Annotated in this window: 106 protein-coding genes and 3 tRNA genes (2 of these 109 cut by a window edge); 42 read left to right on the forward strand and 67 right to left on the reverse strand. The window is 65.4% G+C overall.

The window, feature by feature from the left end; all coding sequences use genetic code 11:
• Positions 1-174, reverse strand: partial view of a VOC family protein gene (locus tag L8F97_RS02985; RefSeq protein WP_242146499.1) — the start only. 177 nt of this gene lie to the left of the window's left edge; only the first 174 of its 351 coding nucleotides appear in the window; it begins with the start codon at positions 172-174; its stop codon lies off the left edge, out of view.
• Positions 175-225: 51 nt separating this feature from the next.
• On the opposite strand from L8F97_RS02985, the gene L8F97_RS02990 reads away from it, so the two are divergent.
• Complete coding sequence (locus L8F97_RS02990; RefSeq protein ID WP_242146500.1) at positions 226-1296, forward strand: PA0069 family radical SAM protein; 1071 nt, start codon at positions 226-228, stop codon at positions 1294-1296.
• Positions 1297-1322: 26 nt separating this feature from the next.
• Here L8F97_RS02990 and dnaE read toward each other — a convergent pair whose 3' ends face one another.
• The 6 genes from dnaE to L8F97_RS03020 form a co-directional block, all read right to left on the reverse strand.
• Positions 1323-4805 carry a DNA polymerase III subunit alpha gene (gene dnaE, locus L8F97_RS02995; protein WP_242146501.1) on the reverse strand — a complete coding sequence of 1161 codons (3483 nt, stop codon included), beginning with the start codon at positions 4803-4805 and terminating at the stop codon, positions 1323-1325.
• Between the two features lie 101 nt (positions 4806-4906).
• A complete protein-coding gene (locus L8F97_RS03000; protein WP_277924689.1) occupies positions 4907-5386 on the reverse strand; it encodes a glutathione peroxidase in 480 nt (159 codons plus the stop codon).
• Positions 5383-5988, reverse strand: coding sequence for a GNAT family N-acetyltransferase (locus L8F97_RS03005; RefSeq protein ID WP_242146502.1), 606 nt, complete (start codon positions 5986-5988; stop codon positions 5383-5385). Before L8F97_RS03005 ends, L8F97_RS03000 begins: the two co-directional genes overlap by 4 nt.
• On the reverse strand, positions 5985-6656 hold the full coding sequence (locus tag L8F97_RS03010) for an ABC transporter ATP-binding protein (protein WP_242146503.1): 672 nt from the start codon (positions 6654-6656) through the stop codon (positions 5985-5987). Before L8F97_RS03010 ends, L8F97_RS03005 begins: the two co-directional genes overlap by 4 nt.
• Positions 6649-7899, reverse strand: a complete 1251-nt coding sequence (locus L8F97_RS03015) for a lipoprotein-releasing ABC transporter permease subunit (RefSeq protein WP_242146504.1) — start codon at positions 7897-7899, stop codon at positions 6649-6651. The genes L8F97_RS03010 and L8F97_RS03015 overlap by 8 nt, the downstream gene beginning before the upstream one ends.
• Before the next feature lie 435 nt (positions 7900-8334).
• A complete protein-coding gene (locus L8F97_RS03020; protein WP_242147129.1) occupies positions 8335-10776 on the reverse strand; it encodes a TonB-dependent receptor in 2442 nt (813 codons plus the stop codon).
• Between the two features lie 260 nt (positions 10777-11036).
• Here L8F97_RS03020 and L8F97_RS03025 point away from each other — a divergent pair, with 260 nt between their 5' ends.
• Both L8F97_RS03025 and L8F97_RS03030 read left to right on the forward strand, forming a co-directional pair.
• Positions 11037-11516, forward strand: a complete 480-nt coding sequence (locus L8F97_RS03025; RefSeq protein ID WP_242146505.1) for an Hsp20 family protein — start codon at positions 11037-11039, stop codon at positions 11514-11516.
• A 120-nt stretch (positions 11517-11636) separates the two neighbouring features.
• Complete coding sequence (locus tag L8F97_RS03030; RefSeq protein ID WP_242146506.1) at positions 11637-13022, forward strand: RNB domain-containing ribonuclease; 1386 nt, start codon at positions 11637-11639, stop codon at positions 13020-13022.
• A gap of 61 nt (positions 13023-13083) precedes the next feature.
• On the opposite strand, the gene L8F97_RS03035 is transcribed toward L8F97_RS03030, so the two are convergent.
• Together L8F97_RS03035 and secG are read right to left on the reverse strand one after the other, a co-directional pair.
• Complete coding sequence (locus L8F97_RS03035) at positions 13084-14718, reverse strand: CTP synthase (protein ID WP_242146507.1); 1635 nt, start codon at positions 14716-14718, stop codon at positions 13084-13086.
• A 111-nt stretch (positions 14719-14829) separates the two neighbouring features.
• Positions 14830-15240, reverse strand: a complete 411-nt coding sequence (gene secG, locus L8F97_RS03040; RefSeq protein WP_242147131.1) for a preprotein translocase subunit SecG — start codon at positions 15238-15240, stop codon at positions 14830-14832.
• A gap of 228 nt (positions 15241-15468) precedes the next feature.
• Here secG and L8F97_RS03045 point away from each other — a divergent pair, with 228 nt between their 5' ends.
• The 9 genes from L8F97_RS03045 (at position 15469) to L8F97_RS03085 (ending at position 23274) form a co-directional block, all read left to right on the forward strand.
• On the forward strand, positions 15469-15825 hold the full coding sequence (locus tag L8F97_RS03045) for a MarR family transcriptional regulator (RefSeq protein ID WP_242146508.1): 357 nt from the start codon (positions 15469-15471) through the stop codon (positions 15823-15825).
• A gap of 16 nt (positions 15826-15841) precedes the next feature.
• Positions 15842-16102 (forward strand): SH3 domain-containing protein, encoded by a 261-nt coding sequence (locus tag L8F97_RS03050; RefSeq protein WP_242146509.1) that lies wholly within the window; start codon positions 15842-15844, stop codon positions 16100-16102.
• Positions 16099-17028, forward strand: coding sequence for an N-acetyl-gamma-glutamyl-phosphate reductase (argC, locus tag L8F97_RS03055; protein ID WP_242146510.1), 930 nt, complete (start codon positions 16099-16101; stop codon positions 17026-17028). The genes L8F97_RS03050 and argC overlap by 4 nt, the downstream gene beginning before the upstream one ends.
• A 44-nt stretch (positions 17029-17072) precedes the next feature.
• On the forward strand, positions 17073-18542 hold the full coding sequence (gene zwf, locus L8F97_RS03060; RefSeq protein WP_242146511.1) for a glucose-6-phosphate dehydrogenase: 1470 nt from the start codon (positions 17073-17075) through the stop codon (positions 18540-18542).
• Between the two features lie 56 nt (positions 18543-18598).
• Complete coding sequence (pgl, locus tag L8F97_RS03065) at positions 18599-19306, forward strand: 6-phosphogluconolactonase (RefSeq protein WP_242146512.1); 708 nt, start codon at positions 18599-18601, stop codon at positions 19304-19306.
• A 109-nt stretch (positions 19307-19415) separates the two neighbouring features.
• Positions 19416-21230 (forward strand): phosphogluconate dehydratase, encoded by a 1815-nt coding sequence (gene edd, locus L8F97_RS03070; RefSeq protein ID WP_242146513.1) that lies wholly within the window; start codon positions 19416-19418, stop codon positions 21228-21230.
• Positions 21230-22198 (forward strand): glucokinase, encoded by a 969-nt coding sequence (gene glk / locus L8F97_RS03075; RefSeq protein ID WP_242146514.1) that lies wholly within the window; start codon positions 21230-21232, stop codon positions 22196-22198. The genes edd and glk overlap by 1 nt, the downstream gene beginning before the upstream one ends.
• Positions 22195-22803, forward strand: a complete 609-nt coding sequence (gene eda / locus L8F97_RS03080) for a bifunctional 4-hydroxy-2-oxoglutarate aldolase/2-dehydro-3-deoxy-phosphogluconate aldolase (RefSeq protein WP_242146515.1) — start codon at positions 22195-22197, stop codon at positions 22801-22803. The genes glk and eda overlap by 4 nt, the downstream gene beginning before the upstream one ends.
• A 30-nt stretch (positions 22804-22833) precedes the next feature.
• Positions 22834-23274 carry a DUF2501 domain-containing protein gene (locus tag L8F97_RS03085; RefSeq protein ID WP_242146516.1) on the forward strand — a complete coding sequence of 147 codons (441 nt, stop codon included), beginning with the start codon at positions 22834-22836 and terminating at the stop codon, positions 23272-23274.
• A 21-nt stretch (positions 23275-23295) separates the two neighbouring features.
• Here the strand turns inward: L8F97_RS03085 and mltG are convergent, their stop codons facing one another.
• The 5 genes from mltG to fabD form a co-directional block, all read right to left on the reverse strand.
• Positions 23296-24261 carry an endolytic transglycosylase MltG gene (gene mltG, locus L8F97_RS03090; protein ID WP_242146517.1) on the reverse strand — a complete coding sequence of 322 codons (966 nt, stop codon included), beginning with the start codon at positions 24259-24261 and terminating at the stop codon, positions 23296-23298.
• Positions 24262-24267: 6 nt separating this feature from the next.
• Positions 24268-25527: a beta-ketoacyl-ACP synthase II gene (fabF, locus tag L8F97_RS03095; protein ID WP_242146518.1), complete on the reverse strand. Its 1260-nt coding sequence runs from the start codon at positions 25525-25527 to the stop codon at positions 24268-24270.
• Between the two features lie 149 nt (positions 25528-25676).
• Positions 25677-25913, reverse strand: coding sequence for an acyl carrier protein (locus L8F97_RS03100; protein WP_069207325.1), 237 nt, complete (start codon positions 25911-25913; stop codon positions 25677-25679).
• 86 nt (positions 25914-25999) lie between these two features.
• The gene (gene fabG, locus L8F97_RS03105) at positions 26000-26737 is read right to left on the reverse strand and encodes a 3-oxoacyl-[acyl-carrier-protein] reductase (RefSeq protein WP_242146519.1); all 738 of its coding nucleotides are present in this window, start codon (positions 26735-26737) and stop codon (positions 26000-26002) included.
• A gap of 38 nt (positions 26738-26775) precedes the next feature.
• Positions 26776-27711, reverse strand: coding sequence for an ACP S-malonyltransferase (gene fabD, locus L8F97_RS03110; RefSeq protein WP_242146520.1), 936 nt, complete (start codon positions 27709-27711; stop codon positions 26776-26778).
• A gap of 171 nt (positions 27712-27882) precedes the next feature.
• Here fabD and L8F97_RS03115 point away from each other — a divergent pair, with 171 nt between their 5' ends.
• The 4 genes from L8F97_RS03115 (at position 27883) to rplI (ending at position 29709) form a co-directional block, all read left to right on the forward strand.
• Entirely contained in the window at positions 27883-28254 is a 372-nt protein-coding gene (locus L8F97_RS03115; protein WP_242146521.1) for an RcnB family protein, read from the forward strand.
• Positions 28255-28418: 164 nt separating this feature from the next.
• The gene (gene rpsF, locus L8F97_RS03120; protein ID WP_242147133.1) at positions 28419-28862 is read left to right on the forward strand and encodes a 30S ribosomal protein S6; all 444 of its coding nucleotides are present in this window, start codon (positions 28419-28421) and stop codon (positions 28860-28862) included.
• Between the two features lie 13 nt (positions 28863-28875).
• Positions 28876-29100, forward strand: a complete 225-nt coding sequence (rpsR, locus tag L8F97_RS03125; protein ID WP_010543816.1) for a 30S ribosomal protein S18 — start codon at positions 28876-28878, stop codon at positions 29098-29100.
• A gap of 12 nt (positions 29101-29112) precedes the next feature.
• The gene (gene rplI, locus L8F97_RS03130) at positions 29113-29709 is read left to right on the forward strand and encodes a 50S ribosomal protein L9 (RefSeq protein WP_242146522.1); all 597 of its coding nucleotides are present in this window, start codon (positions 29113-29115) and stop codon (positions 29707-29709) included.
• Between the two features lie 312 nt (positions 29710-30021).
• On the opposite strand, the gene L8F97_RS03135 is transcribed toward rplI, so the two are convergent.
• The 4 genes from L8F97_RS03135 to L8F97_RS03150 form a co-directional block, all read right to left on the reverse strand.
• Positions 30022-30906, reverse strand: coding sequence for a bestrophin family protein (locus L8F97_RS03135; protein ID WP_242146523.1), 885 nt, complete (start codon positions 30904-30906; stop codon positions 30022-30024).
• A 34-nt stretch (positions 30907-30940) separates the two neighbouring features.
• Positions 30941-31258, reverse strand: a complete 318-nt coding sequence (locus L8F97_RS03140; protein ID WP_242146524.1) for a hypothetical protein — start codon at positions 31256-31258, stop codon at positions 30941-30943.
• A gap of 96 nt (positions 31259-31354) precedes the next feature.
• Positions 31355-34012 (reverse strand): alanine--tRNA ligase, encoded by a 2658-nt coding sequence (gene alaS, locus L8F97_RS03145; RefSeq protein ID WP_242146525.1) that lies wholly within the window; start codon positions 34010-34012, stop codon positions 31355-31357.
• A 97-nt stretch (positions 34013-34109) separates the two neighbouring features.
• On the reverse strand, positions 34110-35378 hold the full coding sequence (locus tag L8F97_RS03150; RefSeq protein WP_242146526.1) for a M24 family metallopeptidase: 1269 nt from the start codon (positions 35376-35378) through the stop codon (positions 34110-34112).
• Positions 35379-35473: 95 nt separating this feature from the next.
• Between L8F97_RS03150 and L8F97_RS03155 the strand changes: the two genes are divergently transcribed.
• On the forward strand, positions 35474-36790 hold the full coding sequence (locus L8F97_RS03155; RefSeq protein WP_242147135.1) for a dicarboxylate/amino acid:cation symporter: 1317 nt from the start codon (positions 35474-35476) through the stop codon (positions 36788-36790).
• 27 nt (positions 36791-36817) lie between these two features.
• On the opposite strand, the gene L8F97_RS03160 is transcribed toward L8F97_RS03155, so the two are convergent.
• The 7 genes from L8F97_RS03160 to smpB form a co-directional block, all read right to left on the reverse strand.
• Entirely contained in the window at positions 36818-37444 is a 627-nt protein-coding gene (locus tag L8F97_RS03160; RefSeq protein WP_242146527.1) for a glutathione S-transferase family protein, read from the reverse strand.
• 213 nt (positions 37445-37657) lie between these two features.
• On the reverse strand, positions 37658-38746 hold the full coding sequence (recA, locus tag L8F97_RS03165) for a recombinase RecA (protein WP_276592857.1): 1089 nt from the start codon (positions 38744-38746) through the stop codon (positions 37658-37660).
• Positions 38747-38988: 242 nt separating this feature from the next.
• Positions 38989-39345 (reverse strand): response regulator, encoded by a 357-nt coding sequence (locus tag L8F97_RS03170; protein ID WP_242146528.1) that lies wholly within the window; start codon positions 39343-39345, stop codon positions 38989-38991.
• A gap of 16 nt (positions 39346-39361) precedes the next feature.
• On the reverse strand, positions 39362-41776 hold the full coding sequence (locus tag L8F97_RS03175) for a response regulator (protein WP_242146529.1): 2415 nt from the start codon (positions 41774-41776) through the stop codon (positions 39362-39364).
• A 38-nt stretch (positions 41777-41814) separates the two neighbouring features.
• Positions 41815-43869: a M13 family metallopeptidase gene (locus tag L8F97_RS03180; protein ID WP_242146530.1), complete on the reverse strand. Its 2055-nt coding sequence runs from the start codon at positions 43867-43869 to the stop codon at positions 41815-41817.
• A gap of 76 nt (positions 43870-43945) precedes the next feature.
• Entirely contained in the window at positions 43946-44476 is a 531-nt protein-coding gene (locus tag L8F97_RS03185) for a DUF2062 domain-containing protein (protein WP_242146531.1), read from the reverse strand.
• Positions 44476-44958, reverse strand: coding sequence for an SsrA-binding protein SmpB (gene smpB / locus L8F97_RS03190; protein ID WP_242146532.1), 483 nt, complete (start codon positions 44956-44958; stop codon positions 44476-44478). The genes L8F97_RS03185 and smpB overlap by 1 nt, the downstream gene beginning before the upstream one ends.
• Before the next feature lie 168 nt (positions 44959-45126).
• On the opposite strand from smpB, the gene L8F97_RS03195 reads away from it, so the two are divergent.
• Entirely contained in the window at positions 45127-45477 is a 351-nt protein-coding gene (locus L8F97_RS03195; RefSeq protein ID WP_242146533.1) for a hypothetical protein, read from the forward strand.
• Positions 45478-45480: 3 nt separating this feature from the next.
• Here the strand turns inward: L8F97_RS03195 and dapA are convergent, their stop codons facing one another.
• From dapA to recG, 3 genes are all read right to left on the reverse strand, one after another.
• Positions 45481-46365 (reverse strand): 4-hydroxy-tetrahydrodipicolinate synthase, encoded by an 885-nt coding sequence (gene dapA, locus L8F97_RS03200; RefSeq protein WP_242146534.1) that lies wholly within the window; start codon positions 46363-46365, stop codon positions 45481-45483.
• A 43-nt stretch (positions 46366-46408) separates the two neighbouring features.
• On the reverse strand, positions 46409-46687 hold the full coding sequence (locus L8F97_RS03205; protein WP_242146535.1) for an acylphosphatase: 279 nt from the start codon (positions 46685-46687) through the stop codon (positions 46409-46411).
• A 129-nt stretch (positions 46688-46816) separates the two neighbouring features.
• Positions 46817-48874, reverse strand: a complete 2058-nt coding sequence (gene recG / locus L8F97_RS03210; protein WP_242146536.1) for an ATP-dependent DNA helicase RecG — start codon at positions 48872-48874, stop codon at positions 46817-46819.
• A gap of 75 nt (positions 48875-48949) precedes the next feature.
• On the opposite strand from recG, the gene L8F97_RS03215 reads away from it, so the two are divergent.
• The 3 genes from L8F97_RS03215 to L8F97_RS03225 are packed head-to-tail and all read left to right on the forward strand — an operon-like array spanning position 48950 to position 53281.
• Positions 48950-49216, forward strand: coding sequence for a succinate dehydrogenase assembly factor 2 (locus L8F97_RS03215; RefSeq protein ID WP_242146537.1), 267 nt, complete (start codon positions 48950-48952; stop codon positions 49214-49216).
• Positions 49217-49259: 43 nt separating this feature from the next.
• Positions 49260-52712, forward strand: a complete 3453-nt coding sequence (mfd, locus tag L8F97_RS03220; protein ID WP_242146538.1) for a transcription-repair coupling factor — start codon at positions 49260-49262, stop codon at positions 52710-52712.
• A 38-nt stretch (positions 52713-52750) separates the two neighbouring features.
• Positions 52751-53281 (forward strand): hypothetical protein, encoded by a 531-nt coding sequence (locus L8F97_RS03225; RefSeq protein WP_242146539.1) that lies wholly within the window; start codon positions 52751-52753, stop codon positions 53279-53281.
• Between the two features lie 3 nt (positions 53282-53284).
• Here L8F97_RS03225 and rmuC read toward each other — a convergent pair whose 3' ends face one another.
• The 3 genes from rmuC to recR all read right to left on the reverse strand — a co-directional run bounded on the left by rmuC (position 53285) and on the right by recR (position 56121).
• Entirely contained in the window at positions 53285-54826 is a 1542-nt protein-coding gene (gene rmuC, locus L8F97_RS03230) for a DNA recombination protein RmuC (protein WP_242147138.1), read from the reverse strand.
• A gap of 114 nt (positions 54827-54940) precedes the next feature.
• Complete coding sequence (gene def, locus L8F97_RS03235) at positions 54941-55480, reverse strand: peptide deformylase (protein WP_242146540.1); 540 nt, start codon at positions 55478-55480, stop codon at positions 54941-54943.
• A gap of 44 nt (positions 55481-55524) precedes the next feature.
• Positions 55525-56121: a recombination mediator RecR gene (gene recR / locus L8F97_RS03240; RefSeq protein ID WP_242146541.1), complete on the reverse strand. Its 597-nt coding sequence runs from the start codon at positions 56119-56121 to the stop codon at positions 55525-55527.
• A 55-nt stretch (positions 56122-56176) separates the two neighbouring features.
• Here recR and fmt point away from each other — a divergent pair, with 55 nt between their 5' ends.
• Both fmt and truA read left to right on the forward strand, forming a co-directional pair.
• The gene (gene fmt, locus L8F97_RS03245) at positions 56177-57079 is read left to right on the forward strand and encodes a methionyl-tRNA formyltransferase (RefSeq protein WP_242146542.1); all 903 of its coding nucleotides are present in this window, start codon (positions 56177-56179) and stop codon (positions 57077-57079) included.
• On the forward strand, positions 57076-57816 hold the full coding sequence (gene truA, locus L8F97_RS03250; protein WP_242146543.1) for a tRNA pseudouridine(38-40) synthase TruA: 741 nt from the start codon (positions 57076-57078) through the stop codon (positions 57814-57816). Before fmt ends, truA begins: the two co-directional genes overlap by 4 nt.
• Positions 57817-57825: 9 nt before the next feature.
• Here the strand turns inward: truA and L8F97_RS03255 are convergent, their stop codons facing one another.
• From L8F97_RS03255 to L8F97_RS03280, 6 genes are all read right to left on the reverse strand, one after another.
• Positions 57826-59010, reverse strand: a complete 1185-nt coding sequence (locus L8F97_RS03255) for a class I SAM-dependent RNA methyltransferase (protein WP_242146544.1) — start codon at positions 59008-59010, stop codon at positions 57826-57828.
• On the reverse strand, positions 59007-60428 hold the full coding sequence (locus L8F97_RS03260; protein WP_242146545.1) for an NAD(P)H-hydrate dehydratase: 1422 nt from the start codon (positions 60426-60428) through the stop codon (positions 59007-59009). The genes L8F97_RS03255 and L8F97_RS03260 overlap by 4 nt, the downstream gene beginning before the upstream one ends.
• Complete coding sequence (locus L8F97_RS03265; RefSeq protein WP_242146546.1) at positions 60425-60823, reverse strand: hypothetical protein; 399 nt, start codon at positions 60821-60823, stop codon at positions 60425-60427. The genes L8F97_RS03260 and L8F97_RS03265 overlap by 4 nt, the downstream gene beginning before the upstream one ends.
• Positions 60810-62531: a dihydroxy-acid dehydratase gene (gene ilvD / locus L8F97_RS03270; RefSeq protein ID WP_242146547.1), complete on the reverse strand. Its 1722-nt coding sequence runs from the start codon at positions 62529-62531 to the stop codon at positions 60810-60812. Before ilvD ends, L8F97_RS03265 begins: the two co-directional genes overlap by 14 nt.
• 266 nt (positions 62532-62797) lie before the next feature.
• Positions 62798-63631 carry a 4-(cytidine 5'-diphospho)-2-C-methyl-D-erythritol kinase gene (locus tag L8F97_RS03275; protein ID WP_242146548.1) on the reverse strand — a complete coding sequence of 278 codons (834 nt, stop codon included), beginning with the start codon at positions 63629-63631 and terminating at the stop codon, positions 62798-62800.
• Positions 63632-63697: 66 nt separating this feature from the next.
• Positions 63698-65359, reverse strand: a complete 1662-nt coding sequence (locus L8F97_RS03280) for an electron transfer flavoprotein-ubiquinone oxidoreductase (RefSeq protein WP_242146549.1) — start codon at positions 65357-65359, stop codon at positions 63698-63700.
• A gap of 259 nt (positions 65360-65618) precedes the next feature.
• Between L8F97_RS03280 and L8F97_RS03285 the strand changes: the two genes are divergently transcribed.
• From L8F97_RS03285 to moaB, 3 genes are read left to right on the forward strand one after another with little or no spacing between them, the layout of a single operon-like run.
• The gene (locus tag L8F97_RS03285; RefSeq protein ID WP_313931889.1) at positions 65619-66221 is read left to right on the forward strand and encodes a uracil-DNA glycosylase; all 603 of its coding nucleotides are present in this window, start codon (positions 65619-65621) and stop codon (positions 66219-66221) included.
• A complete protein-coding gene (locus L8F97_RS03290; protein WP_242146551.1) occupies positions 66218-68002 on the forward strand; it encodes a lytic transglycosylase domain-containing protein in 1785 nt (594 codons plus the stop codon). The genes L8F97_RS03285 and L8F97_RS03290 overlap by 4 nt, the downstream gene beginning before the upstream one ends.
• The gene (gene moaB / locus L8F97_RS03295) at positions 67992-68519 is read left to right on the forward strand and encodes a molybdenum cofactor biosynthesis protein B (RefSeq protein ID WP_242146552.1); all 528 of its coding nucleotides are present in this window, start codon (positions 67992-67994) and stop codon (positions 68517-68519) included. The genes L8F97_RS03290 and moaB overlap by 11 nt, the downstream gene beginning before the upstream one ends.
• Before the next feature lie 60 nt (positions 68520-68579).
• Here moaB and L8F97_RS03300 read toward each other — a convergent pair.
• From L8F97_RS03300 to L8F97_RS03360, 13 genes are all read right to left on the reverse strand, one after another.
• Positions 68580-68656: transfer RNA gene (locus L8F97_RS03300), tRNA-His, on the reverse strand.
• Between the two features lie 48 nt (positions 68657-68704).
• Positions 68705-69427: a type II secretion system protein N gene (gene gspN, locus L8F97_RS03305; RefSeq protein ID WP_242146553.1), complete on the reverse strand. Its 723-nt coding sequence runs from the start codon at positions 69425-69427 to the stop codon at positions 68705-68707.
• Positions 69424-69900 (reverse strand): type II secretion system protein GspM, encoded by a 477-nt coding sequence (gene gspM, locus L8F97_RS03310; RefSeq protein WP_242146554.1) that lies wholly within the window; start codon positions 69898-69900, stop codon positions 69424-69426. The genes gspN and gspM overlap by 4 nt, the downstream gene beginning before the upstream one ends.
• Complete coding sequence (gene gspL, locus L8F97_RS03315; protein WP_242146555.1) at positions 69897-70994, reverse strand: type II secretion system protein GspL; 1098 nt, start codon at positions 70992-70994, stop codon at positions 69897-69899. The genes gspM and gspL overlap by 4 nt, the downstream gene beginning before the upstream one ends.
• Positions 70991-71977, reverse strand: a complete 987-nt coding sequence (gene gspK, locus L8F97_RS03320) for a type II secretion system minor pseudopilin GspK (RefSeq protein WP_242146556.1) — start codon at positions 71975-71977, stop codon at positions 70991-70993. The genes gspL and gspK overlap by 4 nt, the downstream gene beginning before the upstream one ends.
• On the reverse strand, positions 71970-72698 hold the full coding sequence (gspJ, locus tag L8F97_RS03325) for a type II secretion system minor pseudopilin GspJ (protein ID WP_242146557.1): 729 nt from the start codon (positions 72696-72698) through the stop codon (positions 71970-71972). Before gspJ ends, gspK begins: the two co-directional genes overlap by 8 nt.
• A complete protein-coding gene (gene gspI, locus L8F97_RS03330) occupies positions 72695-73108 on the reverse strand; it encodes a type II secretion system minor pseudopilin GspI (protein ID WP_242146558.1) in 414 nt (137 codons plus the stop codon). Before gspI ends, gspJ begins: the two co-directional genes overlap by 4 nt.
• Positions 73101-73604: a GspH/FimT family pseudopilin gene (locus L8F97_RS03335; RefSeq protein ID WP_242147140.1), complete on the reverse strand. Its 504-nt coding sequence runs from the start codon at positions 73602-73604 to the stop codon at positions 73101-73103. The genes gspI and L8F97_RS03335 overlap by 8 nt, the downstream gene beginning before the upstream one ends.
• Positions 73579-74025: a type II secretion system major pseudopilin GspG gene (gene gspG, locus L8F97_RS03340; protein WP_242146559.1), complete on the reverse strand. Its 447-nt coding sequence runs from the start codon at positions 74023-74025 to the stop codon at positions 73579-73581. Before gspG ends, L8F97_RS03335 begins: the two co-directional genes overlap by 26 nt.
• A 20-nt stretch (positions 74026-74045) precedes the next feature.
• Positions 74046-75272 carry a type II secretion system inner membrane protein GspF gene (gene gspF / locus L8F97_RS03345; RefSeq protein ID WP_242146560.1) on the reverse strand — a complete coding sequence of 409 codons (1227 nt, stop codon included), beginning with the start codon at positions 75270-75272 and terminating at the stop codon, positions 74046-74048.
• A 77-nt stretch (positions 75273-75349) separates the two neighbouring features.
• Positions 75350-76849 (reverse strand): GspE/PulE family protein, encoded by a 1500-nt coding sequence (locus L8F97_RS03350; RefSeq protein ID WP_409929002.1) that lies wholly within the window; start codon positions 76847-76849, stop codon positions 75350-75352.
• Between the two features lie 80 nt (positions 76850-76929).
• On the reverse strand, positions 76930-79155 hold the full coding sequence (gspD, locus tag L8F97_RS03355) for a type II secretion system secretin GspD (RefSeq protein WP_242146562.1): 2226 nt from the start codon (positions 79153-79155) through the stop codon (positions 76930-76932).
• On the reverse strand, positions 79152-79994 hold the full coding sequence (locus tag L8F97_RS03360; protein WP_242146563.1) for a type II secretion system protein N: 843 nt from the start codon (positions 79992-79994) through the stop codon (positions 79152-79154). The genes gspD and L8F97_RS03360 overlap by 4 nt, the downstream gene beginning before the upstream one ends.
• 142 nt (positions 79995-80136) lie before the next feature.
• On the opposite strand from L8F97_RS03360, the gene L8F97_RS03365 reads away from it, so the two are divergent.
• Both L8F97_RS03365 and L8F97_RS03370 read left to right on the forward strand, forming a co-directional pair.
• Entirely contained in the window at positions 80137-80805 is a 669-nt protein-coding gene (locus L8F97_RS03365) for a prolyl hydroxylase family protein (protein ID WP_242146564.1), read from the forward strand.
• Between the two features lie 193 nt (positions 80806-80998).
• A complete protein-coding gene (locus tag L8F97_RS03370; RefSeq protein WP_242146565.1) occupies positions 80999-83761 on the forward strand; it encodes a glycosyl hydrolase 115 family protein in 2763 nt (920 codons plus the stop codon).
• Positions 83762-83792: 31 nt separating this feature from the next.
• Here L8F97_RS03370 and L8F97_RS03375 read toward each other — a convergent pair.
• From L8F97_RS03375 to lon, 3 genes are all read right to left on the reverse strand, one after another.
• Positions 83793-83867, reverse strand: a tRNA-Val gene (locus tag L8F97_RS03375).
• Between the two features lie 138 nt (positions 83868-84005).
• The gene (locus tag L8F97_RS03380; protein WP_242146566.1) at positions 84006-84278 is read right to left on the reverse strand and encodes an HU family DNA-binding protein; all 273 of its coding nucleotides are present in this window, start codon (positions 84276-84278) and stop codon (positions 84006-84008) included.
• Positions 84279-84429: 151 nt separating this feature from the next.
• Positions 84430-86856, reverse strand: a complete 2427-nt coding sequence (lon, locus tag L8F97_RS03385; RefSeq protein WP_242146567.1) for an endopeptidase La — start codon at positions 86854-86856, stop codon at positions 84430-84432.
• A gap of 100 nt (positions 86857-86956) precedes the next feature.
• Between lon and L8F97_RS03390 the strand changes: the two genes are divergently transcribed.
• From L8F97_RS03390 to L8F97_RS03400, 3 genes are all read left to right on the forward strand, one after another.
• Entirely contained in the window at positions 86957-88660 is a 1704-nt protein-coding gene (locus L8F97_RS03390) for a M1 family metallopeptidase (protein ID WP_242146568.1), read from the forward strand.
• Positions 88661-88702: 42 nt separating this feature from the next.
• On the forward strand, positions 88703-88966 hold the full coding sequence (locus L8F97_RS03395) for a hypothetical protein (protein WP_242146569.1): 264 nt from the start codon (positions 88703-88705) through the stop codon (positions 88964-88966).
• A 116-nt stretch (positions 88967-89082) separates the two neighbouring features.
• Positions 89083-89196 carry a hypothetical protein gene (locus tag L8F97_RS03400; protein WP_242146570.1) on the forward strand — a complete coding sequence of 38 codons (114 nt, stop codon included), beginning with the start codon at positions 89083-89085 and terminating at the stop codon, positions 89194-89196.
• A 195-nt stretch (positions 89197-89391) separates the two neighbouring features.
• On the opposite strand, the gene clpX is transcribed toward L8F97_RS03400, so the two are convergent.
• From clpX to L8F97_RS03425, 5 genes are all read right to left on the reverse strand, one after another.
• Positions 89392-90660 (reverse strand): ATP-dependent Clp protease ATP-binding subunit ClpX, encoded by a 1269-nt coding sequence (gene clpX, locus L8F97_RS03405; RefSeq protein WP_242146571.1) that lies wholly within the window; start codon positions 90658-90660, stop codon positions 89392-89394.
• Between the two features lie 225 nt (positions 90661-90885).
• Positions 90886-91605, reverse strand: a complete 720-nt coding sequence (clpP, locus tag L8F97_RS03410; protein WP_242146572.1) for an ATP-dependent Clp endopeptidase proteolytic subunit ClpP — start codon at positions 91603-91605, stop codon at positions 90886-90888.
• A gap of 86 nt (positions 91606-91691) precedes the next feature.
• The gene (locus L8F97_RS03415; RefSeq protein WP_242147142.1) at positions 91692-92609 is read right to left on the reverse strand and encodes a glycosyltransferase family 2 protein; all 918 of its coding nucleotides are present in this window, start codon (positions 92607-92609) and stop codon (positions 91692-91694) included.
• An 85-nt stretch (positions 92610-92694) separates the two neighbouring features.
• Positions 92695-94335 carry a trigger factor gene (tig, locus tag L8F97_RS03420; protein WP_242146573.1) on the reverse strand — a complete coding sequence of 547 codons (1641 nt, stop codon included), beginning with the start codon at positions 94333-94335 and terminating at the stop codon, positions 92695-92697.
• Between the two features lie 60 nt (positions 94336-94395).
• Positions 94396-94480 (reverse strand) — tRNA-Leu (locus L8F97_RS03425).
• Positions 94481-94614: 134 nt separating this feature from the next.
• On the opposite strand from L8F97_RS03425, the gene L8F97_RS03430 reads away from it, so the two are divergent.
• Positions 94615-94791 carry a hypothetical protein gene (locus tag L8F97_RS03430; protein WP_242146574.1) on the forward strand — a complete coding sequence of 59 codons (177 nt, stop codon included), beginning with the start codon at positions 94615-94617 and terminating at the stop codon, positions 94789-94791.
• Positions 94788-94991: a hypothetical protein gene (locus tag L8F97_RS03435; protein ID WP_242146575.1), complete on the forward strand. Its 204-nt coding sequence runs from the start codon at positions 94788-94790 to the stop codon at positions 94989-94991. The genes L8F97_RS03430 and L8F97_RS03435 overlap by 4 nt, the downstream gene beginning before the upstream one ends.
• Before the next feature lie 45 nt (positions 94992-95036).
• Here L8F97_RS03435 and L8F97_RS03440 read toward each other — a convergent pair whose 3' ends face one another.
• The 5 genes from L8F97_RS03440 to gatC all read right to left on the reverse strand — a co-directional run bounded on the left by L8F97_RS03440 (position 95037) and on the right by gatC (position 99704).
• Positions 95037-95636: a hypothetical protein gene (locus L8F97_RS03440; protein ID WP_242146576.1), complete on the reverse strand. Its 600-nt coding sequence runs from the start codon at positions 95634-95636 to the stop codon at positions 95037-95039.
• Positions 95633-96262: a peptidylprolyl isomerase gene (locus L8F97_RS03445; RefSeq protein WP_242147144.1), complete on the reverse strand. Its 630-nt coding sequence runs from the start codon at positions 96260-96262 to the stop codon at positions 95633-95635. Before L8F97_RS03445 ends, L8F97_RS03440 begins: the two co-directional genes overlap by 4 nt.
• Complete coding sequence (gene gatB, locus L8F97_RS03450) at positions 96262-97737, reverse strand: Asp-tRNA(Asn)/Glu-tRNA(Gln) amidotransferase subunit GatB (protein ID WP_242146577.1); 1476 nt, start codon at positions 97735-97737, stop codon at positions 96262-96264. The genes L8F97_RS03445 and gatB overlap by 1 nt, the downstream gene beginning before the upstream one ends.
• 198 nt (positions 97738-97935) lie before the next feature.
• The gene (gatA, locus tag L8F97_RS03455; protein WP_242146578.1) at positions 97936-99420 is read right to left on the reverse strand and encodes an Asp-tRNA(Asn)/Glu-tRNA(Gln) amidotransferase subunit GatA; all 1485 of its coding nucleotides are present in this window, start codon (positions 99418-99420) and stop codon (positions 97936-97938) included.
• Positions 99417-99704 carry an Asp-tRNA(Asn)/Glu-tRNA(Gln) amidotransferase subunit GatC gene (gene gatC, locus L8F97_RS03460; RefSeq protein ID WP_242147146.1) on the reverse strand — a complete coding sequence of 96 codons (288 nt, stop codon included), beginning with the start codon at positions 99702-99704 and terminating at the stop codon, positions 99417-99419. The genes gatA and gatC overlap by 4 nt, the downstream gene beginning before the upstream one ends.
• A gap of 102 nt (positions 99705-99806) precedes the next feature.
• Between gatC and L8F97_RS03465 the strand changes: the two genes are divergently transcribed.
• The 6 genes from L8F97_RS03465 (at position 99807) to L8F97_RS03490 (ending at position 106286) form a co-directional block, all read left to right on the forward strand.
• Positions 99807-100907 carry a DUF3089 domain-containing protein gene (locus L8F97_RS03465; protein WP_242146579.1) on the forward strand — a complete coding sequence of 367 codons (1101 nt, stop codon included), beginning with the start codon at positions 99807-99809 and terminating at the stop codon, positions 100905-100907.
• Between the two features lie 51 nt (positions 100908-100958).
• Entirely contained in the window at positions 100959-101420 is a 462-nt protein-coding gene (gene ruvX / locus L8F97_RS03470) for a Holliday junction resolvase RuvX (protein WP_242146580.1), read from the forward strand.
• Between the two features lie 120 nt (positions 101421-101540).
• Positions 101541-101834: a hypothetical protein gene (locus L8F97_RS03475; protein ID WP_242146581.1), complete on the forward strand. Its 294-nt coding sequence runs from the start codon at positions 101541-101543 to the stop codon at positions 101832-101834.
• A complete protein-coding gene (locus L8F97_RS03480) occupies positions 101831-103375 on the forward strand; it encodes a methyl-accepting chemotaxis protein (RefSeq protein WP_242146582.1) in 1545 nt (514 codons plus the stop codon). Before L8F97_RS03475 ends, L8F97_RS03480 begins: the two co-directional genes overlap by 4 nt.
• Before the next feature lie 704 nt (positions 103376-104079).
• Positions 104080-105063, forward strand: a complete 984-nt coding sequence (locus tag L8F97_RS03485; RefSeq protein ID WP_242147148.1) for an aspartate carbamoyltransferase catalytic subunit — start codon at positions 104080-104082, stop codon at positions 105061-105063.
• Entirely contained in the window at positions 105060-106286 is a 1227-nt protein-coding gene (locus L8F97_RS03490) for a dihydroorotase (protein WP_242146583.1), read from the forward strand. Before L8F97_RS03485 ends, L8F97_RS03490 begins: the two co-directional genes overlap by 4 nt.
• 110 nt (positions 106287-106396) lie before the next feature.
• On the opposite strand, the gene L8F97_RS03495 is transcribed toward L8F97_RS03490, so the two are convergent.
• Genes L8F97_RS03495 through L8F97_RS03505 form a run of 3 tightly spaced genes read right to left on the reverse strand, consistent with a single transcriptional unit; the run spans position 106397 to position 108841 of the window.
• On the reverse strand, positions 106397-107689 hold the full coding sequence (locus L8F97_RS03495; RefSeq protein WP_242146584.1) for an SPOR domain-containing protein: 1293 nt from the start codon (positions 107687-107689) through the stop codon (positions 106397-106399).
• Entirely contained in the window at positions 107686-108126 is a 441-nt protein-coding gene (locus tag L8F97_RS03500; RefSeq protein ID WP_242146585.1) for a hypothetical protein, read from the reverse strand. Before L8F97_RS03500 ends, L8F97_RS03495 begins: the two co-directional genes overlap by 4 nt.
• A gap of 1 nt (position 108127) precedes the next feature.
• Entirely contained in the window at positions 108128-108841 is a 714-nt protein-coding gene (locus L8F97_RS03505; protein ID WP_242146586.1) for a ParA family protein, read from the reverse strand.
• Between the two features lie 173 nt (positions 108842-109014).
• Here L8F97_RS03505 and L8F97_RS03510 point away from each other — a divergent pair, with 173 nt between their 5' ends.
• The gene (locus L8F97_RS03510) at positions 109015-110184 is read left to right on the forward strand and encodes an SPOR domain-containing protein (RefSeq protein WP_242146587.1); all 1170 of its coding nucleotides are present in this window, start codon (positions 109015-109017) and stop codon (positions 110182-110184) included.
• A gap of 100 nt (positions 110185-110284) precedes the next feature.
• Here L8F97_RS03510 and serB read toward each other — a convergent pair whose 3' ends face one another.
• Positions 110285-111166, reverse strand: coding sequence for a phosphoserine phosphatase SerB (gene serB, locus L8F97_RS03515; RefSeq protein ID WP_242146588.1), 882 nt, complete (start codon positions 111164-111166; stop codon positions 110285-110287).
• Between serB and miaA the strand changes: the two genes are divergently transcribed.
• Both miaA and L8F97_RS03525 read left to right on the forward strand, forming a co-directional pair.
• Positions 111159-112106 carry a tRNA (adenosine(37)-N6)-dimethylallyltransferase MiaA gene (miaA, locus tag L8F97_RS03520; protein ID WP_242146589.1) on the forward strand — a complete coding sequence of 316 codons (948 nt, stop codon included), beginning with the start codon at positions 111159-111161 and terminating at the stop codon, positions 112104-112106. The two genes, serB and miaA, sit on opposite strands and share 8 nt — an antisense overlap.
• A gap of 77 nt (positions 112107-112183) precedes the next feature.
• Positions 112184-113381, forward strand: partial view of an acetolactate synthase 3 large subunit gene (locus L8F97_RS03525; RefSeq protein ID WP_242146590.1) — the 5' portion only. 560 nt of this gene lie beyond the right edge of the window; the window shows 1198 of its 1758 coding nt (coding positions 1-1198); its start codon is at positions 112184-112186; the stop codon falls past the right edge of the window.

Genomic DNA, 113381 nt, shown 5'->3' on the forward strand with positions numbered 1-113381 from the left:
TGCCTTGGTCCTCTCCGCCGGATCGGCCTGGAAGCCGATATCAGTATCACCGCTGACGGTGGCGGCGTAGCTTGGCCCGAAATCCGCGAAATCCCATGCGAAGGCCGATCCGTAGAAACGTTTTGCCCGTTCAGTGTCTGCGACCGGCAGCTCCACATAATTGATCCGCGCCAAATTACCCTCCATGTTCTTGATATGTTCTAAGCTGCCAGCTACTGCCATGCAATGGCAAAGACTCGTCCTTCACGCGGCGCCACCATCAACCAAGAAAGCCGCCGCTTCAATCTGCCCGCGCGGGAGGCGGATGGCGACTGGCTCGACGATCGGGAGCGGGTCGATGATGCGCCACCCGCGCTGCGGACCACCATCACGGTCGAACGGCCGCGCACGATCATCAGCCGCAACACCTCGCCCGACGTTGCGTTCGATCGTTCGGTGAACCCGTATCGCGGCTGCGAGCATGGTTGCATCTACTGTTTCGCGCGGCCCACGCATGCCTTTCACGACCTGTCGCCCGGCCTCGATTTCGAGAGCAAGCTGTTCACCAAGCCGGATGCGCCCGTCCTGCTACGCGCCGAGATCGGCAGGCGCGGCTATGTCGTGCAGCCGATCGCGTTCGGCACCAACACCGATCCGTATCAGCCGATCGAGAGTGACTGGCGGATCACCCGCGCGTGCCTGGAGGTGCTGGCCGAGACTGGCCACCCGCTGACCATCACCACCAAGTCAGATCGGGTGGTGCGTGATCTCGATCTGCTCGCGCCCATGGCGAAGCGCGGGCTCGCGGCGGTGATGATCTCGGTCACCTCACTTGACCGGCGTATCGCCATGACGGTCGAGCCACGCGCGCCTACGCCCGAACGACGGCTGGCGGCGGTGAAGACGCTCGCCGATGCGGGCGTGCCGACCTATGTGTCGATCTCGCCCGTTATCCCGGCGATCACCGATCATGAAATCGAGCATCTCGTCGCCCGCGCGGCGCAGGCGGGCGCGCGTAGCGTCAGCTTTATCCCGGTGCGCCTCCCGCATGAGGTCGCACCGCTGTTCCGCGCCTGGCTGGGCGAGCATTTCCCCGACCGCGCTGCCAAGGTAATGGCGACAATCCAGTCGCTGCGCGGAGGGCGCGACAACGATCCCAACTTCGGCACAAGGATGCAGGGGCAAGGGCCGTGGGCGGAGTTGCTCAAAACTCGCATACAGATCGCGCGCCGCAAGCACGGCATGGTGCATGAGCGCATGACGCTGCGCACCGATCTGTTCCGCCCACCCGCAGGCCCGCAGGGCGAGTTGTTCTAACCGTTAGCGGTGATGCCGAGCTTCCGTCATCCGACCAGCGCCAGTCGCGTTTCCGATGATTTCAGCGCGACCCCACTGATCCCCGCCAGCCCCTCGATCCGCGTTGCCAGTTCCTGGTCGAGCAGGAAGTCGCGACCGAGCAACACACGGACATGGCCACCCTCTGGCAGCACCGCTTTCGCCCACACCTCGCCCCGCGCGCCTCGATAATCCGACAAAACCGACGCCAGCATCGCCATCGTCGCCGGTGTCTCCACCGTCAGTTCCAGCACGAAGCGCGCCGCCGTTGCCAGCGAATCGAAGCGTTGCAGGCGTTTGACCGATACGCGCGGCGTCTCCTCGCCCGGCCGGCGGTCCAGTTCCACCGTCAACAGCCCGCACGCGCCGTCACGCGCCGCCTCTTCCAGATCGGCCGCAACCATGTCGTCGAAGCAGGTCGCGAAAAACTGCCCCGAAGGATCGGACAGCGTCGCCATCAGATAGCGCCGCCCGCGTGCGGAGGTGCGCCAGCGCGCCTCCTCCACCAGCACCGCCATCGTCGCGCCGGCACGCGATTTGCCGTCGTCGGGAATGTCGAGTTCGCCCAACGTCGCGAACGATCTCGCACCATGCACCTGCGCGAGATGGCCGTGACGATCCACCGGATGCGCGGAGAAGTAGAAGCCGAACGCCTCCTTCTCCGCCTCCATCCGGTCGGCCAGCGCCCAGTGCGCGTTCGGCAGGCGGATCGGCGGCTCGGCGGCATCTTCGCCGCCGAACAGCCCCCCCTGCCCGCTGACCTTCATCGCCTGTACGCGCGATGCGGTGGCGAGGATCACCTCCGCCGCACCGTGAACACCGGCGCGGTTGGGGTTGAACGCATCGAACGCACCCGCACCGGCCAACGTCTCGAGCTGGCGCTTGTTGAGCAGGCGCGGATCGACGCGGTGGGCGAGATCGTCGAGCGTGGCGAACTTGCCGTTCGCCTCGCGTTCGACGACCAGCTTCTCCATCGCCGCCTCGCCCACGCTTTTCAGCGCGCCGAGCGCGTAGCGCACCGCCAGTCCGTCTCCGGCATCCTCAACCGAAAACTCCGCCTCGCTGCGATTGATGTCGGGCGGCAGGATGTCGACGTTCAGCCGCCGCATATCGTCCACGAACACGCCGAGCTTGTCGGTCAGCGCCATGTCGTAGCACATTGAGGCGGCGAAGAACTCGTGCGGGTGGTGCGCCTTCAGCCACGCGGTTTGATACGCCAGCAACGCGTAGGCGGCGGCGTGCGATTTGTTGAAACCGTAGCCGGCGAACTTGTCGATCAAATCGAACAGTTCGTTGGCCTTTGCCTTGGGGATGTCGTTATGCTTGGCGCAGCCCTCGACGAAGATCGCGCGCTGCGCGTCCATCTCCGCCTTGATCTTCTTGCCCATCGCGCGGCGTAGCAGATCGGCGCCGCCCAGCGAATAGCCCGCCAGGATCTGCGTCGCCTGCATCACCTGTTCCTGGTAGACGAAGATGCCGTAGGTTTCCGCCAGGATCGGCTCCAGCAGCGCATGCGGGTAGACGATCTCCTCCTGCCCGTTCTTGCGCTTGCCGAAGCTGGGGATGTTGTCCATCGGCCCCGGCCGGTACAGCGAGACGAGCGCGATGATGTCGCCGAAGTTGGAGGGCTTCACCGCCGCGAGCGTGCGCCGCATCCCCTCCGATTCGAGCTGGAACACGCCGACCGTGTCGCCCTTCTGGAGCAGCTTGTAGACGCCCTCGTCGTCCCATTCGAGCGCGGAGAGATCGACCGACACGCCGCGATCGGCGAGCATCTGCACCGCCTTCTGCAATACCGACAGCGTCTTCAGGCCGAGGAAGTCGAACTTCACCAGCCCCGCGCCCTCGACATATTTCATGTCGAACTGCGTGACGGGCATGTCGGAGCGCGGATCGCGGTACAGCGGCACCAGTTGCGCGAGCGGCCGGTCGCCGATTACCACGCCGGCAGCGTGCGTGGAGGAATGGCGCGGCAAGCCCTCCAGCTTCATCGCAAGATCGAGCAGGTATTTGACGCCGCTGTCGCCCTTATATTCCGCGTCGAGTTCGCCCACGCCGTTGAGCGCGCGCGGCAGCGTCCATGGGTCAGCCGGCAGGTTCGGCACCAGCTTGGCAAGGCGATCGACCTGACCGTAGCTCATCTGGAGCACGCGACCGGTATCCTTGAGCACCGCACGCGCCTTCATCGTCCCGAAGGTGATGATCTGCGCGACCTGATCGCGGCCGTATTTCTGCTGGACGTAGCGGATCACTTCGCCACGCCGGGTTTCGCAAAAATCGATATCGAAGTCGGGCATCGACACGCGTTCCGGGTTGAGGAAGCGTTCGAACAGCAGCCCGAGCTTGATCGGATCGAGATCGGTGATGGTCAGCGCCCACGCCACCACCGAGCCGGCGCCGGAGCCGCGCCCCGGCCCAACCGGAATGTCGTTGTCCTTCGCCCATTTGATGAAGTCGCCGACGATCAGGAAATAGCCGGGGAACCCCATCGAGATGATCACGTCCAACTCGAACTCGAGCCGCTTGGCATAGCTCTCGCGCGTTTCGGGGTCGGTGATCTTCGCCTTGGCGAGCCGCACCTCCAGCCCGGCGCGCGACGTCACGCGCAAAGCCTCGGCCTCGCCCTCGCGGTCGCCGGCAAGGCTCGGCAGGATCGGCTTGCGGTACGGCGCCGACACCGCGCAGCGCTGCGCGACCACGAGCGTATTGGCGATCGCCTCGGGCAGATCGGCGAACAGGCGGCGCATCTCATCCGCCGGTTTCATCCATGCATCGGGCGAACTGCGCGGGCGATCCTCGCTGACGATGTACGAAGAACTGGCGATGCACAGCATCGCATCATGCGCCTCGACGAAATCCGCCTCGGCGTAGCAGCACGGATTGGTCGCGACGATCGGCAGGTCGTTGGCATAGGCAAGATCGAGCAGCGCGGCTTCCGCCTTCGTCTCGACCGGATCGTTGCGGCGGGTCAGCTCGACATACAGCCGATCGGGGAAGAGGTTCTGGAGGCGATCGGCATAGGCGAGCGCACGCGCTGGCTGATCCTCGGCATACAAACGCGCCAGACCACCTTCGCGACCGGCGGTGAGCGCGAGCAGGCCATCGGTGTGTTTCGCCAACGTCTCGAACGAAACATGCGCCGTGTGTTCAAGCGGCCGGTCGAGATGCGCTTGCGACACCAGTTCGCACAGGTTGCGATAGCCCGCCTCGTCCTGCGCATAGAGCGCCAGCCAGTCGAACACCGGTTCAACCGTGTCCGGCATGTCGGGCCGGGCGACGCCCAGCATCGTGCCGATGATCGGCTGCACCCCCGATTTCTTGGCGGCGTCGGAAAACGACATGGCCGCATAGAGGCCGTTGCGATCGGTCAGCGCGGCGGCGGGAAACCCGAGCTTTTGCGCATGTTTGCCGATTGTCTTTGGCTCGATCGCGCCGTCGAGCATGGTGTAACACGAGAAGATACGCAGAGGAACGAACGCGGAATGGGACATCGGCAGACTATGCGCGGAATCACTGATTCGCGAAACCGTCTTAATGGCGTTCCGGGTTCAAACGCCCCCCTCCGCGTTCCGCAGACCGGCGCGACGGAGCCTTAAAGCAACCGCTCGATATCGGCCGCCAAAGCCTCTGGCAGCGTGCGCGGGCCGTAGCGTTTGACCGCCTTGCCGCTGCGGTCGACCAGAAACTTGGTAAAGTTCCATTTGATCCCCTTGCTGCCGAGCAGCCCAGGCGCCGCCGTCTTCAGCGCCGTAAACAGCGGTGCGGCATTGTTCCCGTTGACGTCGATCTTTGCGAACACCGGGAACGTCACGTCATAGGTCAGCGAACAGAAGTTGGCGATCTCGGCCGCGTCGCCCGGCTCCTGCGCACCGAACTGGTTGCATGGGAACGCCAGCACCGTGAAGCCGCGCGCGGCGTAGCGCCGGTACAAATCCTCCAGCCCTTCATATTGCGGCGTAAACCCGCATTTCGAGGCGGTGTTGACGATCAGAAGGACTTCGCCCGCGTAGACCGACAGGTCCGCCGGCGCACCGTTCGACGCCGCCACCACAAAGTCCGTCATCCCGCTCATCGCGCACCCTCATGCTTGGCCAACAGATAGTGCAGGTTCTGGCGCACCCCCGGCCATTCCCGGTCCAGGATCGAGTACACCACAGTATCGCGCAACCGCCCGCCCGCCATCACCTGATGACCGCGCAGCACGCCATCCCGCGTTGCGCCGAGCCGCTCGATCGCGGCCTGGCTCCGTTTGTTGAGCGCATCCGTCCGGATCTGCACGCACTGGCAACCGAGCATATCGAACGCGTGGCCGAGCAGCAGCAGCTTGGTTTCGGTGTTGACGCCGGTGCGTTGTACTGCGGTCGCATAGAAGGTGCCGCCGATCTCGAGCCGCCGGTGTTTCTCGGCCATCCGAAGATAGCGCGTAGTGCCGACCACATCGCCGTCTGCGCCGAGCACCGAAAACGGCAGCGCGCGACCATAGTCCTGCTCGGCAAAGGTCTCATCCATGAAGGCGTCGACGTCTTTCAGCCGCGCGACGTTCGCGTAGAACAGATCCCACAATCCGTCTGCCCGGGCGACCTCCACCAGCGCCGGTCCGTCCGCGCGCGTCAACGGCCGTAGCGTGACGTGACGGCCCGTTAGCGTCGGCACCGAACGCCACAGCGTCGTCACAGCATACCGTCTTGAAGCCGCACCACCCGGTCCATCTTGAGTGCAAGCCGCTCATTGTGCGTGGCCACCAATGCCGCCGAACCCTCCCCACGCACTAGCCGCAAGAACTCGGCCAGCACTACGTCGGCGGTCGCTTCGTCAAGGTTGCCGGTCGGCTCGTCCGCCAGCACCAGCGCCGGGCGGTTGGCGAGCGCCCGCGCCACAGCAACGCGCTGCTGCTCGCCGCCGGAAAGCTGGCTCGGCCGGTGCGTCAGACGGTGGCCGAGACCAAGCGCAGTCAGCAGCGCCTCCGCGCGTGCATCGGCGATGTTGCGCTGCTCGCCCTTGATCATCTGCGGCAGGACGACATTCTCCGCCGCACTGAAATCGGGCAGCAGATGGTGGAACTGGTAGACGAACCCCAACGATTCCCGGCGTACCCGTGTCCGCCCGTCCGCGTCGAGATTGGCCGCCTCCGCACCTTCGATGCGGATCGAACCCTGAAAGCCCCCTTCGAGCAGCCCGACCGCCTGCAGCAGCGTCGACTTGCCCGAACCGGACGGCCCCAGCAATGCGACGATCTCACCCCGCCCGACGATGAGATCGACCCCGCGCAGCACCTCGATCTTGACGCCGCCCTGCTCAAAACTGCGCGACAGGCCACTGACGGCGAGAACGGGATCACTCATAGCGAAGCACCTGTACCGGGTCGGTACTCGCCGCCTTGAACGCGGGGTACAAAGTTGCGAGAAAGCTGAAGATCATCGCCATCAGCACGATCACCGTCACCTCGACCGGGTCGGTCTTGGAGGGCAGTTGCGTCAGAAAGCGTACCGATGGGTCCCAAAGGTTCTGTCCCGTCACCAATTGCACGAAGTCAACGATGTTCTGACGGAAGAACAGGAACACGAACCCCAGCACCAGCCCCGCCACCACGCCAAGCGCGCCGATCGTCGTGCCGACCACCATGAAGATCTTCATCATCCCGCCGCGCGTCGCCCCCATCGTTCGGAGGATCGCAATGTCGCGCGTCTTGGCACGCACCAGCATGATGAGGGACGACAGGATATTGAACACCGCAACCAGGATGATGATCGACAGCACGGTGAACATCGCCACCCGCTCGACCGCCAGCGCCTGGAACAACTGCGCATTCATCTGCTGCCAGTTGGTGATAACGGCGCGGCCGGCGATCTGATCGGCGACCGGTTTCAGGATCGCGTCGACGCGGTCGGCATCGGTCGTGTTCACCTCGATCATCCCCACGGAATCGCCTGCCAGCGTCAGCGTCTGGGCATCCTCGATCGGCATGATGATGTATTTGACGTCATAGTCGTACACCCCCACCTCGAAGATCGCGCCGACCGTGTAGTTGATGATCCGTGGCACGGTTCCGAACGGGGTCGCTTGCCCGAGCGGGTTCAACAGCGCGATCTGACTGCCCACTTGCGCGCCGAGCGCTTCGGCCAGACGGCTGCCGATCGCAACGCGGCCGCTGCCGGGGTTTATCGTGGCGAGCGAGCCCATCACGATTTTGCCGCCGATCGTCGAATTCGAGCGGATGTCGGAAACCCGCATGCCGCGTACCAGCACGCCCTCCGCGCGACCGCCATAGGTGACGACCAGCGGCTGCTCGATCAACGGGATCGCACTCGTCACGCCCGGCGACTGCTTCGCGATGCGCGCGATATTGCGCCAGTCGGGCAAGTCACCGCCTACCCCTTGGATCACGGCGTGGCCGTTCAGTCCGACGATCTTGTCGAACAGTTCCGCGCGAAAGCCGTTCATCACGCTCATGACGATGATGAGCGCGGCGACGCCGAGCATGACCGCGACCAGACTGATGCCGGCAACGAGGAAGATGAATGCCTCGCCCCGCCCCGGCAAGAGGTACCGCTTGGCGATCATGCGTTCGTAACGGGAAAGGATCATAACACAGTGTCTGCCCGGCCCCCGGGGATGAAGTCGCCCGCTCTAGGTTGCAGGCGGCGTGCTGGCAACTGCATTGCCCTGTTGCGTATACGCCACAGCGCTGCCGCAATCGCCGCGCGGAAGTCACAATGCATGTGACAAAACACTCATGCGGACTTAGCAACATAATCACTGAGACACAGGCAACGGCCGTGGTTCGGGGAGCGTTTCCAGTCCCGTCAAAAGGCGTGCGGACGGAAACATTTTGGGGGCTGACGAGCGATCGTCACGCAGGCGCCCGGGTCGGAAACGGCCCGGGCGTTTGCCGTTGTGGCGAAGGCTCGCGACGGCTTTGTCGCCGGTACGACCGCCTCCTTTTGGTCACACGAAAACGATGCTTGCCTTTCAAATGTGCGAAGAAACGGAGCAGCGCTTCGGCTGCCCCGCCAGGATGGGTCAGAACGCCTTGGAAATGGTCGCTCCGATCGTGCGTGGGTCGCCCGGCTGGCCGACGATCAACCCGGTCGAACCGGACTGCGCCGAAAGTAGTTCGTAATAGTTCTGATTGAACGCGTTTCGCACCCAACCGAACACGTTGAAGCTGTCCTGCCGGTAACCCAGCCGGAAGTTCGAGAGCGAATAGCCGTCGATATACATATACGCCGAGGCCGACGGGTTGGACGAGAACCGCGTCCGATAGCTGCCGTCATAGCCGGCATAGACCTGCCCCTTTCCGACCGGCACGTTGACCTCGCCGCCGAACGCGAAGGCCCATTTCGAGATGCCGGGCAGCACCTGCCCCGAAATGTCGCAGGTCAGCGGGCTCAGCGCACCGGCAACTCCGGCCGCACCCGGCATCGCACCGTTCAGCGCCGCGTTACCGCCCGCCAGTTCGGGCGGGCACGGCGCGTTTGTGAAGCGCAAGTACCTGGCGTCGGTATATGCGCCGTTGACGTACAGGTTGACGCGCTGACTCGGCCGATAGCTCGAATCGAACTCGGCGCCACGCACCCGCACCAGCCCGGCATTGGCCAGGTAGCCGCGGATCACCGTCGTCTGGCCGTTGTTCACCGTCGCCTGATAGTCATGCACGTCGGTCCAGAACCCGGCGAGGTTGAGCGTCAGCTTGCGTTCGAGGAATTGGGTCTTCAGCCCGACCTCGAAATGGTCCTCGCTCTCGGGCTTCACTGTCTGCTTGGTCAGGTCGACGACGGTGTTGGTCGAATCAAGCGGCAGACCGGACAGGTTGATGCCGCCCGATTTGAAGCTCCGCGCGTACGTCGCGTAAGCGTGCACGTCGGCCGTGACATCATACGAGGCGGTGAAATCGCCCGAGACGTTCCACTGGCTGAACCGCGGGCTGTAGCGCTGCGGGGCGAGCGTGTTGATCTGGTTTGCAAAGGTCGTCCGTGCCGCGCCCGTCTTCGATGCGAGCAGCGAGGCGACGTTGTCCGCCGTTGCGACGAAATCGTACTGGCTGTTGTGAATGCTCACGATCGCATCGTAGAAACCGGACTTCTTGTCGTAATTGACGCGAAGGCCGGGGGCGAAGTGCAGCCCCGTTACCGGCTGCCAGTTCAGCTTCCCGAACACTGCGAAGCTGTCGTTGCTGAAGTGAATGTCGTTGGTGCTGGTAAGTCCGTTCAGCACGTTCGGATTGGAGGCATCCGCCCCGGACAGCAACCAGCGGCTCGCCGCGGCGCCCTGAACCTGCGATCCTTGTGTATCGATCTTCTGATGGAAGTAGAACACACCCGCCGTGTAATCGAGCGTGTTCTTGCCGTTGGAGGCGATGCGCAGTTCCTGCGACCATTGCTTCTGCTGCGACGGGTTCTGCGAGATGGTGGTGATCGGCAGGCCTACGTAGTCGCGATCGTTCGCCGGCTGCCAGTCCCAATAGCGCCACGCCGAAACCGAGGTGATCGTTGCCGGGCCGACATCCCAGTTGCCGACCAGCGACGCGCCGCCCATCTCCTGCCGCGAGTTGATGTCGGCATCAAGATCGGTCACCCGGTCGAACGCGTTGGTGCTGGGCGGAGTGTAGCCGAGCGCCGTCGCCAGCGCGGTATACTGCCGGTTGGCGGCGCGCTGCGTCGGGGCGAGCCGGGCGTAATATTGCACGCAGCACAAAGGATTCTGGACGTTGAAATCGCCGGTCAGGCGGAAGTCGAGATCGGCGCGCGGCTTCCACAGCAACTGACCGCGCACGCTGAAATTATCGAGCTTCTGTACGTACGTATCGGACACCGTGTCCTTGATCGTGCCGCCGCGCCGCGTGAATGACGCGGAGATGCGTGCCGCCAGCGTATCGCTCACGATTGGCCCGGACATCGAGCCTTTCAGCTGGACATAAGCATAGTCGCCGCCACTTGCCTCGAACTTGGCCTCGGGCGAGAAGCTCGGCGCGCGCGTGGTGATGTTGACCGCACCCGCCGTGGTGTTCTTGCCGTACAGCGTGCCCTGTGGCCCGCGCAGCACCTCGACCCGGTCTACGTCCACGAAATCGAACGTCGATGCACCGACTCGCCCGACATAAACACCGTCGAGATAGAAGCCGACGCCCTGCTCGATCCCGTCGTTGGTGAGGCCAAAGGGCGTACCTAGCCCGCGGATGTTGATCGACGAATTGCGCGGGTTGCTCGAATAGAATTGCAACGCCGGCTGCTGCTGCTGAAGTCGATTGACGTTGAACGCGCCGGTCTTGTCGATCGTATCCGCGCCGATCACGGATATTGCGATCGGCACGTCCTGCGCGCGTTCCTCACGGCGGCGTGCGGTCACCACCACGTCGCCGGATGCGGCAGTCGGTTCCGCCTGCGGCGCGGCCGGAGCGAGGTCGGGTTGCGCTTGCGGCACGGCGGCAGCTGATGCGAGCAGAAGCGAGAGGTGAGCGAGCATCATGTCCCCTTTGTCGACAAGATTGGCGAGTCGATACTGAATATCCAGTATGTTGGTAGGACTTCATCCGTATCCTTCTTCGTGCGCCTAAAGCTGAGCTTGTCGGCAACGTTGAAAAACGGCCTACAAACCTCTTGAAGCGAGGTGAACCATCACCAAATCTGCGTCACGCGGCGCCGTCAGGGCCGCGAAAAAGCCGGGTGTCGCGCCGTTGTGCGGACACCGTTTGACACGTTTAACGCTCACATGAGGACAAACACATGCGTCAGTTCGATCTTACTCCCTTCCGCCGCTCCGCAATCGGTTTCGACCGCCTGTTCGACATGCTCGAAGCCAGCGCGCGCCAGCAGGCGGCGGATAACTACCCGCCCTTCAACCTCGAGCGGGTTGCCGAGGATCGCTACCGGATCACCCTCGCCATCGCCGGGTTCAGCCGCGACGAAATCGAGATCGTCGCGCAGCAGAACCTGCTGCAGGTGAAGGGCAAGAAGGACGACAAGGAAGGCCAGAACACCTTCCTGCACCTCGGCATTGCCAATCGCAGCTTTGAACGCCGCTTTGAGCTGGCCGACTTCGTGCGCGTCGACGATGCGCGGCTGAACGACGGCCTGCTCGTGATCGACCTCGTGCGTGAGGTGCCGGAGGCGATGAAGCCGAAGACGATCGCGATCAAGACCGGCGCACCGCTCGCCGCGATCGATGGCGGTATCGGCAGCAGCGACGAGGCTCAGGCCGCGTAAGCGCGCTTCGAAGTCGCGGCGCTCTCTTTCGCTCTGAAAGGAAGGCGCCGTAAGCGGGCGCCCGGAGCAATCCGGGCGCCTTTTTTTGCGTGATTAGCGCGGCGGGTGTAACGCCACACCATGAAGACGCTCGTTGATCCGACACATGCCCTAGCGCGCGGCCTCGGCGCCATCCGTGCGCAATATCAGGTGCCGCAGGACTTCACGCCCGAGGTGCTCGCCGCCGCCGAGGTTGCCGCGAAACGCGTGCCGAGGGACCATGTCGATCATACCGACCGTGCATTCGTCACGCTCGATCCCGCCAGTTCGACCGATCTCGACCAGGCGTTCGCGATCGAGGCTGCCGGCGGCGATCTACTGCTGCACTACGCCATCGCCGACGTCGCGTGGTTCGTCGCCGATGGTGATTTGCTCGATGCCGAGGCATGGCGACGCGGTGAGACGCTATATCTGCCCGATGGGAAGGCACCGCTCTACCCGCCGGTGCTGAGCCAGGGTGCGGCGAGCCTGCTCCCCGATGTCACACGCCCCGCCGTGGTGTTCACCATCCGCGTCGCGGCCGACGGCGCGGTAAAACTCGACGGCGTTGAACGCGCGGTTATCCGCAGCCGCGCCAAACTTGCCTACGAAACCGCGACCGACGCCGATCTCCCCGCCGGCTTCGCCGAACTCGCGCGCCGGATCGCTGCCGCCGAGCAGGCGCGCGGCGCGGCGCGCGTCGACCCGCCCGAGCAGGAGGTAAGCGCCATTGCGCCCGGCGACTACCAACTCGTGTTCCGACCGCGCCTCGCCGCGGAGGAGCAAAACGCCGCGCTGTCGCTGGCGACCAACATGGCGGTCGCCGATGCACTGGTCGCGCACCATACCGGTTTATTCCGGGTGATGGCCGCGCCAGACGCCGGAGCGATCGCTCGGCTTCGCAACACGGCACAGGCGTATCGGCTCGCATGGCCGGCCGAGGTGACGCTGGATGATTATGCCCGAACGCTGAACGCTGCCGACCCGCATCAAGCTGCCTTCATGCTTGCGATCCGACGTGCCGGGCAAGGTGCCAGCTATGCGCCGTACCGGGAGGGCGTGACGCCGTGGCATGCGGCGATGGCCGCTACCTACGCGCATGCTACAGCCCCCTTGCGCCGTCTGGCCGACCGCTATGTCGTGCAGGCCGCGCTCGCAATTGCCAATGGCCGGGCCATCCCGGATGCGGTGACCGCTGCGTTCGAGACGCTGCCGAAGGTGATGGCGAAGGCCGATGCCCTCGCCGGCCAGATCGACCGCGCGGTGATCGACCTCGCCGAGGCGGTGATGCTGAGCAACGAAGTCGGCCGCCCCTTCGCTGCGGTCGTCACCGACGCCGATGAGCGTGGCGGACGCATCCAGTTGAGCGATGCTCCAGTGATGGCCCGCGTCCTCGCACCCAAGCTGGCTCCGGGCGACGCCGTGCAGGTGCGACTGACCGGCGTGGATGTGGAGAAACGCAGCATCACGTTTGAGCGGATCGACTGAAGCCGACCCGCCGCAACGCGGTGGTGCGTTGCGTCGGATACGCCAGCCGAGCCGATGCGGCTTATACCAGTCGGCTCTGTTTGACCGCCGCTTCGATGAAGCTTTTGAACAGCGGGTGCGGATCGAACGGCTTGGACTTCAGCTCCGGGTGGAACTGCACGCCGACGAACCACGGATGATCCGGCCGCTCGACGATCTCGGGCAGCATCCCGTCGGGTGACATGCCGCTGAACACCAGCCCGCCCTTCTCCAGCGCCTCGCGATAGGAGGTATTGACCTCGTAGCGGTGGCGGTGGCGTTCGGAGATCGTCTCGCCGCCATAGATAGAGGCGACGACGCTGTTACCGTCGAGCTTCGCCTCGTACGCGCCGAGCCGCATGGTGCCGCCGAGATCGCCGCCCTCCTCGCGCTTTTCCAGCCCGGCTTCGCTCATCCATTCGGTGATCATGCCGACCACCGGCTCGGGCGTCGGGCCGAACTCTGTCGAACTGGCCTGTGCGATGCCGGCGAGATCGCGCGCACCCTCGACGCACGCCATCTGCATGCCGAAGCATATGCCGAGATACGGCACCCGCCGTTCGCGTGCGAAGCGCACGCTGGCGATCTTGCCCTCCGCGCCGCGCGACCCGAACGCGCCAGGTACCAGGATGGCATCCATCGGCTCGAGACGTGCGGCGATATCGCTATCCTCCGCCTCGAACAGTTCGGCGTCGATCCACTGGACGTTAACCTTCACCCGGTTGGCGATGCCACCATGCACCAACGCCTCGTTCAGCGACTTGTAGGCATCCTGAAGGCCGACGTATTTGCCGACCACGCCGATAGTGACTTCACCTTCCGGGTTGGTGACCCGGTCCATGATGTCGGTCCAGCGCGACAGGTTCGGCGCGCTGCCCGGTGCAATGCCGAACGCATTGAGCACCGCGCTGTCCAGCCCCTCAGCATGATATTGCACCGGCACCGCGTAGATGCTCTTCGCATCAAGCGCGGGGATCACCGCTTCCTTCGGCACGTTGCAGAACAGCGCGATCTTGGCGCGTTCGCTCTCCGGCAGCGGTTGTTCGCAGCGGCACACCAGTACATCGGGCTGCACGCCCAAAGCTGCCAGTTCGCGGACGGAATGCTGCGTCGGCTTGGTCTTCAACTCACCCGCCGCCGCAATGTAGGGCACCAGCGTCACGTGAACGCTGATCGATTGCCCGCGCCCAAGATCATTCTTGAGCTGGCGCAGCGCCTCGATGAACGGCAGCGATTCGATATCGCCGACCGTGCCGCCGATTTCGCACAGCACGAAATCGAGGTCGTCGGTCTCGGCTTGCGCGAATTCCTTGATCGCGTCCGTCACGTGCGGGATCACCTGCACCGTCGCGCCGAGATAATCGCCACGCCGCTCGCGTGTGATGATCTGCTGGTAGATCCGGCCCGAAGTGATGTTATCCGACTGCCGCGATGCAACGCCGGTGAAGCGTTCGTAATGGCCGAGGTCGAGATCGGTTTCAGCGCCATCGTCGGTCACGTAGACCTCGCCGTGCTGGTAGGGCGACATCGTGCCGGGATCGACGTTCAGATACGGGTCGAACTTGCGGATCCGCACCCGGTAGCCCCGCGCCTGAAGCAGAGCCGCGAGGCTCGCCGCCATGAGACCTTTGCCCAGCGAGGAGACCACGCCGCCGGTGATGAAAATAAACCGCGCCATGGGAGAAAACGCCTAACGTCAAACGCCGTGGCGCGACAAGCGCGCGACTCCGGCCGATTACAAAAAGCGGGGGCCTGAGCCCCCGCACGACTACGTCCCGGATGCTTCCGCTTACTGGGCGAGCGGAACGCTGTTATTGCCGACCGGTGCCGGTGCCACCGGTGCGGCCTGGTTGCCGATCGCCTGCCGGGCGGCCGACGAGAACGGCGCACCCGCATCAGCCGGCGCCTGCGGCACGGGCAATTGCGCCGCCGGCGCGGGCGCACCGCGCGCCAGCGAGGTGTCGATCTTCGCGGTGTGACCGCGCGCCGCGAGGACGGCGAGTACGACGCTGAAGGCGATGAACAGGGTTGCCAGCACGGTCGTCGCGCGCGTCAGGAAATCGGCGGCGCCACGCGCAGACATCAGGCCGGACGGACTACCACCCATACCGAGCCCGCCGCCCTCAGACTTCTGCACGAGGATCACCCCCACCAGCATGGCGGCAATGATAGCCTGGACGACGAGGATGAACTGAAACAGCATGAAATCGGGCTACCCTGCGGGGACATTTAAGCCGCGCACATAGAGCCGGCAGCGCGGTCGATCAACCGCCGCATGTTCAGACCCGAGACATTTCGGCCTCGCACTGAAACCAGAGCGATTTCGGTTCGTTACAACGATACTGCACCCCGAACTTCGGGATGTGAGCGTTGCCAAACAGAAAGTCTCGCCGTGGCCTCTGTATTCAATCGTACACTCGATAGCTGGATGCAAGCGCTGGTCGATTACGTCCGGTCTGGTGAACCAGACCTGACCAATCGGCAAATGGCGCTGCTCCTGTTCGTTTATCTGACTCCTGGGCCGCATACCGTGCGCGGTCTGGCGCGCGTTTTGAACGTTTCCAAGCCGGTGGTCACGCGCGCCTTGAACAGATTGGGATCCCTCGGCTATCTGCGCCGTCAACGTGACGATACCGACAAGCGCAATATCTTCATTGCGCAAACGTCCGAGGGGGCAGATTTTCTTGAAGAGTTCGGCCAGTTTATCGGCGAGTCAGAGCAGCCAAAGCCTCGCAGGGCCGCCCCGCAGGAGCTTCGCGCTGTCGGGGCACTCGGTCGAGATTGACCCCCGTTACAATGCGGTGCGCCGCGATCTCGCAGACGTGCGTCTGGCGGATCGCGTCTTCGCGCCGCATTATGCGGCACCTGTCGAAATGGTGATCGCGCGCGCGACGGACCTGCGTGTCGCTCGCGAAAGCGACTCGGAGGTTTTGACTGCGCTCGGCCCGAATGTAGTGTTTGAGGTGTTCGAACTTGCCGGGGGTAAAGCCTGGGGCAAGGCGCCCGATTGTGGCTTGGTCGGCTATCTCGACGAATCGGCTTTGACGAGGATCGTCGCATGAGCGCACGCGTTTTCATCGATGGTGCGGTCGGAACGACTGGTCTCGAGATCCGCGAGCGACTGGCCGGTCGCGGCGACATCAACCAGATCATCCTTGACGAGGATCGCCGCAAGGACGCTCGCGCGCGCGCGGAGGCGATCAACGATGCCGACTTCGTCATCCTGTGCCTGCCGGACGTTGCCTCACGCGAAGCGGTCTCGCTGATCGCCAACGATCGCACCCGCGTGATCGATGCGTCCACCGCGTTCCGCACCGCTGATGGCTGGACCTACGGCTTCCCCGAACTGGAGCCGGGGGCGGCCGAAGCCGTGGCGTCGGCGCCGCGGGTCAGCAATCCCGGCTGCTACCCGACCGGCTTCCTCGCGTTGGTGCGCCCGCTGGTCCGCGCGGGGCTGATCCCGGCCGACTGGCCGCTCACCGTTAACGCTGCTTCAGGCTATTCAGGTGGCGGCAAGACGATGATCGCCGAATATGAGGACGGCACCCCTGCCCCCGCCGCGCGGGCCTATGGCCTCGCGCTCGCGCACAAGCATGTCGGCGAAATGCAGAAGCACGCCCGCGTCGAACATGCGCCGATCTTCATGCCGAGCGTCGTGAACACCTATCGTGGGATGCTGGTCGAGGTGCCGCTGCCGCTGCACGCCTTCCCGCGCCGTCCGACGCTCGCCGCATGCGAGGCGGCGCTGCGTGAAGCATATCGCGGATCGCAGGTGGTCCGCGTCGTCGATGGCGATATCGCGACCGTCGCGATTGAGGACGATGCCGGCACCGACCGGCTGACCTTGCGCGTCTGCGGCAATGCCAAGAACGGTCAGGCGCGGCTGATCGCCACGCTCGACAATCTTGGCAAGGGTGCGGCCGGGGCGGCCGTGCAGAATCTGAACTTGATGGCGGGGCTGGACCCCGTTGCAGGCCTTACGCTTTAAGCGGCCCATTTCGTTTCGCGTTCGCGAACAAAGGAGATCGTCTGATGCCAGGAATTCGCCAGCCTGCCGGAAAATTGCTGCTGTTCGGCGCGACGGGCGATCTCGCTCAGCGCATGTTGCTGCCCTCGCTCTACGGCCTCCATGCCGATGGCCTGCTGCCCGAAACGCTCACCATCACCGGCACTGCCCGCGCCGAGCATGACGACGCGGACTACCAGAAGTTCGCGGAAAAGGCGCTCAACCAGTTCCTGCCCGACGACCGCAAGGACAAGGACAAGATCAAGAGCTTCCTCGATCGGCTCGGCTACCAGCCGCATGACGCGGCGGACGTAGAGGGGTACAAGGCGCTCGCCGCCAAGGTTGGCGACGTTTCTGGCGGTCTCGCGATCTTCCTGTCGACTGCGCCTTCGCTGTTCGAACCGGTCATCAAGGGGCTCGCCTCCGCTGGCCTTGCTGGCGAGACGGTGCGGATCGGGCTGGAAAAGCCGCTCGGCTATGATCTCACGTCGAGCCAGGAGATCAACGATACCGTCGCGACCGCGTTCAGCGAGGATCGCACGTTCCGCATCGACCATTATCTGGGCAAGGAGACTGTCCAGAACATCATGGCGCTGCGTTTCGGCAACTCGTTCTTCGAGCCGATCTGGAACGCGCAAGGCATCGACAACATCCAGATCACTATCGCGGAGACGGTCGGGCTGGAGGATCGCGCGTCTTATTACGACGGAGCCGGCGCGCTTCGCGACATGGTCGCCAACCACATGCTCCAGTTGCTCGCGCTGGTGGCGATGGAGGCTCCCGCTCAGTTCGACGGCGCTGCGATCCGTGACGAAAAGGCCAAGGTGTTTCGCTCGCTCCGCCCGATCGCGCCGGAGGACGTGCCGACACAGACCGTCACCGGCCAGTACGGCTCGGGCGCGGTCGACGGCAAGATCGTCAAAGGGTATATCGACGAACTCGTCAAACCTTCCACCACCGAGACGTTCGTTGCGATCAAGGCGCATGTCGACAACTGGCGCTGGCAGGGCGTGCCGTTCTACCTTCGCACCGGCAAGCGCATGACGACGCGCCGCAGCGAGATCGCGATCCAGTTCAAGCCGGTGCCGCATTCGATGTTCCGCAATCGCGGTGGGATGCTCCAGCCCAACGTGCTGGTGATCCGTTTGCAGCCCGAGGAGTATATCCAGATCCTCGTGATGGCGAAGGAGCCGGGCCTCGACCGCGACGGCATCCGCCTGCGAGAATTGCCGCTCAACCTCAGCCTCGACGCCGCCTTTGCCGGCAAGCCGCGCCGCATCGCTTACGAACGCTTGCTGCTCGACCTTATCGAGGGCGACCAGACGCTGTTCGTCCGCCGTGACGAGGTGGAGGCGCAGTGGACCTGGATCGACGCGATCCGCGCCGGCTGGACCGCGAACGACACCAAGCCCAAGAGCTATCCCTCCGGAAGCTGGGGCCCGAGTGCAGCCATCGCGCTGACCGAGCGTGACGGCGTGACCTGGCAGGACGACTAACACCGGGAGTGGGCGTTTAGCCCGTCCCGTTCCGTATCAAGACCAAGGAAATACGTATGAGTGAAGAAGTCGAATGGTGGGACTATGAGGACGCCGAGGAGATGGCAGCCGCGGTCGCCGGCGACATCGCCTTCATCATCGAAAGTGCGATCGACGCGCGCGGCGCCGCCGTCATCGCGCTCGCGGGCGGCAAGACGCCGATGCCGATCTACGAAAAGCTCGCCGCCAGCAAGATCGACTGGAAGCGCGTGACGATCGTGCCCGGCGACGACCGCATCGTGCCGCTGGGCGATCCGCTGTCGAACGTCACCGCGATCGGCAAGATCTTCATTCCCAAGGGCGCGCGCGTCATCCCGCTCATCAGCGAGGCCGCGAAGGACTATAAGGCGGCCGGCAAGGCGGCGGATGCGCGGCTTGGCGATCTGCACTGGCCGCTCGACCTGTGCCTGCTCGGCGTTGGCGGCGACGGGCATACCGCCTCGATCTTCCCCGGCCCTGACTATGAGGAAGCGGTGAGCGGCCCCAAGGAACGCCGCGCGCTCGGCGTGATGCCCGATCCGTTGCCGCCCGAAGCACCGGTACCGCGCGTAACGCTCAGCCTCGCCGCGATCACCACCGCACGCGCGCTGATGCTGGCGGTAACCGGCGACGCCAAGCGCAAGGTGATCGAGACCGCGATCAAGCAAGGCCCGGCCTCGAAATACCCGATCGGCCGTGTGCTGGCGGATGCCGAATTGCCGGCCGACATTCATTGGGCGCCGTGACAGTCCTGTAAATCGTTGCACATACGACTACCCCCTTGTTTCGCGCTGCAACAACGCGCGCTATGAGGGGGTGCGCCTCGCCGCGCCCGACCCCCGAGGGAACCAGATCATGACGCTTCACTCCGAGATCGCGGCCGTCACCGACCGGATCTTCAGCCGCTCGAAGCCGACTCGCGGCGCGTATCTCGCGCTGATCGAGCGGGAGCGCGACCAGCATGTCGCCCGCCCAGCGCTGAGCTGCGCCAACCTCGCGCACGGCTATGCCGGCACCGAGGAAGACCGCGACACGATGCGGGCGGCGAAGGCGATGAACATCGGCATCGTCACCTCGTACAACGACATGCTGTCCGCGCATGCGACCTACTATCGCTACCCCGAACAGATGAAGGTCTGGGCGCGTGAGGCGGGTGCGACCGCACAGGTTGCAGGCGGCGTTCCCGCGATGTGCGATGGCGTGACGCAGGGCTATGCGGGCATGGAGCTGTCACTGTTCAGCCGCGACACCATCGCGCTGTCGACCGCGATCGCGCTCAGCCACGGGCTCTTCGAGGGTGCCGCTTTGCTCGGTATCTGCGACAAGATCGTGCCGGGGCTGCTGATCGGCGCCTTGCGGTTCGGCCATCTCCCGATGATCCTGATCCCGGGCGGCCCGATGGCGACCGGCATCCCCAACAAGCAGAAGGCGGCGGTGCGCGAGGCGTTCGCGGAAGGGAAAGTCGGCCGCGAGGACCTGCTAGACGCCGAAATCGCGGCGTATCATTCCAAGGGCACCTGCACCTTCTATGGCACCGCCAATTCCAACCAGATGATGATGGAGATGATGGGCCTCCACATTCCCGGCGCGGCGTTCGCCAATCCGGGCACCAAGCTGCGCCAGGAACTGACCCGCGCCGCCGTGCACCGGTTGACCGAGATCGGCTGGGACGGCAACGATTACCGCCCGATCGGGCATTGCGTGGATGAGAAGGCAATCGTCAACGCCGCGATCGGCCTGCTCGCCACCGGCGGATCGACCAATCACATGATCCACTTGCCGGCGATGGCGGCATCGGCGGGTATCGTCATCGACTGGGAGGATTTCGATCGTCTGTCGCGTGTCGTACCACTGGTGGCCCGCGTCTATCCCAACGGGTCGGCGGACGTGAACGGGTTCGAGGATGCCGGCGGCATGCCGTTCGTGATCCGCGAGCTTGCCGACGCGGGGTTGCTTCACCGCGACCTGCTGACGATCGGCACCGGTGATATGACCGAATACGGCAAACGCCCGGTGGTGGACGGCGACGGCCTCGTCTGGGAAGATCCCGGCTCGAGCGGCGACGATACGATCCTGCGCCCTGCCGCGACGCCCTTCTCCGACGAAGGCGGCTTCCGCATCCTGACCGGCAATCTCGGCCGCGCCTGCATCAAGGTTTCGGCGGTCGATCGCGACCGCTGGACGATCGAAGCACCGTGTCGCATCTTCCAGACACAGGCCGAGGTGCTCGCCGCGTTTCAGGCCGGCGAACTCGACCGCGACGTCGTGGTGGTGGTGCGCTTCCAGGGGCCACGCGCCAACGGCATGCCCGAACTGCACAAGCTCACCCCCGCGCTCGGGGTACTACAGAATCGCGGCTTCCGCGTCGCGCTGGTCACGGATGGGCGCATGTCGGGCGCGAGCGGCAAGGTGCCCGCCGCGATCCACTGCTCGCCCGAGGCACTCGGCCACGGCCCGCTTGCGAGGCTGCGCGACGGCGACGTGGTGCGGCTGTCGGCGGAGAGCAACGATCTGGTCGCGCTGGTCGATGCGGCGGAATGGGACGCGCGCGAACCCGTCGCGGGGCCACCACCCGCACAAGGGATGGGCCGCGAGTTGTTCGGCATGTTCCGTAATCTTGCAAACGAGGCGGAAAAGGGCGCATCCGCAATGCTGGCGGAGATGGCATAATGGAAGTCGTCGCAGTCGACCTCGGCGGCACGCACGCCCGCTTCGCCATCGCAGAGGTGGAGGGCGGCCGCGTCACCTCACTCGGTGAGCCGGTTACGCTCAAGACCGCCGAACATGCCTCGCTGCAGACTGCGTGGCAGGCGTTCGGCAAGACGCTCGATCACCCGATGCCACGCGCGGCGGCGATCGCAGTCGCCTCCCCGGTCGATGGCGACATCATCAAGCTTACAAACAATCCGTGGATCATCCGTCGCGCGTTGGTGAAGGAACGACTCGAAGTCGATCAGTTCGTGCTGGTCAACGATTTCGGTGCGATCGGCCACACCGTCGCGCAGGTGCCACCCGAGATGTTCGAGCATATCACCGGCCCCGACGTGCCGCTGCCCGATCACGGCATCATCTCGATCGTCGGCCCCGGCACCGGCCTTGGCGTAGCGCAATTGCTGCGGGAAAAGCGCGGCTATCACGTGCTGGAGACCGAGGGCGGGCATAGCGATTTCCCGCCGCTCGACAGCTTCGAGGATGCGCTGCTCCAGCGGCTGCGTAAGGCGCACAATCGCGTCTCGTCGGAGCGCGTCGTGTCTGGCCCGGGCATCGTCGCGATCTACGAAATGCTCGCCGAGATCGACGGGCGAGCGGTACCGCGACTTGACGACAAGGCGATCTGGCAATTGGCGCTGGAGAGCAACGACAGCCTAGCGCTCGCCGCCCTCGACCGGTTTTGCCTTGCACTCGGCGCGACGGCGGGCGACCGCGCGATCTGTCAGGGTGCCAAGGGCGTGGTCATCGCCGGTGGCCTTGGCTTGCGGATCAAGGATCACATCGTCCGCTCCGGGTTTGCCGAGCGGTTCGCCGCCAAGGGGCGGTTCCGCACAATGATGCAGGCGATCCCGGTCAAACTCATCACCCATCCCCAGCCCGGCCTGTTCGGCGCCGCGGCCGCTTTTGCGCAGGAGCATCATCAATGAGCTATACCGTCCGCGACCTGATGCTGATCGCGCCCGTCATTCCGGTGATCGTGATCGACGACGCCTCCACCGCGCAGGCCACTGCGCAGGCGCTGGTCGCAGGAGGTATCCGCGTGCTGGAGGTGACGATGCGCACCCCTGCCGCACTCGACGCGATGCGTGAGATGAAGAAGGTGCCCGGCGCGATCGTCGGCGCCGGCACCGTCATCAACCCCGACCAGTTCGCGCAAGCGGTGGACGCGGGCGCGGAGTTTATCGTCTCGCCCGGCCTGACCGAGCGGCTGGCGCGACCGATCATCGACAGCGGCTTGCCGTTCCTGCCTGGAACGGCCAATGCGGCGGACATCATGCTCGGTCTCGACATGGGCCTGACGCACTTCAAATTCTTCCCGGCGATGGCAGCGGGTGGCCTGCCCGCGTTGAAGGCGTTGGCAGCGCCGTTTAATCAGTGCAGCTTCTGCCCGACCGGCGGCATCACCGAAGCGACCGCACCCGAGTGGCTCGCGTTCGATCCGGTGCTGTGCGTTGGCGGCAGCTGGGTGCTCGGCGGCACGCCGGCCGAAATCGAGGCGAAGGCACGCGCGGCGATGGCGCTTCGCGGCTGAAGGTCCCATGTTGGTAAAGGTATGAAACGCATGATGCGAGCCCTGATCCTGTCGACTCTGCCGTTCATCCTGAGCGGAACAGCCGTCGCGCAGACGCAGAGCCAGCCCGATGTGCCGAGCGGCAAGGGCCTGCTTGGCGGGCTGGGCGGCTTGGGAAATCTCGGCAGCGGATTGAGCGGCCTGACCAGCGGCCTCAACCTCAACGCGGTCGGCAAAAGCAATGCCGTCGGCTTGCTGAGTTACTGCGTTAAGAACAAGCTGCTCCGCCAGCAGCAGAACGTCGCGGGCGGTCTGATAGGCAAGCTGACAGGACAGGAACCCGCGGTCGAGTCCACACGCGGTTTTCTTGATGATCAAAAAGGGCTGTTGCAGCAGAGGGGCGGCAACAGATTATCGCTTGATGCGCTGCCCTCCGGCATCAAGTCGAAGGCATGCGACCTGGTGCTGAGCAAGGCGCAGTCCTTCCTGTAAGGTGCAGGATAGCGCGCGGTCCTAGATCCCGTGTGCCTTCCGAAACGCGCGCCACTTCACGACATTGGCGTTATGCCGTTCAAGCGTATCGGCGAAGACATGCCCACCTGAGCCGTCCGCCACGAAGTAGAGCGCTTTGGATCGCGCTGGATGAAGCACCGCGTCGATGCTCGCCCGGCCAGGATTAGCGATCGGTCCGCTCGGCAGACCGAACATCGCATAGGTGTTGTAGGCGTTGACCTCGTGGATCCACGGCGGCGGAATACGCCGCCCGAGCGGACGCCCGAATGTGTGCGGGTAGATGATCGTCGGGTCGGCCTGAAGCATCATGCCGCGCTTGAGCCGGTTGGAATAGACCGCCGCCACCATCGCGCGCTCGCTTGGTTTTCCGGTCTCTTTCTCGACGATCGAGGCGAGGGTCAATGCTTCGCGCGGGGTCTTCACCACCAGCCCCGGCGCACGCTTCGCCCATGCACTGGCGAGGTAGCGGTCCATCGCCTTCTGCATACGCGCGACGATGCCCATGCGGGTATCGCCGCGGTCGTAACTGTAGCTGTCGGGCAGCACGGTGCCTTCAACCGGCACGACGACGTTGCCCTTCAGCTCTGTCGCCTTCATCAGCACGTCGCGCACCATCACCGACGGCAAGCCTTCCGGCACGGTGATGAAGCGTTGCAGCGTCTTGCCGCCCTGCAACACCTTCAGGATGTCGGCCTGGCTCAGGTGCGCAGGGAAGCGATATTCGCCCGCCTTGATCGGCGCGCCCGACCCGAGCACCTTGGCAAGCACGCGGAATCGGCTCGCCGAAGTGATGACGCCCGCCTTCTGCAACTGCTCGGACGCCGCCGCCAACGTGCTGCCCTGCGCCACGGAGACGGTGACGTTGTGGGTGAGCGGCCCGCGACCGCTCCACACATGCAGCACGTCGAAGAACCCGACGATGCACGTCAGGACGATCAGCAGCGTTAGACACCCGAGCTTGCGCACTTGGCGTTACATCGCCCGCATGATGAGCGAGGCGTTGGTGCCGCCGAAGCCGAAAGAATTGTTCAGCACCGCCTTCACCTTACGCTCCTTGGCCTTGTGCGGCACCAGGTCGACGCCGACGCAATTCTCGCTCGGATTGTCGAGGTTGAGCGTCGGCGGCACGATCTGGTCGCGCATCGCGAGGATGCAGAAAATGCTTTCCACCGCGCCCGCGCCGCCGAGCAGATGCCCGATCGCCGACTTGGTCGACGACATCGAGGTCGTATCCATCGCGCTGCCGAACAGCCGCCGCACCGCGCCCAGTTCCAACTCGTCGCCGAGCGGCGTCGACGTGCCGTGCGCGTTGATGTAATCGATATCCTCAAGCGCGAGGCCGGATTTGCGCACCGCCATCTGCATCGAGCGGAACGCGCCCGAGCCTTCCGGGTGTGGTGCGGTGACGTGGTAGGCATCGCCCGACAGGCCATAGCCGATCACCTCGGCATAGATTTTCGCGCCGCGCGCCTTGGCGTGCTCATACTCTTCCAGCACGACGACGCCTGCGCCCTCGCCCATCACGAAGCCGTCGCGGTCGCGATCGTAAGGGCGGCTGCCTTTGGTGGGATCGTCGCGGAAGCCGGTCGAGAGCGCGCGTGCCTGCGCGAAGCCGGCAATGCCGATCGGGCAGATCGCACCTTCGGCACCACCGGCCAGCATCACGTCGGCGTCGTCCATCGCGATCATACGCGCGGCATCGCCGATCGAATGCGCGCCGGTCGAGCAGGCGGTGACGACCGCGTGATTCGGCCCCATCAGCCCGTATTTGATCGAGACCTGACCCGAGATCAGGTTGATGAGCCGCCCGTGCACGAAGTGCGGCGAAACCCGCTTCGGTCCCTTGGCGGCGAGCACCAGCGATTCGCTCTCTATACCCGGCAGGCCGCCGATGCCCGCGCCGATCGAGCAGCCGGCGCGATAGCGCTGCTCCTCGGTCATATCGAGCAGCCCGGCATCCTCGATCGCCTGACCGGCGGCGTCGATGCCGTAGATGATGAACGGATCGACCTGGCGCTGTACCTTGTGATCGACGCGCTTGTTGGGATCGAACCCGTATTCGTGGTCCGGCGCCTTCACCTCGCACGCATAGTTCATCTGGAAGTCGGTCGCGTCGAAGCGCGTGATCGTCGCCGCGCCGGATTTGGCGGCGATGAGGTTGCGCCAGGCGGTTTCGACGTCGGCGCCAAGCGGCGTGACAAGCCCCAATCCGGTTACGACGACACGGCGCATGGCCTTCTCCGTTCTTCTTGCTCTTGATCTGTACTTCAAAACGAAACGGCCCCCCGCCCCGGTTGAGAACCCTGGGACGGGGAGCCGAATCTATCTCTAGCGGGGCCCTGTGCGGGCCGGGCATCGCACGACCGGCGACGCCCGCTCGATCAGCCCTTGTGCTCGTCGATGAAGGTGATCGCATCCTTCACGGTCGCGATCTTCTCGGCGGCGTCGTCCGGAATCTCGACTTCAAACTCTTCTTCGAAGGCCATCACCAGCTCGACGATGTCGAGGCTGTCGGCGCCCAGATCATCGATGAAGCTCGCATCCTCGGTCACCTTGTCGGCTTCGACGCCGAGATGCTCGACGACGATCTTCTTCACGCGATCGGCGGTCTCGCTCATGTTCATGTCCCTCTTCATGAGTGGTCTAAATTACCGTTTTGCACGTAGAGCGCGGTTTCGGCCCGCGCAAGGGGTTGTGATCGCGTTCAGATCATCGCCATCCCGCCGTTGACGTGCAGCGTCTGACCGGTGACGTACCCGGCCTCCTTGCTGGCCAGATACACGACGGCCGCGCCGATGTCGCTACCCTCGCCCATCCGGCCGGCCGGGATCTTGCCGTTAAGCGCTTCCTTTTGCGTGTCCGGCAGCACATCCGTCATCGCGGTGCGGATGAACCCCGGTGCGACGCAGTTCACCGTCACGTTGCGCGCCGCCAATTCCTGCCCCAGCGCCTTGGACATGCCGACCAACCCCGCCTTCGACGCCGCATAATTCGCTTGGCCTGCATTCCCAGTGGTGCCGACCACCGACGTGATCGAGACGATGCGGCCGTACCGCGCCTTCATCATCGGTTTGGCAGCGGCCCGCATCAGCCGGAACGCCGCCTCCAGGTTCACGCGGATCACCTGATCCCACTCGTCATCCTTCATGCGTAGGATGAGGTTGTCGCGCGTCACGCCGGCATTGTTGACGAGGATGTCGAGCTTGCCAAGCGCCGCCACCGCCTGCGGCACCAGCGCGTCGACCTGCGCCGCATCCGACAGATCGCACGGCAGCGTGAGATGATCTGCCCCGAGCGTATCGCGAAACGCGTTCAGCTTGTCGGCGTTTGATCCCGAGACCGCCAGCCTTGCCCCGCGCTCGGCGAGCGCCTGCGCGATCGCCGAGCCGATCCCGCCACTCGCGCCCGTCACCAGCGCCGTCATGCCTGTAAGGTCGAACATTGATTGCTCCTTGAAATGTGTTGGCGCGGACGAGACGATCACAGCGCCTTCAGCAGCGCCTCGATGTCGTCCATCGACACGATGCTCACCGTCGCGGCATCGGGCGCGATGCGCTTGACCATGCCGGTCAGCACCTTCGCACCAAACTCGACGAATTGCCCGACGCCCGCATCCTGCATCGCCAGCACCGACTCGCGCCAGCGCACCATGCCGGTCACCTGCTCGACGAGCAGACGGCGGATCGTGTCGGGATCGCCCACCGCCGCTGCCGTCACGTTCGCGAACACCGGCACCAGCGGCGCTTCGATCCTGGCGTCGGCCAGCGCCTTCTCCATCGCATCGGCGGCGGGCTGCATCAGCGGGCAGTGGAATGGCGCGGATACGGGCAGCAGCACCGCCTTTTTCGCGCCATGCTCCTTGGCGATGGCGATCACGCGGTCGATCGCGCCTTTCGCGCCCGAAAGAACCACCTGCGATGGATCGTTGTCGTTGGCGACGGTGCACACCTCGCCCTCGCTCGCCGCTTCGGCGATAGCGCGCGCCTTGTCGAGGTCCGCGCCGAGCAGGGCAGCCATCGCGCCCTCGCCGACCGGCACCGCCGCCTGCATGGCAAGGCCGCGCAGCTTCAGCAGCCGCGCCGTGGTAGCCACATCAAGCGCTCCCGCCGCACACAACGCCGTATATTCACCGAGCGAATGGCCGGCGACATATTCCACCTTGTCAGCGAGCCGCACGTTGCCCTCCCGCTCCAGCACGCGGAGCGTCGCGATCGCGTTCGCCATGATCGCGGCCTGCGAATTCTCGGTCAGCAGCAGTTCCTCGGCCGGTCCCTCGGTCATCAGCCGATAGAGATGCTGGCCGAGCGCGTCATCGACCTCCTGGAACACTTCACGTGCGACTAGGCTGGCATCGGCCAGCGCCTTGCCCATGCCGACCGCCTGGCTGCCTTGCCCCGGGAAAATGAATGCGCGCATCGTTCGTCCTTCCGATCAGGCGCGTCGGACTAGAAAGATGAACGGACGAACGCAAGCTGCGACACTTTGTGACGGTTTTGTTAGATTGCTGGGACGGGTCTGCGACAAACGCTCCCTAGATTGTTCTGGACGCCGGGAGACAAGGCGCCGTTGAAAAACAGGAGCTGACACATGAAAAAGTTCATTCTCGCCGCGCTGGCAACCTCGATCCTCGCCAGCCCGCTCGCGATCGCGCCCGCCGAGGCGCAGATGCATGAGCGGCGGACCACCACCGTCCGCGAAGGGCCGCATGGCCGCACGGTCGTGACCAACCGCACCGTGGTCAACAACCGCAATCAGTATCGCCGCTGGAACAAGGGCCAGCGCTTCGACCGTCGCTATGCGCAGAACTACCGCGAGATTGGCGACTGGCGCGCCTATCGCGGCCGCCGCCTCTATGCGCCGCCGCGCGGTTACCACTGGGTGCGCTCGGGGAATGACGCGGTGCTGGTCGCGCTGTCGGGCGGGCTGATCGCATCGGTGCTGTCGGGCGCGTTCAACTAAACATTGCCTTTGCGATGCAATTCGCTAAGGGACGAACCACCGGGGTGGGAGGCGCACGCTTTCCGCCCCGGCTGCTATTGAAGACGGTAGCTGTTGAAGACGACAGCCGGAGGGGCGTTCGCATGGTGCGGGCGTCAGCGATCGGCCAAGACGAAGGACGAGACATGGCTCTTTACGAGCACGTGTTCCTTGCGCGCCAGGATCTGGCACAGGCGCAGGTGGATGCACTGGCGGAAACCGCCACCAAGATCATCGAAGACAACAACGGCCGGGTCGTGAAGACCGAGAGCTGGGGCCTGCGCAGCCTCGCGTACAAGATCGCGAAGAACCGCAAGGCGCATTACGTGATGCTCGAGATCGACGCCCCGGGCTCGGTCGTGGTCGAGCTGGAGCGCCAGACCCAGATCAACGAAGACGTCATCCGCTATATGACCGTCAAGGTCGACGAGCTCGAGCAGGGCCCGACCGTGATGATGCGCAAGAGCGAGCGCGACCGTGAGCGTCGTGGCGACCGTGAGGGTGGCCGTGGCGACCGTCCCGATCGTGGTGACCGCGGTGATCGTCCCGAGCGCGCAGAGCGCCCGCGTCGCGATTTCGACGGCGAATAAGGAGTTATAGACAATGGCACGCCCATTTTTCCGCCGCCGCAAGAGCTGCCCGTTCTCCGCAAAAGACGCTCCCCGGATTGATTACAAAGACGTCCGGCTGCTCCAGGGCTTCGTGTCCGAGCGTGGCAAGATCGTCCCCTCGCGCATCACTTCGGTGAGCGCGAAGAAGCAGCGCGAACTCGCCCAGGCGATCAAGCGCGCCCGTCATCTGGGCCTGCTGCCCTACATCGTTAAGTAAGGAGCGACCCACATGGATGTGATCCTGCTGGAACGAGTCGAGAAGCTCGGCAACATCGGCGACGTGGTGAAGGTTAAGGACGGTTTCGCCCGTAACTTCCTGCTGCCGAACAAGAAGGCGCTTCGTTCGAACGAAGCCAACCGCAAGGTGTTCGAGAAGAACCGTGAGCGCATCGTCGCTGACAACGCCGCACGTCGCGGCGAGGCGGAGACCGAGGCGAAGACGATCGACGGCATCACCGTCACGCTGATCCGTCAGGCGTCGAACACCGGCCAGCTCTACGGTTCGGTTGCGGTTCGCGATCTGATCGACGCGCTGGAGGCCGAGGGCCACAAGGTCTCGAAGTCGGCGATCGTGCTAAACAAGCCGATCAAGGCGATCGGCCTGTACGAGGTCAAGGTCTCGCTGCACCCGGAAGTCTCGGTGACGATCAAGGTCAACGTCGCACGCTCGCCCGAAGAGGCCGAGATGCAGGCGCAGGGCGTCGACGTCATGGCGGCGATGTTCGAGAAGGACGAAGCCGGCTTCGTCGAGGCATACGACCCCAACGCCGAGCCAGGCGCGACCGCTGAGGTCTCGTCTGACGAGCCGGAGCGGGCTGAGGGCTGATCGCCTTCGCCCTGCTGGGTTCCACGAAAAAGGGCCGTCCGGAGTGATCCGGGCGGCCCTTTTCTTTTCTGATCCGGTTAGGCGCCGGGTTGAGCCGTGCGCAGGTCAGGCTTGGCTCAGTGTGTCACCACACAAGCGCTTACGGTGAACGCGAGCGGGATGAGCGCGAGCAGTACGGGGCCGATCTTGTTCATGACGACAACTTTCAAAACGATGAACGTGTTGACGTCACAATGCCCACGCTACCGGAAAGGTTGCGCCTAGATGAACGCGACACTGTTCCCAAGTTGAAATGTTGCGTTGCTTAGCGGCTTACCACAACACGCCGTCCTTGTCGGGCGTGAGCGGCTTGGGCGCGTCATCCCCGATTGCCTGCAGAAGATCGATTTCGATCGTGCGGCACATCGCTGAAAGCGGCACATCGTGCAGCGTGTTGGCAAAAGGATCGACCAGATCGTCACCGATAGCGAGAATGGCGAGAAACATCAGCCCCGCTATCGTAGATCCAAGCGGCGTCGCAAAGCCGAGCGTGTCGACCAGCCCAATCGGTAACAGAATGCACAGCATGTGCGTGAAAACCATCGGGAAGAAGCGATACTGGTTCGGCAACGGTGTGTTCTTCAGCCGCTCCATCCCACCTTGCGCGTTGGCGATGTCGACGAGAATCTGCTCCATCGCGGTCTGCTGGATCGTGTCGAGCAGCCCGTCACGACGCGCCTGGTCGATCCGACGCCCGGTGCCGTCGACGATCCCATTGGCGACGTTGGTACGGTGAAGTGCCGGGGTTGCTTCGCCTTCCGAAAGGAAGCGCAGCACGTCGCCGTCAGGAGTTTGCCTGCGCAACTGGCACCGTAGCGCATTCACATAAGCGATTTGCCGAAGCACGATCGTCCGTTTGAGATCGGTGGCCTCATCCGGCAGGAAGTTACGCGCCTGCCGTGCCAGACTGCGACTGGCATTGATCATCGCACCCCAAAGGCCGCGCCCTTCCCACCAGCGCTGATAGGCCGAATTGCTGCGAAACCCCAGCACGAGCGCCAGCGCCGAACCGAACAAGGTCAACGGCAGCGACGGCGCAGTGAAGGGCAGCCAGTAGTAGGTGACGGTAACGGTCACGTCCCACACGAACAGCACCGCGAGCGGCTTCCAGATTTCGCGGATCACCTGCTTGGCACCCGGAACGGCAGTGACGATCATAGAACCTCAGATATGGTGCAGGCGAGCGGCCTTATCATGGCTTGGCGGAAACGGCCCCGACGTTCTTCGCCGATGTGTCTTGCGCAGCACTCGCCATCGCGACCGCGGTGCCGGAGGCAGGTCGCAACACAAACCAGTGCGGATGTTCGATCGCCACGAGATACGCGAGGATCGTCAAACCGAAAGCAAGGAACATCCAGGATCCGCGCCAGGTTTCGAGAACGGCATGGCGGTCACGTTGATCGGATGGGGGCATGTTGCGTCTCCGGCACGAGGTGGAGAAAGCAAAATAGACATCTGCAAACCGGCGCGCGTAAACCGCCGGTGACGAAATATTGCTGCGTCGCAGCACAGCGCTCTACCGAGACAAGACACAGATAAGGCGCGCAAGCACGGAGCCTGCGCGCCTTGCCAAACTTCAGCGGTCACGTCGCCCGCGCCTGCAGGATCAGGCTGGCGCGTGTTCCGCCGCCAGTGCCGCACGCACCGCCGCAACCGCGTCCGCCGCCTTGCTACCGTCGGGACCGCCACCCTGCGCCATGTCCGGGCGGCCGCCGCCGCCCTGCCCGCCCAAGACATTGACCGCAACACGCAACAAATCAACCGCGCTCCGCTTCGTTGCGACGTCTGCGGTCAACCCGACGGCCACCGAGGCGCGACCCTCGTTCACCGCGACGATCATCGCTACACCGGATCCGATCCGCCCCTTCACGTCGTCAACCGCGCCGCGCAAGCTTTTCGCGTCGAGCCCGTCGATCACCTGCCCGACGAAGTTGACGCCGCCGATCTGTTCCGGCCCGGCCGGCGCAGCGCCCGCGCTGCCGCCCAGCGCCAGCGCCTTCTTGGCCTCCGCCAGTTCACGCTCCAGCTTGCGCCGCTCCTCGACCAACGCGGCCACACGCGCCGGCACATCGTCCGGGGTCGCTTTCAACGCCGCCGCCGCCTCGCGCAGCTTTTCGTCACGCGCGCTGAGATATGCCCGCGCCGCCTCTCCCGTCAGCGCCTCGATCCGTCGCACGCCACTGGAGACCGCGCTTTCCGAAACGATTTCGAACAAGGCAATGTCCCCCAGTGCATTGACGTGGGTTCCGCCGCACAGTTCGACCGAAAAGCTCGCATCTTCGTGGCGGCCCATCGACAACACCCGGACCTCTTCACCGTACTTTTCACCGAACAGCGCCATAGCGCCGGCCGCGATCGCATCGTCGGGGGTCATCAGTCGGGTCGTAACCGCATCGTTGCCACGAATGTGACGATTCACATCGGCTTCGACATCGGCGATCTCGGTCGCGCTCATCGCGCTGTTATGCGAGAAGTCGAACCGCAGCCGGTCCTCGGCAACGAGGCTGCCCTTCTGCGTCACATGCCCCCCGAGCCGCCGCCGCAGCGCCGCGTGCAACAGGTGCGTGGCGCTGTGGTTGGCGCGGATGCGCGCGCGGCGATCCACGTCGATCGCCAGCCGCACCGTATCCCCGACCGCAACCGCACCGCTGTCGATCCGTGAGCGGTGTGCGAACAGGCGGCCAAGCGGCTTGGCAGTGTCCTCTACGGTGATGGCGACCGCGTCACCAATGATGGTACCGGCATCGCCCATCTGGCCGCCGCTCTCGCCGTAAAACGGCGTCTGGTTGACGAGGATGTCGACGGTGTCGCCCGCCTCGGCGCGCTGGACACGAACACCGTCGTTGACGATGGCGATCACCTGCGCCTCACCCGCATCAGTCGCGTAGCCGATGAATTCGGTGCTGCCATGCTCCTCGGCGATATCGAACCACAGATCGTCCGACGCGCGCTGGCCCGAACCCTTCCACGCCGCACGCGCCTGACGCTTCTGTTCGGCCATTGCCGCATCGAAGCCGGTGCGATCGACCGTGAACCCCTTGGTGCGCAACGCATCCTCGGTGAGATCATAGGGAAAGCCGAATGTGTCGTACAGCTTGAACGCGGTCGCACCGGGCAGGATCGCGCCTTCGGTGAAATCCGCGGTTGCCTCGTCAAGCAGGCGCAGGCCGTTGGTCAGCGTGCGGCGGAACTGGGTTTCCTCCTGAAGCAGCGTCGCCTCGATCAGCGGTTGCGCGCGAACGAGTTCGGGGAAGGCGGCGCCCATCTCGGCCACCAAAGACGGCACCAGCCGGTGCATCAGCGGATCTTTCGCACCGAGCAGATGCGCATGCCGCATCGCGCGGCGCATGATCCGGCGCAGCACGTAGCCGCGCCCTTCGTTGGCGGGAAGCACGCCGTCCGCCACCAGAAAGCCCGACGAGCGCAGGTGATCGGCGATGACGCGGTGGCTTGCCTTGGCGTCGCCCTCCGCCTGCGTGCCGGTAAGCGCGGTCGAGGCGGCGATCAGCGCCTTGAATGTATCGGTATCGTAATTGTCGGTGACGCCCTGCAACACGGCGGCGACGCGCTCCAACCCCATGCCGGTGTCGATCGACGGGCGCGGCAACGGATTGCGCGTCTCCTTATCGACCTGTTCATACTGCATGAACACGAGATTCCAGATCTCGACGAACCGGTCGCCGTCCTCCTCCGGGCTTCCGGGAGGGCCGCCGTAGATATGGTCGCCATGATCGTAGAAGATTTCGCTGCACGGCCCGCACGGCCCGGTATCGCCCATCGACCAGAAATTGTCGTTGGTGGCGATGCGGATGATCCGCTCTTCCGGCAGCCCGGCGATCTTGCGCCAGAGGTCGAAAGCCTCGTCATCCGTGTGGTACACGGTGACGGTGAGCTTCTCCGCCGGGATCCCCCATTCCTTCGTCAGCAGGTTCCACGCGAGCGTGATCGCGCGTTCCTTGAAATAGTCGCCGAACGAGAAATTGCCGAGCATTTCGAAGAAGGTATGATGGCGTGCGGTATAACCGACGTTGTCGAGATCGTTGTGCTTGCCGCCGGCGCGAACGCACTTCTGCGAGGACGTGGCGGTCGAATAGGCTCGCGATTCAAGACCGGTGAAGACGTTCTTGAACGGCACCATCCCGGCGTTCACGAACATCAGCGTCGGGTCGTTCTGCGGCACCAGCGGCGCGGACTGGATGCGGGCATGCCCCTCGGCAGCGAAATAGTCGAGGAAGCTGCGGCGAATGTCGTTGGTCGAGATCATCGCCACGACTTAGGCGAGCGCGCAGATCTTCTCAAGCGTGGCAGATATGCGACGGGTGGCGGGTCGATGCCGCGCGCCATGCGCCATCTCCGCTGTATCAGCCGAGCGGCGCGTCGATCGACAGCGGCGGAACCGAGAACCATTTCGGGCCGCTCGGTGTCATATGGAAGCAGTCCTCCAGCCGAACACCGAACTTGCCGGGCAGGTACAGGCCCGGTTCGTCCGAGAAACACATCCCCACCGCCAGCCGCGTCGCTTCGCCATGGACGAGGTTGACGGGTTCGTGCCCGTCCAGCCCGATGCCATGGCCGGTGCGGTGCGATAGGCCGGGCAGCCGGTAGCGGGGACCGTAGCCGAGGCTCGCGTAATATCCGCGCACCGCATCGTCCACCGCGCCCGCCGGCGTGCCGATGCGCGCTGCGGCGAAAGCTTTCGCCTGGCCGGTGCGGACCTGCTCCCAAACCGTGCGCTGCTCCTTGCTGGCGGTGCCGTGCACAAAAGTGCGCGACACATCGGATTGGTAGCCCTGCACCGTGCAGCCGCAGTCCATCAGCACCACCTGCCCCTCTGCCACAATCTGGGGTGCGCGACTGCCATGCGGGTAGGCGGCAGCCTCACCGATCAGCACCAGCGAGAATTCAGGCATACCGCCAAGCTTTCGCGTGGCGGCGTTCATCAACCCCGCGATCTGATCCCGCGTCATGCCCTTCTCGACGCGCGGGTACACCCACCGATAAGCGGCGATCGTCACGTCGGTCGCCAGTTGCATCAGCGCGATCTCGGGCGCTGTCTTGATCATGCGGCACCCCCGTACGATCGGGTTGGCCGATACGATCCGCGCGCCTGGCAAGGCATGTTGCAGCCCGTCCACCGCGAAGTACCGTACTGTCTCCTCGATGCCGACCGGCTGCGCCGCGACGCCGCGCTCCCGCAGGAACGCGGCGACGAGCTTCAGCGGGTCCTCATCCTCCTGCCACACCCGCACGTCGCACGGGATCGCAAGCGTCTCGCGAACCGACGGCTCCTCGAAGAACGGCGTGACGATGCAGGGTCTTCCCTCCGCCGGCAGCACCGCTGCGGTCAGGCGTTCGCTGCGATGCCACTCGACGCCCGTGAAATAAACCAGCGAAGAACCCCATTCTATCAACACCGCGCCGATGCCGTTGACCTTCATCAACCCCTGCGCACGAGCGATTCGCGCCTCGCGCTCGGCAGGCGATATCGGACTCGCGCCGGTGGTCATATCGGTAAGCGCGGCAAGGTCGGGTTCGGCAGCGCGCAGCATGGCTGACGTGGCAAGGAGCGGCAGCGTCGCGGCGGTGCGCAACACCGCACGCCTGCCGACAGAAAGGATGGGTTCGTCCATGAGATGACGTTACGGCGCTTGACGGCGCGGGGGCAATGCCCTTCGCTGCTCGCGGGGGCCTTTGCTGCGACGCAACGGCGGACGGGAGAATGACTTTGGCGAAACGGTTGACGTGGTACATCCTGGGCGGTCTGGTGCTCGGCATCGTCCTGGGCTGGGCGATCCACGCGGGAGTGGACGACGGGACGCCCGCAGCAGCCGCAAGGCTGAAGGCGATCGCAGGCTGGTTCTCGATCCTGACCACGATATTCCTGCGCCTCATCAAGATGATCATCGCGCCGCTGGTGTTCTCGACCCTCGTCGTCGGCATCGCGCACATGGGTGACACCGGCGCGCTTGGGCGTGTGGGTCTGAAATCCTTGGGTTGGTTCGTCGGCGCCAGCCTCGTTTCGCTGACGCTCGGACTGCTGCTGTTCCACGTCACCTCCGACATCGGCGACGCGTTGGGTCTGAGCCCGCATCTCACGCCGCCCCCAGTCGATGCTGCTGTCGGGCTGGATGCGAGCGGCTTCGACGTTGCCAAGATCATCACCCACATCGTGCCTAGTTCCATCGTCGACGCCATGGCGACCAACGAAATCCTCCAGATCGTAATCTTTTCTGTGTTCTTCGGCGTCGCCATTACGGCGGTCGGGCCACGCGCCGCACCGCTGGTGACGGCAGCGGAGGGGCTGGCAGCGGTGATGCTCCAGATCACCGATTATGTGATGCGACTTGCGCCGATTGCGGTGTTTTCGGCGATTACAGCGGCACTGACGGAACACGGCCCGGCGCTGATCTTCAAGCTCGCCTACTTCATGGGTAGCGTTTATTTCGGCCTTGCAACCTTGTGGGTGGCACTCGGACTCGCAGCGTTCGTGGTGATCGGGCGGCGCGTGGGCACCCTGTTCCGCTACATCCGCGAGCCGGCGCTGCTCGCCTTCTCCACCGCCTCGTCGGAAGCCGCCTTCCCGCGCACGCTGGAGGCGCTCGACCGGTTCGGCGTACCCGCCAAGATCGCCAGCTTCGTGCTGCCGCTGGGCTATTCGTTCAACCTTGACGGGTCGATGATGTACATGACGTTCGCGGCGCTGTTCATCGCCAAGGCGTACGGCATCCACCTCGCGCTCGGCACGCAAATCGTCATGCTGCTGACGCTCATGGTGACATCCAAAGGCATCGCCGGCGTACCACGTGCCAGCCTGGTGGTGATCGCCGCCACGCTGTCACAGTTTGGCATCCCGGAGGCTGGCTTGCTGCTTATCATCGGCGTCGATCAGTTCCTCGACATGGGGCGATCCGCCACCAACGTGGTCGGCAACGCGATCGCCGCCAGCGTGGTGGCGAAGTGGGAGGGTGGTTTCGAGGAACCGCTTGCCCCCGAGATCGAACCGCCGCACGCGCCAAGCCACGGTCTGGCCCGGCACGGCTAGCGGGTCGGGGCGGGTCTGCGGGCACCTTCAGGCATAGGCGTACGGCCCGCCCTGAGTGAGTGCGGCCTGATAGGCGGAGCGTGCGTGGATCTTGTCCAGCCAGGCGATGGTGGCGGGACGCGAACCGTCGAGGCCGGCGCGGCTGCGGGCGGCTTCAAGCGGGAAGCTCATCATCACGTCGGCGGCGGTGATCGTGTCGCCTGCGAACCACGGCCGCTCCGAAAGCACCGTCTCCACATAGTCGAGATGCACGTCGACCATCGGACGGAAGCGTCTGATCGCCGTCTTGCCGAACACCGGCACACGGCTCAGCACGAGCAGCACGAACAACGGCGGCATCAGCGATCCTTCGGCATAATGCATGAACTGCCGGTAGCGTAGCGCGCCGTCACGGTGCGCGGGTGCCGCGAAGCGGCCATCGCCCTTCTCGACCAGATACTCGATGATCGCGCCGGTTTCGACGAGGATGCGCCCGTCATCCTCGATGATCGGCGATTTACCGAGCGGGTGGATGCGCTTGAGCGCCTCCGGCGCGAGCATCGTCTTCGCGTCGCGCGCATAGCGCCTCACGTTATAGGGCAGGCCGAGTTCCTCGAGCAGCCACAGCACGCGCTGCGACCGCGAGTTTTCGAGATGGTGGAGTGTGATCGTCATGCCGGCTCCTTATGCGGAGCGCTTAGCGCATGCCCCCGGCCGAGGTTCCCGGCGCGGCCCCGACGCTGCGACCGACCCATGCACAGGCGGGACACATGGAAACTTCGGCGTCACATACTGAAAGGCCCGCAACATGCGCGGGCCTTTCCGGTTTTGCGACACAGCGCCAGCCGTGTCGTTCGCATGGTGGCGGCGCAACGACGCGCCACCCGCTTACATTTCGGCGTCGTCATCCTCGGGGCCGGCCATCATCTCTTCGGCCACCTTGTCGGTACGCGAGCGGATCGCCTTTTCGAGACGATCGCACATCTCGCTGTTTTCCTTGAGGAAGGTCTTGGCGTTCTCACGCCCCTGACCGATGCGAACGCTATCGTAGCTGAACCACGCTCCCGATTTCTCGACCAGCCCGGCCTTAACGCCCAGATCGAGGATCTCGCCGATCTTGGAGACACCCTGACCGTACATGATGTCGAACTCGACCTGCTTGAATGGTGGCGCGACCTTGTTCTTCACGACTTTGACGCGCGTGGCGTTACCAACAATCTCCTCACGGTCCTTGATCTGGCCGGTGCGGCGGATGTCGAGACGAACCGACGCGTAGAACTTCAGCGCGTTGCCGCCCGTCGTTGTCTCCGGGTTGCCGTACATCACGCCGATTTTCATGCGCAGCTGGTTGATGAAAATCACCATGCAGCGCGACCGGCTGATCGACCCGGTCAGCTTGCGCAAAGATTGCGACATCAGGCGCGCCTGAAGGCCGACGTGGCTATCGCCCATCTCGCCTTCGATTTCCGCACGCGGCACGAGTGCGGCAACTGAATCGACCACCAGCACGTCAATCGCGTTCGAACGCACGAGTGTATCGACGATTTCAAGCGCCTGCTCGCCCGTATCAGGCTGCGAGACGATCAGTTCGTCGATGTTGACACCGAGCTTCTTCGCATAAACCGGATCGAGCGCATGCTCGGCATCGACGAACGCGGCGGTGCCGCCGGTCTTCTGCGCCTCGGCGATGACATGCAGCGCGAGCGTGGTCTTACCCGAGCTTTCCGGCCCATAGATCTCGATCACACGTCCGCGCGGCAGCCCGCCGACACCGAGCGCGATATCAAGCCCGAGCGAACCGGTGGAGATCACCTCGACCTGCATCGCCTCCTTCGAGCCGAGCTTCATCGCCGAACCCTTGCCGAACGCGCGATCAATCTGCGCGAGCGCTGCTTCAAGAGCCTTTTGCCGCTCGTCGGCGGCCTTGGTATTGGAAGCTGCCATTTTGCTGTCGATGACCTTCAAAGATGCCGCCATTGGAGCCTCCACCGCTAGACTGATGTGATCGCACGTTCAATCGTGTTGGACACCATGTATTCTGTTTGTTCTACAAGAACAAGAGCGGAACGTATCTTTTATCGTAAAGACAGCAGGCTTTCGCATCACGGCGCAAATCGACTTTGCACGGGATGACCGATGTTTCTCGCGAACCGCGACGCGGTCGGCATCCATGGCGGAAAACCGATCGCACGGTTTGTCCGGCAACTTCCCGTGCGAATTTAGTCGCCTAGACTTTCCAAAGCCTTCGCGACGCTATCCATGGTGAAAGGCTTGGCGAGAGACGGGCGATCGCGGAAGCGTTCCGTGACGCTGTCATGCGAGCCACCTGTCGCGAACACGAACGGGATGTTCGCAGCCGCCAGGGCATCCGCCACCGGCAGGCTTGTTTCTCCGCCACGCAAATTGAGATCGAGGATCGCCGCATCGATGCCGCCGGCCTGTACCAGATCGAGCGCAGCCGACACGCAATCGGCTGTGCCTACCGGAACCTTGTCTAGGATCTCGAGGAAATCCTCGAGCATCATCGCAATGAGGGGTTCGTCCTCGACGATCAGGATGTTGGTGGGCGCGGTCATATCGGGTCCATAACCATCAACGCGGCCCCGCGCCAAGCTCTTTCGCGGCCATCACCGAACGGACCCCTTCGGCGAGTTGCTGGACGGAGAAGGGTTTGGCGAGAAACGCGACATTGTCTAGGTCGATCGACTTGCGCAGCGTCTCCTCGGCGTAGCCCGACATGAACAGGATCGGCAGATCGGGATAGCGTTTGCGGGCGTGCCGTACCATCGTTGGCCCATCCATCAACGGCATCATCACGTCGGAGACGAGCAGATCGGGGCGCGGCTGGCTGGCGAGCAGTTCCAGTGCCGCCTCGCCATGTTCGGCGGTCAACACGGTATAACCCTGCCGCGTGAGCGCCCGTTCGGCGACGGCGCGCACCATGTCCTCATCCTCGACCAGCAGGATGGTGCCGCTGCCCCACAGGTCGATCGGTTTCTTGGGCGGAACGATCACCGTATCGGCGACCGGCGCGGACGCGGTGTGGACCGGCAGGTAGATGGTGAACACCGCACCCTGCCCCGCCTTGGATTCCGCGAAGATGTAGCCGCCCGACTGCTTGACGATGCCGTACACGGTCGAGAGGCCCAGTCCGGTTCCCTTGCCGACTTCCTTGGTGGTGAAGAATGGCTCGAAAATCTTCGGCAGTATCTCGGGCGGGATGCCGGCGCCGTTGTCGACAACCTCCAGCGCGACGTAATCCGCGATTGGCAGGATGTCCGACCCCATGCGTCTGACATCGGCGTTCGTAACGGCGAAGGTGCGGATCGACAGCACCGCTCCACCTTGAGGAAGCTTGGCCAGCATTGCATCACGCGCATTGACCGCGAGGTTGACGACCACCTGTTCGAGTTGACCCGGATCGGCGCGCACCGGCGCGAGACTGCGGCCATGCTTGACGTTCAGGGTGATCGTCTCGCCAAGCAGCCGCTTGAGCAATTGCGACACCTCCGAGACGATATCGGGGAGTTGCAGCACCTGCGGACGCAGCGTCTGCTGGCGCGAAAAGGCAAGCAACTGCCGCGTCAACGATGCGGCGCGATTGGAATTTGCACGGATTTGCTGGATATCGTCGTAATCGCTGTCACCCGGCGAATGGCGCATCAGCATCAGGTCGCAATGCCCGATGATAGCGGTGAGGATGTTGTTGAAATCGTGCGCGACGCCACCGGCGAGCTGGCCCACCGCCTGCATCTTGGTCGCCTGCGCGACCTCGCGCTTGAGCCGGGTTTCCTCGCCATTGTCCTTGAGGCTGAGCAGCACCGCCGCATCACCCAGCCCACGCGCGCCGGCGATCGACAGCGCGACCGGCTCGTCGGGATGATCCTTCAGGCGGATGGCGAGATCGGTCGAGTGCGTCGCGCCGCTGGCGAAACGCCGCACTGCGTCGGACACTACGCCCTTGTCCTCGCGCACGACGAGATCGCCCGGATAGACCGGCGGTGCGGCCGGATCGACTGCGGCCGCACGCGCGAACGAATCGTTCATCTGCAGGAAGCGCCCATCGGCCCCCACCAGCGCAACGCCGAAGGGCATCAGCGCCACCAGAGTTTGGACATGCGCCGACGCGCTCGCGCCGATCGCGGGAGCGGCGCTCTGTTCCTCGTCGATCAGCGCGATCAGCATCGGCGCGGCATCGCCGTCGAGAAATGGGATCTGGAGGACGCGCAATGGGTTCTTGAGCATCCCCTCCCGCTCGAAGCGGACCATGCCGCGCTCGTCCGTCATCAGGAAGCGAGCAAAGTCGCGGCCGACGATCGCCGCGTCGTCATGCCCCATAGCGCGTGCGCGCAACACGCTGTTCGCCGCAATGACGCGGCCGTCATGCCCGATCAGCGCAACCATGATGCCGGAACGGCCGAACTGATCGCCGGTACGGCCCGCGACGAGATCCTCCACCGTCGCAGCTAGATTGAGGCCGGTCGGCTCGCGGAAGCGCCAGACCAGCAGGTCGCCGTCCGTGCCCGCGCAGGCGACTTCGCCGGTGATGGCGGTGCCACGCGCGAACAGCCGATCGATCGTCGCGGTCCCATCGCGCCATGCCTTGCGTCCGGCCACGCCGAGCCGCTCCGCATCGTTGCTGTCGAGCGGCAGATCAGGTGGCGTCGGAAAACCGCCGAACAACGTCTCATAGCGATCGTTCGCACAGACCAGCCGACCGGCACGGTCGGTCACCGCCACCGCGTCCGGGCTGGCACCGGCGAGCACGCGGGCGAGCGCCCAGTCGGGCTCTGCGCCCTCACCACCGCTGGCGGGGAAGATGCGTCGGTAGGCAAGCGCGCCGCCGCCGATCAGGATAGCAGTGGCAAGGAACGCCGCCGCGATCACGATGTTGCCGAGCAGCAGCAGGATCACCAAAGCGGCGGCAACTCCGCTCGCAAGGGCGATCAGCGCGGCACTGCGGGCCGCGCTGGCAGGGTTACCGGTCAGGGCAGGAAGGCTGGCCATTCTCACCCCTTAGTGGCTCGATTCGGGCCAGCGTCAAGCTACCAGATGCGGACGCGCTGCTCGGGCGTGAGATACAGCTTCTCGCCCGGCTTCGGCTTGAACGCGGCATACCACGGATCGAGGTTGCGGACGATGTCGGCGCGTTGTTCGGAGGGGCTGTGCGGATCGGTCAGCAGCCGCTGTCGGAGGTTCGCCTCCCGGTAGTTGCGCCGCCACACCTGCGCCCAACCGAGGTAGAAGCGCTGATCCGCGGTGAAGCCGTCGATCACCGGCGGTTGCTTGCCGCCAAGCGCGGTATGATACGCGTCATAGGCGATCGTCAGCCCGCCCAGATCAGCCGTGTTTTCCCCCAGCGTGAGATGGCCGTTCAGGTGCACGCCCGGCAGCGGCTCGTACGCATCATATTCCTTGGCGAGCGCCTCGGTGCGCGCGTTGAACGCCTTGACATCCGCCGGCGACCACCAGCTGGCGAGCTGGCCATGCTCGTTGTATTTCGCGCCCTGATCGTCGAAATGATGAGTCAGCTCGTGGCCGATCACCGCACCGATGCCACCATAGTTGACTGCCGGGTCCGCAGCGGGATCGAAGAACGGCGGCTGGAGGATCGCAGCGGGGAAGACGATTTCCACCATCGGGGGGTTGGCGTAGGCGTTGACCTCCATCGGCGTCATGCCCCATTCCCAGCGCTGGAGCGGCTTGCCGAGGTGGCTGACGTTGTATGCATGGCTCCACTGGTTCGCGCGCCATGCGTTGCCGAACGCGTCCTTGGACGTGATCGTCAGCGAGGCGTAATCCTTCCACTGGGTAGGATAGCCGATCTTGGGGGTGAACGCGGCCAGCTTGGCGTGCGCGCGCGTCTTGGTGGCGGGCGTCATCCAATCAAGCTTGTCGATGCGCGCGTCCATCGCCGCGATGATGTTGTGGACGAGTTTATCGGCCGCCGCCTTGGTTTCAGGCGGGAAATACTTTGCCACGTAAAGCTTGCTCACCTCGTCGTCGATTGCGCCGGTGGTGAACTGCACAGCGCGCTTCCACCGTGCTTCCTGCTCGGGCGTGCCGGACAGCACGTGACCGTAAAAGGCGAAATGCTCGTCATCGAACGGCTTTGGCAGCACGTCAGCATAGGTATCGAGCGAGCGCACCAACAACTGATCGCGCAGCACCGTCAACGACGCGGCCGCGATCGCGCGCGCGATACCAGCGACGGCCGTCGGCTGCGCGACGATCACGCTATCGACCGGCGTGCCGATGCCGGCGAAGTATGTGGCGAAGTCGAAGCCGGGTGCGGCTTTGGCAAGCGCCGCTACGGTCATCTTGTTGTAGGTCTTGTCCGCGTCGCGACTCTCGGTGCGGGTCCAGCTGATCGCCGCGATCTTTGTCTCGTAATCGACCAATGCTTTCGCACGCACCGCAGCGTTGGGCTCGCCCGCCAGCGTCAGCACCTTCGAGATGTGCGCTTGGTAAGCCGCCTTGGCCTCGGCGAGTTTGGGATCGGTACTGAGATAGTAATCGCGATCGGGCATGCCGAGCCCGGCTTGTGACAGGCTCAGCGCATACACTTCGGGGTTCTTGTCGTCTTGCCCCACGCCGGAGCCGAACGGACCATCGATACCGGCCTTGGCCGCCTCGGCGACCAGCGCGGCATAGGCCCCTTTCGCCTTCAGCCCCTTCACTTTGTCGAGCCAGGGCTGGATCGGCGCGAGGCCTTTGGCGTCAATCGCCGGACGATCTAGGAACGTCGCATAGGCGATGCCGATCTTGGACGTCGGGTCCTTGGCGGCGGCCTCGAGGATGCCGCGGGTGCGTTTCTCGGACAGATCCGACAGCAAGTTGAAAGCACCATAGTTCGACTTGTCGGCCGGGATGGGCGTCGTCTTCGCCCATGTGCCGTTGCCATAACGGTAGAAGTCGTCGCCCGGCGCGACCGAACGATCCATGCCCGCCTCGTCGAAGCCGAACGTGCCGAACTCCGGCTTACCGGCCGGTACAGGCGCTCCGGCGGGTGCGGGCGGCGCGTCGGCCGCAGGCGCGGACGTAACGCCAGCCAGAACCGTGGCGGACAGCAAGGCCGCGAAAAGCGAGGAGCGGATCATCAAAAACCTCTAAAAACGCTTGGATACATTGTTGTAAGCGTAAGTGACACGCCCGGTCCAGTGCGCGGCGCGCGGATCACCGTGCGCGAGCAAGCGCCCTCGCCCGCCACTTACGAACCACCCACCAGCGCCAGCCTAGCGCACTCGCGGCAAAGCCCGTGACCGCGAACACGATCGTAATCGTCACTAGTCCGAGCACCAATGCCGGCCCCGCTTCCGACAAGATCCAGTGCAGCCAGCTTTCGCTCGCACGTACCATCGTCCCGGCCGCATTCCGGTAGTGCAACAGCCGGCTACCAATCCAATACGCGGCAACCCACAAGGGCGGCGTCGTCAGTGGATTGGTGATAAGCGTGGTCAGCGCCGCAACCGGGATGTTCGCCCGCACCGGCAGCGCGAGCAGCGCCGACAACGGCACCTGCGCGATCGGGAACAGGATACCCGTCACCATCCCAAGCGCCACGCCACGCGGCACGGATCGGCGGGTGAAGCGCCACAGCTCCGGCGCCAGCACGCGGTGCGCGACCGGGCGCAGAATGCGGCTGCGCTCCATGCTTTCACGGGTCGGCAGGTTGGCGCGTAGCCAACGGCTCGCGCGCGCGAACATCAGCCGCGATCGCGCATCAGGCGGCCCTGCTCGCGCTTCCAGTCGCGTTCCTTGGTCGCCTCGCGCTTGTCATGCGCCTTCTTACCCTTGGCGAGCGCGAGTTCCACTTTTGCACGCCCCTTCGAGTTAAAATAGACCATCAGCGGCACCAGCGTCATCCCATCGCGGGCGACGGCGCCGTGCATCTTGTTGATCTCACGCTCGTGAAGAAGCAGTTTACGTGGCCGCTTCGGCTCGTGATTGAAGCGGTTGCCGTGGCTGAACTCGGGCACGTTGGAGTTGATCAGCCAAACCTGATTGTCCTTCACCTCGGCATAGCTCTCCGCGATCGAGCCGGTGCCGGAGCGCAGCGACTTCACCTCGGTGCCGGTCAGCGCGATGCCGGCTTCGTACACGGTTTCGATCAGGTAATCGTACCGCGCGCGCCGGTTCTCGGCGACGATCTTGGTTTTCTCGAATGCGGGAGGTTTCGGACGGGCCATAAGCGAACGGCATGTAAGCGGCAGTGCCCGCTATGGGAAGGCGGAGATTTCCGGAAGGTCGCGATACCACTGGTGTGATCGGCAATTCGTGCGACAATGATCGGGACATGGTGGGATGCTGAGATGTCTATATGGCTTGCCGCTACGCTGCAAATGGCGCATTCCGATATGGTCACCGGCGACTTCGATCTCGCGACCAGCTCAAAATCAGCCGACCTCAGCGCCATGGATCGTTGTGGAAAGCAGCGCGACGGGGAGGACGTGATCGTCGTATGTGGAAACCCTCATAATCAATTCCGGTTACCCTTGCCGCGTGAGATCGAATCGCTCGATTCGGCACACAGCCGTGCGCAGACAGGCATGGCCGCACTGACGCCCGCCGGCCCATGCGGGGTGTTCGTTGGTGAGCGGCAATGCAGCAAGAAGGAGGCTGCGGAATATGGCTATGGAAACGGTCGGGATCCGTTGACCGTGATAACGCGTATCGCCAAGAAGGTCGTCGACCCGGACGCGAACTAACGCCTAGACAATGCCAGCCGCCGCCAGCGCCACGTCGACGGCCGCCTGCGCCGCCGCGTTCGGCCAATTCATCGGCAGGCGCAAACCGGTCGGAAAACCGGGGATGACCTTGCCGACCGCATATTTCACCGGTCCCGGCGAAGCATCGGTGAACATCGCCAGATGCAGCGCGAACATGCGATCCTGCAATGCCAGCGCACCCGTGTAATCCTCATCGTCGATCGCTGCCTGGAACTGCGCGCATAGCCGTGGCGCGACGTTGGCGGTAACCGAGATGCAACCCACCCCGCCCATCGCGTTGAAGGCGAGCGCGGTCTCGTCATTGCCGGAAAGCTGCGCAAACGCGGCCCCGCACGTCGCGCGCTGCTGCGACACGCGGGTGAGCGTGCCGGTCGCGTCCTTCACCGCTACGATGTTGTCAGGAAACGCCTGGACGAGCCGACCCATTGTCTCAGGCATGATGTCTGTCACGGTGCGACCGGGCACATTATAGAGCATCACGGGCAGATCGCACGCCTCGACCACCGCCGCGAAATGGCGGAAGATCCCCTCCTGACTCGGGCGATTGTAATAAGGCGGCACCATCAGCGCGCAGTCGGCACCGGCATCCTTCGCGGCCCTGATATTGCGGATCGCGACGCGCGTGTCGTTGCTGCCGGCGCCGGCGATCACCGGCACGCGGCCCCTCGCCTGATCGACGCAGACCTTCACGACATGGAAATGCTCTTCGAAGTCCATCGTCGCAGACTCACCAGTGGTGCCGCACGGCACCAGACCGGTCGAGCCTTCAGTGATCTGCCATTCGACGAAATCACGAAACGCGGTTTCGACAAAGCTGCCGTCTTCGACAAACGGAGTAACGAGAGCGGGGATCGAGCCTGTGAACATGGCTCCAGCCCCTACCCGCGCCACCGGTGAAACGAAAGCCCGATCAGGCGGTGAAACGCTTGGTGAAGCCTTTGGGCGCACGCTCCTGATCCGCGCGTGCCTCGACATTGTCGATCCGCGCCTTCTCCGGCCCCTCGCGCACCGCCTCGACCATGCCTTCGACCGCCTCTTCCTCGCCGGCGATCAGCAGTTCGACCCGCCCGTCCCGCAGGTTGCGGACCCAGCCCGCCACACCGAAATCGCGCGCGCGGCGTACCGCCCAATCACGGAACCCGATGTTCTGAACCTTGCCACTGACGTAAACACGCTGAACGACTTGCATTGCGACTTTGCTTCCCTTGGGTCCGCGCCCGACGCGGGTGAGCGGCGACGCCTAGCACGCGCGGCCGCCAAGGCCATAGCCACGCGTGCGGCTTGTCGCAAAGCGCGCCGCCTTGGTCGCTTGGGCGGCTCAGCCGGAGCGCAACAACGCGACGCCGGCGTCGCGTTCGAACAGATATAGCGCCAGCCGCGACGCCGTTCCGCGTGCTCCGCTCAGACCGCCGTCGCGGTCGATCAGCAGGCGCGCGTCATCCGCGGCGACCGGCAGCAGCTCGGTGAGCAGCTCCGGCGTGGCAAGCCGGAACCCCTCCTCACCCGATTGCCGAGTGCCGAGCAGTTCGCCGGCGCCGCGCAGCCGCAAATCTTCCTCGGCGATACGGAAGCCGTCGTTGGTCTCGCGCATCAACGCCAGCCGCGCGCGCGCCGTCTCGCCAAGCGCGCCGCTGCGTACCAGTAGGCAGTTCGATTTGCCGGTGCCGCGCCCGACCCGCCCACGCAACTGGTGCAACTGGGCGAGGCCGAAGCGATCGGCGTGTTCGATCACGATCAGCGTGGCGTTGGGCACATCGACGCCAACCTCGATCACCGTCGTCGCGACCAGCACGCCGAGATCAGCGGCGGAGAAGCGTGCCATCACCGCATCCTTGTCCGGCCCCTTCATGCGACCATGGACCAATCCCACCCTGTCGCCGAAGCGCGCGCGCAGCATCTCGGCGCGATCCTCGGCGGCGGCGAGGTCGCTCTTCTCGCTTTCCTCGACCAGCGGGCAGACCCAGTACGCCTGCCCGCCGCTGGCGAGGTGGCGACCGAGCGCCTCGACCACATCCGCCAGACGATCCTGCGAGATCACCGTGGTCTGGATCGGCTGGCGGCCGGGCGGCATCTCGTCGAGCCGGCTGACGTCCATCTCTCCGTAATTCGCGAGCGTCAGCGTGCGCGGGATCGGCGTCGCGGTCATCGCCAGAAGATGCGGCGCGGTGTTCGCCTTGGCCTGCAACATCATGCGCTGCGCCACGCCGAAGCGGTGCTGCTCGTCCACCACCACCAGCCCGAGATCGCGGTACGTGACGCCCTGCTGGAAGATTGCGTGCGTGCCGATCAGGATGTTGATGGTGCCGTCGGCCAGGCCCATCAGCGTGGCCTCGCGCGCGCGGCCCTTGTCGCGCCCGGTCAGCACCGCGATTTCCACCGGCAACCCCGCGAACAGCCGGCGCAGCGATTCGAAATGCTGGCGGGCGAGGATTTCGGTGGGCGCGAGCAACGCCGCCTGCGCCCGCGCTTCGACCGCGACCAGCATCGCCATCGCCGCGACCAAAGTCTTGCCCGCGCCGACATCACCTTGCAGCAGGCGGAGCATTGGTTGCGCCTGTGCGAGATCGCCCTCGATCTCCGCCACCGTTCGCGTTTGTGCGCCGGTGAGGCTGTACGGCAGCTTGAGCATGTCGCGCAGCCGCCCGTCGCCGGCCAACGCCCGCCCCTTTCGAGCACGCGACGATTGCCGCACCAGCATCAACGCAAGCTGATTCGCGAACAGTTCGTCATAGGCGAGGCGGGTGCGGGCGACCGCGTCCGATGGGTCGGCATGGATACGCGCCAGCGCCTCCCGCCATGCCGGCCAGCCTTTCCGCGCGAGCAGACCCGGTTCGATCCACTCGGGCAGATCGGGCGCGCGCTCGATCGCCTGCGCGGTGAGCTGTCCCATCCGTCGCGAGGTGATCCCCTCGGACAGTGGATAGATCGCCTCGCGCCCACCCGGCTCAGCCTCGTCGAGCGGCAGGACGTAATCCGGATGGACGATCTGGAGATCCTGCCCATAGGTTTCGAGCTTGCCCGACACGCGGCGCGGCTCGCCGATCGGCAGCAGCTTCTTAGCCCAGCCGGGATGCCCGCCGAAATAGAGCAGGCTGACGGTGTTGCCCGCCGCGTCGCTCGCCAGCACGCGCGTCGGCCCGCGCCCGTTGCCGGATCGCACCTCGCGCGCGGTGAGCATGATCGCGATCGTGCGACCGGCATCAGCAATGTCGAGTTCGTCGCGGGCGATGCGATCGACATAGCCGGTGGGCAGATGGAACGCGACATCGGCGATCCGCGCGAGGCCGAGTCGCTCGAGCGGCCTGGCAAGTGCGGGGCCGATGCCCTTCAGCGCCGTCACTTCGGCGAACAATGGATTGAGGATATCGGGTCGCATGACTATTTGAGGCGTCCCTTACCCCCAGCCGACGCGCACCGCCAGCGCCCGTCGGCCAATCGCCGTTGGAGTCTCATGGACCGCGAAACCCGCCTCAAGCGCCTGCATTTCCGCGCGCACCACCGTGGCACCAAGGAAGCCGACCTGCTGATCGGCGGCTTCTTCGATGCGCGCGGGCACGCGTGGAACGATGCCGAGATCACGCTGTTCGAGGAACTGATCGAGGAACAGGACGTCGACATCATGGCCTGGGCGATCGGCATGGAGCCGGTGCCGGACCGTTATGCCGGATCGATCATGCAGGCGATGCATTTGCTCAACTACGTGCCGGTGGCACGCTGACCTCGCCTCCCCTTCCCCGTGGAAGGTGCAACCAGAAGACCCTATGCCCGATCTGAAGACCATCCTCGCCGCCAAGGCGCCGCTTACCCTCGCCGGCGTGCCGAACGGTTTCGCACCGTGGCTGCTAGCCGACCTCGCCCGTGCCGCACCTACCCGGGCGGTGTATGTCGCGCCCGACGAGGCTGCGATGCGCGCGGTGGCGGCAAACGCGCCGGTGTTTGCGCCCGATCTCGAGGTGCTGATGTTCCCGGCGTGGGATTGCCTGCCCTATGATCGCGCCTCGCCGACGCTGCGCGTGATGGCGGAGCGCATGGCGACGCTGCACCGCCTGCAAGCCACGCCCAAAGCGCCGCAACTGCTCGTCACCACCGCCAACGCGGTGGCGCAGCGCACGCTGACGCCGTTCCGAATTCGCCAGCTTGTCGCAAAGCTCGCGCCGGGCGAGCGGATCGGGCGCGACAAGCTCGCCGTGCTGCTCCAGGCAAACGGCTATGTGCGCGTCGAGACGGTCGCGGATTCGGGCGAGTTCGCGGTGCGTGGCGGGCTGGTCGATCTGTTCCCGAGCGGATCGGAGGCGGCGCTGCGGCTCGACTTCTTTGGCGACGAGATCGAATCGGTACGCACCTTTGACCCCGCCGACCAGCGCACCACCGGTCGGATCGACGGTTTCACCCTCCTGCCGGCGTCCGAGACGCTGCTCGACGAGGAGAGCATCAAGCGCTTCCGCAGCCGTTACCGCGAGCGCTTCGGCGCGACCGCGACCGGCGATCCGCTGTACCAGGCGATCAGCGAAGGCCGCCGCCTTGCCGGCATGGAGCATTGGCTGCCGCTGTTCGAGGACAAGATGGTCACGCTGTTCGACCATGTCGGCGGCGATGCGGTGGTGGTGCGCGATACCGGCGTCGAACCGGCGGCGGAGCAGCGCTTCGAGGCGATCAATGATTATCACGCCAACCGCGTCAAGGCGCTGAGCGCGGACCCGGGCAGCTACCGCCCACTGCCGCCGAGCGCGCTGTACCTGATGCAGAAGGAGTTCGGCGAGACGTTGGCCGCCGCCCGCGCGCACCTCGTCACGCCGTTCCATGAGCCGGAAAGCGCCACCGTGCTCGACTTCGGCGTCGACGGCCCGCGCGACTTCGCGCCGGACCGGGTGAGCGGATCGAACGTTTATGAAGCGGTAGTCGATCACGTCGCGAGCTTGCGCAAGGCGGGCAAGAAGCCGATCCTCGCCAGCTATTCGTCCGGCTCGCGTGAGAGGCTGGCGACGTTGCTGGCCGATCACGGGCTCAAGGCGGCGACCAAGGTCGACACCTGGCAGGAGGCGCTCGGCCAGTCTGCCAGCGGGGTGGCGCTGTTCATCCTGCCGCTCGACCACGGCTTCACCACGCCTGACATCGCGCTGCTGACCGAGCAGGACATGCTTGGCGACCGGCTGGTGCGCCGTGCCAAGCGCAAGAAATCCGCCGACGCGTTCCTCGCCGAACTAGCGATGCTCACGCCGGGCGATCTCGTTGTCCATGTCGATCATGGTATCGGTCGCTACGAGGGGCTGACCTCGATCCCCGTGGGCAAATCCCCGCACGATTGCGTCGCGTTGAGCTACGCAGGCGGCGACAAACTGTTCGTTCCCGTCGAAAATATCGACGTCCTCTCACGATACGGCTCCGATAGCGAGGGCGCCGGCCTCGATCGTCTCGGCGGCGAGGCGTGGCAGCGCCGCAAGTCGAAGATGAAGGAGCGGATCCGCGAGATTGCTGGCGAGCTGATCGCGACCGCCGCGGAACGCGCGCTCCGTCCCGCCGAGGTGATCGAGGCGGATAGCGGGTATACCGAGTTCGTCGACCGCTTTCCCTATGAGGAAACCGACGACCAGGACCGCGCGATCGGCGACGTGCTGGAGGATCTCGCCAAGGGCACGCCGATGGACCGGCTCGTCGTCGGCGATGTCGGTTTCGGCAAGACCGAGGTCGCGCTGCGTGGCGCGTTTGCGGCGGCGATGGCGGGCAAGCAGGTTGCGATCGTCTGCCCGACGACGCTGCTCGCGCGCCAGCATTTTAATAACTTTGCCAGCCGGTTCGAGGGTTTCCCGATCAAGGTCGGCCGCCTCTCCCGCCTCGTTACCGCCGCCGAGACCAAGGCGACCAAGGCTGGCCTTTCCGACGGCACTGTCGACGTGGTGGTCGGCACCCACGCGATCCTCGCCAAGGGCATCGACTTCAAGCGGCTCGGCCTCGTCATCGTCGATGAGGAGCAGCGCTTCGGCGTGACCCACAAGGAGCGGCTGAAGGCGCTCAAGTCCGACGTCCACGTCCTCACCCTCACCGCCACGCCGATCCCGCGCACGTTGCAGATGGCGATGTCGGGCTTACGCGAACTGTCGGTGATCCAGACTCCGCCGGTCGATCGCCTGGCGGTGCGCACCTATGTCATGCCGTGGGACCCGGTGGTGCTGCGCGAGGCGTTACTGCGCGAACATTACCGTGGCGGGCAGAGCTTCGTCGTCACCCCGCGCATCGCCGATCTGCCGGACATCGAAAAATTCCTGACCGAAGGCGTGCCGGAGATCCGCTACGTTGTCGCGCACGGCCAGATGTCCCCGACCGAGGTCGAGGAGCGCATGTCGGCGTTCTACGACAAGAAGTTCGAGGTGCTGGTGTCCACCACGATCGTCGAGAGCGGTCTCGATATCCCAAGCGCCAACACGATGATCCTGCATCGCGCCGATCGCTTCGGCCTCGCGCAGCTTTACCAGTTGCGCGGCCGGGTCGGGCGATCGAAGACTCGCGCCTATGCGTATATGACCACGCCCGCCGACCGGAAACTCACGGAGACGGCCGAGAAGCGGCTGAAGGTGCTGTCCGATCTCGACAGCCTCGGCGCCGGGTTCCAGCTTGCCGCGCACGATCTCGACATTCGTGGTGCCGGCAACCTGCTTGGCGACGAACAGTCCGGGCATATCAAGGAGGTCGGCTACGAACTCTACCAGTCAATGCTGGAGGAGGCGATCATGGAGGCGAAGGCCGGCGGCATGCGCATCCGCCCGAAGGACTTCTCGCCGCAGATCACCGTCGATGCGCCGATCCTCATCCCAGAGGATTACGTGCCCGATCTCGACCTGCGGATGGGGCTGTACCGCCGCCTCAACGATCTCGAGGATGCGATCGAGGTCGACGCCTTCGCCGCCGAGTTGATCGACCGGTTCGGGCCGCTGCCCGACCCGACCGAGAACCTGATCCGCATTATCGAGATCAAGCTTCACGCCAAAAAAGCTCGCGTCGCCAAGATCGACGTCGGCCCGCGCGGCGCGTTGGTATCGTTCCACGACGACAAGCCACCCAACGTGGACGGACTGCTCGCCTGGCTGAAGCGCATCGGCGATGTGGCAAAACTGCGTCCCGACAGCAAGCTGGTGGTGACGCGCGCCTGGGGTGACCCGAAGGCGCGACTCAACGGCGCACTGCAACTGGCGAAGGGGCTGGCGAAGGCGGCGGGGTGACACCCGCCCCGGATGTCAGAGGGACGTAGGGGACGATAATGCAAGACGAAACGGAACAGGATCAGGCGCCCGGCTTCGCGGTCGCGGCGTTCGAGGTTGATGGCAGTCTGGTTGGTATCGGCGAGATGGCGATCGCCAATCTCTCGAGCGAATGGCTCGACGTATGGCGCGGGCTGATCGACCGGCACGGTGTCGTGTTCGACGTCAATCTGCAGGGCCCGCTGAGCCATATCCGGGTGAAATGCACCTCGACGGCGGGCGCCGCCCTGCTGCTCGTCTACAGTCGCGATCGGCCGGCATCATCAGCGGCGGTGGTATGCGGCGTATCGGCAGCGACGGAAACGCAAGTCCTCACAATGTTTGCCGATTCGATCCGCGAGGCGACCGCAAGCGTCCACGATGACGACCCGGCCGCCACCCCCTTTGCGATGATCCCGACGCTCGACCAGCGCCCGCTGCTGGTGGCGGTACCGTGGCCTGACGATCTCGTTTCCGATCAGGACCGCGAACTCGCCACCGAACTGACCTGGCATTTCGCCGGCGCCTTCATCGGCCGGCAGATCGGCTGAGCCTTATTCCGCAGGTTCCTCAACCGGCGCGGCCAGCGCGGGTGTGGCATCGCCATACCGCGCCAGCGCCTCGACCGGTTGAACCTCGTCGATCTCCTTCGCGCCGGTATCGATGTTGAGATCGCGGAACTTCCGCGCCGTCACCAGCGCACGGCTTTCGAAACTGCTGACGAAGGTGTTGTAGTTGTTGACCGCCGAGGTCAGCCCACCGCCGACCTTGCGCAGATCGCCCGCCGCCTTGGCGAGCCGCTCGTACAATTCCTTGCCGAGCGCGCCGATCTCGTGCGCCTGCTTCGCCATCTTCTCCTGCCGCCATACCGCATCGACCGTACGCGCGATCGCAATCAGGTTGGTCGGTGTGGCAAGCAGCACGCGCTTTTCAAACGCAAAGTCCCACAGGCTCGGATCATATTCGAGCGCGGCGGTGAGGAAATGTTCGCCCGGCACGAACATGATGACGTAATCGGGCGCATCGGCGAACTGGTTCCAATACGCCTTGTTACCAAGCCCGTTGACGTGCGCACGCATAGACGCGGCATGCGCGGCAAGCCCGACCTTCCGCTCCGACTCATCGACCGCGCCGAACGCGTCCTGATAGGCATTGAGCGACACCTTGGCGTCGATCACCAGACTGCGCCCGCCCGGCACCTTGACGATCGCGTCGGGCCGCAGCCGCCCGCCCTCGTCACCGCCGGAGATGCTGACTTCGGTCTGGAAGTCGGTATGTTCGGACAAGCCGCAGGTTTCCAACACGTTCTTCAGTTGCTGCTCACCCCAGCGACCGCGTGATTTCGGCGCGTTGCGTAACGAATTGACCAGCTTGGCGGCCTCGCTCGACACCTTCTCCTGGCCGACGCGCAAGCCTTCGAGCTGGCCCTTCAACTGATCGAACGCGCTGACCCGCTCCGCCTCGATCTTGCCGACCGTTTCTTCATACCGCAGCAGGCGATCACTGACCGGCTGGAGCATCGATTTGAGGTTTTGCCCTGCCGTCTCCTCGGACTGGCGGAAGCGTTCGTCGGCGCGCTTGAGGAAGTTTTCCTGCGCCTCGACCAGCAGCCTGTTCGAGACTTCGGCGAACTGCGTCGCAAGCAAATCCTTGGCGTGGAGCAGCCCGGCGATTCGCGCTTCGTACGTTTCAGTGCTGGTCTGCTCGCGCGCCTGGAACGCCTCGCGCAGTGCGCGCTCACGCGCGTCATGCGCATCGGTCGCCATCTTTAGACGGGTTTCTTCCTCCGCGATGCGCTCGGACAAACGATGTTCGAACGACGCGGCATGCGTCTTAAGTGCGGTGTTCTCCAGCCGCGCGCGATCGCGATCTTCGCGAATTTCCGACAGGTCAGCGCGGACCTCGGCAAGTTCCTCACGCAACCCAAAGGCCGCGCGCGCGCGCTCCTCCGCACCGGCGAGATCGACGATGGCGCGTTTGAAATCGGCCTCGCGCGTGTCGCGCTCGGCCTGCATCGCCGCGAGACCGCGCTGCCCGACCCACCAGCCCAGACCGACGCCGATCAACAGCGCGAAAATCACGACCATACCGAACATCAAATCCAACCGCTTGCTCCCCCGGAACGAACGGCGAACCTACTGCGACGCCGCGCGGCGATCAACCGCGCTGCGACGGACCGTTGGTCATGCAGTCAAGCAACGCGCGCGCGATCAGGCGGCCTTACGCGCCTTGGCGAGCTTCTTGAGGATCATGTCGCGCTTCAGCCGCGATATGTGATCGAGGAAAACGATGCCGGCGAGATGATCCAGCTCATGCTGGACACAAGTCGACATCAAGCCGTCGAACTCCTTTTCGTGCGCGACGCTGTCGAGGTCAAGCCACTTCAGCCCGCAGCGCGCCGGCCGCTCGACATCCGCGTAATTCTCCGGGATCGACAGGCAGCCTTCGGTATAGGTGTTGAGATCCTCGCTCTGCCACACGATTTCAGGATTGATAAAAACGTGCGGCTGGCGTGCGGGGCGCGGCTCACCGCCTTCTTCGAGGGGCGGCTCGTCATCCTGAAGGTCAATCACCACGATGGCCTGCTCGATACCGACTTGGATCGAGGCAAGCCCGATGCCGCGCGCATCATACATCGTGTCGAACATGTCGGACACGATTTTGCGCACCCCGTCGTCGATCGTGTCGACGGGCTTTGCGATCTTCTTCAGACGAGGATCCGGAACCTCGAGGATTTCCATAATGGCCATACGGGGCAGCTAGGAACCGCCCGCGCGTTCGTCAAGCCGGGTGGTTACGCCACCGGCCGCCGCGCGCGCAGCGCCTGCGCGAGCGTACCCTCGTCGAGATAGTCGAGTTCCCCACCCACCGGCAGGCCATGAGCAAGCTGCGTGACCCGCACGGGGAAACGCTCGATCCGCTCGGCTATGTAGTGCGCGGTGGTCTGCCCCTCCAGCGTAGCGTTCATCGCCAGCACCACCTCATCGATGCTACCGGACTCGATCCTGCGGACGAGCGCGTCGATACTTAGGTCCTCCGGCCGCACGCCCTCGAGCGCCGACAGCCGCCCGCCGAGCACATGGAAACGCCCCGGAAACAGCCGCGAACGGTCCAGCGCCCAAAGGTCCGCCACTTCCTCCACGACGCACAGCGCGCGCGGATCGCGGCGTGGATCGATGCAGATTGCACACGGATCGGTCGTATCCACGTTGCCGCACAGGTGGCAATCGGTCAGCCGCGCTTCCACCGCCGTCAAGGCAGCAAGCAACGGACCGAGCGCGCCCTCGCGTTTTTTGAGCAAATGCAGCACCGCGCGCCGCGCCGAGCGGGGGCCAAGCCCCGGCAGACGGGAAAGCGCCTGCGTGAGCGCGTCGATTTCAGGAGAGGCCATTGCGGAACAGATAGGGGGTTGCAGTGCCCCCCGACAAGCGGCCAGAGCATCGCCCATGCGGATCATTTTCATGGGAACGCCCGAATTCTCGGTGCCGGTGCTGCGCGCGCTGGTGGAAGCGGGTCACAACATCGTCGCCACCTACAGCCAGCCGCCGCGCCGGGCCGGTCGCGGCAAGGCGCTTTCCCCTACGCCGGTCGCCCTAGCGGCAGAGGCGATGGGAATTGATGTGCGTACGCCGGTCTCGCTGCGCGATGCGGAGGTGCAGGCTGCGTTCGCAGCACTGGACGCGGACGTCGCGGTGGTGGCCGCTTACGGCCTGATCCTGCCGCGCGCGGTGCTGGATGCGCCACGTCTGGGCTGTCTCAATGTCCATGCATCCCTGCTGCCACGCTGGCGGGGGGCGGCGCCGATCCAACGCGCGATCCTTGCCGGGGATCTCGAAACGGGCGTCGGCATCATGCAGATGGAGGCTGGGCTCGATACCGGCCCGGTGCGGCTGGAAGGACGTACACCGATCGACGGCAAGACCGCTGGCGCACTTACCGACGAATTGGGTGCCATGGGTGCGCGGCTGATGGTGACGGTACTCGGAGATTACGACGGACACCCGGCGGTCCCGCAACCGGAGGACGGCATCACCTATGCCACAAAGATCGACAAGGCTGAGGCGCGGATCGACTGGTCGCAATCCGCCGAACAGGTCGAGCGGCAGGTGCGCGCGTTCAACCCCGTGCCGGGCGCGTTCTTCGAGCTCGCGAGCGAACGTGTGAAACTTCTCGCCGCCGATCCGATCCGCGCCTCGGGTGAGGCCGGCATGGTTCTGGACGACCACCTCACTATCGCGTGCGGAAGCGGCGCGTTGCGGCCGACCTTGCTCCAGCGCGCCGGTCGCGGCGTCATGACGGCAGGCGACCTGCTGCGCGGCTTCCCGATTTCGCCCGGCACCCGCCTGTGACCCGGTTCGCGCTGACGGTCGAATATGACGGCCGGCCGTTCATGGGATGGCAGCGCCAGACGCACGGGCCAAGCGTGCAGGAGGCGATTGAAACCGCCGCACACGCAATCACCGGCGAGACGGTCAGCGTGCAGGCGGCCGGGCGGACGGATGCCGGGGTCCACGCCACCGGTATGCGTGCGCACGTCGAAATCGAGCGCGACATCGCCCCGTTTCGCCTGATGGAAGCCCTTAATGCAAAACTACGGCCGCACCCGGTCGCGATCCTCACGTGCGATGCGGTGGCGGACGACTGGCATGCGCGCTTCTCCTGCATCGCGCGGCATTACGCGTATCGCATCGTCACCCGGCGCGCTCCGCTGACGTTCGAGAGCGGACTGGCGTGGCGCATGCCCCAACCGCTCGATGTGGCGGCGATGGCGGAGGGCGCGCGGCAACTGGTCGGCCGGCACGATTTCACCACCTTCCGCTCTGCGCACTGTCAGGCGGACAGCCCGATACGCACGCTCGACCGGCTGGAGGTGAACGCCAGCGGCGATCGCATCGTCGTCTCGGCCTCGGCACGGTCGTTCCTGCACCATCAGGTCCGCTCGATGGTGGGGTGTCTCGCGCTGGTCGGCCAGGGCAAGTGGACGCCGGACGATCTACGTGATGCGTTGCAGGCGCGGGATCGAACCGCGCTCGGCTTCAACGCGCCGCCGGACGGTCTGTACTTCCTGCGCGCTGACTACCCCTGACCGTCCCGATCAGCGACTGAGCCGCGCCACCAACTCGACATGTGTGGACCAGCGAAATTGTCCGACCGGCTGCACCCAATCGATCCGGTATCCCGCTTTACACAAAAGCTCGGCATCCCGTGCGAAGCTGCTCGGATTGCACGAAACATACACAATCACCGGCACCTTCGATTGCGCCAGTTGCAGCGACTGTTCGTGCGCGCCCGCACGCGGCGGATCGAGCACCACGCAGTCAAACCGATCGCACTCGCCGCTGGTGAGCGGGCGGCGGAACAGGTCGCGGTGTTCGGCGAATACGGCGCGACCGGTGCGCGCGGCAGCCGCCTTGAGCGAGAGGACCGCATCGCGCGCCGCCTCGCCGGCATAGACTTTCCCGGATAGCGACAGCGCAAAGGTACCCAGGCCCGCGAACAGATCTGCAGTCGTCCGTGCCGCACCCGCCCCCTCCCGTACCGCTGTCACCAGCGCATCCTCGCCTTCGCGGGTCGCTTGCAGAAACGCAGCGGGTGGCATCGGCACCGGCACGCCACCGAGCGTGATGGTCACCGGCTCCGGCTCCCAGCGCGTTTCCGGGCCGAGACCGGAGTCGATCGAAAGCCGCGCCACACCATTCGCCTGCGCAAAGGCGGTGATCGCCTCGGCCGCTGAAAGGCCTTCTGCTTCGACACTTTCGATCAACAGATCCACACCCTGATCCGCCTCGGTCAGGTGCAGGCGAGCACGCCGCCCCTTCTTAAGCCATGCTGCGAGCAGTTTGCGTAAAGGTGCTAAGATCGCGAACAATTTCGGAGTCAACACATGACATTCGAGCAGGTCGACGATGGCATGGCTGGCATTTTCGCTGAAGCCGATCCATACGCGCCCTTCGCGCATCTCCGCCTGGAGAGCGGCGCGGCGACGGCTACGCGGCGGCGACAACACCGGTGTGCGGATCGGCGCCTCCAGCCCCTGCGCCGCCAGCGCTCCGGCGATGCGATCGATCAGGAAGCGCGCGTACGCCGCGTCGTCGAGATGCTGGAGCTGGCACCCGCCACAAGCCGGGAAATGCCGGCACGGCGGCACCTGATGATGCGGGCCGGGAATGACCTCACCCGTCTCGGTCAGCGTGTCACCCGGCGCGGCGAACGCGGCATGACGACCGTTCGAGGTCACGCCGTCGCCTCGTGCCGCAACGCGCACGATTGTGTCCGTCATAACGCCGCCCGCACCGCTGCCAGTTCGCGCGCGAGATCGTCGGCGATGAACGCTCCGCCAAGCCGTCGCGCCGCTTCGCCGTGCATCCAAACGCCCGCCTCGGCCGGCGCGGGCGTATCCGCAACGAGCATCGTCGCGATCGTACCGGCCAGCACGTCGCCGGTTCCGGCAGTCGACAACCACGCGCTTGCGCCAAGCGCGACGCGGGTGCGCCCGTCCGGATATGCGACCACCGTATCAGGGCCCTTGAACACCACCACCGCTCCGGAACGTGCCGCGGCGTTGCGTGCCGCTTCCATCTTGCTTCCGGTGAAGTTGCCGAACAGCGCCTTGAACTCGCCCGCATGCGGGGTCAGCACCACCATCCCGCTCCGCGCCTTGATGCGCGTGAACGCCGATTCGTCGAGCAGATGCAAGGCGTCACCGTCGATCAACAGCTTATGCGTGCCGCCAAGCGCCGCCTCCAGCTTGGCGCTCGCGGCGTCATCCCTACCCAGCCCCGGTCCGACCACGATCGCGGTCTTGTCCGGTCGCTTTCCATCCAGCGTCTCGACCAACGCCTGCGCAGACCAGGAGCGCCGCACCAGCGCATGCGGCGCTCCGCCTGTGGCTTCATCGGTGAACAGCATCACGTATCCCGCGCCGGCGTGCATCGCCGCTCCCGACGCGAGCGCCGCCGCGCCCGGCATCGCACCGCCAAGCACGATCACCAGTCCACGAGAGTATTTATGGTCAAAGCGATACGGCGGCGCGACCCAGGGGCGCGAGATCGTCCAGTCAGGGCTCGCCTCCCGATCCAGTTGCAGATCGAGACCAATCTCGACGACCCGCACCGAGCCGCAATGTTCGGCTGTCGGCTCAAGCACATGCGCTGGTTTCAGTGCTCCCAGAGCGAGCGTCAGGTCGTAGCTGATCAGGTCGAGCGCACGCGCATCAGCACCTTGATCGCCATCGATGCCACTTGGCAAATCGACAGCGACAGAAAAGCGCGCGGCGCCCACCAGCACAGCAAGCCGGTCGCCGACCACCGGGTCAAGTGGTCGCGATCCGGTGCCGAACAGCGCGTCGACAAGGATCGGCGCCGGCTCACAATCGTCGAACCGTTCGATCGGGCCGTCCCAGCGCGCGCGGGCCGCCGACGCGGCTTCGGTCTTCGGGACGGCAAGCGCGGCGACGCGCACGTCTGCGCCGCCTGCCTTTAAGATCCGCGCCGCGACATAGCCGTCGCCGCCATTGTTGCCGGGACCGCAGAGCACCAGCACGGGTGCGCCCGCGGCAAGCCGGCGCACCGCCTCCGCAACGCCGGCGCCGGCGCGCTCCATCAACTCAGCCACGCTGGAACCCGCTGCAATTGCGCGCTCTTCCGCCGCCCGCATCGCGGCGGCGGTGAGGATCGGCTGGCCTTCGGGTCGGATCATGATGGCTTGGCCACACCCTTCACCGTCGCCGGCAACCGGTAACGATCGCCGGCCAGTGCGACCTGGATCCGGCCCGCGTCGAGCACCGTCACCACCGCCTTCTCCGCGCCATCAGCAGCGATGACGCCGCGCCCGTCCTTGGTCACCAGCAAACGATGGAATGCACCATCCTTGTTCCGGAGCGTCAGCACCAGCCCTTGGTCGCTTTCCGCTCGATCAACCGTGCAAGAGCGCGTGAACGCGCCCACGCCTTTGACGGCACATTCGATCATCCCGTCGTCGTCTGCCGCGGCACGTTGCTGCGCCTCGACCTTGGCGAGTGTCTCGTTATCAGTGTTCCGTTCGCCGCATGCCGCAAGCGCCACCGCCAGCAACAATACGCTAGATATCCGCATAGACATGCGTTTCGGCCTTTGCCCCAGGGTGCGTGACCGCGCCCCTATAAGCGGGACCGACGTTCCGCGCATAGCGCCACAACACTCCCGCCTGATAATCATTGGTGCGCGCGACCCACGCCGTCTTACGCGCGGCGAGCACATCGTCGGCGACGAGCAGGTCGATCGTGCCCACCTCCGCGTCGATCCGAATCGCGTCGCCATCTTCGACCAGCGCGATCGGGCCGCCCTCGGCCGCTTCCGGTCCAACATGGCCGATGCAGAAACCACGCGTGCCCCCTGAGAAACGTCCGTCGGTGATCAGCGCGACCTTCTCACCCATGCCAAGCCCATATAGCGCGGCAGTGGTAGAGAGCATCTCGCGCATGCCGGGGCCACCCTTTGGCCCTTCGTAGCGGATGACGATGACTTCGCCCTCGTTGATCGCGCGCGCTTCGACGGCGGCAAAGGCATCCTCCTCACGATCGAAGCAGCGCGCCGGCCCCTCGAAAACGAGCCGGTGCATACCCGCGACCTTCACGATCGCCCCGTCAGGCGCGAGGCTGCCGCGCAGGCCGACCACACCGCCAGTCGCGGTGATCGGGGTGGCGATGTCGTAGATCACCTTCTGGTCGGGGTTCCACGTCACCTCGTCAATGTTCTCGCCAAGCGTCTTGCCGGTCACGGTTATGCAGTTGCCGTCCAGAAAGCCGCCGCCGAGCATCGTCTTCATCAGCATGTAGACGCCCCCGGCCTCGTACATATCCTTGGCGACGTACTTACCACCGGGTTTAAGGTCGGCTATGTAAGGTGTTAATTTGAAAGCTTCGGCCACATCGAAGAGATCAAAGTCGATACCCGCTTCATTGGCCATCGCAGGCAGATGCAGCGCAGCATTGGTCGATCCGCCCGTAGCCGCCACCACGCGAGCGGCGTTGATGAACGCCTCGCGCGTGCAGATGTCGCGAGGACGCAGATTGCGGGCGATCAGTTCCATCACCTGCGCGCCGGCAGCGACCGCGATCTGTTCACGCGTGGTGTAGGGTGCAGGCACCATGTTGCTGTTCGGCAACGACAAACCGATCGCTTCGCCCACGCAGGCCATCGTATTGGCGGTGAATTGCCCGCCGCAAGCGCCGTGACCGGGACAGGCGACCTTTTCGAGCTCATGCACCTCCGACAGCGGACACGCGCCGGCGGCGTATTTGCCGACCGCCTCGAACACATCGACGACAGTGACGTCGCGATCGTGGAAGCGGCCGGGTAGGATCGACCCGCCGTAGACGAAGATCGACGGGACATTGAGGCGCAGCATCGCCATCATCATGCCGGGCAGCGACTTATCGCACCCGGCGAACCCAACCAGCGCGTCATAGCAATGGCCGCGCACCGACAGTTCGACCGAGTCGGCGATCACTTCGCGGCTGACCAACGAGGACTTCATCCCCTGATGTCCCATCGCGATGCCATCGGTGACGGTGATGGTATTGAACCGGCGCGGCAGGCCGCCGCCCGCAATGACACCGCGCTGCGCGGCATCCGCCTGACCATCGAGCGTGGTGTTGCATGGTGCGGAGTTGTTGCCAGCACTCGCCAAGGCAACGAACGGCTTGGCGATATCCTCCTCCGGAATGCCCATCGCATAGTAATAGCTGCGGTGCGGCGCGCGCTCGGGACCGACCGAGACATGGCGACTCGGCAGACGGGATTTGTCGAAAACATTGCTCATAATGCGCGTCCTATGTCGCGAAACGCGCTTTGGACGCAAGTCTGTTGCGCATCTGATCCTTATGAAGCGCCGGAAGAGGCGGCAGAATCGCTTCCGCCGCCTCCGACCGAAATGGCGCTCGGATCGGCCGAGGACCATCGGCGGGCGCGGCGCGCTGGGCGGCGGACCCGTTCAGCGACCGGGTTGCACGTTGGGTGCCAAGTGCGTTTTCCGCCGGCAACATGCGGCAGCCAGCAGGCTACGTATCATTTTGAGACGGCAAAGTGTCACGACAGTCGCGATTCGAGACACCACCAACCGGGTTGGGCCGCGCGAACCCGATCGGCGGCTGCCGCGCATTGATCATCGCGCGCGTACAAAGCGAAGCACGTCGCGCCGGAGCCGGACATGCGGGCGAGCGTTGGCGCGGTGCTTCGCAACAGGTCGATAACTTCACCGATCGCCGGAGCGATCGTGCGGGCCGGTGCTTCCAGATCGTTGCGACCGGCCAACGCTCGATCGAGCGCTGCGCCTGTCATGATCCCGCCATGGTCTACGCCGTCCCACGCCTTGAACACCGGGCCGGTCGACACCGCGACGCCAGGGTTCACCAGCAGCACCGGTACCCCGTCCAACCGACCGAGGGGATCGAGTTGTTCACCCCGGCCAGTGCCGAGCGCGGGCTCACCAAGCAGGCACGCCGGCACATCCGAGCCCAGCGCATCGGCCACCGCGAACAGGCGCGGGTCGTTCCGTGCGACGTCATGCCGCCGTGCGAGAATGCGCAGTGCCGCAGCGGCATCCGCCGAACCGCCGCCGATCCCCGAGGCGACAGGAAGGTTCTTCTCCAGCAGCCAAGCGCCTTCGACCGCGACACCGAATGTCGCCGCAAAGCCGCGCGCCGCACGCAGGACGAGGTTGTCGCCTTCACCGGACAACGCCGCCGCGAAGGGACCTTTGATCGTGAAGCTCGCCGCGCCGGGGGTGAAGTGCAGTTCGTCGCCGTCTTCGAGAAAGGCAAACAGCGTTTCGAGCGCGTGGTACCCGTCCGGCCGCCGCGCGCGGACATGTAGCGCGAGATTGATTTTGGCGGGCGCGCGTTCGGTGATCGTCTGGGTCATTGCGTGGTGTTTACTCGGCTTATAGGTGGCGGCGCGGCGGTGCATCACTCCGCTGGCCACCGCGCATTACATGTTCGGATAGTTCGGTCCGCCGCCGCCCTCCGGCACCACCCAGTTGATGTTCTGGGTCGGGTCCTTGATGTCGCAGGTCTTGCAATGGACGCAGTTCTGCGCGTTGATGACGAACTTCGGGTCGCCCTCGGCCTGCCCCACGATCTCGTACACGCCAGCCGGGCAATAGCGCTGCGCGGGCTCGTCGAACATCGGCAGGTCGTATTCCACCGGGATGTTGGGATCGCGGAGCGTGAGGTGAACCGGCTGGTCCTCCTCATGGTTGGTGTTGGACAGGAACACCGAGGACAGGCGATCGAAGGTCAGCACGCCATCAGGCTTGGGGTAATCGATCGGCTTGACCTGATCCTTGCGCCACAGGCTCTCGTGGTTGGGATGATGCTTCATCGTGAACGGCATCTTGATGCCCCAGCTTTCCAGCCACATCGTCGCATTGGCGAGCGCGGCACCGACCCGCTCACCGAACTTCTCGACCAGCGGCACGACGTTGCGGACGATCGACAGCTCCTTCTTCACCCAACTGGCGTCGAACGCCTCCGGATACGCCACCAGTTCATCCTGCGCGCGCCCGGCTTGCACCGCCGCGAACGCCGCCTCCGCCGCCATCATGCCCGACTTCATCGCGGTGTGGGTGCCCTTGATACGTGGCACGTTGAGGAAGCCGGCGCTGTCGCCCACCAGCACGCCGCCGGGGAACGTCAGCTTGGGGAGCGACTGCAAACCGCCATCGCTGATCGCACGCGCACCATACGATACGCGCTTGCCGCCCTTTAGCAGCGCGGCGATCTCGGGATGTGTCTTCCAGCGCTGCATCTCCTGGAACGGAGAGAGATACGGGTTGGTATACGACAGCCACGTCACAAAGCCGATCGCGACCTGCCCGCCGGCCTGATGGTAGATGAAACCGCCACCATTTGAACCCGGCGTCTCCTTCAGCGGCCAGCCCTGCGTATGAACCACCCGGCCGGGCACGTGGCTGGAGGCGGGTATGTCCCACAATTCCTTGATGCCAAGGCCGTAAACCTGCGGCTGCGCGTCCTTGGCGAGATCGAAGGTGCGGATGATTTCCTTGGAGAGATGCCCGCGCACCCCCTCCGCGAAAAACGTATATTTCGCGTGGAGTTCAAGGCCCGGCGTATAGTCCGGCTTGTGCGTGCCGTCGCGCGCCACGCCCATGTCGCCGGTGGCAACACCCAGCACTGCGCCGCTCTCGTCGAACAGGATCTCCGCCGCCGCGAAGCCGGGGAAGATCTCCACGCCGAGTTCCTCCGCCTGCCCCGCCAGCCAGCGGCACATATTGCCCAGGCTACCGGTGTAGGTGCCGGTGTTGTGCATGAAGCCTGGCGTGATGAAATGTGGCACCGCGAACTTTCCGGTCGTCGACAGGATCCAGTGCTGGTTGTCGGTCACCGGCACCTCGGCAAGGGGGCAGCCCTGCTCGCGCCAGTCCGGCAGCAGTTCGTCGAGCGCCTTTGGATCGACCACCGCACCCGAAAGGATGTGCGCGCCGACTTCGGAACCCTTTTCCAGCACGCACACCGACAGCTCGGCCCCGGCGGCATTGGCCAGCTGTTTCAGCCGGATAGCCGCGCTGAGGCCAGCCGGCCCCGCGCCCACGATCACGACGTCATACGGCATCGACTCCCGGTTACTCATCGTCTTCTCCTTGGCGGCACGGATACTCGTCGCGCGCTCGCACCATCTCGTCCAACCCCGCGTGCCAGCGAGTTGACGGTTACGTCAACTATGGAGTCTAAGGCCAGCCATGGGGGCGGACCAAAATATCGCGTGGTCGGATGCAATCGCGAGCGCGCTGGAGTGGTGGCGCGATGCTGGCATCGACTCGCTCGCCGATGAGGCTCCGCGCGACTGGTTCGCGGCACCCGCGCCGCCGCCCGCACCGCCAAAGCGGGTCATGAAGGATCAACCCGCCGCCGCCATAGTCGTTCCGCTGCCCGGGACGCTGGATGCGTTTCTCGCCTGGCGGGTTGGCCCGGATGCGCCCGAAGCAGCATGGAGCGGAGGCCCGCCGCTGGCCGCGCAGGGCAAAGCCGACAGCGACCTCATGATCCTCGTCGACACCCCGGAGCGGGATGATGCCGCAGCAGGGCGTCTGCTCGACGGTCCTGCCGGTCGTCTGTTCGACCGGATGCTCGCGGCGATCGGCCGCAGTCGCGACGACGTGTATCTTGCGTCGCTCTGTACGGTACGACCGCTGGCCGGCCGGGTCGCGCCCGAAGTGGAAGCACGTCTTGCGGACATCGCACGCCATTACGTCGCCCTGGTCGCACCGAAACGGCTGCTCATTCTCGGCAACGCGACGAGCCGAGCCTTGCTTGCGACGGACGTTACACGGGCGCGCAACGGTTTACATCGGATTAACCAGCCAACCGACATAAGAGACTCTATAACAGACGCGGTGGTCAGTTTTCACCCCCGCCTCCTGCTCGAACGGCCTGCGCAGAAAGCGGAAGCCTGGAGAGATTTGCAATTGTTGATCGGGGGATCCGACCTGTGACCGCGAAGTTCGCACTTGCCTGTACGCTTGCCCTGCTGCCGATCGCAGCCCCTGTCGCCGCGCATGCCGAACCGGCCGCGCCGCGCGACAAGGTCGAAACGCTTGCCGCTGGCGTGCCGGTCCAACTCGATGCCGAGCAGCGCGCCGGCTATTCCGCCGTCTTCGCCAGCATTCGCGCTCAGAAGTGGCAGGACGCGCAACTCCAGCTCGACGCGATGAAGCCCGGCCCGCTCCACGCCATCGCCCGTGCCGAGATGGTCACTGCCAAGGGCTCGCCCAAGGCAGATCTCGATCCGTTGATGAAGCTGCTCGCCGACGCGCCTGAACTGCCGCAGGCGCAGCAGATCTACGCGCTCGCCTCCTCGCGCGGCGGCGTCGGCCTGCCGGCCTTGCCCGAGGCGAACAAGCTCACCTGGATCGACGGCGCGCCGCAGCGCAAGCGCGCCAAGGCGATCAGGAGCGATATGGTCGCGGGCGAACTCGCCATCCGCATGCAACCGTTTGTCAAGGCGGACGATGGCGCATCCGCGCAGGCACTGCTCGACTCGACTCCGAACCTGTCGAGCGACGCGGTTACCGAGTGGCAGCAGCGCATCGCTTGGATGTACTTTCTGTCCGGTGACGACACCAATGCACGCATGATGGCGGCCAAGGCCGCAGGCGGTTATGGTGATTGGGCGGTACAGGGCAACTGGGTCGGCGCGCTCGCCGCATGGCGGCAGAAGGATTGTGCCGCCGCCGATACCGGGTTCGAAACGGTCGCCGCACGCGCCTCGGACGTCGATATGCGTGCCGCCGGCTTGTACTGGGCATCGCGCGCGGACATGGTTTGCGCCCGGCCCGACCGGATCGAGGCCCGCCTGAAGAGCGCGGCGCAGTACAAGGAGACTTTCTACGGCCTGCTCGCGCGACAGGCGCTGGCGATCCACGACCCGCTCGCGAAAGCCAGCCCGATCGCATTCGCGCGCGACTGGGATCTGTTGTCGCGCCGCCCCAACATCCGCGTCGCCGCCGCGCTGGTCGAGATCGGCGAAAACGACCTTGCCGACGAGGTGATTCGCCAACAGGCGCGGATCGGCTCTCCATCCGAATTCCCCGCGCTGGTGCGCTTTACCGAGGCGCTCAATCTACCGGGCACGCTCGTCTGGCTGTCGCATAACGGACCGGTCGGCGCGACGCCGCCGGTGGAGGCGCGCTTCCCCGCGCCGAACTGGACGCCTGACGGCGGCTGGCGCGTCGACAAGGCGCTGGTCTACGCCCACGCGCTTCAGGAGTCGCGGTTCCGCACCACCGTCACCAGTCCGGCGGGCGCATACGGCCTGATGCAGGTGATGCCCGCTGCCGCCAGCGACATCGCCCGCAAGCAAGGCCGCAGCTACGATCGCGCCGCACTCACGCGTCCGGGCGCGAACATGGAGGTCGGTCAGTCCTACCTTGAGCAACTGCGCGACCAGCCCTGCACCGGCGGCCTGCTGCCCAAGGTGATCGCGGCGTATAACGCGGGTTCGGTGCCGGTTTCCCTGTGGAACGCGCAAAGCCACGACGGGGGCGATCCGCTGCTCTACATCGAATCCATTCCCTATTGGGAGACGCGCGGCTACGTGACGACCGTACTGCGCAACTACTGGGTCTACGAAGGCCAGACCGGCAAGAAGGCCTCGCCGAGCCGCGCCGCGCTGGCGCAGGGCCTGTGGCCGCGCTTTCCGGGCATGCCCGGCGCTACGGCGGTCCGGATGACCGCATATGGCGCCAAGCCAGTGTCGATCGCCAGTGCCAATTGACCTTGGCGCCACGTTCCTGCCGGTCAGGATCGCGGTACTCACCATTTCCGACACGCGGTCGCTCGCCGACGATCGTTCCGGCGACACGCTGGTCGCGCGGCTGAGCGAGGCTGGCCATGTCCTTGCCGCGCGTGAGATCATCAAGGACGATGCCGATTTGATCGTCGCGCGGTTGCACACGCTGATCGACGATGCGGATGTCAACTGCATCATCACCACCGGCGGCACCGGCGTGACGGGTCGCGACGTGACACCCGAAGCGATCGAGCGGGTTGCCGACAAGATGATCCCCGGCTTTGGCGAACTGTTCCGCTGGCTGAGCTTCAAGACGATCGGCACCTCGACCGTTCAGTCGCGTGCCTGCGCCTGCGTGACGCGCGGCACCTACATCTTCGCGCTGCCGGGGTCGACCGGTGCGGTGAAGGACGGGTGGGACGGCATCCTCAAGGACCAGCTCGACAGCCGGCACAAGCCCTGCAACTTTGTCGAGCTGATGCCGCGTTTGCTGGAGCGCTAAGCGCAGCCACCGCACACCGACTGGCGCCCACTGCGGACTACAAACTGACTACAGGGAAAATGGGGCGACCGACGGGACTTGAACCCGCAACATCCGGCATCACAAGCCGACGCTCTAACCAATTGAACTACGATCGCCGTTAGGAAGCGCGCTCCTAGCGGGGAGGAGGGGCGCCCGTCAAGGCGTCAAAGCCTTCCTTCGAGCGAAAGCGTATATCCGGTCTCGCCATGCTGGAAGCCGACGAGCGAAAGCTTCTGCGCGGCGGGATCGTCCGACTGGATCGTAAGGTCCGCGTGGAACCGCCCATCCTGCCACAGCCGCACTACGGCGCGCTCGGTGCCGGCCTGGCTGGCGAGCGGCAGCAGCAACGCACCGGCGTCGCAGCGCGCATCGCCCGCCATGCCGTGGGCGAGGCTGATGCCCGCCACGTCGCCGCTAAGGGCTGCCTTGACCCGGCCGCTCGCGCGCTGGCATCGCCCGCCGTCAAACTTCACGTCCACCGAATCGAGATCCAGCGAGGAGATCGGCACCGGTGCGAAAATGTTGCCCGCCGGCAGCGTTGCGGTCATGCCGTCGATGCCGACGCTGTGGCGGCTCATCTCGATCGCGCCGTGTACGTTGCGGCCAAGATCGGTGGCATGGCCGGACACGCTGATCCGCGCCCGTCCGAGCAGCAGCGCGAGCGGCGACACCGCCACGCCAAGGTCGCCCAACGCGATCCGCCCGACCTGCGCCTCGCGCAGATCACCGCCCCACACGCTACCCTCGACCGCACGTGCGCTCAGCCCCTGCTCGCCCACGCCGATCGCGCCGAGCACCAGCCGCATCGGCAGCAGCACCAGCAGCGCCAGCACGAACACCGCGCCAAAGATCGCCGCCGGGCCGGTCGTAAGCCGAATACGCCTCATCGCCCTTGCGCCTTTACCGTCATCTGCACCGCCACCGTCTTGTCGCCGTTGTCGGTCGCCGAGAACGAGTCGACCAGCACGCCGCCATTCTCCAGCGTCGCGACCCAACCCAGCAGCGCGGCGGGCTTGGCCTTGGCGATCGCAAGCTGCACACCGCCGCCCGCTGCCGGTCCGACACTGGCCAGTTCGAAACCAGCCTCGTTGGCGCGGTCACGGATCAGGGTGTCGAGCGGCCCGGCGAGTTGCGCCGGCACGCCCTTGCCGATCTGTTCGATCGCACGCACCCGCGCCTGCGTCTCACCATACCGGATCACCGCATCGGTGTGCCGCGTCTTTGCCGAGGAGAGTGCGTCGCCGATCGGTACGTACAGGCCCCATATCACCGTCACGCAGAACAGCGCGGCAGCGACCATCAGCATGTATTTCTCACGCGGCGCGCGGCCATCGAACCACGTCTTCAGATTGGCGATCATGGTTGCTTCACCGTCAGCGTTCCCGTGATCCGACCGCCGGTGGCGGTGAACGCGCCGCCCGGGTCGACCGACAGCCCGGCCGCGCGCAGCCGCTGCTGGAGATCGGTCGCTGCGCCCTCACCTTCCGTTGCAAACCCGACCCGCAAGGCTCCGGTGGTGTCGAAGGCCAGGCTCGTCACCTCCGCCCCCGGCACCGCCCGCACCGCGCCGAACACGGTTGCGGCGGTGCGGCTGAAACCAAGCCCCGGTCCGCGCAGCCGCGCCAGCCGCTGATCGAGCTGCCGGTCGGCATCGCTGATCGTCTCGCCCTGCGGCAAGCCGGCGCGCGCGGCGATGTCGGCACGCTGTTCCAGCTCGCCCGCTGCGACATTGTAGCGGACGATCTGCACGATCGAGATCGCCAGACTGGCCGCCAGGATCGCCAGCGCAAGCCACCCGAGCCGCCGAACCAATGCCCAGTCCACCGCGAAGCGCGTCCGCCGCGAAAACGCCCCCTGCCGCAGATCGAGCGCGGGTGCCGCCACCGCCGCCACGATCGCTGCCTCAAGCACGCTGCGGTCCAGCCGCTCGAGCGCGATGCCGCCGGTGATAAGCCCGGTCAGCACCGTATCGTCCGCGAACCCTGTCGTCGCACCGCGCACGACACTCTCGCCGCCAAGATCGCCGGCCACGAAACCGCTCTCGGGTCGCGGCAGCAGCATCGGCGCGGGCACCAGCGCGCCAGCCTCCACCCCGCTCGCCGCCAAAGTGTCGAGCCAGCTACGCATCTGCGCCATCGCCACCACGCCGATCGGCCGTTCGCTGCCGCCTTCCTCGCGCCCGACAGCGACGTGCAGATCGCCGATCGGCGCCGCACTCGCTTCTGCGGCGAGGATGCGCGCGGCCGTTACCGCCTGCGCCGGCGATCGATCGGGCAGGTCCGCCCAATGCAGTGTGACGGTGTCCGCCGGCGTCACCACCACCGGCAACAGCGAATCGTCTTCCAGGGGTACTGGCAGGCCCTCGCCACGCGCGGAGACCTGATCGCCGGTGATGCGCAGCCACCGCCAGGGCATGTCCCCGGGTGGCAGAAAGATGACGAGAGTTTGCCTCATGATGCTTCGCCCCATTGCCGCGAGACGAGCCGCGCGGGAAGCGTCGATGCGTCGATCAGGCTGTTTTGTTGCAGGTCCGTGCCACCGACGGTGACGTCGATACGCAGATCGAACCATTTGGTCGTCACGTCAGTCTGTGACGGAGCATCGCCAGTGTCCCCCGCCGCACCGAACGATGAAGACTGCCAGAACTTGACGGTGTTTTCATATCCCAGCGCGGGCCGCTCAAGCAACGCACGCCGCACTGCCGAGACGTTAGGGGTGCCGGGCAGCAGCACCGCCAGCAACGGCGCCTGTTCGGGCTGCAAGGTGTTGACGTTGATCTTGGCCGCATCCGCAATCGGAAGCGCGCAGATCCACGGTTTCAGTTTCTCGTACACTTCGGGCGTGACGCCCATCACCGCGCGCAATTCGCTGGGGTCGCTCATCAGCGTGTTGGCGGTCCGGTATGGCGTTTCGAGGCCGCTGTAATCGCTGTCCTCGGCACCGCCGGGCAGTTGCGTGGTGTCGCTGTCGATCCAGTCGGCGGTTGCCGCCGCAATTCCCTCGGGCGATCGCGCGGGCGCGCCGACGAGGCGGATCAGTTTCGCGAACTGATCCACGATCGTCTGATTGGCCGTGTAGCGGCCGTTTTCACCCTTTGTCACGAGGCCGTTGAGGTTGAAGCAATTGCCACCGTCAACGATGCGGAGCGTGACGATGCCGCCGCTCACCGGCAACGGGATCGGCGTGTTGCTCCACCCACCGGCCAGCGACACGCGGCTCGCGTCCCGCCCGAGCAAATCGCTGATTCGATCGACCGCGAGCGCTTCACCCGCGACCGCGAAGGCGCGCGCCTGATCGAGCACGACCGCGTTGCCGCCGAGTTTCGTAGCGATGCGGAGCCGTTCGAGCGCGCCTGCCGCCAACACCGCGATGACCGCGACGAGGAGCAGCACCGTCAGCAACGCCGCGCCGGTTTCGGAGTGTTTGCGCTCAGCCACTTTTGCGCTCGCCGTAGCCGGTGCCGACGAGGAACAGTTCGCGGACCTGCGTGCCGTCGCTGCGCACCAGCCGCACTTCCAGTGCCTGCGGCAGCGGCGTTTTCGCGGACCCTGCCCAACGGTCGCTCCACGCGCCGTTGACGCGGTAGCGCAAGGCCACCTGCCGCACCTTTGTCAGCATCGCGGTTGGTGGGTAGGATTGCGCGCCGTCGAGCTGCGGGTAGGCAACGCGCATCAGCGTATCACCATCGAGCCGGTATTCTACCTTCTGCTCGCCCGGCCGCCGTGCCCCGTCGAGGTTGCTCCAGCCACCCCGCACCAGCCGCAACATCGGCACCGCGCCCGACCCGTTTTCCCCAGTGAACGCAGGGAGCAGATCGCCGCGATCGTTACGCGTCTGCCGCAACGATGCCTGTGCGAGGTCCGCCTCCAACGCGGACGACAGTCGGGCCAGCGCGGAGGTATCGTCGAGCTTGCCCGCCATAACCCCTTGCGCGCGGACGCTGAACGACAGCAGCGCGACGCCAGCGGCGGCAAGCATGCCGAAGATCAGCAGCGAGACCATCATCTCGACAAGCGTGAAGCCGGCCTGCCCGGCCTCTTTCGCGCGCGCCTGCGGGAAACCGTCACATGTTTCCGAACCCGAGGCGCACGCAGGTGCCGCCGTTCCCTGGCCGGTAGCCGGTCTTCGCCTCGCGAAGGGAAGAGCGGGATCGTTCACGACGTGCTTGCCGCGCGAACCATCGTCAGCTTGCCGGCCGCGCGGCCGCTGACATCCCGTACCGCCACGTCGATGCGGAGGATGCGCGGATCACCCGTCGCGGCGACCGTGCGCGTCCACGTCCATGCCTTGCCGTCATTCTGTTCGGTGCCGGTGGCGATCCCGAGCGTCGGCCGTTTGGCATCCGTCACCGCCTCGATCGCGACGTTGCGCGCGACGATCTGCCCGGTCAGCGCGGAGTCGAGGATGCCCGCGCCCCGAATCGTCGCGCCCTCGAGCCGGATCAGCGCGAGTGCAGCAAGCGCAAAGACCGCGAGTGCGACCATCATTTCGATCAGGGTAAAACCTTTCGCCGCGCGCCCCGCACGACCGCTTCGGGCAGCAGGCGTGCCGGCGATCACCCTATCCATTGACCTTGACCGTCCCGTCCACACCGACATGAACGTCGCTTGCCTGCCCGTCACGCAACAGGCGCACATCGAATGGGCGATCGGCGATGCCGGTCGAATCGAACACCACGCGATCACGTCCAGCGATCCCGCTGACCGCCTGGGTACCTGCACCCCATTTCGTGACCTGGAGCGGTTTGTCGGCGACCGCCATCCACGCCCCATCGCGCCGCACGTCAAAACCGTACCCCCCCGCCGTCACCCAGATGCTGACGGGCCGTGCCTGAACGATGGCGAGGTCGTGCGCCGCCCGGGCGCGCAGCGCAAACCGAGATGCCTCGTCGGCCAAACGCCCGCGCGGGTCCGGCAGGCTCAGCACTACCGCCGCCGAGGCGAGTCCGATGATCGTCACCACGATCATCAACTCGACCAGCGTGAAGCCGTGTTCGGCGGAGCGCCGAACGGGCGTGAAGCCGTTCTCGAGATCGGGCTTATTGCCAGCTACCGATATCGGCATCGACACCCTCGCCGCCTTCCTTGTTGTCCGCGCCAAGCGTCCAGACGTCGGCCTCGCCATGCTGCCCAGGCGAGGCGTAGAGATAGGGATGGTTCCAGGGATCGAGCGGGATTTTCTTGAGATAACCGCCCTTTTGATATTTCGACGCGTCCGCGCCAGCCGGTGCATTTACGAGCGCGTTCAGCCCGTCGGACGTGGACGGGTAGCTGCCGTTCGACAGCTTGTAGAGTTCCAGCGCCTGTTCGATCGTGGAGATGTCCGCCTTCGCCCGCGTGATGCGCGCCTTGTCGCCACTCGGAAACACGTTGATGACGACGATCGCCGCAAGCAGGCCGATGATGACGATCACCACCATCAACTCCACGAGGGTGAAGCCGTCTTCCTTGCGGCGGCGTTTGCGGATTGAGCGCGTTGGGGTCATGTCAGTCCTCATGTCGAATACTACTGGCCAGCCAGCGTGTTGAGCTGGAGGATCGGCAACAGGATCGATAGCACGATCGCGGCGACGACACCCCCCATCACAACGATAATTAGCGGCTCAAGCAGAGATAATGCGGTCGCGGTAAAGCGATCGAATTCGCGTTCCAGATATTCAGCGGCACGCGCGAGCATCTCGTCGAGCTGCCCCGCCGCCTCGCCCGAAGCAACCAGATAGGTCAGCAACGGAGGGAACACGCCGACCCGTCGCATTGCCGCCGACAGGCTGCCACCACCGCGAATTGCCTCGACGATCTCGTCCGTAGCCTGTTTCAGCCGCGCGTTATGGATCGTCCCGGAGGTCAGCGCCAGCCCGTCCAGCAACGGCAGCCGGCTTGCAACCATGGTCGCAAGCGTGCGCGCCATCCGCGCCGCATGCAGATCGCGCAGCAACCGCCCGATCAGCGGCAATCGCAACATGCGAGTGTCGAACGCGAGTTTGATCGCCGGCTGCTTCATCCCCTGCCAGAAGGCGACGCCCACCAGTCCCAGCGCCAGTAGGATCAGCCACCACCAGCCAACCAGGAAATGTGAGATCCCGATCACGATGCGCGTCAGCAGCGGAAGCTGCTGACCAACGGTATCGAACTGCTCAACCACCTGCGGCACCACGAACATCATCAGTGCGGTAACGACTGCGGTGGCGACCAGCGCCAACACCCCAGGGTAGGCGATCGCGGTGATGATCTTGCCGTTGATCTCCGCTTGCCGCTCGAGCAACACCGATAGCCGTTCGAGGATCGACGGCAGCGCACCGGACCGCTCACCCGCTGCGACCATCGCGCGGTACAGCGGCGGGAAGCTCTTCGGTTCGCGTGCCATCGAATCGGCAAGGCGTCGGCCTTCGGTCACCCCCGCATGCACGGATTGAACGATCTCGCGGACATGATCCTGCTCGGTCTGCCTCGTGATCGTGCGGAGCGCTTCCTCGAGCGGCGAAACCCGGTTCAGCGTGGCGAGCTGGCGCGTGAACAGCGTAAGGCTCTTGGTGTTCATCCGCCGCCGCCCGATGCGCAGGTCCGACAACAACGCCTTGCTTCGCGGTGGTGGTGGCGCGCCTGGCTCCAGCTTCAGGACGTAGAGCCCTCTGCGGTCAAGTGCGGCACGCGCGGAGTCGACCGAAGCGGCGGCCAGATGACCGCGGACCTCGCGGCCTTTGGCGTCGATGACGAGATAATCGAAATCAGCCATGTCGCGGCGCGCCCAACCGCGCTTCGCTGTGAGGTGGCTCGGCCGACGGCACCACGTGCGACCGGTGAAGGCCGCGTTCAGCCATTGTCGACCGGTTCCGGCTCTGGCGCCAGGACCGGAGCCTCGGCATCGGCCATATCGCGGCGCGAGACGCGCACGGCTTCCTCGGGCGTAGTCCTGCCGTCCCGCACCAGTTGCCGTGCCGCAGCGCCGAGGTTCTGCGCGTGCAGGAAAGCATGGCGTGCGATCAACGACTCATCGCCGCCATCGTTTATCAGTCGGCGGATCGTCTCGTCGATGCGCACCGCCTCGAACACGCCGATCCGCCCCTTGTAGCCGGTGTGGTTGCACTGTTCGCAGCCCACCGCTTCGTACACGACCGTTCCCGCATCGAAACCGAGCAGCGCCGCTACGGAGCCGGACGCCTGCACCGGCCGCCGGCAATGCTCGCACAACCGCCGCACCAGTCGTTGCGCGATTACCGCGCGTAGCGTGGAGGCGAGCAGGAACGGCTCGATCTTCATGTCGCGCATCCGCGTGATCGCGCCAACCGCATCGTTAGTGTGTACGGTCGAGAGCACGAGGTGGCCGGTGAGCGACGCCTGCACCGCGATTTCTGCGGTCTCACGGTCGCGGATTTCGCCGACCATCACCACGTCCGGATCCTGCCGCAGGATCGCGCGCAAACCAGCGGCAAAGGTCAGCCCGACCTTGGCATTGACCTGCGTCTGGCCGACGCCTTCGACCGCATACTCCACCGGATCTTCCACCGTCAGCACGTTGCGGCTGCCATCGTTCAACAGCCGCAGCGCGGCGTAAAGCGTCGTCGTCTTGCCCGAACCGGTCGGCCCGGTGACGAGGACGATGCCGTTCGGCTCGGTCAGCGTCGCCTTCAGCATCTCATTCATCACCGGCGTCATGCCAAGCACGTCGAGCGTGATGCCGGCATTCTCCTTATCGAGGATTCGCAGCACCACCCGCTCGCCCGCGCGGCTCGGCAGCGTGGAGACGCGCACGTCGAGCAGCTTGCCGCCTAGCGTCAGGCCGATGCGGCCGTCCTGCGGGATGCGCCGCTCGGCGATGTCTAGCCGCGCCATGACTTTCACGCGGCTAACCACCACTGGCGCGACGTGCGGCGGCATGCGCAGCGTCTCACGCAACACACCATCGATCCGCATCCGCACGACCAAGCCGGTCTCGTACGGCTCTATGTGAATGTCCGACACGCCATTGCGGGCGGCATCGGCGATGATGCCGTTGATGAGGCGGATCGCCGGCGCATCGTCGGCGGTGTCAAGCAAATCGTCGGCGGTGGGCAGATCGCCCGCGAGGATATCGAGTTCGTCGCCCATGCCGATACCGCCGGCCGCCAGCGCCGCTGCCTGGCCGTCCATCGCATAGCGATCCGACAGCAACCGGTCGAACGCCTCGGATGGAACGATGCCGACGTCGAACGGCTGTGCGAGATGACGCCGCAATTCGAGCAACACCTTGGGATCGCCGCCTTCGCGCATCGCCACCGACAAGCGGCCGTCTGTTGCATCACCCAACACCACGCCGAAGCGGCGCGCGAACATGTAGGGGATCGCCATCATCCCCGTCGGCAGCGCCAGCGGTTCGGCAAGCTGAAACGCGGAGATGTCGGCAGCGGTGGCCATCACTGGTTCTCCGGGTGGACGATCTGCGTGGTGTTCTTGACCACCCGCACGCCGATGCGCGGATCCTCGATGTTGCCGGGTACGGGCGCGCTAGGGATCGGCGGAGCGGCGCCCATATAATCGCGCACCAATTCATCGATCGATGGCTCGTCGACCGGGTTCTGCTGACCCTGCTGGAGCCGCAGATAGCCGTAGCGCTGCGAGGTGACGCGCTGCGTGTCTTCGGGGCTGCGAAGCACGGTCGGGCGGATGAAGATCATCAGGTTGGTCTTGGTACGCTGCTTCGCCTTGGACCGGAACAGTTGGCCAATCGCGGGGATGTCACCGAGCAGCGGGATCTTCTCGATCGTGCGGCGCTCGTCGTCACTGAGCAATCCGCCGATAATCGCGATCTGACCGTCGTCGACGGTCATGGTCGTCTCGACCTCACGCTTGTTGAGGATCAGGTCGCTGTTGTCGCTCGACACCGGCCCGGCGATCGAACTGACCTGTTGATGCAGGATCAGCTTGATCGACCCGCTGGAATTGACCTGCGGGCGGACCTGCAACTGAATGCCGACATTCTCGCGCTGCACGGTGCGGAAGGCGTTATCGAAATTCTGGCTAAGCGCCTGCCCCGTCGTGACCGGAATCTCCTGCCCGACCAGGATACGCGCCTCCTGATTGTCGAGCGTGGTGAGCGACGGCGCCTGCAACAGGTTGGAGGTGGTATCCGACTTCACCGCATTAATGATCGCACCGAAGATCGCGTTCTTGCCGATGTTGAACGCGCCACCGCCAAAGCCACCCGTGGCGCCGAGGATCGAAGTAAGCGCGGACTGTGCTAGGGTGTCGCTTACCGCGCTCCCGTTGGTCGTAACGGTGGTGGTGCCGTTGACGGTCGTGGTGTTGTTGTTGAGCGAACGTGCACCGATCGCTCCGGCGATGGTGAGCAGGTTCGGGGACGAGTTGCTGTAGCTCGTCGCGAACGTCGGCACACCGCTGCCGGGCAAGCCGGCGAGCAGGAACTGCACGCCCAGCTTGCTGGCGGTCGCGTCCGACACCTCCGCGACGATCGCCTCGACCAGCACCTGCTCGCGTCGGGTGTCGAGCTGGCGCACCACGTCGGACAGCTGCCGCTGCACCTCTGCCGGCGCCGCGATCACGATCGCGTTCGCGCCCGCAAACCGCGTGACGACCGCGGCGGTCTTGCCGCCCTCGGCGGTGACGGCGGCCTGCGTAGGAGCGTTGCCGGCCTGGCTGGTCTGCGTCTGCGGCGGCACGATGTTGGTATTGGGCGAACCCGCGCCGAAGCCGCTCGACGAACCGTTCGATCCGTTGCTGCCGGTCCCCCCAAAGGTGGAGGCGGAGAGTTGCTGCGTCTGTATCGGCGTCGGCGCCTGACCGACGAGCTGCTGCAAGACCGGCAGAAGTTGCTCGGCATCGGCATTTTCAAGAAAGATCACCTTGATCTCGGTGCCGTTCTTGGCTCGCGCATCGAGATCCTGCGCCACCGCCGCCAAGCGCGAGACACTCGACGGATCACCACGCAGCGCTACCGAATTGGAACTGGTGACCGCAACGACGCTGACCGAGGACGGGCTCCCCGCCTGCCCGCCAGCACCATTACTGCCCTGCCCGACCAGCGCCTGGAGCGCGGTCGCGATCTCGCGCGCACCCGCATTCTTGAGCGCGATCACTCGGGTCGAGGCGTTATCTGTATCGATTTGCCGCAAAACCTCGCGCACGCGCCGCACGTTGTCGGCGAAATCGACGATGACGATCGAATTGCCGGCGCGGTTCGCCGTGACGGAGCCTTGCGCGCTGACCAGCCCGCGCACGGTGTCCACGGCCGACGCCGAGTCGATCGAGCGCAGCCGCACAATTTCGGTGACAAGGCTGTTGCGCGCCGCCCCGCCAACCCCGACGCGGCTTGGTTGCGAGGCAGAGTTGTCGAGCGGCTGGATCCGGAATGCTCCGTTGGCGCTCGGCACCGCGACCAGCCCATTGGCGCGTAGCGTCGAGAGGAACACCTCGAAATACTCGGTGCGCGACAGCGGCCTATCGGTGACGACGGTCACCTTGCCCTGCACCCGCGAGTCGATGATGAACGTGCGCCCCGTCACCCGAGCGGCATCTGCGATGAAGGCGCGGATATCGGCATCGCGCACATTCATCGTCTGTTGCGCCGAGATCGGAGCGACCGCGACGAGTGCCAACATGGGGGCAAAAATCAGTTTGTTCATGGACCTGCTATCGTGATGGCGAGCGGCAGCGTCTGGCTGCCGCGTTCGACCGTAATCGAAAGATTGCCGCCGTTGGCAAATTGTGCGCCAAGCCGTTCGAGATCGGCCGCGCCGGTGATCGGCCGACCGCCGATCGCCGTAATCACGTCACCCTCACGGAAGCCGGCCTGACGAAACGCGGTGGCGCCACCCTGCGGACGCACGGCGAGGCCGCTGATCCGGCCGCCATCGATACGCGGGATAAAGCCGATATCGGCACGCAACTGCGAGATCGTGGTACCGTTGGATGCTGGCGCAGCGGTTGCGGGCGGCGTGAGCAGCGGAGCGCCGGCGGGCACGGGCGCGGGCGGCGCAGCGCTGCCGGCGTCGCTCTGCGCGATGAACAGTTCCTCACTGCCGCCGCCGCGGGCAATAGTGACATGATCGAATGCGACCGCCTTCAGCGTCGCGCCGGGCGCTACCTCCTGACCGACGGCAATACTCTTCTGCACACCGTCGGGCCCGGCGATGATCGCGGATCCACCGCCCATCGCACCGTCGATACGTGTGCCGAACAGCGTCAATTGCAGCGAGGTAACTGTGGATGGCTGCGCGTCGCCGCCACTCAACCGGAAGAACGGATCGAAGCCGCGCAGCAGGTCCCCCGGCGCGCCCGGAACCGACACACCCGCTGGTCGCCAGTCCCCCAGCGGTCCGACCGGCGTCACCACCGCCCAGACCAGCCGTGCGCATTGCACCGCCAGCACCGCCAGCAGCACCAGTTCGGCGACGGAATACACCGTCACCCTGGGCAACCGGCGCAGCAGCGCGCGCGCGCGGGGATCGAGAACCAACCGCATTCGAGAATCCCACCCCACACACCAGCACCGCTAGGAAAGGTTTGTTACAGCGACGCGGCGATCCTGTGAACCTTTTCCGCAGCCATTCGTGTGAGATCATTCGACTCTGGCCATCGCCATCGGATTTTCGTTAAACAGCGCCATGCAAACCGATGTTTTCGCCACGGCGCCGTTCGGATCAGGCGAGCCATCGGCCGGGATCACCGCGCATCTGGCGGCGCAACCGCAGGTGCAGCGGGTACCATCGCCGAAGCTTTCGCTATTCGTTCGCAGACACTTGCTGGACGACGCGACGTGTACGGCGCTGTGTTCGCAGATCGACCAGACACGTCGACCTTCCACCGTTTCGGATCATAATGGCGACGCGACCTACCGGACCAGCGAGACGTGCGACCTCGACGCGGCGGACCCGCTGGTCGCGCAGGTCGAAGCAGCGATCCTCGCGTTGACCGGATTGGACGGTCGGTACGGCGAGCCGATGCAGGGCCAGCGCTACGCCGTGGGGCAGGAGTTCAAGCAGCATACCGACTATTTTGAGCCGAACGGCCTGGATTACGAGCGCTTCTGTGGCGTGGCGGGCAATCGCACATGGACGGCGATGATCTACCTCAACGCGCCGGAAGCGGGTGGCGCGACCCGATTCAAGGCAATCGACAAGATTCTTCAACCCGAAGCGGGCAAGCTGGTGATCTGGAATAATCGGCGGCCGGATGGAACACTCAACCCAGCGTCGATCCACCACGGCATGAAGGTGCGCGCCGGCACGAAATATGTCGTGACGAAATGGTTTCGCGAGCGGCCTTGGGGCTGAGTTCCCCGTTTTCTGCGTCAAACCACGAGACGATGCCTTGGCTCGCGCGACGCGCAGCACTGCCAAGCTTAGGCTGAACCGGATGGAGCGAGACCTTGAACGGCATCGACCACCTCCAACGGGACGTCTTTACAGATAGTGGTACGACGCTGCAGAATGTGTGCTAGCCTTCTCGCAACCGGGGAGGAAGATAATGAGGCTATGTGCTGCCGGGGTACCGACGCTCGTCGCGCTGTTGTTGGCAGCATCGGCGGCGAGCGCACAGCCGGTGTTCCTTGCCGCGCATGGCGCGGTCGCCGGCATCGTCCACGATCCCGATCGCCCGCTGACGCTCGCCGCCGAAATGCTCGCGCAGGATGTTCGGTCGGTCACGGGAGTAGGTCCTGTCGTATCGACCGATCTCGAATCGTGTTTGCAAATCTGCATCATCGTCGGAACGCGCGGCTCGCCGCTGGTAGCGAGGGTGGCACGCGATGGCGGCATCGACCTCACCGCGCTTGACCGACAATGGGAACGCTACGCCCGCGTGGCGGTGGCGTCGCGGAGCCAACCGCAGCGGCGGTATCTGCTGATCGCCGGATCGGACCCGCGCGGCGCGATCTGGGGCGTGGTCGATCTCAGTCGGGAAATCGGGGTCTCGGCGTGGGAATGGTGGGCCGATGTAACGCCGCGCCACCGCGACAGCATCGCGGTCGACGGCACGCTGCGGTTCTCGAAAGCGCCATCGGTACAATATCGCGGCATCTTCCTGAATGACGAGGACTGGGGTCTGCAACCGTGGGCGGCCGAGACCTTCGAGCCTAAAACCGGAGATATCGGCCCAAAGACCTACGCGCGCATCTTCGAGCTGCTATGGCGCTTGAAAGCCAATCTGATCTGGCCGGCGATGCACGACAGCACGAAGCCGTTCTACCAGATCCCCGGCAACGCCGATGCGGCGCGTGACCATGCGATCATCGTCGGCACGTCTCACGCCGAGCCGATGATGCGCAACAACGTGCGTGAATGGGACGAGGCCAAGCGCGGCCCGTTCAACTTCTTCACCAACCGCAAGGCGATGCTCGACTACTGGCGAACCCGAGCGGCGGCCGTGAAGGGCTATGAAACCGTCTATACGGTAGGTTTGCGCGGCAAACACGATTCGGCGATGGAGGGCGCGAGGTCGCCGGTCATGGCACGCGACGCGCTGGCCGAGGCGATCGCCGCGCAGCGCACGCTGCTGAGCGAAACGCAGCGCAAACCCGCTAGCCAGATCCCGCAGGCGTTGACGCTCTACAAGGAAGTTCTCGACCTGTATGGCCTCGGCCTGAAGGTGCCCGACGATGTGACGCTGGTGTGGCCGGAGGATAATTACGGCTATATCAGCCAGCTACCGACCGCGCAGGAGCGCAGGCGCAGCGGTGGGGGCGGAGTCTATTATCACATCTCCTATTGGGGTCGTCCGCACGATTATCTGTGGCTGGCGACGACGCACCCCGCACTGATTCGCGAAGAGATGGACCGGGCGTGGCAGACCGGTGCGCGGCGGCTGTGGGTGGTCAATGTCGGCGACATCAAGCCCGGCGAGTATCTGACACAGTATTTCCTCGATCTCGCCTTCGACGCGGAAACGTTCGAAGTACGCCCGATCGATCACCTCACCGCCTGGGCGGCGACGCAGTTCGGTGCGGATTCCGCGGGCGAGATCGCAGCGGTGATGAGCGATTATTACGATCTCGCGTTCGAGCGGCGTCCCGAATTCATGGGCTTCAACCAGGTCGAGCCGACCACCCCCATCAACATCGGCGATTACGTGCGTGGCGGCGGGGCTGAGGCTGAGCAGCGAATCGACCGCTATGCCGCATTGCGCGCACGCGCAGAGGCGCTCGCCGCGCGAATGCCTGCCGACCGGCGTGCAGCGTTCTTCGAAATGGTGCTGTATCCGGTGCGCGGTGCCGCCAGCCTTAACGAGCGCAACCTGAAGCTCGATTTAGCAGCGCTGTACATGCGGCAGGGCCGCCCGGTTGCGAACCTGCTCGCCGATGAGGCCAAGGCAGCGCATGCCCGCATCGTCACAGATACTGCCGAATATAATGCGCTCAACGGTGGCAAATGGCGCGGCATCATGAACATGGCGCCGCGCGGGCTGCCGGTGTTCGCCGAACCGCTCTACCCGCACGCGACGTTTGCCGCGCGACCGGGTTGCGTAGTCGATCCGTCTGACCTCACTTTCGTGGCCGGGCGTGCCGCCAACCACGCGCTGACGATCTACAGCTTCGGTGATGCAGCGGACTGGTCGATGGCAGGGCAGAGCGGCATCGTGTCGGCAGCGAATTCGGGACGGCTCGATGGCGGCAACGGCTTTCAGCAGCGGATCGCGATCCGCTACGACGGGATAGCGCGCGCCCTGTCGCCGGGTGTCGTAACCTGCGCAGGCAAGACGGTGAAGCTGGCGGTGCAGTTCGTGACCCCGGCCCGCCCCGACGCACCGGTCGAGATCGGCCATGTCATCACGCTAACCGCCCCCTACCGGATGAGCCGCGACTGGGAGCCTATCGGCGGGCTTGGCGCCTATGGCCGGGCGCTGCGGGTTAGGCTGGATACGCCCTCGCGCGGATCGGCCAGCGCGGTGGAGCCGCTGCGCTACAGCTTCGCCACGACGGAGACGGGGGATGCGACGCTGGAGATGGTCGCACTGCCGACGCACCCGCTTACCTCCGCCAATCATCTTCGGATTGCGGTACAGATCGATGACGGTGCGGTGCAGACGCTGGATTTCGAGACGCACGGGCGCAGTGACGTGTGGAAGCAGAACGTGCTGAGCAATACCGCGCGCCAATCTATACGCCTGCCGCTGCTCGCTGCCGGAACGCACGACGTGCGCATGTTTGCGCTCGACCCCGGCTTCCTGCTCGACCGGATCGAGGTGCGGCGTGATGGCGCGGCGGCGCGCTATGGAGCGCCGCTGGTGCGGTGATGCGGGGTACATCCCTGCCGCCGGGAGGCGATGGTGGGCGCGACAGGGATTGAACCTGTGACCCCACCCGTGTGAAGGGTGTGCTCTACCGCTGAGCTACGCGCCCATCGCCTTGGTTCCGTATGCGAACCGCGAAGTTTATTGGCCAAAGCGGCCAACGAAAGAGGGCGGCTCGCCGCCGCCCTGTTGCCTGCCCTTTAGGACAGGCCAGCGGGACTTGTCCAGCCCCACCGTCATCAAATCGTCAGTTTACCGAGTCCTTGAGGCCCTTGCCGGCCTTGAACTTCGGCTGCGACGATGCTGCGATCGTCATCGGCTCGCCGGTGCGCGGGTTGCGACCGGTGGATGCCTTGCGCTTGCTGACGGAAAACGTGCCGAACCCGACCAGCCGAACCTCGTCCCCCTTTTTCAACGCAGCCCCGATGGCGTCGAATACGGCTTCGACCGCCTTGCTCGCGTCGCCCTTGTTCAGACCGGATGCGTCGGCAACCGTGCCGATCAACTCCTGCTTGTTCATGCCTGCGGAACCCCCGTGATATTGAAACTGATTCTCGGCCGCGAAAGCCGGTGAAGCAGTAAGGGCAGGCAAACCGGGGCTGTCAAAGCAATTTGCGACTAGCCCCGGCAAAAAGCGGCGGAATACTGCCACTTCGGCCTCTTAACCAAGATCAGTGGCGCCGTTCACCGCCGATCGGCGCGACCCCAGCGGGCGGCTGTGCGGCCAAGTCATCCTCCTCGCTCCACGTGATCGGCTCGATCGGCGCGGTGAGCGCAAGGCGCAGTACCTCGTCGACGTGACTGACCGGAATGATCTTCAACCCCTCGCGGATATTGGCGGGGATTTCGGCGAGATCCTTCTCGTTCTCCTGGGGGATCAGCACGGTGGTGATACCGCCGCGAAGCGCCGCGAGTAGCTTTTCCTTGAGGCCACCGATCGGCAGCACGCGGCCGCGCAGCGTCACCTCGCCGGTCATCGCCACCTCGCGCCGCACCGCCACGCCGGTCAGCGTCGAGACGATCGAGGTGACCATGCCGATACCCGCCGACGGACCATCCTTCGGCACCGCGCCCTCGGGCAGATGGATGTGGATGTCCTTCCGCGCGAACAGGCTCGGCTTGATGCCGTAGCTGGGCGAACGCGCCTTGACGAAGCTGAACGCGGTTTCGATCGATTCCTTCATCACATCGCCGAGCTTGCCGGTCACCTTGGCGGCACCCTTGCCCGGCACGGTCACGCTTTCGATGGTGAGCAGCTCACCGCCGACCTCGGTCCAGGCGAGACCGGTGACCGCGCCAATCTGGTTCTCCTCCTCGCCAAGACCGTGGCGATACTTCTTCACGCCCGCGAAATCACCGATGTTATCCGGCGTGATCGTGACGGTGGTATCCTTGCCCTCAAGGATACGCCGCAGCGCCTTGCGCGCCAGCTTGGCAATTTCACGCTCCAGCGTACGCACGCCGGCTTCGCGCGTGTAATATTGGATCAGCGCGCGCAGCCCTTCGGTGGTGAGCGTGAACTCGCCGGGCTTCAGGCCGTGCGCCTCGATCTGCTTGGCGATCAGGTGACGCTCGGCGATCTCGACCTTCTCGTCCTCGGTATAGCCCTCCAGCCGGATGATCTCCATCCGGTCGAGCAGCGGCTGCGGCAGGTTGAGCGTGTTGGCCGTCGTCACGAACATCACGTCGGACAGATCGACGTCGATCTCGAGATAATGGTCGTTGAACTTGCTGTTCTGCTCCGGATCGAGCACCTCCAGCAGTGCCGATGCCGGATCGCCGCGGAAATCCTGGCCGAGCTTGTCGATCTCATCGAGCAGGAACAGCGGGTTGCTGGTACCGGCCTTCTTGAGATTGGTGACGATCTTGCCCGGCAGCGAGCCGATATAGGTGCGGCGGTGGCCGCGGATTTCGGCCTCGTCGCGCACGCCGCCGAGCGACTGGCGGATGAACTCGCGGCCGGTCGCCTTGGCGATCGACTTGCCGAGGCTGGTCTTGCCGACGCCGGGCGGGCCGACGAGGCACAGAATCGGCCCCTTCAGCTTGTTGGTGCGCGCCTGCACCGCGAGATATTCGATGATCCGGTCCTTGACCTTCTCAAGCGCGTAATGGTCCTCGTCGAGCACCGCCTGCGCTGCCGAGATATCGCGCTTGATCTTGGACTTCTTGCCCCACGGCAGGCCGAGCAGCACGTCGAGATAGTTGCGCACCACGGTCGCCTCGGCGCTCATCGGTGCCATCGTCTTGAGCTTCTTCAGCTCGGCGGTAGCCTTGCTACGCGCTTCCTTGGAAAGCTTGAGCGTGGCGATCTTCTGGGTCAGCTCGGCGATCTCGTCGCCCTCGCCTTCCTCGCCCTCGTTGCCGAGTTCGCGCTGAATCGCCTTCAACTGTTCGTTGAGGTAGTATTCGCGCTGCGTCTTCTCCATCTGGCGCTTAACGCGGCTCTTGATCTTCTTCTCGACCTGCAACACGCCGAGCTCGCCCTCCATGAAGGCGTAGACCATCTCCAGCCGCTTGCCCGCGTCGAGTTCGACCAGCAGCGCCTGCTTGTCCGACACCTTAACCGAAATGTTGGCCGCAACCGAATCGGCGAGCCGGCTCGGCTCCTCGATCTCGCCAAGCTGTACCGCGGTCTCGGCAGGCAGCTTGCGGTTGAGCTTGGCGTAATTCTCGAACTGGTCGACCACCGACCGCATCAGCGCGGCGGTTTCGGTCGCGACCTGCTTTTCCGCGTCGGCAAGCTCATCCTCGCCCACGTCGCCTTCAAGCAGATCGACCGCCGCGACGAGGTGACCGTCGGTGGTTTCAAGATCGCTGAACTTCGCGCGACGCTTGCCCTCCACCAGCACGCGGACGGTGCCGTCGGGCAGCTTGAGCAATTGCAGCACGGTGGCGGTGACGCCGATATCGTACAGGTCGTCGCGCTCGGGATCATCCTCGGCGGGGTCGAGCTGTGCGACCAAAAAAATCTCCTTGTCGGCGGCCATCGCGGCTTCCAATGCGGCGACCGACTTGTCGCGACCCACGAACAGCGGCACGATCATATGCGGAAACACAACGATATCGCGAAGCGGCAACACAGGGTAAGTTTGGGTCATGAACACTCCGGGGCGGCGCGAACCATGCGCCAGTTCTTCCTTATATGGTGCGCGGAACCTTTCCATCAATCTACCATCGCGTAAGCCGCTGATAGTTGCGATGCTGCTGCCAGCCGCAGGGCTGCTGATGGCGGCGAGCCGTCTGCCTGGCCCGGGCGAACCCGCACTGACCGCGCAGACCGCAAGGTCGGGGGGACCGGTCGATCCCGAACAGGCCAAGCTGGCGTTTGATGCCGCCGATCTCGCCTTCGAGGTGTTCCCGGCGGAGGAGCGGATCGCCGGAGTGGCGACGCTGACCTTCACTGCGCGCGCGCCGCTGACCCGTGTTGTGGTCGATCTCGACCGAAATTTGCCGGTGCGCGAGATCGCGATCGACGGGGTGACGCTGCCGGCTAATGCGTGGGCGAACCCGGAGGGCAAGCTTGCGATCACGCTGCCTCAGCCACTCGCGACCGGCAGGCGCGTTACCGCGCGTATCCGCTACGGTGGCACGCCGCACGTCGCAGTGAAGGCGCCGTGGGACGATGGCTTCGTCTGGTCGAAAACGCCGGACGGTCGCCCATGGGTGGCAACCACGGCGGAGGGCTATGGCTGCGACCTGTTCTGGCCGTGCCTCGATTTCCCGACCGGGCGACCGGCGGTGGCGACGTTGCACATCACCGTGCCGGCGGGGCTGAAGGCGCCCTCCAACGGGCGACTGCTCGGCGTGGACACGCTGGGTGATGGGCGCACCACCTGGAACTGGCGGGTGAAACACCCCAACACCTACGGCATTGCGCTCAACATCGGGCCGTATGAGGAACTGTCAGGCAGCTACAAGAGCCGGTTCGGCAATACGATCCCGATGTTCTATTGGTATCTGCCGGGCGAAGAGCGCCAGGCAAAAGGGCTGTTCGCTGAATTCGCCCCGACGCTGGACTTCTTCGAGCGCGAGGTCGGCCCCTACCCCTTTGGCGACGAGAAGGTCGGCGTGGTGGAGACGCCGCACAAGGGCATCGAGCATCAGACCATCAACGCCTACGGCAACGGTTATGCGAAAGCGCCTGAGGGGTTCGACTGGCTATTCCAGCACGAGTTTGCGCACGAATGGTTCGGCAACCAGCTATCGGCGGCGGACTGGGACGACTTCTGGCTGCACGAGGGGTACGCCACCTACATGCAGCCGTTCTACGGCCTGTGGCGCGAGGGCAATGCGCGCTACGCGGTTATGCTGGACGAAGAACGCAACAAGATCGCCAACCTCCAGCCGATCGTCTCGGGCGTGTCCCGCACCGAGGAGGACGTGTACCGCACCGAACGTGGCGGGCCGGGTCAGGACATCTATTTCAAGGCGTCGTGGATGCTGCACACCTTACGCTGGCTGGTCGGCGATGCCGCGTTTGCTAAGGTGACGCGGCTGGCGGTCTATGGTCGCGACGATCCCAAGCCGGGCAACTTCGTGCCCCGCACGCTGACCACCGCCGGCTATCAGGCGATCGTCCGGCAGGTCACCGGCAGGGATTACGGCTGGTTCTTCGACATATATCTGCGTCAGGCCGCACTGCCCGAGTTGGTGACCGAACGGCGCGGCACAATGCTCGACCTACACTGGGTGGCGCCGGGCGGTCGCGCGTTTCCCATGCCGATCGTGGTGCAGATCGACGGCAAGCTGGTTCGGCTGGCAATGGCAGGCGGCATCGGACGGGTGACGGCGCGTGCCGATGCCCATGTCGTGATCGATCCCGATGCGCGGGTGCTGCGCCGCTCGCGTGCGGTGGAGGCGTATCAGGCGTGGCAGGACACACAGCGCAAGGCGGCGCATTGATCCATGACGAATGCGCGACACCGCCAAAGATAGGCGTGGAGCATGTTCCGTCGCGACCCAGTCGGCCGAACCGGGAAGGCGATGCTGACGCTCGGCTTCGTCGCCTTTCTGGTGCTGCCGATCGCGGCGCGCGTGCGGGCCGGTGCGACCGCCGATGCCGCCATGCTGGGCCGGCGCAACACCTCCTGGCTGTGGATTGACGTGCAAGGGCTCGGCATCGCCTGGGTCGCGGCTGGCCCGATCACCATGAAACTCGATCCGCTGTCGTTTGAGGGCTGGCGAAGGCAAGCGTGGTCCTTCTGCTGATGGGCAGCGGCATCGCGCCGTTCGATTGGGCGACCCGCACCATGCGCAAGACGTAGGCGCTGGTCGTCCGCACGCGCGTCGACCACGACCTCATGCAAGGCAAACCATTCGCGTACGTGCGCAACCCGATCTACGTCGTGCTGTTCTGCTTCCTGCTGGCGATCGCGATCGCATATGGCCATGTAACTGGACTAATCTTCGCGGTGCCGGTCTATGCGATCGGCACCTGACAGCGCGTCCGGCACGAGGAGGCGCTGCTGCACGCGATGTTCGGCGCCGAACAGGATGCTTATGCCGCGCGGGTTAAGCGGTTCGCACCGGATTTAATCTAGCCGTTGCGCCGAGGCAGGCAGCGGCTCGCATGCTTTAACGAAAAAGGCGGCCCGCGTCAGCGAGCCGCCCATACAACCATTGAAAATCGCTGCTCAGGCCGCGCCTGCGCCAGCCTTGTCTTTCTTCGCGTAGACGCGGATCGGTTCCTTGCGTCCCTCGATCACATCCTTGTCGATCATCACCTCGTCCACCCCGTCCATGCCGGGCAGGTCGAACATCGTGTCGAGCAATATGCCTTCGAGGATCGAGCGAAGACCGCGAGCGCCGGTCTTACGCTCGATCGCCTTCTTGGCGACCTGGGTCAGAGCATCGTCGGTGAAACCTAGCTTCACCGTCTCCATCTCGAACAGCTTCTGATACTGTTTGACCAAAGCGTTCTTCGGCTCGGTCAGGATGGTGATCAGCGCTGGGATGTCGAGATCCTCCAGCGTCGCGATCACCGGCAGACGGCCAACAAATTCGGGGATCAGGCCGAACTTGAGCAGATCCTCAGGCTCCACCGCCTTGAGCACGTCACCGGTGCGACGTTCCTCAGGCGTGGCGACATAGGCGCCGAAGCCGATCGACTTGCCCTGCTGACGATCGGCGATGATCTTCTCGAGGCCGCTGAACGCGCCGCCGCAGATGAACAGAATGTTGGTCGTGTCGACCTGGAGGAACTCCTGCTGCGGATGCTTGCGGCCACCCTGCGGCGGAACGCTCGCAGTGGTGCCTTCCATCAGCTTGAGCAGCGCCTGTTGCACACCCTCGCCCGACACGTCGCGCGTGATCGACGGGTTCTCCGCCTTGCGGCTGATCTTGTCGATCTCATCGATATAGACGATGCCGCGCTGTGCCCGCTCGACGTTATAGTCCGATGCCTGAAGCAGCTTGAGGATGATGTTCTCGACGTCCTCGCCGACATACCCCGCCTCGGTCAGCGTGGTCGCATCCGCCATCGTGAACGGCACGTCGAGGATGCGGGCGAGCGTCTGCGCGAGTAGCGTCTTGCCACACCCGGTCGGCCCGACGAGCAGGATGTTCGACTTGGCAAGCTCGACATCCGCGCCCTTCTGGCCATGGTTGAGGCGCTTGTAATGGTTGTGCACCGCCACCGACAGCACGCGCTTGGCGCGCTTTTGGCCGATCACGTAATCGTCGAGCACATCGCAGATTTCCTGCGGGGTCGGTACGCCGCCATCCTTCTTCGAGACGAGCGCCGATTTGGTCTCTTCGCGGATGATGTCGTTGCACAGCTCGACACATTCATCGCAGATGAACACGGTCGGCCCGGCGATCAGCTTGCGAACTTCGTGCTGCGACTTGCCGCAGAACGAGCAATACAGTGTGCTCTTCGAATCGCCGCCACTCAGCTTGGTCATAAAATCTCGTGTCCCATGGCCCCAGACGGGGACGATAGCATAACAGACTTGGCGCGTTTCTGGCTATCGGGCAATGCCGAATATCCAATTACCGTCGCTGCCGGTTCGTGTTGAAAGCAGATATGGGAAGGGTTTGCGGCGGAACAAGCAGTGCCTACACGGTCGGAAAAACGCGTAATTTCCGCAGAGTAGCTCCCCGCCCGCGCGGGCGGGGAACATCCCGGTTCAGGCGGCGGGCAGCGCCGGCGGCGTCGAGCCGTCGTCTGGCAGCGCTGGACGCTTGTCGAACACCTGATCGATCAAGCCGAATGCCTTCGCTTCTTCCGCGGACATGAAGTTGTCGCGGTCCATCGCCTTCTCAATCTCCTCGATCGGCTTGCCGGTGTATTTGGCGTAAAGCGAGTTGAGGAAATGGCGCATCCGCAGGATCTCGCGCGCCTGAATCTCGATGTCGCTGGCCATGCCCTGCGCACCGCCCGACGGCTGGTGGATCATGATCCGCGAGTTGCTGAGCGCGACCCGCATGCCCGGCTCACCCGCCGACAGCAGGAAGCTGCCCATCGATGCGGCCTGACCGATGCAGACCGTGCCGACGCGCGGCCGGATGTACTGCATGGTATCGTGGATCGCCATGCCCGCCGTGACGACACCGCCCGGCGAGTTGATGTACATGAAGATGTCCTTCTTCGGGTTTTCCGATTCCAGGAACAGCAGCTGCGCGGTGATGACCGAGGCCATATGATCCTCGACCCCGCCGGTTACAAAGATGATGCGCTCACGCAGTAGCCGCGAATAGATATCGAAGCTGCGCTCGCCGCGATTGGACTGCTCAATAACGATGGGAACGAGGCCCGCCTGCGTCGGCTGCCCCTGATATCCGGGCGAGATTAGGCCGGCCGCGCTGAGAGGAGCCATGAAATCGCCGGTGTCGAACGGGTTGCGCATGATGTTCTGTACGTCCTTTATGCCCTTGCGATGGCCTACATCGGCACTCCGCCCGAACTTGGCAAGCCCGCCGCCGCCGAAGCCGGTCAGGACTCGCGACGCTCCACCCCGGGCGCGCGGTGCGAGAGATAGGCGAGCCGCCGCACCTCGCGACGACCGTGCACCACCGTATCGAGGATCAGCCCCGCAAACAGGCACAACGCGGCAAGGATCATCAGTCCGGTCACCATCACTGCCGTCGGAAGACGCGGGACGAGGTGTGTGTGGAGATAGGTGAGCCCAAGCGGGATCGCAAACATCACGCCGAGCAACGCCAGCACCCCGCCGATCGCGCCGAAGAACAGCACCGGGCGCTCGATCCGGTATAGTTGCAGGATCGTTCGCAGAATACGGAAGCCATCCCGGTAGGTGCTGAGCTTCGACGTCGATCCCTCGGGCCGCTCGTAATATGGCGTGGCGATCTCAGCGACGGGCATCCGCAGCTCAAGCGCATGAACGCTGATCTCCGTCTCGATCTCAAAGCCGGCGGAAAGCACCGGAAAACTCTTCACAAACCGCCGCGAGAAGACCCGGTAACCGGACAGGATATCCGTGAAGCTGCGCCCGAACAGTCGCGCGAGCATACCGGTAAGCAGCGCGTTACCGAAGCGGTGGCCGCGCCGGTATGCCGCCTCGATCTGTGTGACGCGCGCGCCGACGACCATGTCGAGTTGCTCGTCCACCAGCCGCGCGACAAGCGCCGGAGCCGACGCTGCATCGTACGTCGCATCCCCGTCGGCCATCACATAGACGTCCGCATCGACATCGGCGAACATGCGGCGCACCACCGCGCCTTTGCCTTGGATGCGTTCGGTTCGGACAATTGCCCCCGACGCGCGCGCGACTTCTACGGTGCGGTCGTGGCTATTATTATCGTAGACGTAGATTTCCGCGCCCGGCAGTGCGGCGCGAAACCCCGCAACAGTAGCCGCGATGGCGGCTTCCTCGTTGTAGCAGGGCAGCATGACGGCGATGCGCAGTTCGGACAAGTCGCCCCCCAAAGACCAAGGCTGCACCCGCCGCGCGCAAGGCGCGGCGGGGCGATTCGGATCAGGCTTCGGTCTTCTTGGCCGCAGACTTCTTGGCAGGCTTCTTCGCTTCGGCCGGTGCCTCGGCGTCCTCACCTTCGGGCTTGACCTTCTTGGCGGCGGGCTTGCGCGTCGCAGCTTTTTTCACCGGTTCCGCCGCGACAGCTTCGTCAGCAGCGGGCTCCGCCGAGTCGTCGAGCGCAGGCTCGGCGTGGTCGTTGCCATGAGCATGGTCGTGATCGGCATGATCGTGACCGTGGTCGTGAGCTTCGTGATCGTGGCCCTCATGGTCATGATCGTGGTTATGGACGTGCGTGCCGCTGGCGAAACCGTCCTCGCTCTCGATCGCGGCCTGGAGCTCCTCACGGGTGACTTCACGATCGGTGATCTCGGCTTTCTCGAACAGGAAGTCGACGACCTTGTCCTCGTACAGCGGCGCGCGCAGCTGGGCGGCCGCCATCGGCTCCTGCTGGACGTACTGGAGGAAGCGCTGGCGATCCTCGGGGCCGTACTGCTGCGCGGCCTGCGAGATCAGCCGGTTCATTTCCTGCTGGCTGACTTCGACGCCGTTGGCCTGGCCGATCTCGGACAGGAGCAGGCCGAGGCGCACGCGGCGCTCCGCAATCGCGCGGTAATCGTCGCGCTCCTTTTCCATCTCCTCGATCGCCGCGGCCGGGTCGGCCTCGTGCGTCGCTTCGTGCTGAAGCTGTTGCCAGATTTGGTCGAACTCGGCCTCGACCATCGTCGGCGGCACTTCGAAATCATGACCCTCGGCAAGCTGGTCGAGCAGCTTGCGCTTCATGTGCGTGCGCGTGAGCCCGTTCAGCTCCTGCTCAATCTGACCCTTCAGCAAGCCCTTGAGCTGCTCGAGGCTCTCGAGGCCGAGCGAGGTGGCGAGCGTATCGTCGATCACGGTCTCGCCCGGAGTCTGCACCTTGGTCGCGGTGATCTCGAACGTGGCGGGCTTGCCGGCAAGGTTCTCCGCCGGGTAATCCGCCGGGAACGTCACGTTGAGCACGCGCTCCTCGCCGGCCTTCACGCCGACGAGCTGATCCTCAAAGCCGGGGATGAGACGGCCGGAGCCGATCTCGACGCCCATGTCGGTGCCGGTGCCGCCCTCGAAGGCAACGCCGTCCTCAGTCTTGCCGACGAAATCGACCGTGACGAGATCACCCTGCGCGGCAGCGTGATCCTCGGCGGCGTCGTCCCACTTCTTCTGCTGCTCGGCGAACTTGGCGACCTGCGCGTCGACTTCCGCTTCCCCTGCCGGCACCATCAGGCGCTCCAGCTTGAGACCGTCAATCGCGGGCGCGGGCACGTCCGGCAGCACTTCGAGCGCGACCTTGATCTCGGCATCCTTGCCGATCTCGAAGCCTTCATCGAGGCTTACCGACGGCTGGATCGCCGGACGCAGACGCTGCTCCGCGATCAGCGTCTGGATGCCTTCTTGAATCGCGGTGTTGAGCGCATCCTGGGTCAGCGCCGGACCGTGCATCTTGCGCACGAGGTTGGCAGGCACCTTGCCGGGGCGGAAGCCGGGCATCTTGATCTGCGGCGCGACGCGCTTGAGCTCGGCATCGACCTTAGAATCGATCTCGGCGGCCGTGATGGTCAGGGTGTAGGCGCGCTTCAGCCCCTCGTTCAGCGTCTCGACAGTCTGCATGGGTCTTCTCGGGCCTCTTCGCGAATCAGGATCGCGATGCCCCTCACGCTCGGCGGGTCCTGGTGCGGGCGAAGGGACTCGAACCCCCACATCTTGCGATGGCAGGACCTAAACCTGCTGCGTCTACCAGTTCCGCCACGCCCGCATGGGACACCGCCGGTGTGGGGGGCGTCTATAGCAAGGATCGCGCGCGGGGCAAGCCACGCTCTGCCGGTTGGTGACATCTTCGTGAAACTTCACGCGCATGCGGTTCGTTTATGCACATGAAGGAGACGATACATGGCGACCACCCCACCCACCGAACTCCCCCCGCAGCCGAGTCAGCCGGAGGCCCCGGTCACCGCGCCGCCGGAAGTCGCGCCGACCACGCCCGATATTGACGTGCCCGCGCCGATGCCGACCGACACGCCCGACGTCGCGCCCGCCTCCCCCACCGATCTCGGTGATTTCGCATGAGTGCACCGGAATCGCCCGACACGTACCCGCCGCGCAAGGATGAGCGCAGCGACATCCAGCAGGTCGTCGAGGCGCGTAAGGACGCGGTCGAGCGTGGCGAAGGTGGCCCGGAGCCCGATCCGCTTGCCCGACAGGGTGACGCGGACGGCGTCGGCGGGACCGGCGGCGTGGTGAAGAACCAGGATAGCGACGCGCAATAAGACGTATCGCAAACGGGCGCGGTCCGCACTGGACCGCGCCTGTCATTATCGGTGCGGTGCAGCGGAAAGCCGTTGTTTGGCGAACTCTGCGGCGTTGCGTTTCAACCCCTCGGACAATGCCCCTGCCGCATCGTCGACATCCGAAGTCAGATCGAATTCGGTGTCGATCGTCTGGTGTTCCGCCTTGGCCCGCGTCGTGCGGTCGAAAACGTCCCAACCGACGGACAGATGCGCGCGTCCCGACAATGCATGCTTGTGCGACAGCCGCGCGGCCATGCCCCAGTTGCGCACGCAGCCATTCAGCTGAAAATTCACGATCGTCGCGATGATTTTGTAACGAGTGGCGCCGGCTTCGTCGCTGAATGGATCGTCGGCGGTGTCGACTACGGCCGGTGCGGCATCGTGCAGTATGGTTGCGACGCTGGCACTGGCATTATTGAGACCCGCGCGGGCATCGCTCCACAGGAAGCTACCGGCCGGCAGGCACACCAGCCCGGCACGCTTGGTACCGATTCGCTGACGCGCCTTAAAGTCGGCTTTCACCGCGCCCATCGCGTACCGCTCAGCAATCGGCGTGGGTACGGCGATTGCCGGCATGGCGATCGTCAGGCCGAGGAGCAGCGACAGACGCCGCGCGATCTTCACTCCGGAGCCGCCACCCGCCGCGCGGTCAGGACGGTCACCGGGGCGACCGGCACCTGCCCCTTGAAAGCACCGCGGCGGGTTGCGGTTGGCGAGACGGGCGCGTCGAGGATCTTCACCACCGTATCCATGCCTTCGACGACATGGCCGAACGCGGCATAGCCCTGCCCGTCCTCGGGCAAGCCGTGGCCGGCGTCGAGCGAGGCGGTCTGGTCACCGACACTGATCGTAAAATCGCCGCGCGCTGTGCCGAGACCGAGCCGCGCGACCGAGATCGTACCGTCGGTGTGGTGCAGACCGGTGAACGTCGTCGGTTCATGCTTGATCGGCGGGAGCGTCCGCTTGGCATCGCCGTCGGTGCCGAACTGAACAAAGCCGAAGCGATCGCCAACCTTCACATCTCGGTAAAAGACGATGCCGTCGAGCTTCTTCTGGTCAACGTAACGCAGGAAATTGGCGGCGGTGATCGGCGCCTTCACCGTTTCCAACTCGATAACGATACGGCCGGCAGTGGTGTCGAGCGCCACGCGCGGCAAGGTGGCGGCGGGCGTCGCGTCCGGGGCCTGCACCTGCGCCGCCGCCGGCAGCGCCACCGCCGCGAGCAGCCCCGCCAGCGCCAGCCGCCGCATCACGACAGCGCCTGCTTGAGCAATTCGTTGACGACCTGCGGGTTGGCCTTGCCGCCCATCGCCTTCATCGTCTGGCCGACGAAGAAGCCGAACAGTGCCTCCTTGCCGCCCTTATACTGCGTCACCTTATCGGCGTTCTTCACGAGGATGTCGGCGATCACCGCCTCGATCGCGCCGGTGTCGCTGGTCTGCTTGAGGCCGCGTTCCTCGACGATCGCCCCCGCGCCCTGCCCGGTTTCGAGCATGATCTCGAACACCTGCTTGGCGAGCGTGCCGGACAGCGTACCATCCGCGACGAGGCCGAGCAGTTCCGCCGCCTGTGCGGGGCTAACCGGCGAAGTCTCGATGCTCTTGCCGGTGCGGTTGAGCGCGCCGAACAGTTCGGAGGTCGTCCAGTTCGCCGCTGCTACCGGCTTTGCGCCCGCCTCCAGCAGCGCATCGAACCAGCGCGCCGCCTCGACCTCGGCAGTCAGTACCGCCGCCTGATAGGGGGCGATGCCCGCCGCCTCGTAACGCTTGCGCTTGGCGTCGGGCAGTTCCGGCAGGCTGGCGCGACATTCCTCAAGGAACGCATCGTCGAGTTCGACCGGCAGCAGATCGGGATCGGGGAAGTAGCGGTAATCGTGCGCATCTTCCTTCGAGCGCATCGAGCGCGTCTCGTTACGGTCGGGATCGTACAGGCGGGTTTCCTGCACGATGCGGCCACCGCCCTCGATCACCTCGACCTGACGCTTGGCCTCCTGCTCGACCACCGCCATCACGAAACGCACCGAGTTGACGTTCTTGGTTTCGGTGCGCGTGCCGAACTCGTCGCCCGCCTTGCGGACCGAGACGTTGACGTCTGCGCGCATCGACCCCTGATCCATGTTGCCGTCGCACGATCCGACATAGCGCAGAATCGAGCGCAGCTTGGCGAGATACGCCCCCGCCTCCTGCGGCGAGCGCATGTCGGGTTTCGACACGATCTCCATCAGCGCGACACCCGAGCGATTAAGATCAACATAGGAGCGCGTCGGATGCTGGTCATGCATCAGCTTGCCAGCGTCCTGCTCAACGTGGATGCGCTCGATGCCAATGGTTTTCACGTCCGCATCGGGGTTCTTATCGTCGAGGCTGATGTCGAGCGAACCCTCACCCACGATCGGATGGTAGAGCTGGCTGATCTGATAGCCCTGCGGCAAATCGGCATAGAAGTAGTTCTTGCGGTCGAACCGCGACCATGTGTTGATCTTGGCGTCGATCGCCATGCCGGTGCGCACCGCCTGGCGGATGCACTCGCGGTTCGGCACCGGCAGCATGCCCGGCATCGCCGCATCGACCAGGCTGACCTGCGTGTTCGGCTCCGCGCCGAACGCGGTGGCGGCGCCCGAGAACAGCTTGGCGTTGGAGGTGACCTGCGCATGGACTTCGAGGCCGACCACGACCTCCCACTCGCCGGTTTCGCCTGTGATCGTGTATGTTGCTGCGTCAGCCATTTCTGTTTTCTTCCCGTCAACGACGAACGCCGTCGAGCCATTCTTTCACTGCTGGTATCAGTCCGATAAACTGGTAGCCCGTTCTCGTATCATGAGGCGTCTTGGGCCGCATCAGTTCCGCAAGCACAGAACCACGCTCCGCTGCGGCGTCCGCGCGATGACGCTCCATCCGATGATAGTGCGTCTCGCGCGGCTCTGTCACCACCAAGCCTCAGGCCGCGCCACGAAGCCGGCGCGTTGCTCAATGGCGAGTCCGGCGTTGAGCACGCCTTGCTCGTCGAGCGGCCGCCCGATGATCTGCAAGCCCAGCGGCAGCCCCTGCGCGTCGAGCCCACCCGGCACGCTTATCGCCGGCAGGCCGGCAAGCGAAGCAGGCACGGTAAACACGTCGTTAAGATACATCGCGATCGGATCGGCCTGCTTCTCGCCGAGCGCGAACGCCGCCGAGGGTGCGGTTGGGGTGAGCAGGTAATCGCACGTCTCGAACGCATGCTCGAAATCGCGGGCGATCAGCGTGCGCACCTTGGACGCCTGGGTGAAATAGGCGTCGTAGAACCCGGCCGACAGCACGTAGGTGCCGATCATGATACGGCGCTTCACCTCGTCGCCGAAGCCGGCGGCGCGGGTGGCGGCGTACATGTCCTGAAGGTTCGCGCCTTCGGGCAGATCGCGCAGGCCGAAGCGAACGCCGTCATACCGCGCCAGATTCGACGAGGCTTCGGCAGGCGCGATGATGTAATAGGCAGGCAAAGCGTATTTGGTGTGCGGCAACGACACCTCTACGATCTCGGCACCGGCATCACGCATCCACTGGATGCCCTGCTGCCACAATGCATCGATCTCGGCGGGCATGTTGTCGACGCGGTATTCCTTGGGGATGCCGATCGTCTTGCCCTTGAGGTCGGGCGACAGGCCCGCTTCCCACTTCGGCACCGGCAAATCGAGCGAGGTCGCGTCCTTCGCGTCGAAGCCGGTCATCGCCTCCAGCATGATCGCGCAGTCGCGCACGTCGCGCGCCATCGGCCCGGCCTGATCGAGCGAGGAGGCGAACGCGACCACGCCCCAGCGTGAACAACGGCCATAGGTCGGCTTGATGCCGGCAATGCCGGTGAAGGCGGCGGGCTGGCGGATCGAACCGCCGGTGTCGGTGCCGGTCGCCGCCGGGCACAGCCGCGCCGCGATCGCCGAGGACGAACCACCGGAGGAGCCACCGGGCGCGAGCGCAGCGTTGCCGCCGTCATTCCGCCGCCACGGCGAGATGACGTTGCCGAACGCGGAAGTCTCGTTGGACGAGCCCATGGCGAACTGGTCCATGTTGAGCTTGCCGAGCATCCCTGCGCCGGCCGCGAACAATTTGCCCGACACGGTCGATTCGTAGGTCGGCGTGAAGCCTTCGAGGATCAGGCTGGCGGCGGTGGCGGGCACGCCCTTGGTGCAGAACAGATCCTTCATGCCGATCGGCACGCCGGCGAGCGGCTTGAGATCCTCGCCCGCTGCCTTCGCCGTATCGGCGGCGTCCGCAGCGGCGAGCGCATGGTCGGGCGTCTCGACCAGGAACGCGTTGAGCGCCTTGGCCGCGCTCACCTTGGCGATGAACGCCTGCGCCACGTCGCGCGCGGAGAAGCTGCCGTCGCGTACGCCGTCGCGGATCGCGGCGACGCCGAGGTCGGTCAATTCGGTCATTCGATCACCTTGGGAACGGTAAAGAAGCCATGCTCGGCCTGAGGCGCATTGGCGAGCACGAGATCGCGCACGTTGCCGTCGGTGACGACATCGTCGCGCAGGCGCAGGTGGTTGGGGATCACGGCGGTCATCGGTGCGACGTTGGCGGTGTCGACCTCTCCAAGCTGCTCGATCCAGCCCATGATGTTGTCCAGTTCCGGCGCGAGCCGGGCGGCGTCTTCTTCGGAGATGGCGATGCGCGCGAGGCTCGCGATCTTCTTTACGGTGGCGATATCGACTGACATGCCCCAGCGGCTAGCATCGCGCAGGCGCACCATCAACCCGATTGCGCTCTGCACGGCGATGCGCCACCCCTTTGGCGCAAGTTGCGGGAGCGGTACGGCACAATGGCACGGAAATTTCTGTACGTGGTTGCGGCGCTCGTCCTGCTGACGGTGGCGGGGGCGTTCGCGTTCAACGCATTTCCGGGCGCGTTCATGCGGATGGCGCTGGTGCCGGGCGAAGACGTGGCCGCACTGTCGCCGCCGCCGTCTTATGCGAGCGCGAATATGTGGCTGGCGCGGCCCGACAAACCGGGCAACCCCGCGCTGTGGGCGCCCGCCGGCTATGCCCCCTCCCCTAGTCCGCAGGCGGCGGTGTTCTTCATCCACCCGACCTCGTACCTCACCCGCACGCACTGGAACGCGCCGCTGGACGATGCGGAAGCGAACGCGCGCGCGGCGATCTTCCTGCGGGGCCAGGCGAGCGCGTTCAACGGGGTCGGTGCGGTGTGGGCGCCGCGCTACCGGCAGGCGGCGTTCGGCGCGTTCCTGACGACGCAGGCGAACGCACAGAAGGCGCTCGATTTCGCCTATCGTGACGTGCTCGCCGCGTTCGACGAATTCGTGCGCGAAAGCGGCGACCGGCCGATCATCCTCGCCGGGCATTCGCAGGGCGCGCTGCATTTGTCGCGGTTGCTGCGCGAGCGGATCGCCGGCACGCCGCTCGCCCGCCGCATCGTCGCGGCGTATGTGGTGGGGTGGCCGGTGTCGCGCGCAGCCGATCTGCCGCGCATGGGGTTGCCCGAGTGCACGCGCGCGGATCAAGCCGGGTGCATCCTGTCGTGGCAGACCTTCGCCGAACCGGCCGAGCCGTCGCTGATCCTAGACACGTACGATGCCTCGACCGGCTACACCGGGCAAAGCCGCAAGGATACGCAGATGATCTGCACCAACCCGCTGACCGGCACGCCCGACGCCGCCGCTCCGGCCAGCGCCAACCTCGGCACGCTGTATCCGTCGAGCGATCTCGCAACCGCCGATATTGCCGCCGGGCGGGTTGGCGCGCGCTGTATGGGACGCGGGCTGTTGTCGATCGGGGCGCCACCGGCGGGGCTGAACGGCTATGTGCTGCCGGGCAACAACTATCATGTCTACGACTACAGCCTGTTCTGGGCGAACGTACGCGCCGATGCCGAACGACGGCTGAAAGCGTTCGAGACGCGATAAGGCGCCATCACGCCTCGACTTCGTGCGCGCCGAGCGGGTAGAGGAGCGGCGATGATTACAACCGACCGCATCGCCTTTCGTGATGCCTTGCCTTCGGGTGGACGACTGCTCGGGCTGGACCTCGGCACGAAGACGATCGGCACCGCGCTGTGCGATGCCGGGTGGAGCTTCGCCTCGCCCGCCGTGCTGATACGCCGCGCCAAGTTCACCTCGGACAAGGCCGTGCTGGTGACAATGATTGCCGAGCAACATGTCGCCGGTCTGGTCCTCGGCCTGCCGATCAACCTCGACGGCAGCGAGAGCCCTCGGTCGCAGAGCACGCGATCGTTCGCGCGCAACCTAGCCGATCTCGCCTTGCCGATCCTGCTGTGGGACGAGCGCTGGTCGACCCAAGCGGTCGAGCGGCAGATGATCGCGGAGGACATCAGCCGCGCCAAGCGTGCCGAGCGCGTCGACAAGCTCGCCGCCAGCTACATCCTGCAAGGCGCGATCGACGCATTGGTACAAGCTTAACGCGTCGGTCGCGCCAATCCGATACGCATCGGATACCTCGTGCTATGTTGCTTTACCGAGGCGCTGTTTAAGCCTCTGTTAACCGCACTTTGGTATCAACGCGGCATGTGGTCATCGCGCGTGCTTGTTGGGGTTCAGATCCTGGGCGTCCTGGTAGCCTTGGCGACACTCGCGTTCTACCCGCCCGCCACCGGCAAGATGCTGCTGATCCCGCTTACCCCGGGCGCGGCCGCCCGGGTCGCGCCGCTCGCATTGCTCGGCGGCGCCGCGCTGATCGCGACCGGACCGCTGCGTGGCTCGCTCGTGGTGGCGGGCGAACGGCGGCGGCTGTCGGCTGTGCTCGCCGCAAGCGCGGTGCTGATCCTCGCCGCGCCCCCGGCTGTGTGCGGTGCCGGCGCGCAGGCGCAGGCATGAACCAGCGCGATGACGCCGTGGTCGAGCTCGACCGGTTGCGAATGCGCGGCATGGAAATCTTGGCGGTTGCGGGGCTTGCCAGCACGATCGCCCTACTCATCGTTGGGTTGGCCTTGGGTTCCGACCTTACGCATGTCGTCGTGATTCTTTCGGCACTCGCAAATGTCGCGCCAACCTGGATGGCCGTGCGCCGTCGCCACGACGAGATCGCGCGCATCCTGGTCGGCACGCTTGCCGCGATCCAGCCCGCGCTCGGTGTCTATCTGCTCACCGGTCATCCCTGGCAGATGGACGGGCACATGTTCTTTTTCGTCGCGCTCGCCGGGCTTGCCGTGCTGTGCGACTGGAAACCGATCGCCCTCGCGTCCGGCTTGATCGCGGTGCACCACCTCCTGCTCGAATTCGCCGCGCCGGAGTGGGTGTTCACCGGCACCGGCGCGCTCGACCGCGTCCTGATCCACGCGTTGGCGGTCGGGCTGCAATTCGCGGTGCTGAGCTACCTTACCGTCAAGCTGCGCGCGCTGCTCGTTCGCCAGGCAGAGGCGGGGCGCGAAAGCGAGCGGCTTGCCGCCCAAGCGATCGCGCGCAGCCATGAGACGGAGGCCGCATTAGCCGCCGTCCGCGCCGCCGAAGCCCGCGAGTCGGCCGAGCGCGGCCGTCGCGAAGCTCTGGAGGTGGCCGCCGCCGACCGTCGACGCGGCGAAATGCACACCCTCGCCAACGCCTTCCATGCCTCGATATCGGACATCGTCAGCGCGGTTGGCGCGGCGTCCGGCGAACTGGAAGGCTCGGCCCGCGCGCTCAACGATCTCGCCCGCCGTGCAAGTAAGGACACGTCCGACACCGCGCTGGTCGCGTCGCAATCGTCGGAAACCGCCCAGTTGCTGGCAGCGCGAATCAAGGATCTCACCGGCTCGATCGGCGCCATCGCCAGCACCGTCGATCATCAGGCCAGCTTGAGCGGCGATGCCGCCTCGATTTCCGATTCCGGGCATCAGGCAGTGATCGCACTCGCGCAGCGGTCCAGCGCGATTGCCGGCTTCGCCGACTCGATCAGCGATATCGCCGGTCGTACCAACCTGCTCGCGCTCAACGCGGCGATGGAGGCGGCGCGGGTCGGGGACGCCGGGCGTGGCTTCGCGGTGGTGGCGCAGGAAGTGAAGCAACTCGCCGGCCAGGCCTCGGGTGCGACCGACGAGATACGGAGTCTCGCCGGATCGGTGACCGGCGGCGCCGACATCGCCAACGGCGCGCTGCGCGACATCGCCGCGCGCGTCGGCGCGCTGGCGCAAACCGCAAAGGCGATCCGCGCCGCCGTCGACGAGCAGCGCGGCACCGCCAAGTTGATCGAAGCGACCGCTTACGACACGGCGATTGGCGCTACGCAGATGGTCCGCCAGATCAGCGAGGTCGCGGCGATGGCGAACACCACCGAAACGCTATCCTCGCGCGTGTCCGGTGCGGCGACCACGCTCTCCAGCACCGCGCAGGCGCTGCGACAGGCGACCGAGCAGTTCGTCGCGCAATTGAAGGCAGGTTGAGGGCGGCGCGATACTCTCTGGCAATGTTCTATGCGGGCGTTGATCGCTCAATGCTCCGCTCCTATCATCGCCCAATAACGCTTAGCGATGAGAGGTTCCGCTGTGATTGGCGAACGCTGGACCAACGAATCTGTGGCTGTCCGCTTATCGTTGGCATCGCCGGCTGCGGTGTTGCTGTTGATCGGCCCTGCGGTGAGGCAAGTAAGTGGCCGTCCGATCGGGTTGGTCTGCGCGATCTGCTGTACGCTGACGCTGATTGCCTGGGTCAGCTTTGTGGGCTGGCGTTTGGCGATGAACGCAAAGCTACGCAACGGCTCGTGTTAACCTTGGTTCGCGAACGACCGCTGCCCTAAGTTCGGCTGCGGATTGCCACGAACGTCGGAACCGGGCCTTAGCTGGCGTTTTGCCGACCGCTGCGGATCACGGACGCTTATAGAGCCAGCATGAGCGACACGAGACCATGGAGGTTTGGCTGCTCGGATGCCTCGTCGCAGCGCACGACAGGAAGTGACCACCCGATCCGATCGTCAAAAAAATACGCTTGCTCGAAACGGCCTGCGTTGCAGCGAAGCTACAATCAGCATTTGTGGCTCCTCGCCTGTGGATGCGGTGGGGGGTTACACACGCACGCTCTATTCGCGACGCGGCGAGTACCGCCGCCACCGCTTGCGCGCCTGCCCCGCCGCCGTTAGGCCGCAGCTTTGATGCAATCCGACCACCGCCCCGCTTCGCAGATCGCCGGAAGCGCTGTCTTCCCGCATCGCCACCTCACCGGTATCGATGGCCTACAGCCGCACGAGATCATGTTCCTGCTCGACGAATCGGAGCAATGGATCGAGGCCAACCGCAGTCGCGCTAAGAGCGACAAAAGGCTGGAGGGCGTCACCCAGATCAACGCCTTCTTCGAGAACAGCACGCGCACGCTGCTGAGCTTCGAGATCGCCGGCAAGCGGCTCGGCGCGGATGTCGTCAACATGCACGCCGCGCAATCGAGCGTGAAGAAGGGCGAGACGCTGATCGACACGGCGATGACGCTGAACGCGATGCGCGCCGACGTTATCGTGATACGGCACATGTCTTCGGGCGCGGTGCGGCTGATCGCGGGCAAGGTCGATTGCCCGGTGCTGAACGCGGGCGACGGGCAGCACGAACACCCCACGCAGGCGCTGCTCGACGCGCTGACGATCCGACGGCGGCGGGGGAGCATCGCCGGGCAGACGGTGGTGATCTGCGGCGACATCCTGCACAGCCGGGTCGCGCGGTCGAACATCCTCGCGCTGACCGCGCTTGCCGCGCGGGTACGGGTCTGTGCGCCCTCCACGCTGATGCCCGCGGATATCGAGCGAATGGGCGTGACGCCGTACACCGATTTCGATCACGCGCTGGAGGGGGCGGACGTGGTGATGATGCTGCGCCTCCAGAACGAGCGGATGACCGGTGGCTTCATCCCCTCGAACAGCGAGTTCAACCTGCGCTACGGCCTGACCCCCGGCCGGCTCGAGCGTGCGCCTGGCGCGCTGGTGATGCACCCGGGGCCGATGAACCGAGGGGTCGAGATCGATTCGGGTGTAGCGGATCACCCCCAACAGTCCGCGATCACCGAACAGGTCGAGATGGGCGTGGCGGTGCGGATGGCGTGCCTCGACGTGCTGACCAGACGGTCGCGCGGTGTGGAGGGTTGGGCATGACCCGCACGATTGCCTTGCTGAACGCGACGCTGGTCTGCCCGGATGCGGGCATATGGAAGGGCGGCGTTCTGATCGCGGGCGACCGCATCGCCGCGACCGGCACCTTCGCGGTGCCCGAGGGCGCAGAGACAATCGACTGCAAGGGCAAGCTGCTCGCCCCCGCGATCGTCGACCTCGGCGTGTTCGCGATCGATCTGCCCGCGTTCCATAAGGGCGGGATCGTCCGTGTCGGGTTGATGCCGGACCAGCGGCCGGTGCTCGACAATCCCGGCCTCGTCCAGCGCGCGGCGCTGATCGGCCGGCCGGACCTGTGGATCCACCCGATCGCCGCCGCCACGCGCGGGCTGGCCGGCAAAGATCTTGCCGAAATGGCGATCAACCGCGAAGCAGGTGCGCGCGCGGTCGGCACCGGGGCGGGCTGGATCGCGGATTCGGGCGTGATGCGGAAGGTACTGGCCTATGCCGGCGACCTTGGCCTCACCGTGATCGCACATGCGGAAGATGCCGGCATCGTCGGCGTGGCCGTGGCGACTGCGGGCGAGACCGCGACGCGGATGGGCTTGCCCGCCGCACCTGCCATCGCCGAGCCGCTCGCCATCGCGCGCGACCTAATGCTGACGGAAGAAACCGGAGCGGCGCTGCACATCCGTCAGGTGACGACGGCGGCCGGCTTCGATCTTGTGCGAGCCGCCAAACGGCGCGGCGTACGCGTGACATGCGGGATCACGCCCGCACATCTGTTCCTGTCAGATATCGCGATGAGCGACTTCCGAACCTTCGCGCGTCTGTCGCCGCCACTGCGCTCGGAAAATGATCGCCGCGCCGCACAGCTGGCGGTGGCGGATGGGACGGTCGACGTGCTGTGTTCGGGCCACGACCCGCAGGGGCCGGAGGAGAAGCGCCTGCCCTTCGCCGACTCTGCGCCCGGCGTCGCCGGCGCGGAGACGTTGCTTGCGCTCGCGCTTGGGCTGGTGCGCGATGAGGTGGTGACGATCGACCGGCTGTTCGCGATGCTCGCGCGGAACCCCGCCAAGGTTTTGGGTGTGCCAACCGGCACGTTGACGGCGGGCGCACCCGCCGATCTGGTGTTGCTCGACGAACATGCACCGTGGCGGATCGACTCGGATCAGATGGCGGCGAAGGCCGGCAACACGCCCTTCGATGGCCTGCCCGTGCAGGGCAAAGTGCTGCGCCTGTTCAAGGGCGGAGCGGTGCTGGTGTAATCCGCGCGGCTCACCGCGCCGTACCACGCTCTCGCATGGCACGGCTTTAGAAAACACCGCCGGTTCGCCGTCCGATCAAACGGCGCTGCTGCGCTAAGTCCTCGCAGCGCCTAGCGTGACGCCAGTTGCTGACCGGGCTTGATCCAGCTCGCCACCTGATCGCCCGCGTTTGCGCGCACAAAGCAGCGGCCGCCGCTCGCCCGGTAGGCGAGGCAGAGTTTTACCGCATCGGTCCGCGTGTAGCCGCCGACTGAGAGGCGATAGAAGCTGCCCGCCGCGGTCTTGATGCTGGCACCCTGCGGCTCGTGACCGGAGAAGCTCGGGAAGGTGCGAGCCGCGCGCTTCCACGCGTCGCGGGCCACGCCGGCGCTGTCATACGCGCCAAGCTGAACGTAGAACCTGCCGCTGGCGAGCGCCGCGGGGGAAGCCTCGTCCGCGACGGCGACTGCGTTCCTGGCAACGGCCGTTCGACCGAGGGCTTTGGATGCCGGCAGCGGCTGCACGACTTCCTGACGCGCCGCGAACTGTACGCCGGTGTCGAGCGACGGAACCGCCGTTGCCCCCGGTACGGCAGGGGCCGGCGCGGTGGTGGCGATGTCGACCGGCGCAGGCACAACCGCTGCCGGGGCCGGCGCGGCAGGTGTGGCGTTCGCCACCGAGACCGAAGCGGTGGTCGCGTTCAGCGCGAGCGCGGCGGGGCGCCCCTTGTCGCGCACCGCCGTGACGCCAAGCAGCGTCGCGATCTGATCCGAGGCAGCCTTGGGACGCGCGAACGCCGCCCATTCGAGAATCCGTTTGTCGGCATCGCCCGGTGCGAGATCGAGGCCGGCGATCTGCCGTGCCTCCGTCCAGCGGCCCGCAAGCGCGAGGCTGAGCGCAAGGTTCTGCCGGGTCTTGACCCCGGCGGGGTCGACACGCGCAGCCGCGGCGAGCAGATCGACCGCCGCCGACGGATCGCCCGCCAGTGCGACGGCAAGGCCACGATCGCTGACGGAAATGCTGGCGGCGTGCGCATCGAGCGTTTTCCGCGCGGCACCCCAGTCGCCTGTGGCGATCTGCATTAGTGCGAGATTGAGCGCGGCTTTGCCATTGCCGGCATCCAGCGCCAGCGTGTCGGCGAAGGTATCGCGTGCAGAGGCAAAGCGCCCGGCTTTCAAATAGCTTTGCCCGAGCAGCATTCGGAAATCCGCCGACTCGGGCGCGGCAAGCGCGGCGCGTTCGGCATGGCCGACGGCGGCAGCGCCCTTGCCCTGCGCGATCAGCGCGCGCGCCTTGCCGGCTTCCGCAATCGCCTTGCGCGCGTCGCCCGACAATGATTGGCCACCGGCGAACGCTCCCCCCGCCAGCGTGCCGCCGAGCAGCAGTGCGGACAATCCCAACGATACGGCTAACCGTTTCTTCATCGAACGTTTCCCACGGATGATCGCCTTGGCCGGGCTGGCAATTGCGTCGCCAGCGCCTCGACTTCAGGAATGGTTTGCAAAAATTGATCGAGTGCGCGCGTCATCAGCGTCTGCGCCGACACGCCCGCGACCGTCGCGGCGAGCCGCAGGCGTAAATGGCGTTCGGCATCGAGCCGGAGCGTGAAGGCGGCACGCGTCTTGATGGCGGAAAGGTCGCCTTCGGGTTCCTCGCCCGGGAACTCTGCGCGCAACGCCTGCTGCTGGAGCAGCACCGGCGGCAGCGCCTCCTCGGGAGCCGGCCCGCCCATGTCGTTCCAGCCGAGATCGTCCTCGGGCTCAAGTGCCGCCGTCTGCGGGCGCATCGCCGGGCGCGCCTGTCCCTTGCGGGCGAGTAGCCCGGAGGAGAGCGAACCATGCCGGGCAGGGCCGTCGTTCATCTCAGCTCACCACCCGACGGCCAAAGCCGCCGCCGGTCGGCCGCTGCGCGAAAGCGCTGGTCGACGCGGGTGCCGCGAACACGGTGCGGCGGAAGTTCTTTTCCAAGCGGTCGGACACATAGGTCCACAGCGCCTCGACCTCGCCGGTCGAACGGCTGCGTGCGTCGAGTTCCATGACGGTTCGACCATCAATCATCGAGGCGGCGAAATCGGTGCGATGATGCACGATGACGGGTGCGACCGTGCCGTGCTGCGCCAGCGCGAGCGTGGCCTCGGTCGTGATGCGCGCTTTGGGCGTGGCACCGTTGACGACGAAGATCAGTGGCTTGCCGGCACGCTCGCACAGGTCGACCGTCGCGCCGACCGCGCGCAGATCGTGCGGGCTGGGGCGCGTCGGGATGACGATCAGTTCGGCGACCGCGATCACGCTCTGGATCGCCATGGTGATGGCGGGCGGCGTGTCGATCATCGCGAGCTTGAAGCCCTGTTGGCGCAATGCCTCAAGGTCGGCGGCGAGCCGCGCGACCGTGGTCTGCGCAAACGACGGCGTCTCGGCGTTGCGATCGTTCCACCAGTCCGACAACGATCCTTGCGGATCGATGTCGATCAGTACCACGGGCCCTGCCCCGGCGCGTTCGGCTTGGACCGCTAGATGCCCCGACAGCGTGGTCTTCCCCGACCCGCCTTTTTGTGATGCCATCGCGAGAACGCGCATGTGCCCCTTGAACTCCCGCCTGTAGGACGGTGCTTATGCCCCGAGATGGGTCAAGAAGCAGTTAACAGGACTTCAGGCAGCCTGTTTTCAGGACATGTGGCTAACGAAATCTTTGCCTATTTACGCGAACTCGGCTTTATCTCGCGCGAGCGGGGGCGAAGGGTTTGAAGCGTATGAAGCACGGGCTTTTGATGATCGCGGCGACGGTGGGCGCCTTAGGGGGCGGCATGATCCTCTCGACGCCAGCCTTTGCCGACGTCAAGGCGGGCGTCGATGCATGGAGCCGGGGCGATTACCGCAAGGCGATCGATGAATGGCGACCGCTCGCGATTCGGGGCGATGCCGATGCGCAGTTCAACCTCGCGCAGGCGTACAAGCTCGGCCGCGGTGTGCCGGTCGACATGCCGATGGCGGAAAGCTGGTATCGCAAGGCCGCGTTGCAGGGCCACCAGCAGGCGCAGGACAATTACGGGCTGATCCTGTTCGACGAGAACAAGCGCGCCGACGCGGTGCAATGGCTCGAAGGCTCCGCAAAGCGGGGCGAGCCGCGCGCGCAGCTGGTGCTCGGCACGATGCTGTTCAATGGCGACAACGTGCCGAAGGACTGGCCGCGCGCATATGCGCTGATCCTGCGTTCGGCAGCGCAGGGGCAGGCCCGCGCGCCGCAGGTGCAGGCGCAGATGGATCAGTATCTCTCCGCCGAGGATCGTCAGCGGGGCATGGCGTTGTCTCGGCAGTACGAGGCGGATGCCCAACGCCCGCAACTGCCGCCGGAAATCGCCAACGTCGGTGCGCAAACCGCGATGCGCGGCGCCGATCTGCCGCCGTCGTCATACGATCCCAACGCTGGCCGCTCGCCGATAGTCACAACGCCAAGGCCGGAGCGAGACGCCCGGCCCGGTGCCGGGTACAGCCGTCCGTCGCCGGGCTACGCGACGCCGCCAGTGCGCGATACCCGCCCCGCGCCTGGCCCGTCGATCGACCCGGCCGACGAGCCGGATGCGCCGCCGCGCGATCAGGCGGCCCCATCGCAGGATCGCCATGTACCGCCTGCGACGCGGGATCGTGCTGCGCCACCGCCGCGCCGCACCGCGCCCGCCCGGGCTGCGGCACCATCGCTGGCCAGTACCGGGCGTTGGCGGATCCAGCTCGGCGCGTTCCGGGATGATGACAATGCGCGGACGATGTGGCGGTCGCTCCAGGGGCGGCTCACCGGATTGCAGCCGTTCTACGTCAAGAGCGGCGGTGTGACGCGGCTTCAGGCGGGGCCGCTTGCATCGGGTGCGGCGGCATCGCGCGCGTGTGCGGCGGCGCGCTCGAGCTGCGTACCGGTCGCGCCGTAAAGGTCGCTCCCCGTGTGATCGGCGTCGTTTGGACCCGTCGTGCGCCGCTTCGCGCCCGCTCCGTCTCGGCACGTGCGGTGCGGGTTGGCTTACCGAACGGTCAGGCAGTCACCCACTCGGCGCGCGGCACGCCCTGGGCATAGAGCAGCGCGGTGAGATCATTGTGGTCGATCCGCGCCGCCGCCGCCGCCGCGACGATCGGCTTGGCGTGATAGGCAACGCCCAGCCCGGCCGCGCCGATCATCGCGAGATCGTTGGCGCCGTCACCCACCGCCAGAGTCGCCTCCGCCGGAAGGCCCAGTTCCGCGATCGCGCCGCGCAGCGTGTCGAGCTTGGTCTGCGCGCCGACGATCGGCTTGGTGACGGCGCCGCTGAGCATGCCGTCCGCGATCTCGAGCCGGTTGGCAATCGCCCGGTGGAAGCCGATCTTCGCGGCGACCGGCTCGGCGAAGCGGGTGAAGCCGCCCGACACGAGGACCGCCGTCGCACCCCAGCCGCGCATCGTCTTCACCAACGCCTCGGCACCGGGCATGATCGTCACGCGCTCGTCAAGGCAACGCTGGATCACGGCCTCGTCCAGCCCCGCGAGCAGCGCCACACGCGCATCGAGCGCGGATTCAAAATCGAGTTCACCCCGCATCGCCGCTTCGGTGACGGCGGCGATCTGCGGCTTTATGCCGGCGTAATCGGCGAGTTCGTCGATACATTCGACCGTAATCATCGTCGAATCCATGTCGGCGACGATCAACCGCTTGCGCCGCCCCTCCGCCGCCTGCACCACCACATCGACGCCCGCGAACGCGCCCTCCAGAGCGGCGCGTGCCGCATCGGGCGAAATCGCAAAGGCTAGATCGATCGCCGCGCCTTCGTCGATCCAGCCGCCGCCCGCGCTCGCGCAGCCCGCCGCGTTGAGCCGGTCGCGGCCTTCCGAAATATGACCTGCCACGAGCGCACCCGGTGCTATCAGCGTCGCGATGAACATCTCTAATCCCCTGCCCGGCCCGTCACGCCCCAAGGTCGCGCTCATTACAGGGCCGACCGCAAGCGGCAAGTCCGCGCTCGCGCTCGCCTTGGCAGAACGGCACGACGGTGTCGTCATCAACGCGGATAGCGCGCAGGTTTATGCCGACCTGCGTGTCGTTTCCGCGCGCCCATCGATCGCGGAGGAAGCCCGCGCGCCGCACCGGCTGTTCGGCCATGTCGACGGCGCTGATGCCGACTATTCCGCGCCACGCTGGGCGGAGGAGGCAGCAGCGGAGATCGACACGGCGCACCAAGCGGGCAAGCTGCCGATCTTGGTCGGCGGCACCGGACTGTACCTGCGCACCTTGCTCGACGGGATCGCGCCAATCCCCCCGATCGACCCAGCGGTTCGCGAGGAGGTGCGCGCGATGCCGGCGACGCGGAATCACGCGCAGCTGGCGCTGCTCGACCCAGTGATGGCGGCTGAGCTCAACCCCGCCGACACCACCCGCGTCGGCCGCGCACTGGAGGTGGTGCGATCGACCGGCCGTTCGATCGCGGACTGGCGCGCGGCAACGACCGGCGGGATCGGAGCGCGGATCGACGTCGCCGCGCTGGTGCTGCTGCCCGACCGCGCATGGCTGCACGCGCGGATCGACGCCCGCTTCGAGATGATCGCGCACGAGGGAATCGATGAAGTCGCCGCGTTGCTCGCGCGGACAGAGATCCCGCCACAAGCGCCTGTGCGACGTGCGATTGGCGTGACCGAGATCGCGCGGCTGATCGCGGGTGAGATCGATGCCCGTGCCGCCGCCGAAGCGGGCGCGACCGCCACCCGCCAATACGCCAAGCGGCAATATACGTGGTTCCGAAATCAGCCGCCCGCCACATGGCTGCGCATCGACGAGACAGAAACAATCCAGCAACTGCCGCTAATAGCAACTTTGTTACGCATGTAACGGTTGACGCGAATGTTTCATGCGGTTAGCAGCGCCGCTCCGATACTGCTATGCGGTGCCGCGCAAGGAGACCTGCCGTGACAGAGAAAAGTGGAGCCGACATCCTGATCGAGACGCTGTGCGATCTCGGCGTGGACGTCGTATTCGGCTATCCCGGTGGCGCGGTGCTGCCGATCTACGACGCGATGTTCCGTTCGGGGAAGATCAGGCACATCCTGGTCCGCCACGAACAGGCGGCGACGCACGCGGCCGAGGGTTACGCCCGCTCGACCGGAAAACCCGGCGTGGTGCTGGTCACCTCGGGGCCGGGCGCGACCAACGCCGTCACCGGCATCACCGATGCGCTGATGGATTCGATCCCGATGGTGGTCCTGACCGGTCAGGTGCCGACCACGCTGATCGGCACCGACGCGTTTCAGGAGGCTGATACCGTCGGCATCACGCGCCACTGTTCGAAGCACAACTATCTGGTGAAGGACCCCGCCAAGCTCGCGGATACGGTGAAAGAGGCGTTCCATATCGCCACCTCCGGGCGGCCCGGCCCGGTGGTGGTCGATATCCCCAAGGACGTGCAGGTCGCCTCTGCGCGCTATACCCGCACCGGGCCGGTGCCCTCCACGATCGTCCACAAGACGTATCGCCCGCAGGTGAAGGCCGATCAGGCGTTGATTGAGCAGGCGGTCGACATGCTGGCGGCGGCGGAACGGCCGGTGCTGTACACAGGCGGCGGCATCATCAACGCAGGGCCGCAGGCGAGCCAATTGCTGCGCGAGCTTGTGCGGATCACCGGCGCGCCCGTTACCTCGACGCTGATGGGTCTGGGCGCGCTGCCGGCTTCCGCGCCGGAGTGGCTGGGGATGCTCGGCATGCACGGCACCTACGAGGCCAATCACGCCATGCATCAGGCCGATCTGATCGTCTGCCTCGGCGCGCGCTTCGATGACCGGGTGACCGGACGGCTCGATGCATTCAGCCCCAACAGCCGCAAGGTTCATGTCGATATCGATCGTTCGTCGATCAACAAGAACGTTCGGGTCGATCTGCCGATCGTCGCCGATGTCGGCCGTGCTCTCGAGGATATGGTGCGCGTGTTCAAGGCGCGTCAGCATCCCAAACCCGATCTGACCGCGTGGTGGGAACGGATCGCGGAATGGCGCGCGGTGAAGAGCCTGTCGTACCCGCCCTCGATCGAGGAGATCATGCCGCAGCGTGCCGTGCGTGCATTGTGGGAAGCGACGCGTGCGCGCAACCCGATCATCACCACCGAAGTCGGCC

This window comes from Sphingomonas sp. BAUL-RG-20F-R05-02 (assembly GCF_022662305.1).
GTDB lineage: Bacteria > Pseudomonadota > Alphaproteobacteria > Sphingomonadales > Sphingomonadaceae > Sphingomonas.

Excerpts from the sequence above, each read along its gene's own strand:
- L8F97_RS02990 (WP_242146500.1), top strand. The coding sequence starts at position 226 with ATGGCAAAGACTCGTCCTTCACGCGGCGCCACCATCAACCAAGAAAGC.
- dnaE (WP_242146501.1), bottom strand. The coding sequence starts at position 4,805 with ATGTCCCATTCCGCGTTCGTTCCTCTGCGTATCTTCTCGTGTTACACC.
- L8F97_RS03000 (WP_277924689.1), bottom strand. The coding sequence starts at position 5,386 with ATGAGCGGGATGACGGACTTTGTGGTGGCGGCGTCGAACGGTGCGCCG.
- L8F97_RS03010 (WP_242146503.1), bottom strand. The coding sequence starts at position 6,656 with ATGAGTGATCCCGTTCTCGCCGTCAGTGGCCTGTCGCGCAGTTTTGAG.
- L8F97_RS03015 (WP_242146504.1), bottom strand. The coding sequence starts at position 7,899 with ATGATCCTTTCCCGTTACGAACGCATGATCGCCAAGCGGTACCTCTTG.
- L8F97_RS03020 (WP_242147129.1), bottom strand. The coding sequence starts at position 10,776 with ATGCTCGCTCACCTCTCGCTTCTGCTCGCATCAGCTGCCGCCGTGCCG.
- L8F97_RS03025 (WP_242146505.1), top strand. The coding sequence starts at position 11,037 with ATGCGTCAGTTCGATCTTACTCCCTTCCGCCGCTCCGCAATCGGTTTC.
- L8F97_RS03030 (WP_242146506.1), top strand. The coding sequence starts at position 11,637 with ATGAAGACGCTCGTTGATCCGACACATGCCCTAGCGCGCGGCCTCGGC.
- L8F97_RS03035 (WP_242146507.1), bottom strand. The coding sequence starts at position 14,718 with ATGGCGCGGTTTATTTTCATCACCGGCGGCGTGGTCTCCTCGCTGGGC.
- L8F97_RS03045 (WP_242146508.1), top strand. The coding sequence starts at position 15,469 with ATGCAAGCGCTGGTCGATTACGTCCGGTCTGGTGAACCAGACCTGACC.
- argC (WP_242146510.1), top strand. The coding sequence starts at position 16,099 with ATGAGCGCACGCGTTTTCATCGATGGTGCGGTCGGAACGACTGGTCTC.
- zwf (WP_242146511.1), top strand. The coding sequence starts at position 17,073 with ATGCCAGGAATTCGCCAGCCTGCCGGAAAATTGCTGCTGTTCGGCGCG.
- pgl (WP_242146512.1), top strand. The coding sequence starts at position 18,599 with ATGAGTGAAGAAGTCGAATGGTGGGACTATGAGGACGCCGAGGAGATG.
- edd (WP_242146513.1), top strand. The coding sequence starts at position 19,416 with ATGACGCTTCACTCCGAGATCGCGGCCGTCACCGACCGGATCTTCAGC.
- glk (WP_242146514.1), top strand. The coding sequence starts at position 21,230 with ATGGAAGTCGTCGCAGTCGACCTCGGCGGCACGCACGCCCGCTTCGCC.
- eda (WP_242146515.1), top strand. The coding sequence starts at position 22,195 with ATGAGCTATACCGTCCGCGACCTGATGCTGATCGCGCCCGTCATTCCG.
- L8F97_RS03085 (WP_242146516.1), top strand. The coding sequence starts at position 22,834 with ATGATGCGAGCCCTGATCCTGTCGACTCTGCCGTTCATCCTGAGCGGA.
- fabF (WP_242146518.1), bottom strand. The coding sequence starts at position 25,527 with ATGCGCCGTGTCGTCGTAACCGGATTGGGGCTTGTCACGCCGCTTGGC.
- L8F97_RS03100 (WP_069207325.1), bottom strand. The coding sequence starts at position 25,913 with ATGAGCGAGACCGCCGATCGCGTGAAGAAGATCGTCGTCGAGCATCTC.
- fabG (WP_242146519.1), bottom strand. The coding sequence starts at position 26,737 with ATGTTCGACCTTACAGGCATGACGGCGCTGGTGACGGGCGCGAGTGGC.
- fabD (WP_242146520.1), bottom strand. The coding sequence starts at position 27,711 with ATGCGCGCATTCATTTTCCCGGGGCAAGGCAGCCAGGCGGTCGGCATG.
- L8F97_RS03115 (WP_242146521.1), top strand. The coding sequence starts at position 27,883 with ATGAAAAAGTTCATTCTCGCCGCGCTGGCAACCTCGATCCTCGCCAGC.
- rpsF (WP_242147133.1), top strand. The coding sequence starts at position 28,419 with ATGGCTCTTTACGAGCACGTGTTCCTTGCGCGCCAGGATCTGGCACAG.
- rpsR (WP_010543816.1), top strand. The coding sequence starts at position 28,876 with ATGGCACGCCCATTTTTCCGCCGCCGCAAGAGCTGCCCGTTCTCCGCA.
- rplI (WP_242146522.1), top strand. The coding sequence starts at position 29,113 with ATGGATGTGATCCTGCTGGAACGAGTCGAGAAGCTCGGCAACATCGGC.
- L8F97_RS03135 (WP_242146523.1), bottom strand. The coding sequence starts at position 30,906 with ATGATCGTCACTGCCGTTCCGGGTGCCAAGCAGGTGATCCGCGAAATC.
- alaS (WP_242146525.1), bottom strand. The coding sequence starts at position 34,012 with ATGATCTCGACCAACGACATTCGCCGCAGCTTCCTCGACTATTTCGCT.
- L8F97_RS03150 (WP_242146526.1), bottom strand. The coding sequence starts at position 35,378 with ATGGACGAACCCATCCTTTCTGTCGGCAGGCGTGCGGTGTTGCGCACC.
- L8F97_RS03160 (WP_242146527.1), bottom strand. The coding sequence starts at position 37,444 with ATGACGATCACACTCCACCATCTCGAAAACTCGCGGTCGCAGCGCGTG.
- recA (WP_276592857.1), bottom strand. The coding sequence starts at position 38,746 with ATGGCGGCATCTTTGAAGGTCATCGACAGCAAAATGGCAGCTTCCAAT.
- L8F97_RS03170 (WP_242146528.1), bottom strand. The coding sequence starts at position 39,345 with ATGACCGCGCCCACCAACATCCTGATCGTCGAGGACGAACCCCTCATT.
- L8F97_RS03175 (WP_242146529.1), bottom strand. The coding sequence starts at position 41,776 with ATGGCCAGCCTTCCTGCCCTGACCGGTAACCCTGCCAGCGCGGCCCGC.
- L8F97_RS03180 (WP_242146530.1), bottom strand. The coding sequence starts at position 43,869 with ATGATCCGCTCCTCGCTTTTCGCGGCCTTGCTGTCCGCCACGGTTCTG.
- L8F97_RS03185 (WP_242146531.1), bottom strand. The coding sequence starts at position 44,476 with ATGTTCGCGCGCGCGAGCCGTTGGCTACGCGCCAACCTGCCGACCCGT.
- smpB (WP_242146532.1), bottom strand. The coding sequence starts at position 44,958 with ATGGCCCGTCCGAAACCTCCCGCATTCGAGAAAACCAAGATCGTCGCC.
- L8F97_RS03195 (WP_242146533.1), top strand. The coding sequence starts at position 45,127 with ATGGTCACCGGCGACTTCGATCTCGCGACCAGCTCAAAATCAGCCGAC.
- dapA (WP_242146534.1), bottom strand. The coding sequence starts at position 46,365 with ATGTTCACAGGCTCGATCCCCGCTCTCGTTACTCCGTTTGTCGAAGAC.
- L8F97_RS03205 (WP_242146535.1), bottom strand. The coding sequence starts at position 46,687 with ATGCAAGTCGTTCAGCGTGTTTACGTCAGTGGCAAGGTTCAGAACATC.
- recG (WP_242146536.1), bottom strand. The coding sequence starts at position 48,874 with ATGCGACCCGATATCCTCAATCCATTGTTCGCCGAAGTGACGGCGCTG.
- L8F97_RS03215 (WP_242146537.1), top strand. The coding sequence starts at position 48,950 with ATGGACCGCGAAACCCGCCTCAAGCGCCTGCATTTCCGCGCGCACCAC.
- mfd (WP_242146538.1), top strand. The coding sequence starts at position 49,260 with ATGCCCGATCTGAAGACCATCCTCGCCGCCAAGGCGCCGCTTACCCTC.
- L8F97_RS03225 (WP_242146539.1), top strand. The coding sequence starts at position 52,751 with ATGCAAGACGAAACGGAACAGGATCAGGCGCCCGGCTTCGCGGTCGCG.
- rmuC (WP_242147138.1), bottom strand. The coding sequence starts at position 54,826 with ATGTTCGGTATGGTCGTGATTTTCGCGCTGTTGATCGGCGTCGGTCTG.
- def (WP_242146540.1), bottom strand. The coding sequence starts at position 55,480 with ATGGCCATTATGGAAATCCTCGAGGTTCCGGATCCTCGTCTGAAGAAG.
- recR (WP_242146541.1), bottom strand. The coding sequence starts at position 56,121 with ATGGCCTCTCCTGAAATCGACGCGCTCACGCAGGCGCTTTCCCGTCTG.
- fmt (WP_242146542.1), top strand. The coding sequence starts at position 56,177 with ATGCGGATCATTTTCATGGGAACGCCCGAATTCTCGGTGCCGGTGCTG.
- L8F97_RS03255 (WP_242146544.1), bottom strand. The coding sequence starts at position 59,010 with ATGACGGACACAATCGTGCGCGTTGCGGCACGAGGCGACGGCGTGACC.
- L8F97_RS03260 (WP_242146545.1), bottom strand. The coding sequence starts at position 60,428 with ATGATCCGACCCGAAGGCCAGCCGATCCTCACCGCCGCCGCGATGCGG.
- L8F97_RS03265 (WP_242146546.1), bottom strand. The coding sequence starts at position 60,823 with ATGCGGATATCTAGCGTATTGTTGCTGGCGGTGGCGCTTGCGGCATGC.
- ilvD (WP_242146547.1), bottom strand. The coding sequence starts at position 62,531 with ATGAGCAATGTTTTCGACAAATCCCGTCTGCCGAGTCGCCATGTCTCG.
- L8F97_RS03275 (WP_242146548.1), bottom strand. The coding sequence starts at position 63,631 with ATGACCCAGACGATCACCGAACGCGCGCCCGCCAAAATCAATCTCGCG.
- L8F97_RS03280 (WP_242146549.1), bottom strand. The coding sequence starts at position 65,359 with ATGAGTAACCGGGAGTCGATGCCGTATGACGTCGTGATCGTGGGCGCG.
- L8F97_RS03285 (WP_313931889.1), top strand. The coding sequence starts at position 65,619 with ATGAAGGATCAACCCGCCGCCGCCATAGTCGTTCCGCTGCCCGGGACG.
- gspN (WP_242146553.1), bottom strand. The coding sequence starts at position 69,427 with ATGAGGCGTATTCGGCTTACGACCGGCCCGGCGGCGATCTTTGGCGCG.
- gspM (WP_242146554.1), bottom strand. The coding sequence starts at position 69,900 with ATGATCGCCAATCTGAAGACGTGGTTCGATGGCCGCGCGCCGCGTGAG.
- gspL (WP_242146555.1), bottom strand. The coding sequence starts at position 70,994 with ATGAGGCAAACTCTCGTCATCTTTCTGCCACCCGGGGACATGCCCTGG.
- gspI (WP_242146558.1), bottom strand. The coding sequence starts at position 73,108 with ATGGATAGGGTGATCGCCGGCACGCCTGCTGCCCGAAGCGGTCGTGCG.
- L8F97_RS03335 (WP_242147140.1), bottom strand. The coding sequence starts at position 73,604 with ATGCCGATATCGGTAGCTGGCAATAAGCCCGATCTCGAGAACGGCTTC.
- gspG (WP_242146559.1), bottom strand. The coding sequence starts at position 74,025 with ATGACCCCAACGCGCTCAATCCGCAAACGCCGCCGCAAGGAAGACGGC.
- gspF (WP_242146560.1), bottom strand. The coding sequence starts at position 75,272 with ATGGCTGATTTCGATTATCTCGTCATCGACGCCAAAGGCCGCGAGGTC.
- L8F97_RS03350 (WP_409929002.1), bottom strand. The coding sequence starts at position 76,849 with ATGTTCGCGCGCCGCTTCGGCGTGGTGTTGGGTGATGCAACAGACGGC.
- gspD (WP_242146562.1), bottom strand. The coding sequence starts at position 79,155 with ATGAACAAACTGATTTTTGCCCCCATGTTGGCACTCGTCGCGGTCGCT.
- L8F97_RS03360 (WP_242146563.1), bottom strand. The coding sequence starts at position 79,994 with ATGCGGTTGGTTCTCGATCCCCGCGCGCGCGCGCTGCTGCGCCGGTTG.
- L8F97_RS03365 (WP_242146564.1), top strand. The coding sequence starts at position 80,137 with ATGCAAACCGATGTTTTCGCCACGGCGCCGTTCGGATCAGGCGAGCCA.
- L8F97_RS03370 (WP_242146565.1), top strand. The coding sequence starts at position 80,999 with ATGAGGCTATGTGCTGCCGGGGTACCGACGCTCGTCGCGCTGTTGTTG.
- L8F97_RS03380 (WP_242146566.1), bottom strand. The coding sequence starts at position 84,278 with ATGAACAAGCAGGAGTTGATCGGCACGGTTGCCGACGCATCCGGTCTG.
- lon (WP_242146567.1), bottom strand. The coding sequence starts at position 86,856 with ATGACCCAAACTTACCCTGTGTTGCCGCTTCGCGATATCGTTGTGTTT.
- L8F97_RS03390 (WP_242146568.1), top strand. The coding sequence starts at position 86,957 with ATGCTGCTGCCAGCCGCAGGGCTGCTGATGGCGGCGAGCCGTCTGCCT.
- L8F97_RS03395 (WP_242146569.1), top strand. The coding sequence starts at position 88,703 with ATGTTCCGTCGCGACCCAGTCGGCCGAACCGGGAAGGCGATGCTGACG.
- clpX (WP_242146571.1), bottom strand. The coding sequence starts at position 90,660 with ATGACCAAGCTGAGTGGCGGCGATTCGAAGAGCACACTGTATTGCTCG.
- clpP (WP_242146572.1), bottom strand. The coding sequence starts at position 91,605 with ATGCGCAACCCGTTCGACACCGGCGATTTCATGGCTCCTCTCAGCGCG.
- L8F97_RS03415 (WP_242147142.1), bottom strand. The coding sequence starts at position 92,609 with ATGCTGCCCTGCTACAACGAGGAAGCCGCCATCGCGGCTACTGTTGCG.
- tig (WP_242146573.1), bottom strand. The coding sequence starts at position 94,335 with ATGCAGACTGTCGAGACGCTGAACGAGGGGCTGAAGCGCGCCTACACC.
- L8F97_RS03430 (WP_242146574.1), top strand. The coding sequence starts at position 94,615 with ATGGCGACCACCCCACCCACCGAACTCCCCCCGCAGCCGAGTCAGCCG.
- L8F97_RS03435 (WP_242146575.1), top strand. The coding sequence starts at position 94,788 with ATGAGTGCACCGGAATCGCCCGACACGTACCCGCCGCGCAAGGATGAG.
- L8F97_RS03445 (WP_242147144.1), bottom strand. The coding sequence starts at position 96,262 with ATGCGGCGGCTGGCGCTGGCGGGGCTGCTCGCGGCGGTGGCGCTGCCG.
- gatB (WP_242146577.1), bottom strand. The coding sequence starts at position 97,737 with ATGGCTGACGCAGCAACATACACGATCACAGGCGAAACCGGCGAGTGG.
- gatA (WP_242146578.1), bottom strand. The coding sequence starts at position 99,420 with ATGACCGAATTGACCGACCTCGGCGTCGCCGCGATCCGCGACGGCGTA.
- gatC (WP_242147146.1), bottom strand. The coding sequence starts at position 99,704 with ATGTCAGTCGATATCGCCACCGTAAAGAAGATCGCGAGCCTCGCGCGC.
- L8F97_RS03465 (WP_242146579.1), top strand. The coding sequence starts at position 99,807 with ATGGCACGGAAATTTCTGTACGTGGTTGCGGCGCTCGTCCTGCTGACG.
- ruvX (WP_242146580.1), top strand. The coding sequence starts at position 100,959 with ATGATTACAACCGACCGCATCGCCTTTCGTGATGCCTTGCCTTCGGGT.
- L8F97_RS03480 (WP_242146582.1), top strand. The coding sequence starts at position 101,831 with ATGAACCAGCGCGATGACGCCGTGGTCGAGCTCGACCGGTTGCGAATG.
- L8F97_RS03485 (WP_242147148.1), top strand. The coding sequence starts at position 104,080 with ATGCAATCCGACCACCGCCCCGCTTCGCAGATCGCCGGAAGCGCTGTC.
- L8F97_RS03490 (WP_242146583.1), top strand. The coding sequence starts at position 105,060 with ATGACCCGCACGATTGCCTTGCTGAACGCGACGCTGGTCTGCCCGGAT.
- L8F97_RS03495 (WP_242146584.1), bottom strand. The coding sequence starts at position 107,689 with ATGAAGAAACGGTTAGCCGTATCGTTGGGATTGTCCGCACTGCTGCTC.
- L8F97_RS03500 (WP_242146585.1), bottom strand. The coding sequence starts at position 108,126 with ATGAACGACGGCCCTGCCCGGCATGGTTCGCTCTCCTCCGGGCTACTC.
- L8F97_RS03505 (WP_242146586.1), bottom strand. The coding sequence starts at position 108,841 with ATGCGCGTTCTCGCGATGGCATCACAAAAAGGCGGGTCGGGGAAGACC.
- L8F97_RS03510 (WP_242146587.1), top strand. The coding sequence starts at position 109,015 with ATGAAGCACGGGCTTTTGATGATCGCGGCGACGGTGGGCGCCTTAGGG.
- miaA (WP_242146589.1), top strand. The coding sequence starts at position 111,159 with ATGAACATCTCTAATCCCCTGCCCGGCCCGTCACGCCCCAAGGTCGCG.
- serB (WP_242146588.1), bottom strand. The coding sequence starts at position 111,166 with ATGTTCATCGCGACGCTGATAGCACCGGGTGCGCTCGTGGCAGGTCAT.